We start from the raw sequence: 84,331 nt of genomic DNA on the forward strand, positions 1-84,331 counted from the left end.
GTACCTCGCCGCGGGTGCCAAGGTCCTCGCGACCGCCGACGACGTCTGGGCGGAGGGCGACCTGGTCCTCAAGGTCAAGGAGCCGATCGCGGAGGAGTACCCCCGCCTCCGCGCCGGCCAGACCCTCTTCACCTACCTGCACCTCGCCGCCGACAAGCCGTTGACCGAGGCCCTGCTCGCGTCCGGCACGACGGCGATCGCCTACGAGACCGTGCAGCTTCCGAACCGCGCGCTGCCGCTGCTCGCCCCGATGTCCGAGGTCGCGGGCCGGCTGGCCCCGCAGGTGGGCGCGTTCGCCCTGATGAAGCCCTCCGGTGGCCGCGGCGTGCTGCCCGGTGGCGTCCCCGGTGTCGCCCCGGCCCGCGTGGTCGTGATCGGCGGCGGCGTGGCGGGGCTCAACGCCGCGACCATCGCCGTCGGCATGGGTGCCGACGTGCAGATCCTCGACACCAACGTCGACCGCCTCCGCCAGATCGACGGCCAGTTCCAGGGCCGCCTGCGCACGCTCGCCTCCACCTCCTTCGCGATCGAGCAGGCCGTCCGCGAGGCCGACCTGGTCATCGGCGCCGTGCTGGTGCCGGGCGCCGCCGCGCCGAAGCTCGTGTCGAACGCGCTGGTGGCGCAGATGAAGCCGGGCTCGGTGCTCGTCGACATCGCGATCGACCAGGGCGGCTGCTTCGAGGACTCCCGCGCCACCACGCACGCCGAGCCGACCTACGAGGTCCACGACTCGGTCTTCTACTGCGTGGCGAACATGCCGGGCGCCGTCCCGCGCACCTCGACCTACGCGCTGACCAACGTGACGCTGCCGTACGCCGTCGCGCTGGCCGGGAAGGGCTGGGAGAAGGCGCTGAAGGACGACCGTTCGCTGGCCCTGGGCCTCAACGCCCACGCAGGGCAGCTCACCAACGGCCCGGTGGCCGAGGCGACCGGCCTCGCGCACACGCCGCTGGAGAGCGTGATCTGAGAGCCAACCCGATGAATGAGGCCCCCGCACGCGACGCACGCTGCGGGGGTTTCGCCTACTTCAGCACGTTGACGCGCGCTTTGATGCCGTCGAGCACGCAGTCCAGGCCGAACTCGAACTGCCGGTCCAGCGACCACAGCTCCGGCTCGTTCATCATCTCGACGTAGCGGGGGTACCTGTCGCGGTACAGGTCGGCGAACCTCGCCACGTCGGGCGGCGGGACGTCGAGCCGGCCCCTGTCGCCGAAGTTCACCTCGGCGAGCGCGAACCCGATGACGAAGCTCGACAGCGTGGACACCGACTGCGAGGCGTCGACCGCCGAGAACCCGGCGTTGCGCATGGGTTCGAGCATCGCGTCGGCGGTGCCCACCGCGTTCGGGCCGATGCTCATGTACTCGCCGATGGTCTTCACCCACCACGGGTGCCGCAGCGCGAGATGACGCATCGAGTGCATCATCCCGCGCAGCGCGGTCTCCCAGTCGACGTCGGGGTCCGGCGGTTCGAGCTCGCCGAACACCTCGTCGAGGCACAGCTCCATCAGCGCGTCCTTCGTCGGCACGTGCCAGTACAGCGACATCGGGGCCGCGCCGAGCTCGGCGGCGAGCTTGCGCATGGACAGCTTCTGCAACCCGTGCTCGTCCAGCACCTGCAGGGCCTTGCGGACGATCGCCTCCCGGCTCAGGCCGAGTGGCTGGCCACCGCTGGGCCTGGGCTTGCTGAACCACACGCTGTCCACGTCGACGATCCTAAGCACGCCTGAGCAGAACGCTGGCGACAACACCTCCCAGGAACACGGCGATGGCACCGATCACCAGGCTCACGCCCATGCCGGTGGAGAACGCCTCCCGCACGACGGTGACGTCCGCGCCGCTGTGCAGCGCCTCGCTCAACGACCGCCCGGGCACGCCTTCCGGCAGGGAGGCCACGAACCGCGCGGACAGCACCGCGCCCAGCACGGCGATGCCGAACGACGAGCCCAGCTCCGACAACGTGCTCGACAGACCGGACGCGATTCCCGCGCGTTCCGGCGGGATGGCGCCCATCAGCGCGTTGACCGCGACCGGTTGCGCCACGCCGACTCCCACGCCGATGAGGATCAACCCCGCCAGCGTCGGCGGGTAGGTGGTGCCGACCGGCAGCAGCACCACGCCGGCCGCGACGATCGTCATGCCGAGCAGCATCGCCTTGCCGGCCCCCAGCCTCACCACGAGCTGGCCCAGGGTGTTGCTGGTGACGAGCAGGGCGATGGCCATCGGCGCCACGCGGACACCGGCCTCCAACGGGCTGTAGCCGAGCACGCCCTGGAGGTGTTGCGTCAGCAGGAAGAGCGAGCCCGCCATGCCGAACGCGGCCAGCACGCCCGACGCCACGGCGCCGGTGAAGCGGCGGTCGGAGAAGAACCCGAGGTCGAGCATCGGCTCCGCGGTGCGCCGCTCCCACAGCGCGAACGCGGCCATGGTGACCAGGCCAAGCGCCACCGGCACGCCGAACTCCGGCGAGCCGAACCCGTGCTCCGGCACCTCGATCACGGCGTACACGATCGACACCATGCCGATGATCGACAGGATCGAGCCGACGACGTCGGGCTTGCGCACGGTCGGGTCCTTCGACTCGGGCACGAGCACCGCGACGGCGGCGATGGCGAGGACCGCCACCGGCACGTTGATCAGGAACACCGAGCCCCACCAGAAGTGCTTGATGAGCGCGCCGCCGATCACCGGCCCCGAGGCGAAGCCGAGGCTCGTGACGGCGGCCCAGATGCCGATGGCCTTCGGGCGTTCCTTCTCGTCGAACAGCTGCATGAGCACGGCCAGCGTGCCGGGCATCAGCACCGCGGCGCCGACGCCCATGAAGCCGCGGGCCGCGATCAGCGCTTCCGGCGAGGTCGCGTAGGCGGCCACGGCGCTCCCCACGCCGAACAGGGCCAGGCCCGTCAGGAGCGCGCGCTTGCGCCCGAACCGGTCGCTCAGCGAGCCGGTCGTGAGCAGCAGGCCCGCGAGCGCGAGCGAATAGGCGTTGATCATCCACTGGATGTCCGCGGTGCTCGCGCCGAGACCGGTGGAGATCGACGGGATCGCCACGTTCAGCACGGTGTTGTCCAGCACCACGACCATCACGGCCAGGCAGAGCACGCCGAGCACGGCCCAGCGCTGGGGGTGCGGGCGCACCCCGGCCTCCTCGGTCGTCGAAGTCATCTCTCGTCCCCCTTACGGTGTACGAGCAACTTACACCGTACGAGAGATGGGGGCGCAAGAGGATTTCGCGCAGAGCGCGACCACGTGCGGGGGGAGGGAGAAAGTAAAGGGCGGCCGCGCTCAACCAGCCTGGGGGTCACTGGGAGCGGGGCCGCCGTCACCAAATATAGCGGGCTCCGGACGGGCGCGCCCAGCACCCCCGCCCAAACGGGACCGAAATGTTTCCCGGCCCGACCACCGCCCTCCTCGCCGCGGTCGGGCAAACGAGTGAATTACCGGACGCGCGGTGCGGCGAGCAGGGACGACAGCCGATGAAGACGGAGTCGGGTGTCCCTCGAATGGAGATTCCATGGCTGAACCACAGGGATGGATCCACTGCCACGACCCCTTCGGCCGGGACAGGTCGATGACCGTTCTGGTCGAGGACGACCGGGTTCTGCTGGTCACGCCACCGGGCCAGACGGCTGTGATGTCCGCCACCCAGACCCGCCGGCTGGGCTCCCTGCTCGACCAGGCCACGGCGAAGATGTGATGGACGAGACCCTGCGCGAGGCGGTGCTGCGGCGCCTGGCACTGCTGGAGGAAGCGGCCGAGGACGGCGAGGCCGAGGCGCTGGTGTCACTGGCCCGCGCGGAGATCCACCGCCTCGCGGACGGCTGGCGCCTGGTGCTGGCGGTGCACCAGCCCGGCGAGGACGGCCGCTGCAAGGCCTGTCCCGGCTGGCTGCGGCGCCGCCGGTGGCCGTGCCAGGTGTGGAACACGGCTCACCGGCACCTCATCGGCGAAGGGCTGCCGCACCGCGAGCGGCGGCGGCCGTTGCGCAACCCGTTCACCCGACCGGGTGCCGTCGAACCGCCGGGCGGAACACCGGCCGGGACGACCACGAAGCTGCCGATCTTGAGCGACGACCCGCCGGTGGTGCACCGCGCGCCCGTCGTGTCTCGGCCCAAGCACGCCTTGCCCGAGTGACCTTTCAGGCAGGATGGGCCGCATGCATGACGGCAGCGGCCTCATCGCGGTGCAGAACCTGACCAAGCAGTTCGGTCCGGTGACCGCGGTGCAGAACCTGAGCTTCACCGTGTCACCCGGCAGCGTGACGGGCTTCCTCGGCCCGAACGGCGCCGGGAAGACGACGACCCTGCGCATGCTGCTGGGTCTGGTGAAGCCGACGGGTGGCACGGCGACGATCAACGGACGACCGTTCCACCAGCTCGGCCAGCCCGGCCGCGTGGTGGGCGCGGTGCTGGAGGCGCAGGGGTTCCACCCCGCCCGCTCCGCCCGCAACCACCTGCGCGTGTACGCGGCGGCCATCGGCGTGCCGGACGCGCAGGCCGACCAGGTGCTCGGCCTGGTCGGCCTGGGCTCGGCCGCCGATCGCAAGGTGGGCGGGTTCTCGCTCGGCATGAAGCAGCGGCTGGCCCTCGCCACCGCGCTGCTGGGCGACCCGCAGGTGCTCGTGCTGGACGAGCCGGCGAACGGCCTCGACCCCGAGGGCATCGCGTGGCTGCGCACGTTCCTGCAGTCGTACGCCCGCATGGGGCGCACGGTGCTGATCTCCAGCCACCTGCTGGCCGAGGTCGAGCAGACCGTCGACCAGGTCGTGATCATCTCGCGCGGCCAGACGATGTTCTACGGGCCGCTGGAGCAGTTGCGGCAGTCGCAGCAGAGGCGCGTCCTCGTGCAGCCGTCGGACCTCAACGCCCTCGCGACCGCCCTGCGGGCCGAAGGCGTGCAGGCGATCGAGCAGCTTCCCGACGGCAGGCTCGCGGTGTCCGGCGTGGACTCGAAGCAGGTCGCGGACAGCGCGTTGCGAGCGGGCGTGTCGATCTACGGCATCCAGGAGGAGCAGGTCGACCTGGAGCGGCTGTTCTTCCAGCTCACCAGTGGCCAGTACGCCGGGTACGCGCCGGCCCCGGCCCCGTTCAAGCAGCAGGGTGGTTGGGCCTGATGGGCAACCTCGTACAGGCGGAGCTCCGCAAGACGACGACGACCGGGCTGTGGTGGGGCCTGCTCATCCCGACCGCGGTGCTGGCGCTCGGCTGGGGGCTCGCGACCGGCCTGCTCGGGCAGTTCTTCGTGGACTTCGCCTCGACCAGCGACGTCGACGACGTGTCGGACTTCCTCGGCGTCACGCCGGACCAGTGGAAGGTCTCGCTGTTCGGCATCGCGCGGGCGATCAACATCTCGACGATCTTCCCGATGGTCTTCGGCGCGATGGCGGTCTCCGGTGAGATCAACCGGCGGACGATCACGACGACGTTCCTGACCTCGCCGTCGCGCATGCACGCCATGCTGGCGAAGATGCTGGTCTACGTCCTGTGGGGAGCGATCTACGGCCTCGTGATCATGCTGTTCATCGCTGTCGGCGTGGTGTTCACCAGCGACTCCGGCCAGCTCCCGGACGCGGGCGGCTGGGCGATGCTGACGCTGGTCTGCGTGCTGTCGTCGATCCTGATGACGATGCTCGGCGTCGGGGTCGGCGCGCTGATCCCGAACGTGGCGGGAACCGTCGTGCTCCTGCTGCTGTACTTCCTGGTGATCGAGAACGTGCTGCACCTCGTGCTCGCGTACCTGGAGGTGCCGTCGGTCATCGGGTTCCTGCCGAACGGGTCGATCAACGGGCTCACCGGGTCGGTCGCGGTCGACCTCTTCCTGTCGTCGGCGGGTGTGGTGCCGCCGGAGATCGAGGACGTGCTGCGGGCGATCGCCGGTGCCGGCGGGGCGCTCGACTGGTGGTGGTCCGGCCTCGTGTTCCTCGCCTGGTCCGGCGTCGTCTTCGCGGGCGGCTGGGCGGTCACCCAGTCCAAGGACATCACCTGAGCTGCGGTAACTGAGATCACCCGGCTCTGTCAGACCGCATCCGTACTGTGGTCTGCGTGATGAAGGGCTGGATCCGCCGACTGTTCGCAGCGTGCTGGCAGCACCCCCGCCTGGTGGTGCTGTCGGTGGCCGCCGCGGTCGTCGGCGTGGGGCTTCAGGCGGCAGGGCCGCTGCTGCTCAAGACGGCGGTCGACGACTCGGCGGCCGGCCGCACCGACCGGCTGTGGCCGCTGATGGTGGCGCTGGTCGTGCTGGAGCTGCTCACCTTCTGCTCGGCGTTCCTGCGGCGGTACCTGGGCGGGCGGCTGGCCCTGGGCGTGCAGCACGACCTGCGGCTCGGCGTGTTCTCGGCCGTGCAGCGGCTCGACGGCGCGAAGCAGGACGAGCTGCGCACGGGGCAGATCGTGTCGCGGTCGATCACGGACCTCCAGCTCGTGCAGTCGTTGCTGATGATGGCGCCGCTGGCCGTGGGCACGGTGGTGTTCGCGCTGGCAGCGCTCGCCGCGATGCTCTACCTGTCGCTGCCGCTGACGCTGATCGCGCTGGTCGTGCTGCCGCTGGTGGCCTGGCTCGCCGGGCGGACGCGGCTCACGCTCTTCCCCGCCACGTGGTCCGCGCAGCAGCGGGCCGCCGACCTCGCGCAGCACGTCGAGGAGACCGTCACCGGGGTCCGCGTGGTGAAGGGCTTCGGCCAGGAGGCGCGCGAGGTCGCGCGGCTGGAGGAGCACGCGAAGTCGTTGTTCGCGGAACGGATGCGGGCGGCGCGGCTGTCGTCGAAGCCGCTGGCGACCGTGACCGCGCTGCCGCTGCTCGGCCAGGTCGGCGTGCTGGCGCTGGGCGGCTGGCTCGCGCTGCACGGCCAGGTCACCCTGGGCACGTTCCTCGCCTTCACGACGTACGTGGCGAACCTGGTCGGGCCGACCCGCCTGCTGTCGAGCCTGGTGGTGACCGCGCAGCTCGCGCGGGCCGGTGTGGAGCGGGTGTACGAGCTGATCGACTCGCAGCCGGACGTGGCGGACGGTCCGGGCGAGGTGCCGGCCGGGCCGCTCGGGATCTCGTTCTCGGGGGTGACGTTCGGGTACGCCCGCAGCGAGCCGGTGCTGCGCGACTTCTCCATCTCGGTGGAGCCGGGCGAGACGCTGGCGCTGGTCGGCACCGCGGGTTCGGGCAAGTCGACGGTGTCGCTGCTGCTGCCCCGGTTCTACGACGTGCACGCCGGTGCCGTCCTGATCGGCGGCGCGGACGTGCGCACGTTGCGGCTGGAGTCGCTGCGCGGTGCGGTGGGCGTGGTCTTCGAAGAGGCGTTCCTGTTCTCCGACACGGTGTTCGCGAACATCGCGTACGGCAGGCCCGGCGCGTCGCGGGAAGAGGTCGAGCGCGCCGCGAAGGCCGCGGAGGCGCACGACTTCATCCAGGCCCTGCCCCTCGGCTACGACACGGTGGTCGGCGAACGCGGCCTGACGCTCTCCGGCGGCCAGCGCCAGCGCGTCGCGCTGGCCCGTGCCCTGCTCTCCGACCCCCGCGTCCTGGTGCTGGACGACGCGACCTCCGCGGTCGACAACGCGACCGAGGCCGCGATCCACGCGACGCTGGCGTCGGTCACCGCGAACCGCACGACGTTGCTGGTCGCCCACCGCCGTTCCACGCTGTCCCTCGCCGACCGGATCGCGGTGCTGGACGCGGGCCGGGTGGTCGATCTGGGCACCCACGAGGAGCTGACCTCGCGCTGCGCCCTCTACCGCGACCTGCTGGCGGGGCCGGGCGAGGCGATCGAGTCCACCGCACCGGTGACGACCGGCGAGCTGTGGCCAGAGCTGTCGCGGGAGGACCTCGACGAGCGCCTGATCGCGGAGGCCAAGACCTCGGCTCCGGCGGCCCCCGGCCGCCGGGGAGGCGGTGGCGCGGGCGGCGGTGGCACGGCCGCGCTGGCCGGTGGCCCACCGACCCCGGAGCTGCTGGCGCAGGTCCGTTCGCTGCCACCCGCCACCGAGGTCCCGGTCCTGCACGGCGAGGACCCGCGCGCCCCCGATCCCGGTTTCCGCCTCGCCCGCCTGCTGCGCCCGGTCCGCTGGGCCCTGGCCGGCGTGGCGGCCCTGGTCGTGCTGGACGCGCTGGTCGGCATGGGCCTGCCCGCGCTGGTGCGCCTGGGCGTCGACGGCGGCGTGACGACCGGTGCCGAGTCCGCGCTGTGGCTGGCCGTCGGCCTGGGCGCCGGCCTGGTGGTGGTCGGCTGGCTGACGACGGCCGGCAGCACGGTGTTCGCAGCCCGCCTGGGCGAGCGCCTGCTCTACCTGCTGCGCGTGCGCAGCTACGCCCACCTGCAGCGCCTCGGCCTCGACTACTACGAACGCGAGATGGCCGGCCGCATCATGACGAGGATGACGACGGACGTCGACGCCCTCTCGACGTTCCTGCAGACGGGCCTCGTCACGGCGATGATCAGCCTGATCACCGTCCTCGGCATCACCGCGGCCCTGGTCCTCACCGACGTCTCCCTGGCCCTGATCGCCCTGTCGGTGCTGCCGGTCCTGGTGGTCGCGACCGTGGTGTTCCAGCGCCTCTCCTCCACCGCGTACGCCGAGGCCCGCGAACGCGTCAGCGCCGTCAACGCCGACCTCCAGGAGAATGTCTCCGGCCTGCGCGTCTCCCAGGCCTACACCCGCGAACGCCACTCCGCGGAGGCCTTCGCCGCCCGCAGCAACGCCTACCGCCGCAGCCGCCTGCGCGCCCAGCGCTACATCGCGACCTACTTCCCGTTCGTGGCGATGCTCTCCGGCGTGGCACAGGCGGTCGTCCTGGCCGTGGGCGCCCACCGGGTGGCCGAAGGCAGCCTGACACCGGGCGTCCTGCTCGCGTTCCTGCTGTACCTGGGCCTGTTCTTCAGCCCGATCCAGCAGCTCTCCGGCGTCTTCGACGGCTACCAGCAGGCCAGGGTGGGCCTGCGCCGCATCGCCGACCTGCTCCGCACCCCCACCGCGGTCGAGCCCCCTGCCGACCCGGTGCCGGTCCCGCCCCGCCTGCGCGGCGAGGTGGAGCTCCGCAACGTCACCTTCAGCTACGCGGGAGCCGACCGCCCGGCCCTCGACGACGTGAGCCTGCACGTGACCCCCGGCGAGACCGTCGCCCTGGTGGGCGAGACCGGCGCGGGCAAGTCCACCCTGGTCAAGCTGATCGCCCGCTTCTACGACGCCACCGAGGGCCAGGTCCTCGTCGACGGCACGGACGTCCGCGAGTACGACCTCTCCGCCTACCGCCAACGCCTGGGCGTGGTCCCGCAGGAGGCCCACCTCTTCGGCGGCGACGTGGCCGGCAACGTGGCGTACGGCCGCCCCACGGCCACCGAAGCCGAGATCGAGCAGGCCGTGGACGCCGTCGGTGCCCTCCCGATGGTCGCCACCCTCCCCCACGGCTTCCGCCAGCCGGTGGGCGAACGCGGCAACCACCTCTCCGCGGGCCAGCGCCAGCTCGTGGCCCTGGCCAGAGCGGAACTGGTCAACCCGGACCTGCTGCTCCTCGACGAGGCCACCGCGGCCCTCGACCCGGCGACCGAGTCGGCGGTGCTGGCCGCCAGCGACCACCTGGCGGGCGCCCGCACCACCTTCGTGGTGGCCCACCGCCTGGCCACAGCGGCGAGGGCGGACCGGATCGTCGTCCTGGCCGACGGCCGCATCGTCGAACAGGGCACCCACGCCGACCTCCTGGCCGCCAACGGCACCTACGCCCGCCTGTGGCGCCACGGCACCTTGGAGGCCGCCTGACCCCGCGACCGCGCTCCAGCGCCACGACCGCCTCCCGGCCGCCGGAAGCCCGCGGTCCCGCAGGCGGGCAGGACAGGGCTGTGCGGCTGAGCAGCGGTGATCAGGTGGCCGACTGCCTGCGACCGTCGGGAAGCGGCGATGCCGTGCCCACGCGCCGAGCAACCGAGCAAGCCGAAAGGCAACGAACCGCGACGCCACACCCACCCGCCGCACCGCCACGAGACAGCGATGCCGCGCCCACCCGCCACCGCCGCACCGCCGCCGAACAGCTATGCCGTCCCCACGCGCGTCAAGCACCTAAGCGACCAACGCGGCCACCGCACCCCGTAGCCCCCAGGCCACCGCACTTCGTGGCCCCCGCCACGAACCCTCGTCCCCACCCCGCGGCATGACGTAGAAACCAACTCCGGGACCAGCCAGGTCGAAGGAGCCCCATGCCCCCGAGCCGCCCCAGAATCCTCTACGTCTCCCACCTCACCTACCCCGCCAGGGGCCGGCGCTACTGCGACGAGGACATCTACCTGACCGCGCGACTGCGGTCCCACTTCGACCTGGCCATCGCGCACCCCGAGGACGCGGCGGCCCTGATGCCGGGCTTCGACGCGGTCGTGGTCCGCAACAGCGGCCCGGTGATGGACCACCCGCAGGCCCACGCGGACTTCCGCGCCAGGGCCGAGGCCACGAACCAGCGCGTCTACAACCCGCTGACCGGCAAGGCGGACATGGCCGGCAAGCAGTACCTGATCGACCTGACCGACCGGGGCTACCCGGTCATCCCCACGATCGACGACCCCGCGCACCTCGACCGCCTCGGCGAAACGACCGAGTACGTCGTGAAGCCGAAGGCGGGTGCGGACTCGCACGGCCTGGAGTTCACCACGAGGGACGATTTGAAGGTCAAAGCGGGCACACTGATCCAGCCGAAGATCGATTTTCGGTACGAGGTGTCGTTCTACTTCGTGGATCACGACTTCCAGTACGCACTTCACGCACCTGACCCGGCGCGGCGCTGGGAACTCACGCACTACGACGCCACGGCCGAAGATCTGGAATTCGCGCAGAAGTTCATCACCTGGAACGACTTGCCCTACGGCATCCAACGGGTTGACGCCTGCCGCACGCAGGAGGGAGAACTCCTCTTGGTCGAACTGGAGGATTTGAACCCGTACCTCTCGCTGGACCGCACGACGGACGAGATCAGGGCGGACTTCGTGAGCGCCATGACGAGGTCGATCCGACGATCACTCACATAGCAAGATCAATCTGTGCGGCACTCCCGTGGTACCTATCGTGAACTGGTCACTGCGTTCCGTGCGTATACCTGACCGGCAACTCGGTCGACATTGCTCTAAAGGGGGTGACGTAGCGCGACGCACATCAAGAAGTGCTCAACTGCGGGTGACGCGAGGGCCGTCCTGATCGATCCTGTGACCGAGCACTCCTTGCCAGGTGCCTCCAGCGTGTGAAGGCCCGCGCCGGGGGGACTAGCCTGACTACCGCATGAGTCAACACCAAGAGCGAGATGGATAGAGGCGAGCGCCAGCCGTGTCCAGCAGCAGTCCTGCGTCACAATTCGGGCCGAACGAGTGGCTCGTCGAGGAGATGTACGAGCAGTTCCTCGCGGACCCGTCATCCGTAGACCCGGCATGGCATGACTTCTTTGCCGACTACAAGCGTGCGGGCGGCAACGGCAGTACCGCCACGGCCAGCGCGGGTGGCTCCACGGCCACCACGACCGCGACCGTGACGCCGCCGGCCGCCGACACCGGCAAGGCCGCGCCCGCCGCCACCACCAAGCCCGCCGCGCAGCCGCAGCCGAAGTCGTCGGCCTCGCTGCCGTCGACCGGCAAGCCCGCGCCGCAGCAGGCCGCGAAGGCCAAGCCGGTCACGCAGAGCGCGCAGCCGGAGCAGAAGCAGCTGCGCGGTGCCGCCGCCGCGATCGCGAAGAACATGGAGCTCTCGCTCACCGTTCCGACCGCGACCAGCGTGCGCGCCGTGCCCGCGAAGCTGCTGGCCGACAACCGCATCGTCATCAACAACCACCTGAAGCGGACGCGCGGCGGGAAGGTCTCCTTCACGCACGTCATCGGCTACGCGGTGGTGCGGGCGCTGCAGGCGTACCCGAACATGAACCGGCACTACGCCGAGGTCGACGGCAAGCCGTTCGTCGTCACGCCGGAGCACGTGAACTTCGGCCTGGCGATCGACCTGCCCGGCAAGGACGGGCAGCGCACGCTGGTCGTCGCGTCGGTCAAGGGCTGCGAGAACATGACGTTCACGCAGTTCTGGCAGGCCTACGAGGACCTGATCCGCAAGGCCCGCAGCGGCTCGCTGACCGCCGAGGACTTCGGCGGCACCACGATCTCGCTGACCAACCCCGGCACGATCGGCACGAACCACTCGGTTCCGCGCCTCACGGCCGGTCAGGGCGCGATCATCGGCGTCGGCGCCATGGAGTACCCCGCGCACTTCCAGGGCACCAGCGAGCAGGCGCTCACCGACATGGGCGTCAGCAAGATCATCACGCTGACCAGCACGTACGACCACCGCATCATCCAGGGTGCGGAGTCGGGCGAGTTCCTCAAGCGCATCCACCAGCTGCTGCTCGGCGAGGACGGCTTCTACGACGACATCTTCGCGTCGCTGCGGCTGCCCTACGAGCCGATCCGCTGGGTCGCCGACATCCCCGAGGGCGCTGTCGACAAGACGGCCCGCGTCATCGAGCTGATCGACGCGTTCCGCACCCGCGGTCACCTGATGGCCGACACGGACCCGCTGAACTACCGCCAGCGCAGCCACGCCGACCTGGACGTGCTCAGCCACGGCCTGACGCTGTGGGACCTCGACCGCGAGTTCCCCGTCGGCGGCTTCGCCGGCAAGGAGCGGATGAAGCTCCGCGACATCCTGGGCGTGCTGCGCAACTCGTACTGCCGCACCGTCGGCGTCGAGTACATGCACATCCTGGAGCCGGAGGAGCGCCGCTGGATCCAGGAGCGCGTCGAGGTCCCGCACGAGAAGCCGCCGGCCACCGTGCAGAAGTACATCCTCAGCAAGCTGAACGCCGCTGAGGCGTTCGAGACGTTCCTGCAGACGAAGTACGTCGGCCAGAAGCGCTTCTCGCTGGAGGGCGGCGAGACCGTCATCCCGCTGCTCGACGCGGTGCTCGACAAGGCCGCCGAGCACGAGCTCGACGAGGTCGTCATCGGCATGCCGCACCGCGGCCGCCTCAACGTGCTCGCGAACATCGTCGGCAAGCCGATCTCGCAGATCTTCCGCGAGTTCGAGGGCAACCTCGACCCCGGCCAGGCGCACGGCTCCGGCGACGTGAAGTACCACCTCGGTGCCGAGGGCAAGTACTTCCGGATGTTCGGCGACGGTGAGACCAAGGTGTCGCTGACGGCGAACCCGTCGCACCTCGAGGCCGTCGACCCGGTGCTCGAGGGCATCGTGCGCGCCAAGCAGGACCTGATCGACCGCGGCGGCGACGTGTTCCCCGTCCTCCCGGTCGCCATGCACGGTGACGCGGCCTTCGCCGGTCAGGGCGTCGTGGCCGAGACGCTGAACCTGGCGCTCGTGCGCGGCTACCGCACCGGTGGCACGGTCCACATCGTCGTCAACAACCAGGTCGGCTTCACCACCGCGCCGGAGCACTCGCGGTCCTCGAAGTACTCGACCGACGTCGCGAAGATGATCGGTTCGCCGGTCTTCCACGTGAACGGCGACGACCCCGAGGCCTGCTACTGGGTCGCGAAGCTGGCCGTCGACTACCGCCAGGCGTTCCACAAGGACGTCGTGATCGACATGGTCTGCTACCGCCGCCGCGGCCACAACGAGGGCGACGACCCCTCGATGACGCAGCCGGCGATGTACGACGTGATCGACCAGAAGCGCTCGGTCCGCAAGACCTACACCGAGGCCCTGATCGGCCGCGGCGACATCACGGTCGAAGAGGCCGAGAAGGCGCTGCAGGACTTCTCCAGCCAGCTGGAGCACGTCTTCAACGAGGTCCGCGAGCTCGAGAAGCACCCGGTGACGGTCAGCCCGTCGGTGGAGGCCGAGCAGCAGATCCCGGCGAAGCTGCCCACCGGCATCTCGCGCGAGGTGCTGGAGCACATCGCCGACGCGCACGTGAACCTGCCCGAGGGCTTCACCCCGCACGCCCGCGTCAAGCCGGTGCTCGAGCGCCGCGCGAAGATGGCGCGCGAGGGCGGCATCGACTGGGCGTTCGCCGAGCTGCTCGCGTTCGGCTCGCTCGCGCTGGAGGGTCGCAAGATCCGCCTGGCGGGCCAGGACTCGCGCCGCGGCACGTTCGTGCAGCGCCACGCGACCCTGATCGACCGCAAGACCGGCGAGGAGTACACGCCGCTGCAGAACCTGTCGCCGGACCAGGGCAAGTTCATGGTCTACGACTCGGTGCTGTCGGAGTTCGCCGCGCTCGGCTTCGAGTACGGCTACTCGGTCGCGAACCCGCAGGCGCTGGTGCTGTGGGAGGCGCAGTTCGGCGACTTCGTCAACGGCGCGCAGCCGATCATCGACGAGTTCATCTCGTCCGGTGAGGCCAAGTGGGGTCAGCGTTCCGACGTCGTGATCCTGCTGCCGCACGGCCACGAGGGCCAGGGCCCCGACCACACGTCGGGCCGCATCGAGCGCTGGCTGCAGCTGTGCGCCGAGGGCTCCATGACCGTCGCGGTGCCGTCGACCCCGGCGAACTACTTCCACCTGCTGCGCCGCCACGCCCTCGACGGCGTCGACCGCCCGCTCGTGGTGTTCACGCCGAAGTCGATGCTGCGGCTGAAGGCCGCGGTCAGCGGGACGGACGAGTTCATCAACGACCGCTTCCAGTCGGTCATCGACGACCCGACCATCAAGGACCCGAACGCGGTCACGAAGGTCCTGCTGTGCAGCGGCAAGATCTCCTACGAGCTGCACGCCGAGCGCGAGAAGCGCGGCGGCGGCGACGTGGCGATCGTGCGCGTCGAGCAGCTCTACCCGGTCCCGGCCCGCAAGCTGACCGAGACGCTGGAGCGCTACCCGAACGCGAAGGACGTCCGCTGGGTGCAGGAGGAGCCGGCGAACCAGGGCGCCTGGCCGTTCTACGGCCTGGCCCTGCCGGAGCTCCTCCCGGAGCACCTCGGCACCGTCCGCCGCGTGTCCCGCCGCCCGATGGCCGCCCCGTCGGCCGGGTCGAGCAAGGTGCACGAGGTCGAGCAGCGCGAGATCATCACCCGCGCCTTCGAGTGATCGGCGCGTGACCGCGGACGAGCCGCCGGACCTCCCCTGGTCCGGCGGCTCGTTCTCGCCAGGCCCACAGGAGTTCTGCCATGTACTTCACCGACCGCGGCATCGAAGAGCTGGAGAAGCGGCGCGGCGACGAGGAGGTCACGTTCGCGTGGCTCGCCGACAAGCTGCGCGCGTTCGTCGACGCCAACCCTGACTTCGAGACGCCCATCGAGCGCCTGGCCACCTACCTGGCGCGCGACGACGACGATTTCGAAGACTAACCCCGCCACAACCACCATCGGTCCACTGCCACCCGCCCATTTTGACCGCACGTGGGGGCCCCGCGTTTCCCAGAAGGAAACGCGGGGCCCCCGCGTTCCGCGAAGAAGGCGGGGGAGGGTTACCAGGCGTAGGCCTCCGGGGCCGGCTTGGACCCGTTCGGCGCCGGAGCCGGGAACAGCTCGTCGAGCTTGGCCAGCACGTCCGCGTCCAGCTTCAGCTCGGCGGCGCGCAGCGAGTTGTCGAGCTGCTCGCCGGTGCGCGGCCCGATGATCGGCGCGGTGACCCCGTCCTGGTGCAGCAACCAGGCCAGACCGACGTTGGCGGGGTCCTCGCCGATCTCGGCGCACAGCTTCTCGTAGGCATCGATGGTGTCCCGGTGCTTCTCCAGCGCGTCCGAGGAACGCCCGGAGGCACTGCGGGAGGCGCCTCCCTCCCGCTGCTTGCGCAGCACACCGCCCAGCAGGCCGCCGTGCAGCGGCGACCACGGGATCACCCCGAGCCCGTAGTGGCGGGCGGCGGGCAGGACCTCCAGCTCGACCCAGCGGGTCATCAGGTTGTAGATCGACTGCTCGGACACCAGCCCGAGGAACCCGCGGGTGCGTGCGGCCTCCTGGGCCTGGGCGATGTGCCACCCGGCGAAGTTGGACGAGCCGAAGTAGATGACCTTGCCCTGCTGGCGCAGCACGGAGAAGGCTTCCCAGATCTCGTCCCACGGCGTCTCGCGGTCGACGTGGTGCATCTGGTACAGGTCGATGTAGTCGGTTTGCAGGCGCTTCAACGACGCGTCGGCGGCGCGGCGGATGTTCAGGGCCGAGAGCTTGGTCTCGTTGGGCCAGTCGCCCATGCTGCCGTAGAGCTTGGTGGCGATGACCGTCCTCTCGCGACGGTTGCCGCCCTGGGCGAACCAGCGGCCGATGATGTTCTCGGTGACGCCCTCGCCCTGCTTCCAGCCGTAGACGTTGGCCGTGTCGAAGAAGTTGAGGCCGTGCTCGTGGGCGCGGTCCATGATCGCGTGGCTGTCGGCCTCGGACGTCTCGGGACCGAAGTTCATCGTGCCGAGGCACAGGCGGGAGACGGACAGGCCGCTGCGGCCGAGGTGGGTGTACTCCATGCCCACCACCCTGCCCCGCGGCGCGGCGGCGTGCCACGTGGAGCTGCTCCAGCTACTCCCACTCCCACTTGACGCCGTGGACGTGACCGGCCTGGGCCTCGGGCACCACCAGGTGTGCCGCGCACGTGGTGCCGATCCACAGCTCGCCGGTCTCGACGTCCGGCGCGTCCGGTCCCGGCCGGGTGAAGCTGTGGCAGCGCACGGGGACGGCGCCGGGGTGGAACTCGACCTCCAGCACGTAGTTGCGCAGCGTGCGCAGGAACGTGCGGTCCGCGGAGGCGCTGTCCGCACCGGGGTCGGAGATCAGCCGCAGGTCCACGAGCGCGGTCTCGCCCGCGCGCAGCACCCGGTCGAGGATGATCTCGGCGACGAGCAGCTTGTGGTCGTCGTCCCTGCGCACCCTGCCCACGCGGCACGACTTCTCGGCGACGATGTCGCCGGGAGAGCGGTCGGTGTCGTCGGCCGTCTTGGCGATGAGCATGCGGTCGACGCCGTCCTCGAACGCTTCGATCACCGCGCTGCTGCGGATCTCGACCTCGCGCCGGTCAGGGCCGATCACGGCCTGGTCGCGCACGCTGAGGTACTTCGCCGGGGCCGGCAGCAGCCGGTTGACGCGGGCGATCTCGCGGCCGAGGTCGATCGCCGCGTCCCCCCAGATGCCCTCCAGCGCGGTGGCGCGCTCGACCCAGCGGCCGCGCGGCCGCCTGCCCCCAAGGCTGCCGGTCAACGCCCCCGGCGCGAGTCGCAGGATCTCCTCCAGGGCGGCGACGGCCTGCAACGACTCGGGGCGTTCGGGACGGCTGCGGCCGCGGCGCCAGTAGCTCAGCGTCGACAGGCTCACCTGCACGCCGCGCTGTTCGAGGTGGTGCTGGATCCGCTCCAGGCTGAGACCGCTCGCCTCGACGGCCCGTGCCAGCGCCTCCGCGAACTCGGCCACGAGCGAATGCTACGACCGGTGATCGACTCCGGCGCACCGCGCGTGCCGCCACAGTTTTGACAGTTTTGACGACTGAAGTTTCGAACCTGTCATCCGGTGCACGGATCGCGTTAGTTTTCCGGTGTTCCCGAGTTCATCCCCACCGGGAGGAACGAGCCGGTGAACGCCCGGAACCTGCCGTCGCCGCACCCCTGCAGCGGCGACGGCCATCCTGGCGCCCCTGATGCACAGGCCGAATGCGGCTCGGCCGACCGCATCTTCTCGACGGGGGCGCTTGCGGTGGGGGTGGGAGCGAGGCCTACTCCCACTCCCACCGCACTCCGTAGATCCCGGGCTTCGAGTTCCGCACGTGGATGTGCGTCGACGCCGTCGTCCCGATCCACAGGTCGCTCAACGCGGTCTCCGGCTCGTGCAGCGACGGCCTGGCGAACCGGTAGCACCGCGCGGGCACGGCGTCCGGGTGGAAGTCGATCTGGAGCACGTAGTCGCCCACCGGCCGCAGGAACCGCCGGTCGCAGACCTCGCTGTCGGCACCGGGCCTCATCCGGACGGTGTAGTCGACGAGAGCGGTCTCCCCCGCCCTGAGCACCCGGTCGAAGAGGACCTCCGCGACGAGGAAGCCGGTGGCGTCCTCGCTGCGCACCCGCCCGAGCCGGCACGGCGCGCCCGCCTCGATCGTCGCCACGCCGAGGTCCGCGGCGTCGGCGAGCTGGATGGCCAGGAACCTGTCGACGCCGTCCTCCAGTGCCTGCACGACGCCGGTGCAGTGCATCTCGACCTCGCGCCGGTCCGGCCCGATCACCTGCCGGTCCTTCACGGTGAGGTACGTCGACGCCGTCGGTTGCAGCCGGTCGATCCGCGAGATGACCTCACCGAGGTCGGTGGCCCGCGAGTCCCACATGTCCTCCAGCGACATCGCCTGGCCGACCCACCGCCCGCGCGGCCGCCGGTCGCCGAGCCGGTCGGTGAGGAAGCCGCCGTCCAGGTGGAGGAGCTCCTCCAGCGCGGCCACGACCTTGAGCGACTCCGGCCGCTCCGGCCTGCTGCGGCCGCGGCGCCAGTAGCTCAGCGTCGACAGGCTCACCTGCATGCCGCGGGCGGCCAGGTGGTGCTGGATGCGTTCGAGGCTGAGCCCGCTGTCGTCGACGGCTTTCGTCAGCGCTTCGGCGAAGTCGACCACACCGGGCACCGTACGGCCGCACTCCCCTGCGCCGACAGGCCCACAAGGAGGGTTGACGAACCGGCGGCCTCACACGACGCGTGCACCGCCACGCCAGACGGCGTGGGTCAGCGGGACGCCGGGGCGGTAGGCCAGGTGGGTGATCGACGGCGCGTCCAGCACGTGCAGGTCGGCGCGTGCGCCAGGCCTGATCGCGCCGACGTCGTCGCGGCGCAGTGCCCGCGCTCCGCCCGCCGTCGCCGCCCACACGGCCTCCTGCACGGTCATCCGCATCTGCAGCACCGCGGTGGCCACGCAGAACGCCATCGACGAGGTGTAGGACGAGCCCGGGTTGCAGTTGCTCGCGAGCGCCACGGTCGCGCCGGCGTCCAGCAGCGCGCGGGCCGGTGGCAGTGCCTGGCGGGTCGACAGGTCGCACGCCGGGAGCAGCGTGGCGACGGTGCCGGAGGACGCCAGGGCGTCGACGTCCGCCGCGGACAGGTAGGTGCAGTGGTCGACCGACGCCGCGCCCAGCTCCACGGCCAGCCGCACGCCGGGACCCTCGCCGAGCTGGTTGCCGTGGACGCGCAGGCCCAGGCCCTTGGCCCTGGCCGCCTCCAGCACCGCCTTCGCCTGGTCGTGGCCGAAGGCGCCCTCCTCGCAGAACACGTCGGCCCAGCGCACGAGGGGCGCCACGGCGTCGAGCATCTCGCCGCGGACCAGCTCGACGTAGGTGTCGGCGTCGGCACCGGGCGGGACGAGGTGGGCGCCGAGGAACGTGACCTCGTCGGCGTGCTCGGCCGCGACACGGGCGGACCGCACCTCGTCGGCCACGGTGAGGCCGTAGCCGGTCTTGGTCTCGACGAACGTCGTGCCCTGCCGGAGCGCCTCGGCGACGTGCTTGCGCACGACCTCCGACAGCTCTTCGTCGGTCGCCCGCCGGGTCGCGTCGACGGTCACGGCGATGCCGCCCGCGGTGTAGGGCTGACCGGCCATGCGCGCACCGAACTCGGCGGTGCGGTCACCGGCGAAGACCAGGTGGGTGTGGCTGTCGACCCAGCCGGGCAGCACCGCGCGGCCTTCGACGTCGACGTGCTCGTCGGCGGCGGGTGCGCGCCGGGACGACCCCACCCACGCGATCCGCTCGCCGTCGAGCACCAGCGCGTCGCCGGTGGCGTCGCTGTTCGTGGTCAGCTCGCCGATGCCGGTGACCAGCACGCTCATGCCCACAGCTCCTCGATCGCGTCCGCCAGCAACCTGCCGACGTCTCCCAGGGTCTCGTGCACGCCGCCGGAGGCGACCACCCGGCCGGCCACCACCACGGTGTCCACGTCGGCCGCCGTCGCGGACAGCAGCACCTGCCGGGGCGACGACCCCGCGGTGCGCGGCGTCGAGCTGCTGATCGCCACGAGGTCGCACGGCGCACCGGGCTCGATGCGCCCCGCCTCCGGCCGGCCCAGCGCGGAGTGGCGCGTGGCGGCGGCGAGCAGCTCGGCCGGGGCGAAGCGCCCGCGTTGACCGGTGCGCAGCCGTTCGCCGTGCTCCAGCGCGCGGGTCTCCAGCAGTGGGTCGATCACCGCGTGCTGGTCGCTGCCCAGCGACAGCGGGCAGCCGGCGTCGGCCAGTTCCCGAGCCGGACCGATGCCGTCGGCCAGGTCGGCCTCGGTGGTCGGGCAGAAGCACGCACCCGTGCCCGTACCGCCCAGGGTCGCGATGTCCTCCGGCGTCAGGTGCGTCGCGTGCACGGCCGTCGTGCGCGGTGACAACGCACCGGCTTCGTGCAGCAGGCCGGTCGGCGTGAGGCCGTACGCGGCGAGGCAAGCCTCGTTCTCCGCGGGTTGCTCGGAGAGGTGGACGTGCAGCGGAGCGTCCGGGAACGCCTGTGCCACCACCGCCAGCTCGGCGCGCGGGACGGCGCGGACGGAGTGGATCGCCGCGCCGACGTTCATCACGTCGTCGGGCTCCAGCTCGGCGACCCTCGACGCCCACGCCTCGGCGGTGCCGTCGGAGAACCGCCGCTGGAGCTCGTTCACCGGCTGGCCGATGCCACCCGCGAGGTAGCAGGTGTCGAGCAGGGTGAGCCGGATGCCCGCGTCGGCCGCGGCGTCGCGCAGGGCGTAGCCGAACTCGTTCGACCTGTCGTGCAGGTAGTGGAACTCGCCGACGGCCGAGACGCCCGCGAGCGCCATCTCGCCGTAGACCGCGCGGGCCAGCCGGTAGTAGGACTGCGGGCTGAGCTTGCCCGCCAGCGCGTACATGCCTTCGCGCCAGGTCCAGAACGTGCCGCCGCCGTCGTGCGTGCGGCCGCGCAGCGCCCGGTGGAACGCGTGCGAGTGGGCGTTCGCGAAGCCCGGCACCACGACGCCGTGCAGCCGCCGCACCCCCAGCGGAATGGTGTCCACAGTGGACACCGTCGTGATCACGCCGTGCTCGGCCCTGACCAGCACGCGTTCGGCGAGCCCTCCGGGCAGCCAGGCCCGCTCGCACCAGAAGTTCACGAGCCGAGGTGTTCGATCGTGGCGGCCAGGGCCCGGACGCCCTCGTCGACGTCGGACTGCTCGGCGAACTCCTCCGGGGCGTGGCTCACGCCGGTGGGGTTGCGCACGAACAGCATCGCCGTCGGCACGTGCGCGGCGAGGATGCCCGCGTCGTGGCCCGCGCCGGTCGGCAACGCCGGAACGCCGCCGAGCGCGCCCGCGATGTCGTCGCGCAGCGCCGCGTCGAAGTGCACCGTGTCGCCGTACGACTCCTCGGTGATGGTCACGACACACCCCTCTTCCGCGGCCGCTTCCCGCGCCGCCTCGGAGATCTCCGCGACCATCGCGCGGGTGCGCGCGTCATCGCTGTCGCGCGCGTCCAGCCAGACGTCCACAGTGGACGCGATGACGTTGGTGCCGCCGGGGTTGGGGACGAGCCTCCCGACGGTGGCCCGCCCACCGTCCCTGGCCGCCCTGCGGGCCGCCAGGACGAGGTGCGAGGCCGGCAGCATCGGGTCGCGGCGGTCCTCGATCAGCGTCGCGCCCGCGTGGTTGCCCTCACCGGAGAACGTGAAGCGCCAACGGCCGTGCGCGAGAATGCTGCTCGCCACGCCCACCGGCACCGTCAGGCCACGCCCTTGCTCCACGTGCAGCTCGACGAACTGCCCGATGCGGCTCAACGCGCGTTCGTCCCTGCCGACCAGGTCCGGGTCGTAGCCCGCGGCCTTCATCGCCTCGGCCAGGGTGGTGCCGTCCGGGTCCTTGAGCCCCAACGCCTTCTCCGGGGCGATGGCACCGGTCAGCAGCCGGGAGCCGAGGCAGGCCACGCCGAACCTGCCGCCCTCCTCCTCGGCGAAGACCGCGACGGCGAACGGCCGGCGCGGCGTGAACCCACTGTCCCGCAGCAGGTCCACGGCCCGCAGCGAGCTGGTCACCCCGAGCGGGCCGTCGAACGCACCGCCGCCGGGCACGGAGTCCAGGTGGCTGCCGGTGACGAGCGCGTCGTCGCCGGGCGCGCCCCACCAGGCCCACAGGTTGCCGTTCCGGTCGGTCTCGACGTCCAGGCCGCGCCGGACGGCCTGCTCGACGAACCAGTGCCGCAGCTCCAGCTCGGACTTGTCGTACCCGTGCCGGGAGTAGCCGCCGCGCTTCGAGTCCCGGCCGACGTCCGCGATCTGGTCGAGCATCACGCCACCCCCGGCAAGCTCACGCGGGGGTCCCCTCCAGGGGGTCCCCCGATTTCCATTCTCCCAGCGAGGTCTGACAATTCTCAGCCCTCCATCGGGATCGGCACGCCCTTGGCGGCGGCCACCGCCCTGGCCTTGTCGTACCCCGCGTCCACGTGCCGGATCACGCCCATGCCGGGGTCGTTGGTCAGCACGCGCTCGATCTTCTGCGCGGCCAGCTCGGTGCCGTCCGCGACCGTGACCTGACCGGCGTGGATCGAGCGGCCGATGCCGACGCCACCGCCGTGGTGGATCGACACCCACGTGGCTCCGGACGCCGTGTTGACCAGGGCGTTCAGCAGCGGCCAGTCCGCGATGGCGTCCGAGCCGTCGGCCATCGCCTCGGTCTCGCGGTACGGCGAGGCCACCGAGCCGCAGTCGAGGTGGTCGCGGCCGATGACGATCGGCGCGGACAGCTCGCCGGAGGCCACCATCTCGTTGAACCTGAGACCGGCGAGGTGCCGCTCGCCGTAGCCGAGCCAGCAGATCCGGGCGGGCAGGCCCTGGAACTCGACGCGCTCCCCCGCCATCTTGATCCACCGGGCGAGCTGCTCGTTCTCCGGGAAGAGCTCCAGGATCGCCCTGTCGGTCTTGGCGATGTCCTCCGGGTCGCCCGAGAGCGCGGCCCAGCGGAACGGGCCCTTGCCCTCGCAGAACAGCGGCCGGATGTAGGCGGGCACGAAGCCGGGGAACGCGAACGCGCGGTCGTAGCCGCCGAGCTGGGCCTCACCGCGGATGGAGTTGCCGTAGTCGAACACCTCGGCGCCGCGGTCCAGGAACCCGACCATCGCCTCGACGTGCGCGGCCATCGAAGCGCGCGCCCGGTCGGTGAACTCCTCCGGCTTGGAGGTGGCGTAGTCCTGCCAGTCCTCCAGGGCCACGCCGACGGGCAGGTACGCCAACGGGTCGTGCGCCGACGTCTGGTCCGTCACGATGTCGACGGGGACCTCGCGGCGCAGCAGCTCGGGCAGGACCTCCGCCGCGTTGCCCACGACACCGACGGACACGGCCTCACCGGCGGCCTTCGCGGCCAGCACGCGCTCGATCGCCGCGTCCAGGTCCTCGGCCACCTCGTCGAGGTAGCGGGTCTCCACCCGGCGCTGCGCGCGCTGCGGGTCGACCTCGATGCACAGCGCGACGCCCTCGTTCATCGTCACGGCCAACGGCTGCGCGCCACCCATGCCGCCGAGGCCCGCGGTCACGGTCAGTGTGCCCTTGAGCGTGCCGTTGAAGCGCTTGTTCGCGACCGCGGCGAACGTCTCGTAGGTGCCCTGGAGGATGCCCTGGGTGCCGATGTAGATCCACGAACCCGCGGTCATCTGCCCGTACATCGTGAGGCCCTCGGCCTCCAGGCGGCGGAACTCCGGCCAGTTGGCCCAGTCCGGCACGAGGTTCGAGTTCGCGATCAGCACGCGCGGCGCCCACTCGTGCGTGCGCATGACGCCGACCGGACGCCCGGACTGCACGAGCAGCGTCTCGTCGGCCTCCAGGTTCGCGAGCTCGCGGGAGATCGCCTCGAACGACGGCCAGTCGCGCGCGGCCTTGCCGGTGCCGCCGTAGACGACGAGGTCCTCCGGGCGCTCGGCGACGTCCGGGTCGAGGTTGTTGTGGAACATCCGCAGCGCGGCCTCGGTCGACCACTGCTTGGCGGTCAGCTCGGTTCCTCGGTCAGCGCGAACAACCATCACAGGGCTCCACTTCGGATGAGGGCTTCGGCGGCGGCGATCTCGGGCGCGAGGTGGCGGTCCGGGCCGGGGCCGGGGACCGTCTCGCGCAGCTTCGCCACGGCGGCGGCCGTCGCGGGGGCGGGCTTGAGGGGCGCGCGCAGGTCGAGCGCCCGCGCGGCGGTGAGCAGCTCGACGGCCAGCACGGTGGTGAGGCCGTCGACGGCCTTGCGCAGCTTGCGTGCGGCGGACCAGCCCATCGACACGTGGTCCTCCTGCATCGCCGAGGACGGGATCGAGTCGACCGACGCCGGCACGGCCAGGCGCTTGAGCTCGGAGACGATCGCGGCCTGGGTGTACTGGGCGATCATGTGGCCGGAGTCGACACCGGGGTCGTCGGCGAGGAACGGCGGCAGGCCGTGCGAGCGCGAGACGTCGAGCATGCGGTCGGTGCGGCGCTCGGCGATGGACGCCACGTCCGCGACCGGGATGGCGAGGAAGTCCAGCACGTAGGCGACGGGGGCGCCGTGGAAGTTGCCGTTGGACTCGACCCGGCCGTCCGCCAGCACCACCGGGTTGTCGACCACCGACGACAGCTCGCGGTCGGCCACCGTCGCCGCGTAGGCGACTGTGTCCCGCGCCGCGCCGTGGACCTGCGGGGAGCAGCGCAACGAGTACGCGTCCTGCACGCGGGTGCAGTCGGGGCCGCGGTGCGAGGCGACGATCTCGGAGTCGCGCAGGAACGCGAGCATCCGCGCGGCCGAGACGGTCTGGCCGGGGTGCGGGCGCAGGGCGTGCAGCTCGGGTTCGAAGACGCGGTCGGTGCCCAGCAGGGCCTCGACGCTCATCGCGGCGGTGAGGTCGGCGACGTCCAGCAGCCTGGTCAGGTCGATGATCGCGAGCGCCAGCATGCCGAGCATGCCGTCGGTGCCGTTGATCAGCGCGAGGCCTTCCTTCTCGGCCAGCCGCACGGGCTCGATGCCGGCCTCGGCGAGCGCCTCGGCGGCGGGGACGAGGTCACCCCCGGCGTTGCGCACCACGCCCTCGCCCATCAGCGCCAGGGCACTCGCCGACAACGGCGCGAGGTCGCCGGAGCAGCCCAGCGAGCCGAACTCGTGCACCACCGGCGTGATGCCGGCGTTGAGCATCCCGGCCATCGCGTCCACGGTGGAGAGGCGGACGCCGGTGTGGCCGGTCGAGAGGGTGCGCAGCCGCAGCAGCATCAGCGCGCGCACGACCTCGCGCTCGACCTCGGGACCGGAGCCGGCGGCGTGCGAGCGGATCAGCGACCGCTGCAGCTGGGCCCTGCTCTCCGGCGGGATGTGCCGGACGGCGAGCGCGCCGAACCCGGTCGAGACGCCGTAGGTGGGGCGTTCGGCCGTGGCGAGCCGGTCGATGTGGCCGCGGGCGGTGGTGACCGCCTCCCTGGCCGCCTCGGTGATGGCCACCGGGGCGCCGTCGCGGGCGACGGCATGAACGTCCTCGAGGGTCAGCGGCTTGGGACCCAGCTCCACCGGTTGTCGCATGCAGACATCACAGCGCTCCGGAGGCCGCTCAGCGACCCCGGAGCGCGTGATGGTGTCTGGTGTCCCAGACAGCCGGGCCTACAGGCCCTTGCCGATCCAGTTCGTGTCCGGGTGCTCCATGTGCTGCAACGACACCCGGCCCGCGGTGTGGACCAGTTCGTCCGTGCTCAGCGAGCCGCCCGACACGGTGAGCCACAGCCCGCTGTCGCGGACCACGAGCGTGTCGCCGGCGATGGCGCCCTCCTTGCCCCGGACGGTCACCGGCGTGCCACCTGCCTGCGCCGGAGCGCTCGTCGAGAGGGTCACCACGACCTGCTCCGACCGCCACTGGGCCGTCCACCGGTTCAGCGTGCTGCCCCAGATGTCGCTCGCCGGCTTGCCGTCGAGCGTGAACGGCGCCAGGTACCTGATCTTCGCGTCGGCGCGCACCGAGTCGGCGACGCGCATCGCGGTCTCCTGCCCGTTGCCCTCACCGCGCACGGACACGCTGAGCACCTCCTGCGCCCGCCACACCAGTTCGGTGGTCGTGCCGAGCGACTGCCCCTGGACCGTGCGCACCCACGCCTTCAGGCCGCGGACGCTGGTCTCGGCCCAGCCGGCGAGGTCCGGCAGGCTCCGCAGGTTGCGCAGGCTGACCCGCGCGGCACCGGTCTGCTGCGTCGGGTCCTGCTCCTTGGCGCTCGCCGGCACCCAGACGCGGGTCGTCTCGTCGCCGACGCTGCGGAACGTCTCGACGTAGCCGTTCGGGAGCCAGTGCGGCGTGTACCTGATCTCCACGCCCTGCGCGCCGGAGTTCGTCGGCATGAGCGCGGCGGCCGCGTCGTTGTGGGCGGGCGGCGCGTACCTGTCGCTGGCGACGACGCCCGCGAAGATCAGGACGGCGACGGCGGCCACCCCGGCGGTGGCGATGAGGAAGATGTTGTTCCGCTGCCTCTTGCGCTTGCGCCGCAGGGCGTTCAGCGTCGGGCCCGGATGCGGGGTGCGTTCGGCGAGCTGGCCGAGCGCCTCCTTGATGAGCTGTTCGGTGTCGTTCACGACAGGCCCTCCCCGAGCCGCAACCCGACACCAGCGGGCTGCGGCGTGTGTTCCATGCGGAGTGTGGCCAGCGCACGTGAGATGTGGCTGCGCACTGTTCCCTCGGCACAACCGAGCATCTGTGCGATCTCCGAGTCCTCGTAGTTCTCGTAGTAGCGGAGCACGATCGCGGCCCGCTGTTTGCGGGGCAGCTTCGCGATCCGCTGCAACATGGCTTCCCGCTCGTCGTAGTGGTGCGTCGTGTCCGAGACGGGCGGGGTGACGGACTCCAGGGTCGTCATGCAGAGGGCGACGTCCTTGGCGGCCCTGCGTCTGCGCCACGAGAGGTACTCGTTGGTCACCATGCGCTTGACGTAGGCGTGAGGGAGGTCGACTGACCCGATGCGGTCCCACTTCTGCTGCGCGCGCAGCAGCACTTCCTGGACCACGTCCTGGGCCAGGTGCGGGTCGCACGTGAGCACGGTGGCGTAACGCAGCAACGGGGTCACCTGTTCTGCCACGAAGTCATCGAAACTCGGTGTCAATCCCGACCCCCTTCAAAACCGTCACACCCCTACGACGCGCTCGCCCGCCGTTCTGTTGAGTGTGCCCTGATGGAGGAACGGCGTGGGCTGCATCACGTGGGAAAATCACCTCGTGGGCAGCAGCAGTGACGTTCCCGCGCTGCGGCGGGGGCTGGCGGTCCTCCGGCTGCTGGCGGGCAGACCGGGGCCCGTCTCCGCGGCGTCGGTCGCGCGCGAGCTGAACCTGCCCAGGTCGACGACGTACCACCTGCTCTCGGAGCTGACCGAGGCCGGCTTCGCCACCCACTTCCCCGAGGAGAAGCGCTACGGCCTGGGCGTCGCGTCGTTCGAGCTCGGCTCCGCCTACCTGCGCCACGACCCGCTGGAACGCCTCGCGCGCCCTCTGCTGCGCAAACTCGCCGACCGGATGGAGAAGGTCGCGCACCTGGGTGTCCTGCACGGCCCCGAGGCGCTCTACCTGGTGCGCGAACAGCCCCGCCAACCGCAGACCATCGTGTCCGACGTCGGCGTCCGCCTGCCGGCCCACCTCACCGCCTCCGGTCGCGCGATGCTGGCGCACGTGCCCCCGGCGCAGGTCAGGGCGTTGTTCCCGTCCGTGGCCTCCTTCGTCGACCGGACCGGGCGCGGTCCGCACAACCTCCCGGCGCTGCGCCGGTTGCTCACGGCGGAGCGCCGTCAGGGCTGGGCGGTCGAGGACGGCTTCGTGACCGTCGGGTTCGCCTCGGTGGCGGCGCCGGTGTTCGACCACGGCGAGCGCCCGATCGCGGCCATCACCCTGACGTTCCGGCACCTCTGCGACACACCCTGCGGCCAGACCTGGCCCGAGCTGGCCGAGGAGGTTCGCAAGGCCGCGGAGGAGCTGACCGCGCGGATCGGCGGGCACGCGGCGCCGGGGTAGCCGGACGCGGTTGCCCACGCACGACGCGGGAACTTGCTTGAATCGGACCGGTGGAAGTTGAGGAGCTCGATTTCGCGCACGCGTCCGAAGACGACCGGCACGGACTTCACCACGTGGTGTCGGCCTGGGTGGCGGAGGGCGACACCGACCGGGACCCGCCCCCTTACGAGGCCTGCGTCATCCGGTGGACGTCGCGGGACGAGCTCGGTTTCGGACCAGCGCGGTTCGTCGTGGCGCGGGACGGCGGCAAGATCGTCGGCCACGGGCAGGTGAACCTCTCCGAGGCCGAGGCCAACGCGCACCTCGCGCTGGCCACCGTCGTCGTCCATCCACACCACCGGCGTCGCGGCATCGGCACCGCGCTGCTGCGCGCTGTCCCGCCCTTGCTGGACGGGCGAACCGTCGTCGAGTCCTGGAGCGTGATCAAGGGCAACCCGGGCGAGCAGTTCGCCGCCGCGCGCGGGTTCCGCGTCGTCACCACCATGACGAGGCAACGGCTGAAGATCACCGAACTGCCGGAGGCCGGCGAGGTTCCCGCCGGGTACGACCTCGTCACGTGGAAGGGCGCGGCACCGGAGGAGTTCGTCGCGGCCTACGTCGACGGCCTCAACGCGATCGCCGACGCGCCCTTCGGCGAGACAACCCTCGACGACGCGCACAGGACGGTCGAGAGCATCCGCGAGGACGAGGCCGCAGCAGTCGCCGACCGCTGGGTCGTGCTCCTGCTGCACGGGAACGAGCCGGCGGGCGTCACCGTGGTGGAGCGGAACCCCGTGGTCCCCACCATCGCCGAGCAACTGCACACCGTGGTGCTGCCGGCACATCGCGGCAAGGCGCTCGGCAAGCTGATCAAGGCCCGCATGCTGCACGAGCTGGACGGCGTCGAGCAGATCTTCACCCGCACCAGCAGCGACAACGAGCACATGCTCCGCGTGAACCACTCGCTGGGCTACACGGACCAGTACACCTACATGGCCGTACAAGCGAAAGCCGCTGACCTGCGGCCGTGAGCCGGCAGGTCAGCGGCTTTCCACTGATGGTCAGATGCCCGCGGAGGACAGCCATTCCTTCGCGACCTTCTCCGGCTCCGGCTTCTCCGGTGCCGCGAGCTTCTGGTTCAGCTCCAGCAGGGTCTTCGTGTCGAGCTTCTTCGAGATGGCGTTGAGGGTGTCGCGGACCTGCTGCGACGCCTTCTTCTCGTTGATGAGCGGCACCACGTTCTGCGCGGCGAAGACGTTCTTCGGGTCCTCCAGCACGACGAACTCGTTGGCCTTGATGGCGTAGTCCGTCGTGAACAGGTCGGCCGCCTGCACCGTGTTGTCCTTCAGGCCCGCGACGGTCACCGGACCGCCGACGTCGAGCGCCTTGAACTCCTTGAACTCGCAGTTGTACTTGGCCTTCAGGCCCGGCAGGCCGTCCGGGCGGTTCTGGAACTCCGGCGGGCCGCCGAAGACCAGGTCCTTGCAGTACGGCACGAGGTCGTCGAGCGACTTGAGGCTGTACTGGGCCGCGACCTGCTTGGTGACGACGACCGCGTCCTTGTCCTCCGCGGCCGCCTTGTCGAGCACGACGAGGCCCTGCGGCAGCGCCTTCTTCAGCGCCGCGTAGACCTCCTCCGAGCCGACCTCGGGCGCCTCCTTGTTGACGTGCTTGAGGAGCACGCCCGTGTACTCGGGGATCAGGTCGATCGAGCCGTCCTGCACGCCCTTGAAGTACAGCTCGCGGTTGCCGATGTTCATCTTCTTCGAGACCTTGATGCCCTTGGCGGCCAGGGCTTCCGCGTAGATCTCGGCGAGCAGGCGCGACTCCGGGAAGTTCGCGGAGCCCACGACGATGGTGTCGGTCGGGGCGGGCTCGTTGCCGCCGCCGCTCGACAGCGGGTCACCACCGCACGCCGACAGAAGCATCACGGCAGCGACAGCCGTGGCGATGCGCTTCATCTCTTTCCTCCGGTTCCCACTGGACGCAGGCCTGGCGAGACCGTCAGCCGTTGCAGGCCGGCGAACGCCAGGTCGACGAGAACGGCGAGCAGTGCCACGAGCACCGCGCCGGCGAGCATCTGTCCGAACTCCTGCAGGGCGAGGCCGTCGAAGACGAGCCTGCCGAGACCACCGGCGCCCGTGTAGGCGGCGATGGTGGCGGTGGCGACGACCTGGAGCGCGGCGCCGCGGAAACCGCCGTAGATCAATGGAAGCGCGTTCGGGATCTCCACCTGGAGCAGCACGCCCGACTCGCGCATGCCGACACCCCGGGCGGCGTCGACGATCACCGGTTCGACCGCGCGCACGCCGGCGTAGGTGCCCGCCATGATCGGCGGGACCGCCAGCAGCACCAGCGCGACGTACACCGGGAAGTCACCGAGACCCGCCCACAGCACGACGAGGATCAGCACGGCCGTCGTCGGCAGCGCCCGCAGCGCGTTGGAGAGCCCGACGATCAGGAAGCCGCCCTTGCCGGTGTGGCCGACGAACGCGCCGAGCGGGATCGCGATGGCCGCGGCGATCAGCAGCGTCGCGAACGTGTAGAGGGCGTGTTCCAGCAACCGCACCGGGATCCCGGTCGTGCCGGACCAGTTCGCGGGGTCGAAGAGCCAGCCGAACACCCGAGCCTCACCTCCCCACTCGCGCCCACGGCGTGAGCACCCGTCCGAGCAGCAACAGCACACCGTCGGCGAGCACCGCGAGCACGACCGTCCCGATCAGACCCGCGAGGACCTTCTCGGTGTGGTCGGTCTGGTAGCCCTCGGTGAAGAGCTGGCCGTAGCCGCCGAGGCCGACGAGGGCGCCCACGCTCACCATGCTGATGTTCGAGACCGTCGCGACCCGCAGGCCGGCGATCGTCACCGGCAGCGCCAGCGGGAAGTCGACGGTGAGGAACCGCCGCAGCGGCCGGTAGCCCATCGCGGTCGCGGCGGCGGTCACGTGCCCCGGCACCGCCGAGAGCGCGTCCGCGACCGAGCGCACCATCAGCGCGACCGTGTAGACCACCAGCGGCACGATGACGTTGATCTCGTCGAGGATCCGCACGCCGATCAGCACCGGGGTGATCACGATCAGCGCGATGGACGGGATCGTGAACAGGACGTTGGCCAGCGGGAAGAGGACCGCGCGCGCCTTCGGGGACCGGCTCGCCCACCAGCCGAGCGGGATGGCGAGCGCGAACCCGGCCAGCACCGGCACGACGGAGAGCCGGAGGTGCACCGCGGTGACTTCCCAGAACCTCTCCCAGTTCTCGAGGATCCAGGTCACCTCGGGACCTCACCCGCCGCGCGTGCCTTCGCGAGCGCCTCGACCACGTCGCCCGCCTTGACCACTCCGGTCACCGCGCCGGCCTCGTCCACCACCACGCCGAGCGCGGACGGCGAGCTGAGGGCCGCGTCGAGCGCGCCGCGCAACGAGGTGCCGTCGTAGAGCGAACCGCCGGAGATCAGGTCCTGCTCGCTGACCTCGACCTCACCGTCCACTCCGGACAGCCAGCCCCTCGGCCGGTTCTCGTCGTCGACGACGAGCGTCCAGTCCGAGACGGTGGTGCGCTCGCCGAGCTTCGCCGTGGTGACGGGGTGCACGGGCACGTCGGCGTGCAGGAACGTGAGGGTGCGGTAGCCGCGGTCCCTGCCGACGAACGATGCCACGAAGTCGTTGGCGGGCGCGCTGAGCAGCTCCGCCGGCCGCGCGTACTGCGCGAGGTGTCCTCCCTTGCGGAACACCGCGACGAGCTCGCCGAGCTTGAGCGCCTCGTCGATGTCGTGCGTGACGAACACGATCGTCTTGTCCAGCTCCGCCTGCAGGCGCAGGAGTTCGTTCTGCAGGTCCTCGCGGACGACCGGGTCGACCGCGCTGAACGGCTCGTCCATCAGCAGCACCGGCGGATCCGCCGCGAGGGCGCGGGCGACGCCCACGCGTTGCTGCTGACCGCCGGAGAGCTGCGCCGGGTACCGCTTGCCGAACGCCGGGTCGAGCCCGACGATCTCCAGCAGCTCCGCGGCGCGCGTGCGGGCCTTGCGTCTGTCCCAACCGGACAGCAGCGGCACGGTCGCGACGTTGTCGAGCACCGTGCGGTGCGGGAAGAGCCCCGCCTGCTGGATCACGTAGCCGATGCCGCGCCGCAGGGTCGGCGGGTCGACGGTCGAGACGTCCTGGCCGTCCACGAGGATCGTGCCCGACGTGGGGTCGATCATGCGGTTGACCATGCGCAGCGACGTCGTCTTGCCACAGCCGGAAGGGCCGACGAACACCGTGATGGTGCCCGCCTCGACCGTGAGGTCGAGCTCGTCGACCGCGATGGTCCCGTCCTCGAACCGCTTGGTGACGGCCCGGAACTCGATCACCCGAAGATCCCTCCGGTCGTGACGGCCACCCCGTTCGGACCGCCCTGGAAGTAGATCCCAAAGACCTTAACTCGTTCGGCGTACCCCGGCACAACGTTCCACGATGTGGCAGGCCGTATGGTTTACCGCTTGTGACGATCGAGCAGGTTCGGCGGTTGGTGGCGGAACGCGGAGTGCACGCCCGCAAGCTCCGCGAGGTGTTGTCCCTGCTCAGTGAGGACTGGCACCCGCTGGCGGACCTCGTGCGCCTGCCCGCGGTGCCCCGCCGCACGGTCCAGGACCTGCTCAGGGCGCTGGGGGACGACGCCGAATCTTCAGACGACCGTTACCGCATCGCCCCTGGTCTGGTGGCGTCCTACCGCGCCGAGTTCGGCGTCACAGGTGTCCGCGACCACACCGATGTGCTGCGGCAGATCCTCGTGGACATCGCCGACGTCCCACCGCCGTTGTCCTCGTTGGACCACGTGCAGGCCACGGCTGAGACCGCTCTCAACCGCGCGGTCTGGCTGGACTCCACGTACGACCTCGCGGGCAAGCGCTTGCTGTGCCTCGGCGACCACGACCTGACCTCGCTCGCGGTGGCCGCGGTCAACCCCCACGTGTCGATCACGGTGGTGGACCTGGACGAACGCCTGCTGGAGTTCATCGACTCGCGGGCCTCCGCGCGCGGGCTCGACATCCGGACCTTGCACTGCGACATGCGTTTCGGGTTGCCCACGTCGGTTCCGGAGTCCGCCGACCTCGTCTTCAGCGACCCGCCCTACACGCCGGAGGGCATGGGCCTCTTCGCCGGACGCGCCGTGGAGGCGCTGGCGGACATCGCCACCGGACGCGTGCTGCTGGCCTACGGCTTCTCCGACCGCACACCCGCGCTGGGGCTCAAGGTGCAGCAGGAGCTGCAGAAGCTCGGGCTCGTGTTCGAGGCGATCCTGCCCGCGTTCCACCGCTTCGACGGCGCGCAGGCCATCGGGTCCGCGGCCGACCTGTACGTCTGCCGCCCGACCGGACGGCGTGCGGTGGCCGGCGGCACGCGGATCTACACGCACGGCGCGCAGTCCGTGGAGTCGTCCGGCCCGGCCAAGGAAGCCCTGGCCGCCCTGTCCGACCTGGCTCCGCGGCCGGAGTCCTCGCCACCGCCGAAGCCGCGGGCGGCGGGCTGGGCCGAGCCGGTGGGCAAGGGCGCGGCGTCGCTGGCCGTCGACCTGTCGGCGGATCCGGGACCGTGGCTGCTGCGGACGCTGCTGTCGTCGTCGCCGGCGCGGTTGGCCTGCCTCGTGCCGAACAACCACCCGGCGGTGTCGTCGGAGGCGGGGCAGAAGGAGCTCCAGGAACTCGTGGCGACGCGGTTCAAGCTCAAGTTCCTGCGCAACAACCCCGACGCCAAGACGACGATCGTCGTCGCCGACCAGGTGCTGACCGGCACGCTGTCGCTGGGCGAGCGCACGGTCCGCGAGGTGCTGATGAAGGCGCACGGCAAGCTGCGCAACGTGTGGCGCGAGGCGTTGATCACGGCGTCGCAGGGCTTGCTGACCAAGAAGCAGGCGGCGGAGATCATCGACAACGCCGAGGTGGCGTCGGACGACCTCGAACTGCGGCTGGTCGACCTGCCGAAGCACCGGATCGCCGCGCTGCTGCCCGAGATCTCAGCCAGCGCGCGGTATGTGGAGCGGCCCGAGGGCTAGCAGCGCGCGGAACTCCTTGGGCGGCACCGGGCGCGAGAACAGCCATCCCTGGTAGGCGTCCACGCCGACCCCGCGCAGCACGTGGAACTGCGTGGCCGTCTCGACGCCCTCGGCCACGCACTTGCGCCCCATCGCCCTGGCCATGTCCACGACGGCGCGGGCGACGGCGAAGTCCGAGGAGTCGTTGCCCACCCCGGAGACGAAGCGCCGGTCCACCTTGATGATCTGCGCCGGCAGGTCCTTGAGCCGCGCGAGCGACGAGTAGCCGGTGCCGAAGTCGTCCACGGCGAACTGCACGCCGCGCTGCACCAGCTCGTCCATCGACTGCCGCACGCGCGAGGGCAGGTCGACGAACGCGGTCTCGACGAGCTCCAGCACCACGCGTTCCCACGGGACGCCGGACTCCAGGATCGCGTTCGAGACGATGTCGACGAACTCCGGGTCGCCCGGCACCAGACCGGCCAGGTTCACCGCGACGGACACCGGGCGGCCGTCGGGCGCCGGCCAGGTCGCGGCCTCCTTCAGCGCCGTCCGCAGCACCCACCGGTCGAGCTCGCGCATCAGGTCGCCCTGCTCGGCGACGGGCAGGAACACGTCCGGCGGCAGCAGGCCGCGGTCGGGGTGCGGCCAGCGCACCAGGGCCTCGGCGGTGAGCACCGCGCCGTCCACGCCGACGACCGGCTGGAAGTGCAGCGCCAGGCCGTCGTGCTGCAAGGCGTCCCGGAGCTGGCCTTCGAGGTGCACCTGGCGGTCCGCGGAGGCGATCAACGCGGCCGAGGCGAGCGCCACGCGCCCGGCGCCGTTGCGCTTGGCCTCGAACATCGCGGCGTCGGCGAACCGGAGCAGGTCGGCGCCGTTGGCCCGCGAGCCGTTCGGCACCGCGGCGCCGATCGAGGCCGAGACCCGGACGAGCTGGCCGTGCACGGGAACGGCGGTCCGCAGCAGCGACGCGACCTTGGTGGCGAGCGCGTCGACGCCGCCGACCGAGTCGATGTCCTCGCAGATGATCACGTACTCGTCGCCGGACAGCCTGGCCGCGGTGCAGCCGTCGGGCAGGCCGCCCTCCAGCCGCCTCGCCAGCGCCACGAGCAGCTCGTCGCCCGCGTCGTGGCCGAGGGAGTCGTTGACGCGCTTGAAGTTGTCGATGTCGCAGAAGAAGACGGCGACCTTGGCGCGGCCGGGGCCCTCGAGCAGCCTGCCGAGGATCTCCTTCACCAGCGCGCGGTTCGGCAGACCCGTCAGCTCGTCGTGGGTGGCCTGGTGGCGCAACGCCTCGGCGGCGCGGCGGCGTTCGGTGATGTCCAGGAACACGATCAGCCAGAAGCGGCGGCCGTCGTCCTGCACGGACAGCGCGATGTGCAGCTCGCAGTAGACCTTCTCGCCGTCGGGGCGGACGAGGATGCGTTGCGGGATCTTCTGCGTGCGCTCGGCGGCCCACTGCAGGCCCGGCGAGGTGTCCTCGGGGTGGGTGAGCTGCTCGGCGGTCATGCCGCGGAGCTGTTCCAGCTCCATGCCGAGCAGGTCGCACAACGCGTCGTTGGCGTCGACCAGGCGCTCGCCCTCGTCGAACAGGCCGATGCCGACGGGCGTGACGGAGACCAGGTCGGTGAAGCGCTGCGAGGACCGCTTCATGCGGGCCTCTGCCGCGCGCTGCTCGGTGACGTCCTGGGCGGTGCCCACGGCGAGCTGCTTGCCGCGGTCGTCGTGGACGATCATGCCGTGGCAGCGGAAGATGCGCGTCGAGCCGTCGCGGCGGATCACGCGGTGCTCGCACTGCACGGCGACCTCGTCGACGGGGAGCTGGCGCCACAGGTCGTCGACCCAGCCGCGGTCCTCGGGGTGCACGAGGTCGAGGTAGTACCGGTAGGAGCCCGCGACGTCGGCGGGGATGTCGTAGAGCTCGCGCAGCATGTCCGACCACACGACGTCGCCGGTCGCCGGGTCCCACTCCCACATGCCGAGGCGGGCGGCCTGCTGGGCGTCCGCCAATCTTCGGCGGTCCTCGCGCATCTGGCGTTCCAGCGCGCGTGCCTCGGTGACGTCCTGGATGGTGCCGTGGTAGCGCTCGATGCGGCCGGACGGCGCCAGCTCCGCGCGGGCCCGGCACATGTAGACGCGCTCGCCGAGCTCGCTGCGGACCTCGACCTCGACCGGGGCGTCGTCCTTGGTGTGCAGCAGCCGGTGGCGGAGCTCCTTCACGGCCTCCCGGTCGTCGGGGTGCACGCCGCTGAGGAGGTCGTCGTCGGGCGTCATGCCCAGCTCGGCGTACATCTCCAGCAGCACCTCGCTGCGGTGCACGGCGCGGGTGCCGGTCTCGTACGCCCAGCTCCCGATGCGGGCGATGCGCTGCGCCTCGAGCAGCCGCGCCCGTTCCTGAGCGAGCTCGCTGGCCGCGCGCTTGGACTCGGTGATGTCGCGGATGTAGCCGGTGATCTTGTCGAGCTGGCCGCCGTCGGTGAGCCTCGCCTCTGCGACGCCGCGGATCCACCGGAGCTGGCCGTCCGGGCGCACGATCCGGTACTCGATGTCGATCGGGTCGCCGGTGATCTCGCGGCCGTGCCAGTACGTCGCGACCATGTCGTAGTCGTCGGGGTGCACGACGTCGAGGACCGCCTGCGCACCGGGCACGACCGCGCCGCGGTCGACGCCGAGCAGCTCGTAGTGCGTGTCCGACCAGACGGTCAGGCCGGTCTCGGGGTCGTACTCCCACGAGCCCAGCTCCGCGACCCGCTGGACCTTGCGCAGCCGGCGCTGTTCGTCGCGCAACGCGTCCGCGGCGGCGGCGAGGTCGGAGACGTCGATCAGCAGGACGGCCTGCAGGCCCGTCCCCGCAACGGCGTGGCGGGCGACGCGCACCGGCAGCGCGGTGCCGTCGGCGCAGGCGAGCCGCAGGTCGGACTGGTTGCCCAGGAGCAGCTCGCCGAGCGGGTGCCCGACGAGGTCGTCGGCTCCCTGCGCACCCGCGAGGTCCACGGCCGCGGGGTTCGCCTGCATGACGACGCCCTTCGCGTCGACCAGCAGGGACGGCGCGTCGGGCAAGGTCAGCCCGTCCAGCGTCACCGGAGGCTTCCCCAACGCGGGCGCGGCCGTCCGTGCCCGGCCGTTCACCACCGTCGCGCGTCCTACCCACTTGGGCACCGACCCACCCTCTCCCGCATCAGCCGCCCGCGGCAATTCGGGTGGGCACGACAACGGCACCCGAACGGCGGCAAACACGAACCCTCTCCCCGGGTGTTCTCCCGAGGAGAGGGACGGTAGCGCTTCGGAGCGTCATCGCCCACCCCTGCACGGGTTAACGAAAAGCCACGTTCGTGGTTCCGGTTCCCGGCAACTTGCAAAAGGGTGGCAAATGCGGATGCGGGTCAGGCGACGCCGTCGGCCTTCGCCGCAACCGCCACAGCTGCGGCAACCTCGGGCCCGACGCGCGGGTCCAGGGCGGACGGAACAATTCGGTCTGGGCCCAAATCATCTTTCGCGACGGCCAGAATGGCATCCGCGGCCGCGAGTTTCATGCCTTCGGTGATCCGTCGCGCGCCCGCGTCGAGAGCCCCGCGGAAAATGCCGGGGAACGCGAGCACGTTGTTGATCTGGTTCGGGAAGTCGCTGCGGCCGGTCGCGACGATCGCGGCGTGCCGGCCGGCGACCTCCGGGTGCACCTCGGGGTCGGGGTTCGAGAGCGCGAAGACGATCGAGCCGGGCGCCATGTTCGCGATCAGGTCCTCCGGGACCTTCGACGACGACACGCCGATGAAGACGTCCGCGCCGCGCAGGGCGACGTCGATGCCGCCTTCCAGCCCGCTGTGGTTCGTGATCGCCGCGATCTCCTCCTTGACCGGGTTGAGCCCGGCCCTGCCGGTGCGCACGATGCCGCGCGAGTCGAGCAGCGTGACCTCGCCGGCGCCGGCGGCGATGAGGATCTTGGCGATCGCGATGCCCGCGGCGCCCGCACCGGAGATGACCACCCGCTGGTCGCCGATGCTCTTGCCGAGGACCTCGTTGGCGCCGTTGAGCGCGGCGAGCGACACGACGGCGGTGCCGTGCTGGTCGTCGTGCATGACGGGGCAGTCGAGCGCCTCGATGAGCTTCCGCTCCAGCTCGAAGCAGCGCGGCGCGGAGACGTCCTCCAGGTTGACCGCGCCGAACGACGGGCGCAGCCGGACCAGCGTCTCGACGATCTCGTCCACGTCCGTCGTGTTCAGCACGAGCGGGATGGAGTCGAGGCCGCCGAACGTCTTGAACAGCGCGGACTTGCCCTCCATGACGGGCAGCGACGCGCTCGGGCCGATGTCGCCGAGACCGAGCACCGCGGTGCCGTCGCTCACGACGGCGACCAGGCGGTGGGCCCACGTGTACTTGGCGGCGAGCGAGGCGTCCTGCGCGATGGCCTGGCTCACCCGCGCGACACCGGGTGTGTAGGCGATGGACAGCGCTTTCGGGTCAGCGAGCGAGGCGGTCGCACCGACCTCGAGCTTCCCGCCCAGGTGCGCGTTGAAGATCTCCTCGTCCGTCAGCTTCGTCGGATCGGAGTTCTCGGTACGGGCTTCGTTCACTGCTGTCACGGCGTCCCTCCTGCGGTGCGGGCGGCGTAGTGGCCCGAAGTGGGCTCATCACCAAACGGCGCACCGGCCCAGCGTTGTCACGCCGGGTGCACGGGGCCTGGAGACTCGGTCGACGACCTCCGACGAGTTGTGCCGGAGGACTGCCCGAGTGATGCGGGTGGAGCGAAGTGTGGCAGGGTCGCGCTCCGCTGTCTGCGGCGGGGATCACACTTTTTCCGCAGGTCAGAGGGCATGTAGCAAGACGTCCGTCCGGTTTTCTGAACCGACCGGTCAGTTTCCGCAGGCAGGAAGCACCCGATCGGTCAAGAAACTTTGACGCCTCAGAGTGACGACGCACGGGCGAGTTCGCTCAAAATTGACGGCGCGTTCCAGTTCGTTCCCCGGACTTCATCCCCTGAGCCCCGGTTCCGTCCGCCAGGGGACGGATTTCCTGCCCTTGCGGGCCGAGTACGCCTCTCGGCCACGGCGTGGGCGTGTGAGGGTGTGCCGCGACGCCCCTCACAGCCTGATCCGGGGCCGCGGCCACAGCCGCGCCCTGACGACTCCGAGCACCTCGGCGGGCCCGAGCTGCCCGGAGTCCGTGCTCGCGTAGGGGTTGTCCCCCACCACGTGCCAGCCGCCGTCCACTTGATGAGAGGCACGTTTGACGGACAGCTGATCCGGTCTGCCCGCCCACCTGACCAGGACGACGTCGTTGGGCCGGGGCTGCGCACCCCACCTGACCAGCACGATGTCCTCGTCGCGCAGGGCAGGCGCCATCGAGGGCCCCCTGACGAGCACCGTGGAGAGACGTGGTCTCAACGATCACCTTCCGCGCGGCCGGAGTAGGGTCCTTCTTGTCGGAGCATCCACTGTTTTCATTCTGGGAGGAACGATGCGACTCGTGTCGCGCATTCTCCGCCCGCGCGTCGAGGCAACCGCGCACTGCGACCTGCCCTGCGGCGTCTACGACCCGGCTCAGGCCCGCATCGAGGCCGAGTCGATCAAGGCGATCCAGGAGAAGTACCAGGCCAACGAGGACCCGGAGTTCCGGGAGCGCGCTGTCCTGATCAAGGAGCAGCGCAGCGAGCTCGTCAAGCACCACCTGTGGGTGCTGTGGACGGACTACTTCAAGCCGCCGCACTTCGAGAAGTACCCCGAGCTGCACGACCTCTTCAACCGCGCCACCAAGGCCGCGGGCGCGGCGGGCACCAAGGGGTCGATGGACCCGGCCGCCGGCCAGAACCTCCTCGACCTGATCGCGCAGATCGACAAGATCTTCTGGGAGACCAAGCAGGGCTGAGCTCAACGCCCTGAAGACGACACTGGCCTGCGAAAACTTCTTTCGCAGGCCAGCGTCGTTCTGGTTCTTGAGGGGTTGCTCGACGGCTCCGGACGGCCCAGGTTCGTCCTATCACCAGTTCAGACCAGCCAATACGGCTCGCTGGCAACCCTCCGGGTTGGTCGACGCCGTCAAGACGTCGAGCTGTCCGTGAGCCGGTAACCGAGCGCCGTGCCCAACTCGATCAGGCCAGCTACTTCAGCGCTCTGCCCGAGCCGGTTACGGCACCAAGTCAGCCAAGTCGACAGAGACACCAACGGGACCAGGTAGCACAACGTGCATGTCACCATCGCGCGGGATCACTGGCGTCCGGTCCCGGTAGATCCCGCCCACTAGCTCATAGGTTCGTACCGACGGCGCACGGCCGACCGAATGGAGTTCAACCGTCCAGAGATAGGGCACGCCGGCGTTGGCGTATCCGGCGACCTTCGTCTCCCGCTCGTGAGCACTGTTGCCCGGTGACCAAACCTCGACCGCCAGCACCAGCGCTGATGCAGGAAAGCTCGTAGCTACGGGCGGTGTGTTGAGTACCGCAACATCCGGGATCAACCCAGTGCGGATAGCAGTGGAGATCTCCACTGCTACTGCGGGTACCGCATGGAACCTGTCGTTACCCCTTAGCGCTTGCCGCAGGGCGAAGTACAGAGCGCCTGATGCGTGCTGATGAGGACCACCCGGCGCCGGAGACACGTGGTAGTAACCCCAGATCAGCTCAAGTCGAGATCCATCGGTGGGATGCTCGGCGGTCCGCCAGTCATCAACGGTGTGCGGACCGATCGGATGCGCGAAAGCGGCAGCGGCGGTCACACGCTCACCTCACCCTAGCAGAACGGCATGAGCGCATGGCAGACATGCCAGACGTTCCTGCTGACGCGCTTACCTTATCACCCCACCTGGCGATTTGACGACGACACCACCTCTTAGCAGCTATTCCGGCCCAGTGAATTTTTGATCATAGGTTCAGCAGCTCAACCAGCTATCTGGTATCTGGGCTGGGCGCACCGAGCCCGCAGGCATCGTCCCGACGAGAATTCGATCTTGCACAGGGGCGAGAAGGTGTTTCCGCTTTGACACCGTGCCGCTGACGTGGTCGATCATGGCATCCCACGGGGATGCCGGTCGTGGCCTCGTCCGTTGCAGACAGTCCCGGTTACCTCGTCGGCGCCGAGGAGGGCCGCCGGGCCCGCTTGGAAACCCGAATAACACCTTCAGTGGATCAGGCTCCGCGATGGATGCGGAAACGAAGTACCAGCGCCCCCGGCAGGGGCCGCTCGCCGAAAGGCGCCGCTCCCCTGCCGGGGAAGCGGCGCCTTTTTCGTGAGCCCCGGACCGCGGCCTAAGCGGCGTCCGTCACCTCACCGACCACCTCGAACTCGACGCCGGTCGGCGCGATCCCCTGGAACCGCATCCGGAGCTGCTCGAGCCCCTCGGCCTCGGTGTCGGCGATCGTGGGCACCGAGAGCTCGAACGAGGTCTGCCCCGGCGGGAAGACCGCGTAGACGCCGTACTGTGTGGAGGACAGCGGCCGGGACGGCAGCGCCTCCTCGCCGGAGTTCTCCAGCAGCCAGGCCGGGTCGACGTCCGTCGTGGACAGCTCGGTGGCGCCGGTGGGCGGCACCGGCAGCCCGACGAGCACGTACGCGGAGTCGACCGCCTCGGACAACGTGAAGGTCCACTTCAGCGTGCCGCCCTCCGCGACGCTCCCGGCGGCCGGGGTCACGGTCAGCTTCGGTGCCGGCTCGTCGTCGCGCACCAGCAGCCCGCCGACCGCGGCGCCGACGAAGGCGTTGGAGATCGCCTGCACCGCGACGGGAAGGGTGACGTCGCCGTTCCACTTCGTGTTGGAGGTGAAGGTCACCGGCACCTCGGTGCGGTTCTCGCCGGGGTTCAGCGTCACGAGCTTCGTGACGGGCTGGTTGTCCGGGGTGCGGTAGAAGAGGCGGATGACGCGCGTGCCGTTGCCGCCGGCGGTGACCGCGATGTTGTGGGTGTGGGTGCCCGAGTCGCCCTCGTCGACCGCCGTCACGGTGGCGTCGACGCGAGGCAGCCGGGTCGGCAGGACGGGGACGAGGCCCTCCCTCCAGCCGTGCGCGTCGATCAGCCACGCCTCGCCGGACGCCGACTCGGGAACCAGCTCCAGCGAGGCGACCCGGCCGAGGCCCTCGGACAGCGGGACCCGGACCTCCTGCGCCCACGAGGCGCTCAGCCGCGCGGTGCCGGGCAGGCCGGTGACGGACACCGAGCCGAGCGGGTGCTTCTGCCCGCTGTCGTCGGTGACCGAGACGCCGAACCTCGTCGCGGGAGCGTTCGGCGGAACCGCCAGGCGCAGCGCCAGTTCGCGGGAACCGTGCAGCGACACCGGTTCGGCGGGGGTGACCACGGCCGCTTGGCCCGCCTCCGACCACTTCAGGGCGACCGCCACGCGTTCGGGCTGCGACGAGGCGTAGCGGAAGCTGACGAAGTGCGGCGAGCGGTGAGTGCCGCAGACGCCCGAGGGGTCGGTCGGGACCTGCTGGCACACCCGTGCGCTGCCGGACGCGCCGGTGGAGGGGTTCGGCACGACGAACGGTTTGCGCGCGCCGCCGACCGCGTGCGACAGGACGCGGGCCGGATCGGCCGACGGGGCGCGGACGCCCGAGCCGTCGAGCAGCGGCAGCACCGAGGAGTCGCGGGCGAGGAACAGGCGCGCGGACGCCGCGATGTAGGTGGCGCCGGCGGCCTGTTGCTGGTCCGCGGTCAGCCGGGTCGGGGTGCCGGGCGTGCAGACCGGGTCCGGCGGCTGTCCGGGCGAGAAGTCGTCGAACGCCGGCGCCTCCGCCTGGCCGGGCGTCCACTCGCTGTTGAAGTAGTTGTGGTTCGCGCCGATCATGTACAGCGCGCTGTGCAGCGCCTCGCCGCGGCTCAGGCCGCGCGTCTGGTCGAGGAACATCTGGCCCTGCAGGTCGGCCACGTCGCCGTCGCACCCCGGCAGGAACGTCACCGACGGCACGTCCGGGGCCGGGTTGTGGCCGAAGATCGTGGGGCCGATCAGCACGTCACCGCGGATGTTCCAGCGCACCGGGCCGGTGAAGCCGGTGTCGCCGGCCGGTGGGGTGGTGCTGTCGATCGCGGCGCGGTTGACGCCCTCGCCGCCGCGCGAGTGGCCGACCAGCAGCACCTCGGACATGTCGGCGGGCGCGGCTTCGACGACCTCGGGCGCCCCTTCGCCGCCCGCTGACCAGTCCGCCCACTTCGCGAGGTGGTGGCGCACCAGCGACGAGCGCCCCTGCGCGCCCGCGTCGACGGTCCGCGCGTCCTGGGCGTTGATGCCGTTGGCGGAGATCGACACCGTCACGTAGCCCTGCGAGGCGAGCAGCTCCTGCGCCTTCAGGTAGCCGCGGTGGCTCGGCACGGCGGTCAGGCCGTCGCGGCACGGCCAGTCGATGGTGACCTGGTTGGGGTTCGTCTTGCTGTAGCAGGTGAAGTGCCTGCCGTGCAGGAACAGCGCGAGCGGCCGCTTGCCCGGCGCCCCCCGGGGTGCGACGACGACGGCCTCCATCTCGACGGGGACCGCGTACTCGGGCAGCGTGACCGGGTCGAGCCGGTACTCGCCGCGGGTGGTGGTGTACGGGCCCGGCGTGCCGGGGTCCACCTCGGCCTCCGGCTGCGGCGCCGGCGGCGCGGGCACGGCCAGCGGGGCCGGCGACGTCTCGACGACGTCCACCCGCTTGCCCGCCGACCGCACCTGGAGCGCGGCGGGGTTCTTGAGCGGCGCCCTCAGCGTGAACGTGCGGAGGTTCGCCGACTCCCGGGCGAGGCCCAGGAAGGTGTCGCCCTCCCAGAACTCGACGCCGGCGTCCGACAACGGGATCGGCGCGGGAGCGGTCCAGCGGATCACGTCCCCGGCGACGGTCCAGCCGGGGCTCGACGGTGGTGGCGGTGCGGCCGACGCGGGCAGCGCCGGTATGACCGCGGTCAGCAGAACGGGTATCAACAGCGCGACTGTGCGACGCATGTGCGGGTCCCCCTCGGAAAGGACGATCCATTCCGTTCTAGCGGCACCACACAGTTCACGCACCGATTCCGGGCGCAATCCGCCAAACAAAACCAGGACTAGACCGCAGTACTAGTCCATTCGGCCTGGCTGTCAGACGGATGACGGGTTGACGCAGCTCACGAAGCCTGTCCCATGACGCGGGAAATTGATCGGGAGCACAGCGCGACGTCCTGCGAAATCAATTTGCCCGAGCGCGGGCGCGGGGCCGTCACCGGCCTCTGAAGTCGGTGTCCCACTCGTTCTGGCTCAGCTTGTTCCACGTCGAGGTCAGCTCCGTGCGGATGCGCGCGACGCGGACACCGAAGGCCTCGCGGATCTCTCGGGCGTCAACCTCGTCCGGGGAGCCGTGGTCGGGGTGCTCGGTGGTCATGGCCCTGCGGATACCTCCGGGACGGACACCTCCAAACGTGGCGGCGGTCACTCCTTAGGATCGAACGGGTGAGCACCCACCTCTACCTGCTGCGCCACGGCCAGACCGAGTGGTCCGAGAGCGGCAGGCACACGGGACGCACTGACATCGAGCTGACGCCCGAGGGCGAGCAGCAGGCACGCCGGGCGGGCGCCACGCTCGCCCGGCTGAGGGGCACGGACCAGGCCCCGGCGCTCGTCCTGACGAGTCCGCGGCGCAGAGCGACCAGGACGGCCGAGCTGGCCGGGCTGGAGATCTCGGCGACGACCGAGGACCTCGCCGAGTGGGACTACGGCGACTACGAGGGCATCACCACGCCGCAGATCCGCGAGCGCGTGCCGGGGTGGACGGTGTGGTCGCACCCGATGCCGAACGGGGAGACGCACGCGGAGGTGCAGGACCGGGCCCGCAAGGTGCTCGCCGAGGTGCGCAAGATCCTGCCCGGCGGCGACGTGGTGCTGGTCGGGCACGGGCACTTCAGCCGCGTGCTGATCGCGGCGTGGCTGGGCCTCGCCCCCGACCAGGGCGTCCACTTCGGACTGGACCCGGCGGGCACCTGCCAGCTCGGCGACGAGCGGGGCGACCCGCAGGTGCGCAGGCTGAACGTGCCTGCCTGGGAGGCGTGATGATCCGCCGGGTGGAACCGCGTGACGTCGACGCGGTCGTGCAGCTCGTGCACGAGCTGGCGCTCTACGAACGAGCGCCGGAGCAGTGCCACCTCACCGCGGAGCAGTTGCACACCGCGCTGTTCGGTGACAGCCCGGCGCTGTTCGGGCACGTGGCCGAAGTGGACGGTCAGGTCGTCGGCATCGCCTTGTGGTTCCTCAACTTCTCGACGTGGGACGGCGTGCACGGCATCTACCTCGAAGACCTCTACGTCACGCCGGACCAGCGCGGCAACGGCATCGGCAGGAAGCTGCTGGAGGCACTTGCCCAGGAGTGCGTGGCCAAGGGCTACACGCGCTTCCAGTGGTGGGTTCTCAACTGGAACGAGCCGAGCATCGGCTTCTACACCAAGCTCGGCGCCGTCCCGATGGACGAGTGGACGGTGATGCGGGTGTCCGGCGAGGCGCTGCGGGAGCTGGCCGCCGGCCGCTGAAGGTTGACGGAAGGTCTCGAAAGGCTCACGAATCCGCTATTCCACACGGGACGGGTCCGCCGTGCTGGCAGCGTCCCCGCTCGCCGATCCCCCGGCACCCAGCAAGCGTGGAAAGAAGGAAAGATCGTGGGCACTGACCCGACCACCGTCGACCCGGCCTCGACCGGCATCGGCATCTTCGGCGTGATCCTCTACGTGGCGTTCCTCGTGTTCGCCGTCGTCGTGATGTGGAAGGTCTTCACCAAGGCCGGTCAGCCGGGCTGGGCGGCGATCATCCCGTTCTACAACATCTACGTGTGGCTGAAGGTCGCCGGCCGTCCTGGCTGGTGGCTGATCCTGATGCTGATCCCGATCGTGAACATCGTCATGTCGGTCATCGTGTCGATCGACATCGCGAAGTCCTTCGCCAAGGACGCGGTGTTCGGCGTCGTCGGCCTGTGGCTGTTCAGCCTGATCGGCTACGCGATCCTCGCGTTCGGCGGCGCGCAGTACCGCGGCCCGGCCGCGCTGGCGGGCCAGCAGGCCGCTTACCGGGGCTGACCCCGGTCGCGCACGTCCAGGCCGGGCCGGAACCACCCCCTGTGGCTTCCGGCCCGGCCTTCGTGCTGTCCGGGGTGGTCGGACGGCGGGTGGTTGGACACCAAGGCGACCAGACACCGAAGTGGTCAGACGCCAAAGCGACCAGAAACCCGGAGCGACCAGACATCCGGAGCGGTCAGACGAGGCCGACCGCGCCGTAGGTCGAGGAGTCGGCCTCGGCGGACGCCCCGGGCAGCTCACCGTCCGCGCGCCAGTGGGCGGCGAGCACCAGCCCCGGCTCCAGCAGCCGCAGGCCGCAGAGGAACTCCTCCACGTCCTGCTTGGACCGCGGCACGAGCGCCGACCCCATGTCGTCCGCGAGCTCGACGAGCTGCTGCACGAGCTGCGGCTCGACGTCCCTGGTCAGGTGGGTGAGCGCCAGGACGCTGTCCTCGCACAACGCGGCGCGGTAGCGCGCCACGACGCCGGCGGGCTCGTCGACGACGTACGGGAGGATGCCGACCATCAGCACCGCGGTCGGCCGGGTGAAGTCGATGAGCCGGCGCGTCTCGGGGTGCCGCAGCACGGCGCCGACGTCGGCGATGTCGGAGTGCACGATGGCGGCGTTGAGGTTGTCCCGCAGCATCGTGCGCGCGTGGGCGACGGTGACCGGGTCGTGGTCGACGTAGACGACGCTGCACGACGGGTCGATGGACTGCGCCGCCTCGTGGACGTTGCCCGCGGTCGGGATGCCGCTGCCCAGGTCGAGGAACTGGCGGATGCCGTGCTCCTCGACGCACAGCCGGACCACGCGGCGGGAGAACGACCTGATCGTGCGGGCCATCTCGGCCACGGGGAACTTCTTGATGGTCTCCTCGGCCACCTCGCGGTCAACCGCGAAGTTGTGCGCTCCACCGAGGTAGTAGTCGAAGAGGCGAGCGACGTTCGGGCGTTCGGAACCGCCGTGTGCCGTCACCCGCGTCGAGCCGTCCTGCACTGCGCACCTCACCCTGCTCCCGAGCGGCGCGAACGCTGGCAGCACGGTAACCGGCTACTCCGTTCGTGTCCATCCACCATTCGTGAACACGCAGGGTGATGGCCCCCGGCCGGAGCCGGGGGCCATCGCAGGGTTGAAGCTGGTGGAGCGGGGTGGTCAGACGCCCGCGTACTGGCGGATCCAGGAGCGGTAGACGCCGACGTGGGTGTAGTTGGACCGCGTCGAACGGTCCGACGTCGAGGCGACGCCGACCTGACGGCCGTTGGAGAACATCGGGCCGCCCGAGTCGCCACCGGCGGCGATGCCGTCGACGCGCGTGACGGCCACCGCGGTGCCGCCGCGGTAGTCACGGCCGTTGACCGACGTGACGCGGGTGTTCGCGACCTTCAGGTAGCGCGACTGGCAGTTGATCTCCGGCTGGTTGGTGCAGGTCGCGCCCCAGCCGTAGAGCTGCACGGTGTTGCCGTTGGCCACGTCCGACGTCGTGCCGAGCGGGGAGAACGGCGCGGTCAGCGTCGTGCCGACCCGCGCCAGCGCGAGGTCCGCCGACGGGTGCTTGATGATCTGGGTGGCCGTGACGAGCTGGCCACCGGAGGTCTGGTCCAGGCTGCCCGCGCGGAAGGTGTAGGTGCCGCTGCCGGACACGCAGTGCTCAGCGGTCAGGATCCACTGAGGCGCGATCTTCGTGGCCGAGCAGTTCTCCCGGCCGTTGAAGAACAGGCGGGCGGCGTAGGGGAAGTTCTGGGCGTAGCTGCCGCCGATGATCATCGGCGACATGCCGGGCTCCTCCGGAGCCGCTGTCGCGGTGGCAGGAGCGAGGGAGAGCGCCGCCAGGAAGGCGCCCGCGATCGCGGTCATCAAACGCATGGTTGGTCACCTCGTGAGTGCAGGGAGTGGTTAAGCAACCACGCACAGCTTCACTCGGTCGTGTGAGTCTGGCCACCCTCCGTTAGTCGGCTTTCCCGTCTTCGGCGGAGTCGTGGCCCATCGCCCAGCGGCGGCCGTCGGTGGTGAACAGCAGCACCAGCACCACGACGCAGTAGATGCCGCCCAGTGAGCCGAGCAACTGCTGCTCAGAGGGGCCGTACGCGTACCAGGCGCAGCCCAGCAGCAACAGCTGCGTGACGATCACGGGCGTGCGCGAGCCCTGGTGACCGCGGAACATCATGATCGACGCCAGGACCACCGCGCCGAACCAGATCACGAGCACACCGGCTGCCCCGAGTACCGGACCGGGTGACGGGGCACCCTGGAGTACGCGCACGACGAGCGCGACGGCCAGCGCGATGCCGCCCAGACCCTGCACGAAGGTCATCACGGCGGCGGCGCGCACCGCGGAGGGCGGGGCCGGGGTCGCCGGGTTGTCACTGATCACGGGGACCGTTCCTCACGTTCTGTACTGGTCACGGATCGTAGGCCACCCGGTTGGAGGTCTCACTTGGCACGTCCGACGAGGGAAGATCAAGGGGCCTTCAGCGAGCCGGCGGTCGTCCGGGGTGCACTCGCCTGCGGGCCTGCGCTGCGCGAGCGGGAGGGAGATCTACGCCACTTTCGTGAGGCCGGGACCACCCTGAGGAAGGACATGCGCACCGCTGGCGGTCACGCACTGTCTTACCCTCAAGTGGTGCGCGCTCTTCTCGTGGTGAACCCGCAGGCGACTACAACGACGCCGGCGGGTCGTGACGTGTTGGCGCACGCCCTGGCGAGCGACCTGAAGCTCGAAGTCGTGCAGACCTCGTACCGCGGCCACGCCGCGGACGCCGCCGGCAAGGCGGCCGAGGAGGGGTTCGACCTGGTCATCGCCCACGGCGGCGACGGCACGGTCAACGAGGTGGTCAACGGCGTCCTGCGCGGCGGCCCCCGCCCGGACAAGCCGATGGTCGGCGTCGTGCCCGGCGGTTCGGCGAACGTCTTCGCGGGCGCCCTGGGCATCCCGCGCGACCCCGTCGAGGCGACGCACGTCCTGCTCCAGGCGGTCGAGCACGGCACCAGCCGCCGCATCGGCCTGGGCCAGGTCTTCGCCGACGTCACCGAGAACGGCCGCTGGTTCACCTTCAACGCGGGCGTGGGCCTCGACGCCGACGTCGTCGCGGGTGTCGAGCACAAGCGCGCCAAGGGGCACAACGCGAGCCCCGCCCTTTACCTGAGCGTCGCGTTCAAGGCGTACGCGCAGAACGTGCGCAAGCCGCAGCACTTCACCGTCGAAGTTCCCGGCGAGGCGCAGTTCGACGACGTCGGCATGGTGTTCGTGTCGAACACCGACCCGTGGACGTACTTCGGCGACAAGGCGATTCAGCTCAACCCCAGCACGTCGTTCGACGGCGGGCTCGGTTTGAGTGCGTTGCGGACTTTGCGGGTACCCACGGTCGGGCGGTACATCGCCCAGGTGCTGGCGACGGGGAACCCGAAGGGCGGGAATCTCGTTCGTCGTGATGACGTGGGTTATGTCAGGGTGAAGTGCGAGGAACCGGCGAACCTCCAGGTCGACGGAGACTTCCTCGGTACGACCACGGCGGTGGAGTTCCGGGCGATCCCCGACGCGCTGACTGTTGCCGTATAAGCACCTTGACAGTCCGTGATCGGTTCGTGACCGTCTCGGTACCCACCCGGGATGTACTGCAGTCGAGTGACAGCAGAGCGTGAAAGCCCAGGTGAACGCTGTCGATCTTTTGGGTGAGTTCACTCACCGGGTCAGTGCTTACCCCTTGACATCCCAGCCGTTCGTGAAAGCATTCACAAGCACCCCAAAACGACCGCTGACAACCGGCGTGCCTTTGTGCGCGCCTAGGCTGAGGAGTAGTTCCAATGGACTGGCGCCACCGCGCGATCTGCCGCGACGAGGACCCCGAGCTGTTCTTCCCCGTGGGGAACAGTGGTCCCGCGCTGCTTCAGATCGCCGAGGCGAAGACCGTCTGCCGCCGTTGCCCCGTCGTCTCCGACTGCCTCGCGTGGGCGCTCGAGAGCGGCCAGGACGCCGGCGTCTGGGGCGGGATGAGCGAAGACGAGCGCCGCGCTCTCAAGCGCCGCAACGCCCGCACGCGGGCTCGCAGCAACGCCTGATAGGTGCGTTAGAGCTGCGCGAACGCAGTACTGCACAAACGTAGGACAGAGAAAGAGCCCGACACCGTGCCAGGTGTCGGGCTCTTTTCTTGTTTGCACACCCTCCCGCATGACCACGTGAGACCGCTGAGGTTGGCCATCACGTGTGCACAACGCCAGTTTACCGCCGACCTCTGAGCGGCACGCGCAGGACCGCCTCTGTACCGCCTCGGGGCCTCCGCCGCAAGCTCAACGAGCCTCTCAATTCGGAGTCGACGAGGGTCCGGACGATCTGCAGACCGAGACGATCGGTGCGCTCCAGGGAGAAACCGGGCGGAAGCCCCTTGCCGTCGTCGGTGATCGACACGTCGAGCCACTTCGCGGACCGCTCGGAGTGCACGACGACCTCTCCCCGCTGGCCAGGGGCGTAGGCGTGCTCGAAGGCGTTCTGCACGAGCTCGGTCAGCACCATCACCAGCGGGGTGGCGATCTCGGCCGGCACGATCCCGAACCCGCCCTCGCGGCGCACGCTCACCTGGGTCTCGGTGACCGCCACGTCGCTCATCATCGGGATCACCTTGTCGACCACGTCGTCGAGGTCGACCCGCTCGTCCACCGACATCGACAACGTCTCGTGGACCAGTGCGATGGACGTCACACGGCGCACCGACTCGGCGAGCGCCTCCTTCGCCTCCGGGTTGCTCAACCTGCGGCTTTGCAGGCGCAGCAGCGCCGCGACGGTCTGCAGGTTGTTCTTCACCCGGTGGTGGATCTCGCGGATCGTGGCGTCCTTGGACATCAGCGCGCGGTCCCGCCGGCGCACCTCGGTGACGTCGCGGCAGAGCACGATCGCGCCCGCGGCCTGCCCGCGCGGCCGCAGCGGCAGGGAGCGGAACAGCACCGCGGCGCCGCGCCGCGACTCGGCCTCCATGCGCATCGACGGCTGCCCGTCGAGCGCCTGCCGGATGCGCTGCGCGACCTCGGTGGCGTCGAACGGGTCACCGATCAGGCTGCGGGTGAGCGGCGCGAGGTGCACGCCGACGAGGTCGGACGCGTGCCCCATGCGGTGGTAGGCCGAGAGCGCGTTCGGGCTCGCGAACACCACCGCGCCGGACGGGTCGAGCCTGATCAGGCCGTCGCCGACGCGCGGGCTGGTGTGCACGTCCGGGGACGGCTCGGGCGCGGGGAACGTGCCGTCGGCGATCATCTGGCACAGGTCGGCGGCGCTGCCCAGGTACGAGATCTCCAGCGGCGACGGCACCCTCGGCACGGCCAGGTTCGTGCTGCGGCTCAGCACGGCGATGACCTGGGCGCCCAGCCGCACCGGGATGGTCTCGCGGCGCACCGGCACGCCCAGGTGCCAGCGCGGGTCCTCCTCGCGGCAGATGCGCGACTCGTCCATCGCCCTGCGCAGCTGCGGGTGCTCGTCCGAGGTCACCTCGCTGCCGACCACGTCCTCCGGGTGGGCCGTGGGCGCCGTCGTGGGACGGGCCTGGGCCACGCAGAGGAAGTTCTCGCCGGACGAGTCGGGACCGTCGAGCGGAACCCACATGAGGAAGTCCGCGAACGACAGGTCGGAGAGGAGTTGCCACTCGGCGACGACCAGTTGGAGGTGGTCGACGGCGGCGCCGGAGAGCTTCGTGTGCTCGGCCAGCAGATCCGTGAGCGTGCTCAGAACTCCTCCATGAGAAACTGACGGGTGAAGCAGTTCTGATCCTAGGAGACACAGATGTCGAAGCGTGCTCGCAAGCGCCGCGACCGCAAAAAGGGCGGCGCCAACCGAGGCAAGCGCCCCAACGCCTGAGTGCTGCGAAAAGGCCTGGACACCATGACGGTGACCAGGCCTTTTCGTCGTTCTGGGCGAGGGCGTCAGTCCTCGGTGCGGATCTGGACGATCGTCGCCCGGATGCGCGCCTTCAGGTCGGCGGGGGCGTAGTCACCGCCGCACTTGCGCGCGAGCAGCGCCTTGAGGTGCTCCTCCAGCCCGAACTGCTCCAGGCACGGGTGGCACTCGTCGAGGTGCGTCTGCAGTGCCTCCCGGCGGGACTGGTCGCATTCCTGGTCCAGGAACAGCCAGACCTCGGAGAGCACCTCGGAGCAGTCGGTGTCGTGGGGTTCGCCGCAGTTCATGACGCGTCTCCGTTGCTGCCTCGCAGGAAACCACGGTCGCGGGCGACGTCCGCCAGCATGTCGCGGAGCTGGCGACGGCCCCGGTGCAACCGGGACATCACCGTGCCGATCGGGGTGCCCATGATGTCTGCGATCTCCTTGTACGCGAAGCCTTCGACATCGGCGAGGTAGACCGCGATCCGGAACTCCTCCGGCAACCGCTGCAATGCTTCCTTGACGTCGCTGTCGGGCAGGTTGTCGAGTGCCTCGACCTCGGCGCTGCGCAGCCCGGACGAGGTGTGGCTCTCCGCCTGTGCAAGCTGCCAGTCCGTGATCTCCTCGGTCGGCTGCTGGATCGGCTGGCGCTGCTTCTTGCGGTAGCCGTTGATGTAGGTGTTCGTCAGGATCCGGTACAACCAGGCCTTGAGGTTCGTGCCCTCCGAAAAGGACGCGAACGCCGAGTAGGCCTTGAGGTACGTCTCCTGCACCAGGTCCTCGGCGTCCGCCGGGTTGCGCGTCATGCGCAGGGCGGCCGAGTAGAGCTGGTCGAGCATGGGCATCGCGTCGCGCTCGAAGCGCGCGGCACGCTCCGCCGTCGTCTCAGTCGTGCCGGTGGCGGGCACCGCGCTCCCTTCCCACAGGTTCTGGGTCGGTGCTGACTCTACGCGGGGCCGCTCGAGCATGTTGGTGACCACGTCCCCGTCAACAACGGAAGTGCTGGTAGTAATTCCGCATGGCCGGACGTGGGACCCCCGCCACAGCGTTGCTGGACAAGCAGCGGGTGGCGCACACCTTGCACTCGTACGAGCACGACCCCCGCCACGAGTCGTACGGACTGGAGGCGGCCGAGGCGCTCGGCCTGGTCCCGCAGCGCGTGTTCAAGACGCTCGTGGCCGAGGTGGACGGCAAGCTCGCGGTCGGCGTCGTACCGGTGACCGCGCAGCTCGACCTGAAGGGTCTCGCCGCCGCCCTGAAGGGCAAGAAGGCGAAGATGGCGGCGGTCGCCGACGCCGAGCGCGCGACCGGTTACGTCGCCGGCGGGATCTCCCCGCTCGGGCAGAAGAAGCGCCTGCCCGTGGTGCTCGACGCGTCGGCGCCGGAGTTCGAGACGATCTTCTGCAGCGCCGGCAGGCGCGGTCTCGAGGTCGAGATCGCGCCCGCCGACCTGGTGCGGCTCACCGGAGCGGTGGTCGCGGGGATCAGTGCCTAGCTGGCCGGCCAGCCGATGTTGCCGAAGCTCACGGGTGAGCCGATCCACGACGGCCACGCCGTGGTGATCCGGGCACCGAGGCTGCCCTGGCCGGGCAGGTCGAACTGGATGAACGCGGGGGTCGCCCGCGGACCGTCGATCCGCGAGCCCGCGTAGGCCACGGCGTGGTAGTACCCGTGGACGGTCGCTTCGCGGTACTCCCCCTGGCCACCGGTCAGGGAGACGTTCATGTCCTGCCCCTCGGCGTCGAGGAACCGCACGTTGCTCAGGCTGCCGCCGATCGTGCAGGTGACGCCCTCGGCGGCGGCGAACCTGATCTCATGCCCCTTGAACACGGTGCCGTGCGGGCGCATGTCGTGGGCGCTGATCACCAGGTCGTCACCGGTGCACCACGGCGCATCGGACGGCGTGCCGGCGGCTTGCGCCGCAGATGTCCCGGCGAGAGCCAGGGCGGCGGCGGCGACCAGCGAGCCGATGGTCGTGGACTTGCGGAGCCTCTTCAAGTGTTCTCCCGAATGCGAAGCGATTGTGTTCTCTTGCTAACCAGGTGACGCAATCGCTTCGCGTTCGGTTGTCGCCGGGGAGATTTCCCGTACTTCCGGCCGATCCCCGTCGTGGCGGGTATCGGCCTATTCGCCGATCCGGCCGTCGACGGCCTCGCGGAGCAGGTCGGCGTGGCCGTTGTGGCGGGAGTACTCCTCGACCATGTGGGTCAGGATCCAGCGCAGGCTCACCTTCCGGCCGTCACGCCACGGCGCGCGCTTGGCCGGCTGCCCCAGGTCGCCGTTCCCCAGCGCCTCCTCGACCGCTTCGCGGGCCCGGGCCACCTCGCCCTGCCAGAGGGTGAGGAGCTGCTCGGGCGTGTCGTGGGCGGCGGAGTGCCAGTCCCAGTCGTGGTCGGCCTTCCAGTCGACGCTCGCCCACGGCTCCAGCGGCTCGCGGTCGTGCAGCACGACGTGGAACCACTGCTGCTCGACGTAGGCGAGGTGCTTGACCAGGCCACCGAGGGTCATCGACGACTTCGCGGTGGTCCGGCCGAGCTGCTCGGCGGTGAGGCCGGCGGTCTTCCACGCGAGGGTGGCGCGGTGGAACTCCAGGAAGCCGGTCAGGGTGGCGAGCTCGTCGCCGTCCAGCGGCGGTTCCGGGCGGCCCTGCTCGTCGAAGTCGCTCATGCCCGGCAAGCTAGTCGAGCGGGCGCAGCACGCGGTCCAGCCACTCGCCGACGTACCTGCCCACGTCCGCCACGGACGCCTTCAGCGAGTGGTCGTCCTTCAGCAGCACCACTTCGCGGTGGGGAGCGTGCACCGGCTGGCCGAACGGGTCGTTCTCCCCCTGCACGACCAGGGTGGCGACCTCGACACCGTCCAGCTCGGCCATCCGGGACTTCTCCGGCTTGCCAGGGGGGTGCACCGGGAACGCGAGGCACAGCACCGCCACGGCCTGCCCCTCGACCGAGGTGCGGCAGGCCACGCGCGCACCGGACGACCGGCCCCCGAACACCAGGGGCAGGCCGTCGAACCAGCGCTCGCCGAGGTCGTCGACCACGGAGAGCCAGGCGGTGTCGAGCTGCTTGGCGGGCGCGGGGGCCCGGCGGCCCGCGACGCGGTAGGGCTGTTCGACCAGGGCCACGTGCACGCCGACGGAGTTGGCGGCGCGGCACGTGGCGACCAGGTCGGGGGCCTCGACGCCACCACCGGCGCCGTGGCCCAGGAGCAGGGCGGCACGCGGTTCGTGGGCGCAGTGCAGCGAGGCCCTCGCGGGGCCGTGCGGCGTGTCCACCAACAGCGTCGTCACGACAGCTCGGACAGGGTGGGCGCGGGCTTCTCGGCCTCGGTGAGCGAGACGCGGTCCAGCAGGGAGGGGTTGTTGTTCTTCACGCTGTTCACCGCCGTGGACACCGGGCGCAGTTCGAGCGCCTCGACGATCGAGGGGTCCGGCACCAGGAGCTCGCTCGGGTCCGCCGAGGCCGGGTCGAGCCACGCCGACCAGCGGTCCCGCGGCAGCAGCAACGGCATGCGGTGGTGCACCTCGGTCATCGCGCCGATGGCGTCCGTGGTGAGCACCGCGCACGTGACGGTCGGGACGTCGTCCTTCCACCACACGGACCAGATGCCCGCCATCGCCAGAGAAGCGCCATCGCCCAGGGTCATGAAGTACGGCTGTTTGCGCCCCTCGCCCGGCTGCCACTCGTACCAGCCCTCGGCGGGCAGGATGCAGCGGCGCTTGATGGCCGACTGCTTGTAGGCGGGCTTGGTCAGCACGGTCTCGGCGCGGGCGTTGATCATCTTGGCCGCGCCGGACAGGTCCTTGGCCCAGTGCGGGACGAGCCCCCAGCGCATGACGCGCAGGCTGCGTTCCACCTCGTCGGCGTCCTCCGCCGGCTTGCGCTCGACCACGGCCAGCACGTGCTTGGTCGGAGCGATGTTGTAGTCCGGTCCCGGCGCCTCGTCGCCGGTTCCGTCCACCGCGTCGAACTCGGCCGCCAGCAGCGCCGGGTCCTTGGTGGAGGCGTACCTACCGCACAAAACCGATCACCTCCGAAGTCGTCATCGTCGCACGTCGGGAGCACCCGTGCGACCTTGCGCGCCGTCGCGGGGCCGACCTTCGCCCCGGCGCGGGCTGGTGGTCACCGCACCAGTGCCCATGCGGGATCATTCAGGGCATGACTCAGCACTGGTCAGCCCCCGGCGCAGCAGGCCCAGTCCACTCGACGGTGCCGGTGCCCGGCTCGAAGTCGATCACGAACCGCGTTCTGGTGCTCGCGGCACTGGCTGATGAGCCGTCCACGGTGCACGCGCCGTTGCGCAGCCGCGACACGGTGCTGATGGCGTCCGCGCTCTCCTCGCTGGGCGTGCTGTTCGCCGACCGGGAGGACGGCGGCTGGGACGTCACGCCCGGTCTGCTGCGCGGACCGGCCGACGTCGACTGCGGCCTCGCGGGCACGGTCATGCGGTTCCTGCCGCCCGCCGCCGCGCTGGCCGAGGGCGAGATCCGGTTCGACGGCGACCCGCAGGCGCGCACGCGGCCGATGGGCGCGGTGCTGGACGCGTTGCGCGGGCTGGGCGCGGAGGTCGACGGCGACGCGCTGCCGTTCACGATGCGCGGCACCGGATCGGTGCCCGGCGGCGAGGTGACGATCGACGCGTCGGGCTCGTCGCAGTTCGTGTCGGGACTGCTGCTCTCGGGCGCCCGGTACGACAAGGGCGTGACGGTGCGCCACGCGGGCAAGCCGGTGCCGTCGCTGCCGCACATCGACATGACGGTCCAGACGCTGCGGGCGGCCGGCGTCCGGGTGGACACCGGCACGGCCGACGTGTGGCACGTCGAGCCCGGCGTGATCGGCGCCCGCACGTGGCACGTGGAGCCGGACCTGTCGAACGCGACGGTGTTCCTGGCGGCGGCCGCGGTGACCGGTGGCGAGGTGACCGTGCCCGGCTGGCCGGCCGTGACGACGCAGCCCGGCGACGCGGTGCGCGGCATCCTGGAGCGCATGGGATGCGAGGTCGCGCTGTCGGACGCGGGCCTGACGGTGCGCGGCCCGGAGAAGCTGGCCGGCCTGGACGTCGACCTGCGCGACGAGAGCGAGCTGACGCCGACCGTGGCCGCGCTGGCCGCGCTGGCCGAGGGCCGCACGGTGATCCGCGGTGTCGCCCACATCCGCGGCCACGAGACGGACCGGATCGCCGCTCTCGTGAACGAGATCAACGCGCTGGGCGGCAATGCGACCGAGACCGAGGACGGCCTGGTCATCGACCCGGCGCCGTTGCGCGGCGGGCTGTGGAAGGCCTACGCCGACCACCGGATGGCGACCGCGGGCGCGATCATCGGCCTCGTGGTGCCCGGCGTCGAGGTGGACGACATCGGCTCGACGACGAAGACGATCCCGGACTTCCCGGGCATGTGGGACGCGATGCTCACGGGGGCGCGTTGACGTGAGCAAGCAGGACTGGCGCAAGCTCGACGAATCGGACGTGCGCGTGCGCCCCGGCAAGGGGACGCGGCCACGCAGCAAGAGGCGCCCGGAACACGCCGACGCCGAGAGCGCGATGGTGATCGGCGTGGACCGCGGCCGCTGGACGTGCGCCATGGAGTCCGGCGCCGTCGTCACGGCGATGCGGGCACGCGAACTGGGCCGCACGCCCGTGGTGGTGGGCGACCAGGTCGGCATCGTCGGTGACACGTCGGGCCAGCCGGACACGCTGGCCCGCATCGTGCGCGTCGAGGAGCGCACCTCGGTGCTGCGCCGGACGGCCGACGACACGGACCCGTTCGAACGAGTCGTCGTCGCGAACGCCTCCCAGCTCATCATGGTGGTGGCGCTGGCGGACCCCCCGCCGCGCACGGGCTTCATCGACCGGTGCCTGGTCGCCGCGTACGCCGGCGGTCTGGAACCGGTGCTGTGCCTGACGAAGGCGGACCTCGCCTCCGCCGACGACCTGCTGGCGCTCTACACCGAGCTCGACGTGCCGGTGATCGTGACGCGCTTCGACGAGGAGCCCGCCGAGCTGCGCGCGCGGTTGACCGACACGGTGTCGTGCCTGATCGGCCACTCCGGCGTGGGCAAGTCGACGCTGGTCAACAAGCTCGTCCCGGACGCGAACCGCGCGGTGGGCGTGGTGTCCGGCGTCGGCAAGGGCCGGCACACCTCGACGCAGGCGGTGGCGCTGCGCCTGCCCGGCGGCGGCTGGGTCGTGGACACCCCGGGCATCCGCTCGTTCGGCCTCGCGCACATCACCCCGGACGACATCGTGAAGGCGTTCCCCGACTTCGCGGAGGCCGCGGAGGAGTGCCCGCCCGGTTGCGGCCACCTGGGCGCGCCGGAGGACCCCGGCTGCGTGCTGGACGAGCTGGTGCCGGACGCTCCCGGCCGGCTCACGTCGCTGCGGCGGCTGCTCGCGTCACGTGCCGGGCTCGACGACTACACCGACTGAACGGATGACCGTGACCAGGCCTTACCTCGGACCGGCGCTGCTGCTCGGCGTGCTGACGGCGTGCACGGCACAACAACCGGCTCCCCCGGCGTTCGAGGACACCGATCCCTGCACGTTGCTCGCGGCGGGCGACGCCGGCGCGCTCAGCGGCACTCCGGCCAGGACCGAGCGGGCGTGCGACTACCCGTTCGACTCGTTGAGGGCGCGGCTGACCCTGGAGACCGGGGAGTTCGCGGACGCGTCGCAGGAGCTGCTGGCCGGCGGCGGCTACGGCGCGGTGATCGGCGACCGCCCGATGACCCGGCGCTGCGATGTCGATTCGGGCGGGGACGAGTCGGGCGAGGTGACGTGCGACGCCGTTGTCGAGGTGCGGGACGGGCAGCTGATCCGGCTGAAGGTCGTCCAGCGCAGCCATGACGCCAACGCGGTCGGACAGGTCACCCAGTCACTCGCCGGCAAGGCGCTGGGGAGGGTGCCCGTCACGTCTTGAGGCGCTGTCTCGTCCACTGGTCATGAAGGTATTCGTGATCGGTGCGACGGGTGTGCTCGGACGGGAAGCGGTGCCGCGGCTGCGGGCGGCGGGACACGAGGTCGGGGTGCTGGACCGGCGCACGACGTCGATGTTCGACGCCGGGCAGCTCGCCGCGGCGCTGACGGGCTACGACGCCGTCGTCAACCTCGCCACCCGCATCCCGCTCGGCGCGAAGGCCGTGCTGGCCGGCGCCTGGGCCGAGAACAACCGGATCCGCACGGAGGGCAGCGCGGCCGTGGCCGAGGCCGCGACCAGGGCCGGTGTCGGGCGGATCGTGCAGGAGGGCATCTCGTTCGTCTACGCGGACGGCGGCGACCGGGAGCTCGACGAGGACGCGCCGCTCGACCCGGTCGGGCACGTCGCGAGCTCGGTGCGGGCCCAGCACAACGTCCTCGCCCACCCCGGCGGGGTGTTCCTGCGCATCGGGATGCTGATCGGCGGCGAGGCGCAGCCGCCGCCGGTGCTCGTGGGCGACGGCTGGATGTCGGTCGTGCACCCCGGTGACGCGGCGGCCGCGGCGGTCGCCACCCTCGACGCGCCTCCCGGGGTCTACAACGTCGGGACGCCGGTGCTGAAGCGGGACACGGGCATCACCCGGTTGCCGGGGTTCGTGGGCAGGGCGACGGCGTCGTTCGAGGTCTTCTCGCGGTCGCAGCGGGTGGTGAGCAGGAAGCTGACCGAGGCGACGGGCTGGACGCCGCGGGCCTAGCCCATGTGCGGGTACCTGTGGCCGGTCGGCGGCACCAGGGTCTCCTTGACGACGCGCGGGCTCGTCCAGCGCTGGAGGTTGTAGATCGAGCCCGCCTTGTCGTTGGTGCCGGAGCCGCGCGAGCCGCCGAACGGCTGCTGCCCCACGACCGCGCCGGTCGGCTTGTCGTTGACGTAGAAGTTGCCCGCCGCGAACCGCAGGGCCTTGTGCGCCTGCTCGATGGCGGCGCGGTCACGTGCGAAGATGGCACCCGTCAGCGCGTACGGGGTGGAGGTGTCGATGATCTCCATCATCTTCGGGAAGTCCGCGTCGTCGTAGACGTGCACCGCGAGGATCGGGCCGAAGTACTCCGTGGTGAAGATGTCGTGGTGCGGGTCGGTGCCGAGCAGCACGGTCGGGTCGACGAAGTAGCCGACCGAGTCGTCGCAGGAGCCGCCGGCCAGGACCTCGACCGAAGTGGACGCGGAGGCCATCAGCAGGGCCTCCGAGTGCTTGGTGAACGCGCGGCGGTCGATCACGGCGCCGCCGAACACCGACAGGTCCGTGACGTCGCCGTAAGCCAAGGACTTCGTGACGTCGAGCAGCCGTTCGCGCACTTCTCTCTCCCACAACGAACGCGGGACGTACGCCCGTGACGCGGCACTGCACTTCTGGCCCTGGTACTCGAAAGCACCACGGACGAGGCCGGTGACGAGCGCCGCCGGATCGGCGGAAGCGTGTGCCAGCACGAAGTCCTTGCCGCCGGTCTCCCCGACGACGCGCGGGTAGGCGCGGTAGTTGTCGAGGTTGCCGGCCATCGTCTGCCACAGCGCCTTGAACGTGCGGGTGGAGCCGGTGAAGTGCAGCCCGGCGAAGAACCTGTCCCGCAACGCCACCTGGCTCACGGCCTGGCCGTCGCCGGTGACGAGGTTGACCACGCCCGGCGGCAGACCGGCCTCCTCCAGCAGCCGCATGGTGAAGTGCGCGGCGAGCTGCTGCGCCGGCGACGGCTTCCACAGCACGGTGTTGCCCATCAGCGCGGGCGCGAGCGGCAGGTTGCCGGCGATGGCGGTGAAGTTGAACGGCGTGATCGCCACGACGAACCCGTCGAGTGGCCGGTGGTCCATCCGGTTCCACGCGCCGGCGCTGGAGAGCGGCTGCTCCTCGAGCACGCGCCGCCCGAAGTGGACGTTGAACCGGAGGAAGTCGATCAGCTCGCACGCCGAGTCGATCTCGGCCTGCTGCACGGACTTCGACTGCCCGAGGATCGTGGCGGCGTTGAGGGTGTCGCGCCACGGCCCCGCGAGCAGGTCGGCGGCACGGAGGAAGACGGCGGCGCGCTCGTCGAACGGCAGCTCCTGCCAGCCGGGCGCGGCGTGCTGGGCGGCCCGCATGGCCTCCGCGACGTCGGAGTTCGTGGCCTGCGCCGTCACCCCGAGCACGTGCCGGTGGTCGTGCGGCTGGACGACGTCGATGCGATCGCCACCCGCCATGCGCTGCCGACCGCCGATGGTCATGGTCAGCTCGTGGGAGGCGCCTTCGAGCTCGGCGATGCGCGCCTGCAGGCTGGCGCGTTCGGCACTGCCGGGAGCGTAGGTGTGCACCGGCTCGTTGACCGGTTCGGGTGCAGACGTTACGGCGTCCATTCCCCCATCGTGGCACGCAGTAGTAGGGTCCGTCGGGTGGCGCGGGTGACTGGCATCGGCGGGGTTTTCCTGCGTTCCCGGGACCCCGTGCGCCTGGCCGCCTGGTACCGCGACAACCTCGGTGTGCCGATGAGCGAGAAGGGCACCGTCACCTTCCACTGGCTCGACACGGCGACGTCCGAGCACCCCGGCACGACGACGATGGCGTTGTTCGCGCAGGACACCGACTACATCGGCGAACCCCACCAGCGCACCATGCTGAACCTGCGCGTCGACGACCTGGTGTCGTTGATGGCGACGCTGAAGGCGCGCGGGGTCGAGGTGCTGCCGGAGACCGAGGACTCGGAGTTCGGGCGGTTCGGCTGGTGCGTCGACCCGGAGGGCAACCGGATCGAGCTGTGGGAGCCCGCGGAGGGCATGTGAGCGGCTCCCCGATCGCGCCACCGGTCCCGGGGTTCGGTGCGGACGACCACCGCACCCCTTCCCGAGCCGGTCCACCGGCCTACATGAGCTCCAGCACGAACGGGAGTTCCTGAGGCGCGTACCAGGCCAGTTCGTGGTCCTCGGCGCTGCCCAGCGCGAACTCCGCGTCCGGGTCGCCGAGGTCGGCCGCGTCCACCACCTCCGCCGCCGCCCGCACGTCGTCCTCCGCCTCGGCCGTGTCGAGGTGCACGGCCGCGACCGCCTTCAGCGTCACCGGGCCGGAGATCTTCACGACCGAGAAGTCGAGGTCCGGGCGCAGCTTCACCTCGTCGACGTCCACCGAGACCACCGCGCGGCGCGGCTCGGCCTTCTCGTCGCCCGCCAGCAGCCGCAACGAGGCGCGGGCCGCGTCGAGCATCGCGGCGTACTCCAGCTCCTCCGTGTCGCCGGCGGCGTAGGACTCGCGCAGCGCGGGCGTCAGCGCGAAGGCCGTGCCGCCGACCGCGGTCAGCTCGCCGGTGTCGGCGAACTCGCGCAGCATCGCCACCGTGGCCGGGATGTAGACCCTCATGCGCTCGCCGTCCCCATCAGTTCCTCCACCGACTCCTCGACCATGCTCGCGAGAACGTCCACATCGGACATGGCGTCGCGGTCGCCGTTCAGCCCGAAGTACACACCGCCGTCGTACGACGTCACCCCGATGGCCAGCGCCTGGTTCTTGGCGAGCGGGACCACCGGGAAGATCTCGGTCATTCTCGCGCCCGCCGCGTACAGCGGCACCTGCGGGCCGGGAACGTTCGTGACGATCACGTTGAACAGCCTGCGGCTGAACGAGCTGGCGGCCCGCGCGCCGAGTGCGTGCAGCGTCGGCGGCGCGAAGCCGGAGACCTTCACCAGCGCGTCGGCGGCGACGGACCGGCCGGACTCCTGGTGCGCGCGCATCGCGTGGCTCACGTGGTGCAGCCGCACGACCGGGTTCGGCTCGCCGACCGGCAGGTCGACGAGGTAGGCGCTCACGTTGTTGCCGGAGTCGGGGTCGGCGTCGCGCACGCTCAGCGGGGCCATCGCCCGGATCGTGGTGCTGCCGGTGACGTTCTCGCCGCGGCTGAGCAGCCAGTTGCGCAGCGCGCCGGACAGAGCGGCGAGCACGACGTCGTTGACTGTGCCGCCGTGCGCCTTGCGGATGGCGCGCAGGTCGTCGAGCTGGGCGCGCGCCACGGCGAAGCGGCGCTGCGGAGAGGTGATGCGGACGTTCAGCGGGGTGCCGGGTGCGGGCGTGGCCGCGGTGCGCACGGCCGACGCGAGGACGCCGAACGCGCTGAAGACCTTCTCGACCGTGTTGACGGTGTCGAGCGCGGCGCTGCGGACGTTCTCGACGAGCTCTCCCGGGCGCTGCACGATGTCGGTGACCGCGTCGGCCACGAGCTGCAGCGAGCTGGGCTCCGGCTGCGGCATCCACAGGTTCTCGACGTTCGTGCGCGGCGACGGCGACACGTCCAGCATGACCTGGCCGATCTCCAGCGACGCGATGCCGTCGACCATGGCCTGGTGGGTCTTGGTGATGACCGCGGTCTGGTTCTTCGCGAGACCCTCGACGAGGTAGACCTCCCACAGCGGGCGGGAGTGGTCGAGCGGGCGGGACATCAGCCGCGCGACGAGGTCGTGCAGCTGCGCCTCGCTGCCCGGCTTGGGCAACGCCGAGCGGCGCACGTGGTAGGTGACGTCGAAGTCCGGGTCGTCCACCCAGACGGGGCGCGCGATGCGGCCGGGGACCTGGACGACCTTCTGCCGGTAGCGCGGCACGAGGCTCAGGCGTTGCTCGATGAGGTCGACGAGCTTGTCGTAGTCGAAGCCGGCCTTGGGCCGCCGGAACACCGCCACGCCGCCGACGTGCATCGGCGTCGTGGAGTCCTCCAGGTACAGGAACGAGGCGTCCAGCGCTGACAGGCGGTCCGGCATGCCACCCAGCCTAGTGGCGCTCGCGGTCCATCAACTTCCGCAGAGCCTCGCGTTCCCGCGGATCGCGGTCGTGGCGTTCGAGGCGGATGCGCGCGGCCTCCGGGATCGCCTCGACCGCCTTCGGGTCCACATTCGCCATGAACGACCTGAGGAACCGCCACCGCGTGAGCTTCTTGACCGGCGCGAGGCGGGCCACGGCGAGCGACACCCAGCTGAGCGCGACGTCGAGCCGGCGGTCGCCCTTCGTCGCGGACGCCCAGTCGAGCACGACGGGACCTTCCGGGCCGAGCACGACGTTGCCGGGGTGCAGGTCGAGGTGCAGCAGGTGGCCCTCGCCGCTGAGGAAGTCGGGCGCCGCGATGGCGTCCAGGCGGCGGTGCAGGTCCGCGAGCTCCCTGCCGAGGTGACCGGCGAGCCACGGCCTGCGGCCGATCTCCTCGGACATCCGCGGGCCGGGCACGTACTGCATGACGAGCTCGTCGGCCGTCACGTCGTGCACCCGCGGGACGGGGATGCCGTAGCCACTCAGATACGTCATCATCTCGGCCTCGCGCCGCAGGTCACGACCCGTGCGGGTGCGTTTGACCAGCAAGCCGTCGGACCGGATGAAGACGTCCGAGTCCTGGCCGCTCGCGAGGTGCTGACGATGCGCGACGCTGCGCATACCTGCCGTCATGTGACGATCATCATCGATATGATCCGGAGCACAAGGGCCGAACGGCTCTAGTCGTGCTGTTCACCCGTTCGAGCCGGGTGTGCCGACCGACAGGGCCGGGAACGCCGTCTGGCACCCTCTTGCTGTGGAAATCTCGCCCAAGGACCGCTTCGTCACCGTCTACGGCCGCAAGCCCGTGCTGGAGGCGCTGGACGACCCGGCGCTGTCGGTGGACAAGGTGGTGCTCGCCGACACGGCCCGTGGCCCGGCGGCGCGCGAGATCCTCGACGCGGCCCGGTCCCGCGGCGTCGCGGTGCAACGGGCGACCGCGCAGCGCGTGAAGGTGCTGGCCGGCAACGGCAAGCAGGACCAGGGCGTGCTCGCCGACGTGGTGGCGCCGCGGATGAAGCCGCTCGCGCTCGCGCTGGAAGAGGACTCGCTGCGGTCCGTGCTGGTCCTCGACGGCATCACCACGCCGGCGAACGTCGGCATGATCCTGCGCACCGCGACCGCCGCGGGCATCGACGGCATCGTGGTGCCGCGCCGTGGCGTCGCGTCGATCGACCCGCTGGTGGTGAAGGCCTCCGCCGGGGTGGCCTTCCGGGCGCCCGTGCTGCGCTGCGGCACCGCGGCGGAGGCCTCGGCGTTGCTGCGCGCGTCCGGCTACCCGCTGTACGCGCTGGACTCCCACGCGTCCGACACGATCTACTCCGCGGCCTTCGGCGAACGCGCCGCCTTCGTGCTGGGCAGCGAGACGTCCGGGATCACCGACGACGTGCGCCCGCACATCACGTCGTGGCTCTCGATCCCGATGGCGGCGGGCGTGGAGTCGCTCAACGTGGCGTCAGCGGCGGCCGTGCTCTGCTTCGAGCTCGTGCGGCGCGCTCAAGACCGATGACCCGGCTTCTGCTCAGTCGCGGAGCGCGATTCCCAGCAGGATCTCCAGCTCGTCGATCGTGGACCGCGCCGACGTGTGGTGGACGCCGACCATGCCCGCCTCCGCCGCGCCCCTGACGTTGATGGCGAGGTCGTCGACGAAGACGCACTCCGCCGGTGCCAGGTCCAGCTTGGTGGCCGTGAGCAGGTAGATGCCGACATCCGGCTTCGCGAGGCCGACCTCGCCGGAGAGGACCGCGACGTCGAGCAGGCCCTGGAGGGCGGCGGGCGGGTGCCACCAGCCGTCGGCGTTGGACAGCAGGGCGGTCTTGAGGCCGTGTCGCCGCGCCCCGCGGAGAGCCGTGAGGAGCGGCGGCTCCGCCGGGTTGTCCTCACCGGGGTCGGTCAGCACGCCGCCGTAGTCGAGCACCAGGGCTTTCAGCACGCGTGGACCGTACCCACTTTCGGGTGGCACGTGTCCTGATCCACGGGTTGACGCGCCTGGTTGGCATGCCCCCAGTCGTCCGCCGCCTCGCTCCGTACGAGCCCCCGGCCGGGGTGGCCGTCATCCCGCGGCCCCGTCCACGGCCCGTCCCGCCGCCGGTTCCGGAGCCGCCGTCGCCTCCGCTCGACGCCACCCGGCTGCTCGGCGTGGTGCTGGAGGTGCTGGACGGCCGGCGGCCCGCCCGGCTGCTGCGCCAGGTGGCCGTGCCCGGGCTCGCGGCCCGGCTGGGGGCTCTCGTGCGGGCCAGGAGCACGCGGATGGTGCGGGCGCCCCGGATCTGCCACCCGTCGCGGTTCGTCGCCGAGGTCTCGGTGACCGTGCGCCGGGAGGGGCGGGTCCTGGCGGTGGCGGCTCGGGCGGAGCACCGGGGTGGGCAGTGGTGGCTGACCGCGTTCACGGTGCTGGAGTGAGGCCGGTGGAGCGGTGCGGGCCATGCGGGCAGCGCGGACCGTATGGGCCACACGGGCCGTGCGGGCTACGGGCAGGGCGCTGGGGTGAAGGCCCGGAAGCGGAGTACGCCGCATCCGCGGTGCTGGAGCGAGGCCTCGCAAGCTGCGCAAGCCGAGCTCTGCCCTCTGCTCCAGCCCCGCCCAGCCCTGCCCTCCCGGCTCCAGCTCCTGACCCGGCCCCGGCCCGAAGCACACCCCCACGAACCACGTAAGCCGCGCCCCGCCCTCGGCGCGAAGCCCCCGAAAGCCGCGTGGGCCGCGTTCCAGGAGGAACGCGGCCCACGCGGTGCGGTGCTGAGCGGTCAGCGGTGCTTGCGCTGGTTCTTCGCCGCCTGACGGGCCGCCTCGCGGCGCTCCTTGCGGGTGCCGCCCTGCTGGCCCCCGGCGCCGTTCGGCTCGCCGTGCTCGTCGACGCCGCCGTCCTCGGCGGGGCCGCTGTAGCTCAGGTGCTGCTGGCCGGGGCCGCCCAGGCCCTTGCCGCGCAGGGCGGGCGGGATGGCGTTGCCGGCGGAGAGCTGGGCCATGGCCGGGCCGGAGGGGGCCTGCGCCTGCTGCTGGGCCTGCTGCTGGGCCGCTGCCGCCGCCCGTGCACGGGCCCGTGCGCCGCCTGCCTGCTGGGTCTGCTGGGTCTTCGGCAGTGCCTGGGGCGCCGCGCTCAGGGTCACGGGGACCTCGGGCTGGGCGGGCTCCGGCTCGGCCGCCTCGACCTGGAGGTTGAAGAGGAAGCCGACGGTCTCCTCCTTCAACGCGTCGAGCATCGCGTTGAACATGTCGAAGCCCTCGCGCTGGTACTCGATGAGGGGGTCGCGCTGCGCCATCGCGCGCAGGCCGATGCCCTCCTTCAAGTAGTCCATCTCGTAGAGGTGCTCGCGCCACTTGCGGTCCAGGACGGACAGCAGGACGCGGCGCTCCAGCTCGCGGGTGGCGCCTTCGCCGACCCTGCCGTCGATGTCCGCCTCGCGGGCGCGGTAGGCCTTCAGGGCGTCCTCGACCAGGAGGTCGCGCAGGTACTCGCGGGTGATGTCCTCGTCGGACTCGAGGAGCTCCTTCGGGTCCAGCGAGATCGGGTAGAGGGTCTTGAGGGCCGACCAGAGCTTCTCGAAGTCCCAGTCCTCGGCGTAGCCGTCGGCGGTGGCGCCGTTGACGTACTCCTCGACGACGCTCTCGATCATGTGCTCGACCTGCTCGCGCAGGTCCTCGCCCTCGAGGACGCGGCGGCGCTCGGCGTAGATCACCGTGCGCTGGCGGTTCATGACCTCGTCGTACTTGAGGACGTTCTTGCGGATCTCGAAGTTCTGCTGCTCGACCTGGGTCTGCGCGCTGCGGATCGCGCGGGTGACCATCTTGTGCTCGATCGGCACGTCGTCCGGCACGTTCAGGCGCGTCATGACCATCTCGACCATGGACGCGTTGAAGCGGCGCATCAGCTCGTCCTGCAGCGACAGGTAGAAGCGCGACTCGCCGGGGTCGCCCTGGCGGCCGGTGCGGCCGCGGAGCTGGTTGTCGATGCGGCGCGACTCGTGGCGCTCGGTGCCGAGCACGTACAGACCGCCGGCCTCGCGGACCTCGTCGGCCTCGGCCTTGCCCTGGATCGTCAGCTCCTCGACAACCTTGGCCCAGGCGGCCTCGTACTCCTCCGGCGTCTCCACCGGGTCGAGGCCGCGCTCGCGCAGCTCGTGGTCGGCGATGATGTCCGGGTTGCCGCCCAGCACGATGTCGGTACCGCGACCGGCCATGTTCGTGGCGACCGTGACGGCGCCCTTGCGGCCGGCCTTGGCGATGATCAGCGCCTCGCGGTCGTGGTGCTTCGCGTTCAGCACCTCGTGCGGGATTCCCCTGCGCAGCAACAGCTTAGAGAGGTACTCGGAGCGCTCGACGCTCGTCGTGCCGATCAGGACCGGCTGGCCCTTCTCGTGCTTCTCGGCGATGTCGTCGGCGACCGCGTTGAACTTCGCCTCCTCGGTCTTGTAGACGAGGTCGGGCTGGTCCCTGCGCTGCGGCGGGCGGTTCGTCGGGATCGGGACGACGCCCAGCTTGTAGGTCTGGTGGAACTCGGCCGCCTCCGTCTCGGCGGTACCGGTCATGCCGCCGAGCTTCTCGTAGAGGCGGAAGTAGTTCTGCAGCGTGATCGTGGCGAGGGTCTGGTTCTCCGCCTTGATCTCCACGCCTTCCTTGGCCTCGATGGCCTGGTGCATGCCCTCGTTGTAGCGGCGGCCCGCGAGCACGCGGCCCGTGAACTCGTCGACGATCATGACTTCACCGTTGCGGACGATGTAGTCCTTGTCGCGGTTGTAGAGCTCCTTCGCCTTGAGGGCGTTGTTCAGGTAGCCCACCAGCGGCGTGTTCGCGGCCTCGTAGAGGTTGTCGATGCCGAGCTGGTCCTCGATGAACTCCACGCCGAGCTCGGTGACGGCGATCGTGCGCTTCTTCTCGTCGTACTGGTAGTGGTACGACTTCGACTTCTCCTCGACGACCTCGAGGCGCTCCTTCTGCGAGAGCGTCGTGACGTCGATGCCGCGCATCCGCGGGACGAGCCGGGCGAACTCGGTGTACCAGCGCGCCGACTGCTCGGCGGGACCGGAGATGATCAGCGGCGTGCGGGCCTCGTCGATGAGGATCGAGTCGACCTCGTCGACGATCGCGAAGTAGTGGCCGCGCTGCACGCACTCGTCCAGGCTCCACGCCATGTTGTCGCGCAGGTAGTCGAAGCCGAACTCGTTGTTCGTGCCGTAGGTGATGTCCGAGTTGTACGCCGCACGACGCTGGTCGGGCGTCATCTCGGAGAGGATCGCGCCGACGGACATGCCGAGGAAGCGGTGCACGCGGCCCATCCAGTCCGCGTCGCGCTTGGCCAGGTAGTCGTTCGTGGTGATGACGTGGACGCCCTTGCCGGCGATGGCGTTGAGGTAGACCGGCATGACCGAGGTCAGCGTCTTGCCCTCACCGGTGCGCATCTCGGAGATCTGGCCGAGGTGCAGCGCGGCGCCACCCATCATCTGCACGTCGTAGGGGCGCTGACCCAGGGTGCGCTTCGCGGCCTCGCGGGCGACGGCGAAGGCCTCCGGCAGCAGCTCGTCGAGCGACTCGCCGTCGGCGTGGCGCTTCCTGAACTCCTCGGTCTTGCCGCGCAGCTCGGCGTCGGAGAGGTCGACCACGTCATCTTCTAGGCCGTTGATGGCGTGTGCGATGTTGCGGAGGCGCTTGAGCATCTTGCCCTCGCCGGAGCGGAGCAGTCGGGACAGCACCATCTGGATAGACCTCATCACCTGTATCGCGGCGCGCCCACGTCGGACGCCTTTCCCCTGCCCATCGTAGGCAAGTCGCCAAGATGTGTGCACGGACACAGGCGGATTGGGACAACTGACCTGGTATACGCAGGTCAGCTGGCATTTCTGCGCAGTCCCACGAGCCGCCCGTCGCCGTGCGCCCCAGCTCGGCTACTGAAGTGGAGAACGCTCGGGGCCCGTGGGAAGGTTCCTGGTCCGGCCAAGTTCACCTTGACGGTGAACGCGGGGCGCGGAATGGCTCCGCCCGGCGGTGGACGCGAGCCGCCGTCCCGCACACGAGGGGTGCGGGACGGCGGCGGTCGGAGGTTGGTGTGGGTTACCGCGTCAGGCCAGCCTGATCACGCCGTAGTCGAACCCCTTCCGGCGGTACACGACGCTCGGGCGCCCGCTGTCGCTGTCGGCGAACAGGTAGAAGTCGTGGCCGACCAGCTCCATCTCGTAGAGGGCCTGGTCGACGGTCATCGGTTTGGCGGCGTGCTCCTTTTCGCGTACGACGCGTCCGGGCAACTTCTCGTCGAGGCCGTCGTCCCACCGCTGCGCGGGCACTTCCGCCATGCCCTCGTAGTCGGCCTCGGGTGCGTCGAGCACCGCGGTCTTCGCGCGGCGCGACGTCATGCTCTCGCCTGCGGAGGGGATGTCTCCCAGTCCGCTTGTCGCTTCCGCCACCGAGATCGGGGCGCGGGCCCCGTGGTGGACGCGCCTGCGGTCGTGCGACCGGCGCAGGCGGTTCTCGAGCTTCGCGACCGCGGCATCGAGTGCGGCGTAGAAGTCACCCGCACAGGCTTCGGAACGGACCACGGGTCCACGTCCCTTGCCGGTGATTTCGACCCGCTGGCAGTTCTTCGACTGACGGCGGTTCGGCTCGTGGAAAAGCTCCACGTCGAAGCGGATGACCTTGCGGTCGTAGCGCTCAAGCCGGGCCAGCTTTTCGGCAACGTGCACCCTGTAGTGATCGGGCACCTCGACGTTGCGGCCCTTAACGACGATGTCCATACACGACCTCCCTCGCTTTGCTGCGAGCATTGGCTGGACTGGATTCTCGCGCCGTGGCGATCTTCTGATCGCGGGTGTGTCGCAGAGGGTCGTCCTCCGCAGGTCTCACGGCGCCAGGGTCATGGGCTCTTCGCCTCCTCCCCGCGGGCCGGGAACGCTGATAGCGGTGCACGTTAGCTTGGGATTCACCGTCGCGTAAGCCCCCTTGCCGGGGGAACGACGGAATTTTTCCTCGACTACGCAGCGCGACAACGGCGCGTCGCCAGTCGTATCCCGAGCGTGCCACGAACCGCGCTCACCGGCACCTCGCTCACCCGAACGGCGCAGGCCAGGACCGGCACTCGACGGCAGCGTCGCTGCGTCGAACGGGTCCGGTCGCGGCCTCATACCCAGCCAACGGGCGACCTCCGCGTCATGTTCCCGAAACGTGGAAGAGATCGATTCCGAACCACTCCGCCACCCCCGGCGGCAGTTCTCACCGCGGAACTGATCGGTGCCGATGCCCGATCACGGCCCAGTCACGGGCGGCTGAACGGCGGATTTCGCCCAATGCCGGACAAGTCGGTTGATCACGTTCAGCACCGGACATGAACACATTTCAATGAATAACCGCTGGTCAGCTCAGCATGTGAATAATCGTTAACGCCGGAGGCGTGTGACGGGCGCCCGCACGGGTCACCCAGGGCGGTACGGCCGGGCAGCACGTCTCGATAGGACGGTCGCCCTTCACGCGGACGTCGCGGTTCGGCAATCTCCGCTCAACACGGCCCGACACAAACGGGTCAAAACGAGTGAGCGATCTTGGCAGATCGCGCCGGAACTACCGGTCCACGCGTCTCAGCCGGCCCAGCGGAGATCGACAACATAATCAGAACTTCACTCGTGTGGGCGGTGCCGAAAGACCCCCTGCCCGCGCGACCGGATTTTCTGTCAGACCCTCCCGCCATCCTGGTCCCATGACAGCTCTCGACCTGCTCCTGCCGTCGACGTGCGCCGGCTGCGGCCGCCGCGGCACCGCTTGCTGCGCCAGGTGCCTCGCCGGCTTCGGCCCTCCGCAGCCGGTCCGGGTCCCCGGTGTGGGGCCTCCCGTGTGGGCGCTGGCCGCCTACCACGGCGTGGCGCGGGAGCTCGTGCTCGCGTTCAAGGAGCGGGGCGCACGGGAGCTCGCGGCGTGGTTCGGGGCCTTGGTGGCGGCGGCTCTGGTGTCGGTGGGGCCCGCGCCGTGGACCCTCGTGCCCGCGCCCTCGCGGCGCAGCGCCGCACGAGAACGCGGAGGTGACCACATGCTGCGCATCGCGCGGGAGGTGGAGATCGCCACCGTCGCGCCGGTGCTGCGCCTGAGACCCGGCGTGGCCGACTCGGTGGGCCTGAGCGCCGGGGCACGGCGGCAGAACCTCGCCGGCCGCGTCGAGGTGTGCGGCCGGCCGCCGCCGGGCACCACCGTGGTGCTCGACGACGTCATCACCACCGGGGCGACGGCGGCGGCTTGCGTTCGCGCGTTGCGGGGAGCCGGGGTGCGGGCTCGCGGCGTGGTGGTGCTGACCTCGGCTCGGCCGCACCAGGCTGGGATGTGAGCGTCGGCCGGGTGCTGCCCTGCCGGGCTGCGGTGCGGGGCTGATCTCAAACCCAGTCGGCTGGGCCCAGTCGGTGCGGGCCCAGCCGACTGGGCCCGCACCGACCTCGGGCACACCCGCCCCGGGAAGCCGACCAGGCATGCAAGGGAACGCGGGGGCCCCGCGTTTCCCTCAGGGGAACGCGGGGCCCCCGCGTGGCGGCTGGGGGACGGAGGTGTGGATGGCCTGACTTGGTGCAACGGCCTGTGTGCTCGCTGGCGTGCGGCCTGCCTGGCGTGCGCTGAGGCCACGACTGCTCCTGGCGTGCGCTGAGGCCACGACTGCTCCTGGCGTGCGCTGGGGCCACGACTGCTCGGCCGGCGATGACGACCAGGACGTCGGCGGCTCCAGCAAGCGAGGCGGCCCACGTCTCGAGCCGACGGCCGCCGACGCAGCCGGCCAAGCCGCGGCCAGCCGGACAGCCGGCACCGGCGCCCGTCAGCCCGGGTAGAAGACCAGCGCGCCCGAGGACACCCGGATCCCGCTGGACCGCCACACGTCGGTGATGTCCGAGGCCGACCACAGCCCGGAGGGGTCGATCACCTGCACCTGACGCGCGGGTGCCGCCGCCACCGGTCCCACCGGCACGGTGAGGTTCGACTGGCTGTAGCGGTCGAGCTTGTAGCCGTCCGCGTAGACCTTGGTGACCGGCAACGACGGCAGCGAGGAGGAGACGACCAGCACGTCCTGGGACAGCCAGTCGAGCGACTGCACGGCCGCTCCCAGCGTCGCGGGCTGGACCTGGCGGGGTGAGCGCAGGGCCACGTCCTGGTTGTTGCGCACCACGGACGCCACGTAGAGCTTGCCCGCGATCACCAGTGCTGCTCTCGTGCCGTCGCGCGAGAGGCGGAGTTCGCTGATGGGGCCGAACGGCAGGACCTCGGTGATGTTGACGCCCTTGGCCGTCCAGCCGCCGTTGTCGGAACGGGTGACGCGGGCGACGGAGGTGCCGTCGACCGCCGTCCAGACCTCGGTGGCCGGTTCCTTCACGCCGCTCGACAGCAGCCAGGTGGGGCGCGACAGCGTGGTGGCGCGCTGGTCCACTTCGGACAGCTCCTGCTCCAGCTCCCCCACGCGCAGGCGCATCCCGCCGGCCGCTCTGGTCACCACGGCCAGGCGCGAGCCGTCGAGCGACTGGGCCGCGCTGACGACGTTGTAGGTGCCGTTGCCCGCCGGGCCCTTGATGGGGCTGCCGTCGCTGAGCGAGCGGATCGTGCCGTCCACCACGAGCATGCCCCGGAGGTCCGCGTTCAACGCCAGCAGGTCGTCGCCCGCGGTCGCCGACACGTCGGCGGGGCGGTAGTCGCGCTGGTCCGGCAGGATCTGCTGGCCGTCGACCAGCACCCGCACCCGCGAGGTGGTGACGCCGGAGTACGACTTCACGACCTGGGCCACGATCTGCTTGCTCTTCTCGGGCGTCAGGTCCTTGCCCACCTTGGTGAGGTTGACCTCCAGCGCGCCGTCGTCGGCCTCCTTCGTCTCCGAGAAGACGTCGGTGTCCGGGCCGAGGGCGCTGACCAGCGTGTCGCGCACGGCGTCGCCGGGGCCCTTGATCAGCAGTTCCGTGACCCTGGTGGGGATGCTCGTCGCGGGCGGGATGACGACGTAGCGCGGGTCCGGCACCAGCACGGTGAACTCGGGGTTGTAGAAGTACAGCGTCACCCGGCGGTAGTTGTTGTTGAACAGGCTTTGCGGCATGTAGACGCCCGGCGGCGGCTCGGAGATGCGCCACTGGTTCTCGCTGTTGCGCTCCAGCCTCACGGCCTGCTGGACGTCGCCGAGGCGCGGCACGAACGAGTTGTCGTTGCCCAGCCGGCCGACGTACTTGCCTTGCAGCAGAACGGTTTGCGTCTTGTCCTGCGGCGCCTGCGTGGCCGGGGTGGGCGGCACCGTGGCGAACGTGGTCTCGATGATCGTGGGGTTCTTGGTGTCCCACTTCTGGTTGGCTTCCGGCGTCAGGTAGGCGCGGGCGGCCGCGAAGTCGCTGTCCGGGTTCGAGGTCGCGTCGATGAAGTCGCGGACCAGCATGAACGGGTCGATGTTCTGGCGCGGCTCCGGTGCCTTGACCGTGTTCGTCGCCCTGCTGTCCTTCGACCCGATCGGCTTGGGCTGGGTGTTCGTCGGGATCGCGGCGCACCCGGACAGCGTCACGAGGACGAGCACCAGCAAGGAGAGCCGCTTCACCGCACTTCCTCCGAAACCTCTTCCGACGACCTCTCCGCGGGAGGCCCGTCGACGGGCTCCGCGGGCTGCCAGGTGATCTCCTCGGGGGTCAGCTCGACGACGCCGTGCTCCTCCGCGGCCGGTTCCTCCGCCACCGCGACGGGGTGGCTGGAGATCGCGGGCGCGAGCGGCAGCGGGCTCTCCCGCACCTCCTCGCCGTGCCTGCGCGGCAGCGTCAGCCGGAACACGGCGCCGTGGCCGGGTTCGCCCCACGCCTCCAGCCAGCCGCCGTGCAGGCGCGCGTCCTCCAGCGAGATCGACAGGCCGAGGCCCGTGCCGCCGGTGCGGCGGTTGCGGGAGGGGTCGGCGCGCCAGAAGCGGCTGAACACGAGCTCCGCCTCGCCCTGCCGCAGGCCGACGCCGTGGTCCCGCACGGTGATGGCGACGGCGTCGTCGTTGCCGCGCATGGTGAGCTCGACCGGCTGGCCCTCGCCGTGGTCGATGGCGTTGGCGAGCAGGTTGCGCAGGATCCGTTCGACGCGGCGGGAGTCGAGCTCCGCGGTGAGCTCGGACTCGGGCAGGTCCAGCACCACGGGCGAGTTGGCGTTCGTCGCGATGGCGCGCACCGAGTCGTGCGCGCGGCGGGCCAGCACGCGGATGTCGACCTGTTCGGCGGTCAGCTCCTCGACGCCGGCGTCGAGCCGCGAGATCTCCAGCAGGTCGCCCAGCAGCGACTCGAACCGGTCGAGCTCGTCGACCAGCAGCTCGGTGGAGCGGGCGAGACCGGCGGGGAACTGCTCGCGCGAGGCGTGCAGGACGTCCGCGGCCATGCGCACCGTCGTGAGCGGTGTGCGCAGCTCGTGCGAGACGTCAGAGGTGAACCGGCGCTGGAGCTGGCCGAACTCCTCGAGCTGCTTGAACTGGGCCTGGATCGACTCGGCCATCTCGTTGAACGACTCGGCCAGGCGCGCCACGTCGTCCTCGCCGACGACGTGCATGCGCTCGTGCAGGGTGCCGTCCGCGAACCGCTCCGCGACCTCGGCCGCCTGCCGCACCGGCCGCACGACCTGGCGCGTCACGAGGTTCGCGATGAGCGCGAGCAGGACCAGCAGCACGATGCCGCCGACCACCAGCGTCGACTGCACGACCTCGGCGGTGCGCTGCTCGGAGGTGAGCGGGAAGATCAGGTAGAGCTGCATCGAGCGGGCGGACGTGCTCATCGGCAGGCCCACGACGAAGAGCGTGGTGTGCGCGTTGCCGCGCTGCACCGTGTGGATCTGGGTGCCCTCGTCGCCGTTCTCGACCATCTCGCGCAGGCCGCGCGGCACGTCCTCCAGCGGTCCGACCGACGGCACCCGCCCGGCGCCGCTCGACCCGAGCCCGTCGGCGAGCACGGCTTCGAACGCGCCGGCGCCCGCCGTCGTGGCGTCCGTGCCGACGCCGCCGACGGCGAGCTTGTTGATCGCGCTGGTGAACCGCGTCTGGACGCTGTCCGGGCCGGGGTTCAGGCCGACCAGGTCGGACTGGATCAGGTTGCGCGAGGCCATCGCCTGGCGCACCGCGGCCTCGTCCTTGGTGCTCAGGAGCTGGTTGGTGATCTGCATCTGCAGCACCATGCCCAGCACGAAGACCACAGCGGACGACAACGCGAGCGTGGACACCACGACGCGCAGTTGCAGCGAACGACGCCACAGGTCACCGAACGCGGCCCAGCGCTTCCGCGCCTCCTCGGCGAGGAACTGCGCCTTCGCGACGACCGGCCGAACGAACTTCATAAGTCACCTGTCACGGAGGGCCGGCTTTGTACCCGACACCGCGGACGGTCAACACCACCTCGGGGTGCTCCGGGTCCCGTTCGACCTTGGAGCGCAGCCGCTGCACGTGGACGTTCACCAAGCGGGTGTCGGCGGCGTGGCGGTAGCCCCACACCTGCTCGAGCAGCACCTCGCGGGTGAAGACCTGGCGCGGCTTGCGGGCCAGCGCGACGAGGAGGTCGAACTCCAGCGGCGTGAGCTGGATGGGCCTGCCCTCGCGCAGCACCTCGTGACCGGGGACGTCGATGGTGAGGTCGCCGATCTGCAGCACCTCGGACGGCTCGGCCTCGGTGCGGCGCAGGCGCGCCCGGATGCGGGCGACCAGCTCCTTGGGCTTGAACGGCTTGACCACGTAGTCGTCCGCACCGGACTCGAGGCCCAGCACCACGTCGACCGTGTCGCTCTTCGCGGTGAGCATCACGATCGGCACGCCCGACTCGGACCTGATCGCCTTGCAGACGTCGATGCCGTTCATGCCGGGCAGCATCAGGTCGAGCAGCACGAGGTCGGGCTTGAGCTCGCGCAGCGCGGGCAGGGCACGGGCACCGTCGGCGACCACCGCGGTGTCGAAGCCCTCCCCGCGCAACACGATCGTCAGCATCTCCGCCAGGGCGGGGTCGTCATCGACGACGAGCACGCGTGCCTTCATACCCAACATCGTCCCACTGCCGGTCGCGCGTTCGCGCACCGCCCACGTTCCGTTGCCGCTGGTGGCGGTGTGCGGTCGTTCGGTAACCGGCCGGAACCCTCGCTCCACGTGCCCCACCTCGCCCCGATTTGGCCTGTTCGTCGCGGGAGTTACCGCGCGACGGTCACCTTTCGTTACCCGGGGGTTCTCAGGCCGTGCGGGTCGCCGAGGCCAGCCAGATGCGCGCGTCACCCACCTTCCGCGGGTCGGTGATCGCCGGAACCGCGCGGTCGTGCCGCGCGGCGAGGTCGACCTGGTGGGTCACGGTGGCGTGCCAGCCGTAGCCGTCGAGCCACGCGACGGGGTCCTCCACGTCGGACTGCCAGCGGGCGTCCATGGTGCCGAACCGCTCGTGCACCGCCCGCATCTGCGGCAGGTCGCGGAACTCGCGGTTGACGTGTTCGAGCGCGAGCGTGCTGTCCTGTGCGGACAGCGCGCTCACCAGGTACATGACCTGCTCGCCCACGTCGGGCGGCAGGAACATGAAGAGGCCTTCCAGCAACCAGGCCGCGGGCCGGTTCGGGTCGAACCCGGCGCGGATCAGCGCCGTGGCCCAGTCGTCGCGCAGGTCGCAGGGAACGACGACCCGTTCGCAGGAGGGCTCGGCGGCGAGGTCGCGCAGGACGTCCTCTTTGAACCGGAGCAGCTCGGGTAAGTCGAGCTCGAAGAGTCTGGTGCCCGGAGGCCACGACAGCCGGAACGCTCTGGTGTCGAGGCCCGCCGCCACGAGCACGACCTGGGGCCGGGCCGAGGCGAGGAGCGCGTCGTCGAAGTAGCGGGTGCGCAGGACGAAGTGGTCACCCGCGAGGGTGCGGACGCCGTTCAGGTCGCTCGCGGAGCCGGCGGCCCGGACGAGCCCGGCGGCCAGCGGGTCGTGGAAGAGGGGGTGGAGGCGGTGTTGCTCGGTGGCGCGGGCGGCAGCGATCAGGACCGCCGTACGGGCGACTCCGACCGGGGGGCGCTGCAGGACACGCTTCAAATTGTGCCCTCCTATTCACTCACAGTTACGTACCGGACACACGATCGTGTCAACGGGTACGCACGTGAGCGACCACTCAAGGAGTGAAGAGCGGTCCCAGAAGCGAACGAAAGTTCACGTTTGACCGCCCGTCGACCACTTGCCACGGGGCGAGCCAGCCGATGTTCGCCAATCCGTCGTAAACGACCCCGCACCGCGCCTGCAGCCCGCCGTCGGACTCGTAGATGTCGCGAGCGCGGGCGTCGTCGTCCTGCTCGCGTTTCGCGGCGCGTTCGGCCGCCACCTCCACGGGCACGCGGAGCAGCAGGTGCAGATCGGGAACGGGCAGCCCGAAGCGCTCGATCTCGAGCTCGCGCACCCACTCGACGAACTCGCCGTGCTCGTCCTGGTGCAGCCGCGCGGCGTTGTAGGCGGCGTTGGAGGCCACGTAGCGGTCGAGGAGGACCACGTCGTGCTCTTCGAGGTCCTTGCGGATCTCGTCGGCCGCGCCGCGCCGGTCGAGCGCGTAGAGCACGGCCATGCCGTAGACGGAGTCGCTGAGGTCGCCGATCTTGCCGTAGAGGGCGTCGCGGACCAGGTCAGCGTGCACGCTGATGCCGTAGCGCGGGAACGCGTGGCTCGCCACGGTCCGGCCCTCGGCGTTGAGCGCTTCGGTCAACCCGGTGGCGAGCGTGCGCTTGCCGGCGCCGTCCAGACCTTCGATCACTACGAGCTTTCCCACGCACGCACCCTAATCGGAACCGGTTCCAGCCACTCACACGGCCGCACCGCATCCCCCACACGGCGGAAATCCGATCTTTCGATCACCAGAACGAGTGACTACGGTGAACAGTCACACGGCGCGTGTGTGAAGGGTAGGTGCCGCGGTGGCCGCGGATTCCGGGCACGCCGAGTCGGTCGACGAACCGCTCGGTCACCCGACCGGGGGTTTGCCGACCCCTCTCGCCGAGACGCTGCGCTACGGGCCGTTCCACCGCGCACTGCGCGAGGCGATCGCCCACCGCGGCCTCTCGCTCGCCCGGCTGCGCGCCCACCTCGAACAGCTCGGCGTCCAGGTCGGCCAGTCGACGCTGTCGTACTGGCAGCGGGGCCTGCGCCACCCGGAGGTGCCGCGCGCCATCACCACAGTGCGCGCGCTGGAGTCCGTGCTGCGCCTTCCGCCATCGTCCTTGTTGGACCTCATCGGACCACGCACCGGCAACACCTACGCGTCCCGGCCGGTGGCGACCTGGCCGGAACCCGCGCCGTTGCTGGCGACTTTCGACTCCGTGCCGGAGGCCGCGCGCGGCAACGCGGATCTCGAAGTGCTGTCCGTGCACGACACCGTCCAGATAGGCATGTACCGCGAACAGCGCTCCATCACCACACGGCTGGTCGTGCGCGCGCTGCGGCAGGGGCCTGACCGGTACCTGGCGGTGCACCACGGCGACGACGGGTCGTTGATCGAGAATGCCGCGGTCAGGGCCGGTGAAGGCTGCCGGCAGGGGCGGCTGCGCCGGGAAAGCGCTTCCCGCAACCTCGCCGTGGAGATGCTCTTCGACCGGCGGCTCTCGGCCGGCGAGGAGCACGTCTTCAGCTTCACCATCTCCGACGACACGGGCAGCGCGACTCGCGGCACCCACCGGACGTTCCGCGGCGTGTGCGGCTCCTACCTCGTGCAGCTCTCGTTCCACCGGCGCGCGATGCCCGCGCGGTGCATCAAGCAGTTCCGCGCCTCGGCCGACGCCACACCGGTCGACGTCGAGGAGCTGGTGTGCGGGCTCGGCGGCGTCGTCAGCGCGTACTTCGGCGACGTGGGGCCGGGGATCGCGGGCATCGCCGTCGAATGGAGCTAGCCCGAAGCTGGGTGCGAGGAGAGCGAGGGGGCTAAAGACCAGCGGTCCGAAGACCCGCCTGGTTCCAGATTTAGCAGGAAGCCCCTTCATGGCCTCGCACCGACCACGGTAGCAGCGAACCCGGTTAGTCCGACAGCAGTTTCCCGAGCTCCGCCACCGTCGTGACGGTTCCGCCCGCGTCCTGCGCCAACCCGACGCGGATCACCGGTGCGTCCTCTGTGGACTTCTTGCGCGCGAACAGGTCCCTCAGCCTCGCTACCGTGAAGTACCGGCGCCGCAACGCCGCCGCGGCGATCAGCTTGACCACGTCGCGGTTCTCCTCGACGCGGTTGCCCCACGGCGTGCCGCGCAGGTACAGGTGCAGCCAGGTGCCGACCCAGGCGTCGCCCTGCCGTTCGAACATCGCGGGCAGCGCGACCTTGCCCCTGCCCCGCATGGCGGAACGCGCCCGGACCGTGCTCGGCTCGAACGGCTTGCCCTTCCGCGCGCGGTCGCGGCTCATGAACCCGAACATCGACTCGGCGACCTCGTCGAACCCCTCGCCGGAGTAGATGTTCACCTGCGGCACCACGTACCTGGCCTTCACCGCCTTCCGGTGCAGGTCGATGAACTCCGTCGCACCGTCGGGCGCCTCGGTGACGTCGCCCGAGTACTCGGCGCCGCCGAGCTTGAGCCGCGTCCACGAGACGTGGCCCTGGTACTCGAACTCCTCGTTCAGCAGCAGGGCGGACAGGTCGTAGTCGGTCCGCTTGGCGCGCTGCCGCCAGTGCACGAAGAACCGCAGCACGTCACCGTCCAGGGACAGCTTCGACCCGCGCGGCAGCACGCCGAAGCCCTCCTCGGTCCCGGAGACCGGCACGACGACGTCCAGCACCTCGTCGTCGACGACCAGCTCGGAGTAGGCGGGCAGCCTGCGGACCAGCTCGTTCTCGACGACCTCGACGATCTCCGCGACGGAGCCGGGGTCGAGCGGCGGGCGCGTGTCGTCGGCGATCCACACCCGGCGGCTCCTGCTCGCGAACACGCGGGCGGTGTCCGGCGTCGTGCGGTTCGCCAGGTGCTCCAGCACCGAGACGAGGACGCGGCCGGACACCTCCGGCACCGCCGCCTCGACGTGCCCGGCCAGGTCCGCGGCACCGTTGCGGAGGAGCCGGTCGAGCTGCCGCAACAACATGCCCGGCGCGTTCGAGAGGACCCGCACGGCACGCTCGACGTCGTTCTCCGCGAACGCCATCTCGACCTGCCCGGCGAACGACCGCGCGACCTTCTCCCCGCGCGCCACCGCGAACACGTCCCGCGCCTGCTCGAACGGGTGCTCGTGCGGGTGCAGCCGCTCACCGAGCCGCTTCCACGCCTCCCGGTTCTGGTGCACGTCCCCGAGCTTGCTCGCCGCCACCCCGTCCAGCGCCCTCAGCAACGCCCGGCGTTCGGGCCGGCGGAACGACCGGAAGCGCGTCGGCTCGGCGAGCGTGACGTCTCCCCCGGACGCCTCCGCCGCGAGCCGCAGCACGTCGGTGACGGTGTCGATGTCCTCCAACGGCCTCTGCGCGACGAGCCGGACGGCGTTGAGGATGGCGCGGTTCTCGCGCACCGGAACCTCGACCTCGACGTCCGGGCAGAGCACGGCCAGCTCACCGAGCAGCGCCCTGTCGGCCTCGGCCAGCGGGATCGGGCTCGACGCGAGCTCCTCGAACAGCCGCCGCACCTCCTCGTCGAGCGTGCCACCGAGGTGCACGACGGTGATGCGGTCCTTGAGCGACGGGATCAGCTCGTCGTGCGCGCGCAGCATCTCCTCGTAGGTGTGCTGGACGCGCCCGTACTTCGGCAGGGCGAGCAGGTTGTTCGTGGGTTTCACGCCCTGCGCGACCGCGTCGCGCAGGCACTCGCGCCAGAAGGCGAGCGTGTCCGGCACGTTGTGCGGGAACTCCTTGAAGTACGGGTTGTGCTGCCCCCGCGCGCCGATCAGCTCCTTGACCGCCCTGACGACCTCGGCGGCTCGCTCCTCGGCGTCCGCGACGCCGCCGATGTGCTCCAGCAGATCACGCGAGGTCTTGAACCCGGAGCCGAGCAGCGCGGCGTCCAACTGGCGCGCGACCGCGGCGCCGTCGCCCGGCGCACCGTCCGAAATGGGCACGCGCAGGGTCTTCTTGATGATGGTCGTCCGCACGTGGCCAGTAAAACCCGGTCGTCAATCACGATTCCACCCGTTTGGTCACGATGTTGGCTCTTCTCCATCACTTAACGTCGGTGGGCATGAACGGCGATCCGTCCACTCCCTACAGCCGTGACCTCGGCGACGAGCTGCGACAGGTGCGGGAGCGCTTCACCACCTTCCGCGGGCGCAAGATCGCCCGGATGCTCGGGTGGGACCCGGGCAAGGTGTCGAACATCGAGAACGGCAAGGTGCGCGCCACCGAGATCGACCTCGTCCAGTACCTGGGGCGGTGCGGGCGCAGCCAGGTCTTCATCGAGGACTTCCTGAACAGGTACCGGTCGGCGTTCGACCACTACTTCGTGCAGGTGCCCACCAACCTGCGCACGATGTCGATGGCCGAATCGGCCGCAGACAGGATCACCAGCTACGACATGATGACGATTCCTGACTTGTTGCAGTCCGAGGAGTACGCGCTGGCGCTGTACCAAGCCCGTGGCGCGCTCACTCCGGAGCTGATGGAGGCGGCTGTCCGCTTCCGGATGGAACGGCAGTCGATCCTGCGCAAACACGACCGACCGGAATGCACCTTCTACGTCCACGAGAACGCCCTACGGCTCAAGGTCGGCAGCGACGAGGTCATGGAGGACCAGCTCATGAAGCTGCTCTTTCACACCCACGTCATCCGGATCGTGCCGTCAGCCAGTGGTCCGGCGGGCGTCATGATGGCCAACTACATGCTGTGGCAGTACGAGAAGCGCGGCAGCGTGGTTTTCACGGAGTCCGACGTCGCTCAGGTGTTCGTGCAGGACGAGGTCGGCGTCAAGCGCTGCGAGTCGATCTTCGCGCACCTGGATGCACTGGCTCTCGGTGAGGAACAATCGCGAACGATGGTGGCGGATCTCGCCAGCCGATCGCGGGAGGACCTCAATGGCCGGAGACTGCACCTGGCGTAAGAGCAGCTACAGCGGCGGCGACTCCGTCGACAGCAACTGCGTCGAAGTGGCGTTTTCCCAGGTCGTCCGCGTGCGCGACTCCAAGAACACCGCGGGTCCCGAGCTGAGCTTCAGCGCCGAGACCTGGCAGGCGTTCGTGAGCGGTCGCTAGCGGACCTGGAACGTCAGTCCTTCCGGGCTGCTCAACCGCCCACGGCGAGGACCGGATGCGTCGGCCTCGACCGCGAGCTCCCACTGAGGAGCGGTGGCGGGTCCGGAGGTGGCGGCGAAGTCCGCGTGGGCCAGAGGGGCACCGGCCACCTCCCGGTAGAAGCGACGGGCGTCAGCAGGCTGGTCGCAGGCGAGAACCATGCGGCCGGGCGGGAACCTCCACCCGGTGAAGGCGCGTGCCCGCCACAGCGAGAAAGCGGCACCGAACGGATCGATCAACGTCGCCGTGCGGCCCTGGTCACCCGCCTCGAAGGGCGGCACGACGAGGCGGGCGCCGTTCGACACCGCCGCTTCCACACGGCGGTCGACGTCGTCGACCGCCAGGTAGAAGGCGATGTGGGCGGGCGTTCCCGGCGGGTAGACCGGGTTCGCCAAGTCGCTCACGCCGCCGATCGGGTGGCCGTCGGCGTAAATCTTGGTGGCCTTGCGCCAGTCGTCCTCGTCCACCGCGAAGCGCCAGCCCAGGGCGCGTGCGAAGAAGGCAGCGGTGCCGGTCACATCACGGGTCTTGAGGTCCATCCAGCAGAACTCGGTCATCAGATCAGGGCCTGTCGTCACCCTCCGATCTTCGGCGTTCCCGCAAAGGATTTTCAGCCGGTGCTCACGTCGTACGGCACCGGCAGGTCCAGTGCGGCGAGGAACCTGGCGGTCTTCACCTCGACGAACACGTCGCCGTCGTCGATCTCGTCGACGTCCTCCGACTCGTCCCACTCGAAGCCGTCCGGGTTCTCGTCCGCGGCCAGGTACGCGAGCAGCTCCGCCTGCTTGGCCGCGGCGTCACCGGAGGGGCTCTGCGACGCCCACCACGCCGCCAGCCCCGCCGCCTCGCGCAGGACGTCGGTGGGGTCGGAGGCGTTCGGGTTCTCGAAGTAGGTGCGCGGCGTCAGGCCGAGGTAGGCGACACCGCTGCCCACCCCCGCCGGCGCGTAGACGACCGAGGTGATGTCGCTGTCGTGGATGTCGATCCACAGGAACGGCTCCTCCAGGGGCGGCAGCTCGCCCTCGGACAGCGTCTTCCAGGAACCGTGCTCGTAGGCGTAAGTGCCGAAGAATCCCACGGCGACATGAAAACAGGGGTCCCCCGCCACGAAGCGGGAGACCCCTGTCAGAACGGCTCAGTAGCGGTAGTGCTCGGGCTTGAACGGGCCCTCGACGTCGACGTCGATGTACTCGGCCTGCTCCTTGGTGAGCTTGGTCAGCTCGCCGCCGAGTGCCTCGAGGTGGATGCGGGCGACCTTCTCGTCGAGGACCTTGGGCAGGCGGAAGACCTCGTTGTCGTACTCCTCGTACTTGGTGAACAGCTCGATCTGGGCGATCACCTGGTTGGAGAAGGAGTTCGACATGACGAACGACGGGTGCCCCGTCGCGTTGCCCAGGTTCATCAGCCGGCCCTCGGACAGCACGATGATCGTGCGGCCGTTCGGGAAGACCCACTCGTCGACCTGCGGCTTGATGTTGTTGCGGCGGATACCGGGGTAGCGGGCCAGGCCCGCCATGTCCAGCTCGTTGTCGAAGTGACCGACGTTGCCCAGGATCGCCTGGTGCTTCATCTGCGCCATGTGCTCCACCGTCACCACGTCCTTGTTGCCGGTCGTGGTGATGATGATGTCCGCGATCGGCAGCACCGACTCCAGCCGCGCCACCTGGTAGCCGTCCATCGCCGCCTGCAACGCGCAGATCGGGTCGATCTCGGTGACGATCACCCGCGCGCCCTGGCCGCGCAGCGACTCCGCCGAGCCCTTGCCGACGTCACCGTAGCCGCAGACCACCGCGACCTTGCCGCCGATGAGCACGTCGGTGCCGCGGTTGATGCCGTCGATGAGCGAGTGGCGGATGCCGTAGCGGTTGTCGAACTTCGACTTGGTCACCGC

79 protein-coding genes (1 of these 79 cut by a window edge) are annotated in these 84,331 nt (G+C 70.6%); 31 read left to right on the forward strand and 48 right to left on the reverse strand.

Going from position 1 to position 84,331, the window contains the following annotated elements; translation table 11 throughout:
- Positions 1–967, forward strand: partial view of an alanine dehydrogenase gene (gene ald / locus BMW88_RS20940; RefSeq protein ID WP_089953084.1) — the 3' portion only. Its footprint begins 146 nt before the window's first position; the window shows 967 of its 1,113 coding nt (coding positions 147–1,113); its start codon lies off the left edge, out of view; it ends in the stop codon at positions 965–967.
- 55 nt (positions 968–1,022) lie between these two features.
- On the opposite strand, the gene BMW88_RS20945 is transcribed toward ald, so the two are convergent.
- Together BMW88_RS20945 and BMW88_RS20950 are read right to left on the reverse strand one after the other, a co-directional pair.
- Positions 1,023–1,703: a TetR/AcrR family transcriptional regulator gene (locus BMW88_RS20945; protein ID WP_177221216.1), complete on the reverse strand. Its 681-nt coding sequence runs from the start codon at positions 1,701–1,703 to the stop codon at positions 1,023–1,025.
- Between the two features lie 10 nt (positions 1,704–1,713).
- Complete coding sequence (locus BMW88_RS20950; RefSeq protein ID WP_089953088.1) at positions 1,714–3,162, reverse strand: MFS transporter; 1,449 nt, start codon at positions 3,160–3,162, stop codon at positions 1,714–1,716.
- A gap of 349 nt (positions 3,163–3,511) precedes the next feature.
- On the opposite strand from BMW88_RS20950, the gene BMW88_RS20955 reads away from it, so the two are divergent.
- The 8 genes from BMW88_RS20955 (at position 3,512) to BMW88_RS20990 (ending at position 15,241) form a co-directional block, all read left to right on the forward strand.
- Positions 3,512–3,694 carry a hypothetical protein gene (locus BMW88_RS20955; RefSeq protein WP_089953090.1) on the forward strand — a complete coding sequence of 61 codons (183 nt, stop codon included), beginning with the start codon at positions 3,512–3,514 and terminating at the stop codon, positions 3,692–3,694.
- Positions 3,694–4,131: a hypothetical protein gene (locus BMW88_RS20960; protein WP_245777942.1), complete on the forward strand. Its 438-nt coding sequence runs from the start codon at positions 3,694–3,696 to the stop codon at positions 4,129–4,131. Before BMW88_RS20955 ends, BMW88_RS20960 begins: the two co-directional genes overlap by 1 nt.
- Positions 4,132–4,153: 22 nt before the next feature.
- Positions 4,154–5,110, forward strand: coding sequence for an ABC transporter ATP-binding protein (locus tag BMW88_RS20965; RefSeq protein ID WP_089953092.1), 957 nt, complete (start codon positions 4,154–4,156; stop codon positions 5,108–5,110).
- On the forward strand, positions 5,110–5,982 hold the full coding sequence (locus BMW88_RS20970; protein WP_089953094.1) for an ABC transporter permease subunit: 873 nt from the start codon (positions 5,110–5,112) through the stop codon (positions 5,980–5,982). Before BMW88_RS20965 ends, BMW88_RS20970 begins: the two co-directional genes overlap by 1 nt.
- A gap of 59 nt (positions 5,983–6,041) precedes the next feature.
- Entirely contained in the window at positions 6,042–9,740 is a 3,699-nt protein-coding gene (locus BMW88_RS20975) for an ABC transporter ATP-binding protein (RefSeq protein ID WP_089953238.1), read from the forward strand.
- Between the two features lie 434 nt (positions 9,741–10,174).
- Positions 10,175–10,993 carry an ATP-grasp domain-containing protein gene (locus BMW88_RS20980; protein WP_089953096.1) on the forward strand — a complete coding sequence of 273 codons (819 nt, stop codon included), beginning with the start codon at positions 10,175–10,177 and terminating at the stop codon, positions 10,991–10,993.
- A 292-nt stretch (positions 10,994–11,285) separates the two neighbouring features.
- A complete protein-coding gene (locus tag BMW88_RS20985) occupies positions 11,286–14,981 on the forward strand; it encodes a multifunctional oxoglutarate decarboxylase/oxoglutarate dehydrogenase thiamine pyrophosphate-binding subunit/dihydrolipoyllysine-residue succinyltransferase subunit (protein WP_089953098.1) in 3,696 nt (1,231 codons plus the stop codon).
- 80 nt (positions 14,982–15,061) lie between these two features.
- On the forward strand, positions 15,062–15,241 hold the full coding sequence (locus BMW88_RS20990) for a DUF6104 family protein (protein ID WP_089953100.1): 180 nt from the start codon (positions 15,062–15,064) through the stop codon (positions 15,239–15,241).
- Between the two features lie 119 nt (positions 15,242–15,360).
- Here the strand turns inward: BMW88_RS20990 and BMW88_RS20995 are convergent, their stop codons facing one another.
- From BMW88_RS20995 to BMW88_RS21040, 10 genes are all read right to left on the reverse strand, one after another.
- Positions 15,361–16,353: an aldo/keto reductase gene (locus tag BMW88_RS20995; protein ID WP_089953102.1), complete on the reverse strand. Its 993-nt coding sequence runs from the start codon at positions 16,351–16,353 to the stop codon at positions 15,361–15,363.
- A gap of 52 nt (positions 16,354–16,405) precedes the next feature.
- Positions 16,406–17,290 (reverse strand): hypothetical protein, encoded by an 885-nt coding sequence (locus BMW88_RS21000; RefSeq protein ID WP_089953104.1) that lies wholly within the window; start codon positions 17,288–17,290, stop codon positions 16,406–16,408.
- Between the two features lie 298 nt (positions 17,291–17,588).
- A complete protein-coding gene (locus tag BMW88_RS21005) occupies positions 17,589–18,470 on the reverse strand; it encodes a hypothetical protein (protein WP_143116172.1) in 882 nt (293 codons plus the stop codon).
- Between the two features lie 69 nt (positions 18,471–18,539).
- Positions 18,540–19,673 carry an imidazolonepropionase gene (gene hutI, locus BMW88_RS21010; protein WP_089953240.1) on the reverse strand — a complete coding sequence of 378 codons (1,134 nt, stop codon included), beginning with the start codon at positions 19,671–19,673 and terminating at the stop codon, positions 18,540–18,542.
- Positions 19,670–20,947, reverse strand: coding sequence for a formimidoylglutamate deiminase (locus BMW88_RS21015; protein ID WP_089953107.1), 1,278 nt, complete (start codon positions 20,945–20,947; stop codon positions 19,670–19,672). The genes hutI and BMW88_RS21015 overlap by 4 nt, the downstream gene beginning before the upstream one ends.
- Positions 20,944–22,113, reverse strand: coding sequence for an allantoate amidohydrolase (locus BMW88_RS21020; RefSeq protein ID WP_089953242.1), 1,170 nt, complete (start codon positions 22,111–22,113; stop codon positions 20,944–20,946). Before BMW88_RS21020 ends, BMW88_RS21015 begins: the two co-directional genes overlap by 4 nt.
- A gap of 83 nt (positions 22,114–22,196) precedes the next feature.
- Positions 22,197–23,837 carry a urocanate hydratase gene (hutU, locus tag BMW88_RS21025; protein WP_089953109.1) on the reverse strand — a complete coding sequence of 547 codons (1,641 nt, stop codon included), beginning with the start codon at positions 23,835–23,837 and terminating at the stop codon, positions 22,197–22,199.
- Entirely contained in the window at positions 23,837–25,342 is a 1,506-nt protein-coding gene (hutH, locus tag BMW88_RS21030) for a histidine ammonia-lyase (protein ID WP_089953110.1), read from the reverse strand. Before hutH ends, hutU begins: the two co-directional genes overlap by 1 nt.
- 78 nt (positions 25,343–25,420) lie before the next feature.
- Entirely contained in the window at positions 25,421–26,377 is a 957-nt protein-coding gene (locus BMW88_RS41975) for a hypothetical protein (RefSeq protein ID WP_089953112.1), read from the reverse strand.
- The gene (locus tag BMW88_RS21040) at positions 26,374–26,901 is read right to left on the reverse strand and encodes a SigE family RNA polymerase sigma factor (protein ID WP_089953114.1); all 528 of its coding nucleotides are present in this window, start codon (positions 26,899–26,901) and stop codon (positions 26,374–26,376) included. The genes BMW88_RS41975 and BMW88_RS21040 overlap by 4 nt, the downstream gene beginning before the upstream one ends.
- A gap of 112 nt (positions 26,902–27,013) precedes the next feature.
- Here BMW88_RS21040 and BMW88_RS21045 point away from each other — a divergent pair, with 112 nt between their 5' ends.
- Positions 27,014–27,799, forward strand: a complete 786-nt coding sequence (locus tag BMW88_RS21045) for an IclR family transcriptional regulator (RefSeq protein WP_089953116.1) — start codon at positions 27,014–27,016, stop codon at positions 27,797–27,799.
- A gap of 50 nt (positions 27,800–27,849) precedes the next feature.
- The gene (locus BMW88_RS21050) at positions 27,850–28,809 is read left to right on the forward strand and encodes a GNAT family N-acetyltransferase (protein WP_089953118.1); all 960 of its coding nucleotides are present in this window, start codon (positions 27,850–27,852) and stop codon (positions 28,807–28,809) included.
- A gap of 30 nt (positions 28,810–28,839) precedes the next feature.
- Here BMW88_RS21050 and BMW88_RS21055 read toward each other — a convergent pair whose 3' ends face one another.
- The 4 genes from BMW88_RS21055 to BMW88_RS21070 are packed head-to-tail and all read right to left on the reverse strand — an operon-like array spanning position 28,840 to position 32,126.
- The gene (locus BMW88_RS21055) at positions 28,840–29,739 is read right to left on the reverse strand and encodes an ABC transporter substrate-binding protein (protein ID WP_089953120.1); all 900 of its coding nucleotides are present in this window, start codon (positions 29,737–29,739) and stop codon (positions 28,840–28,842) included.
- On the reverse strand, positions 29,736–30,401 hold the full coding sequence (locus BMW88_RS21060; protein ID WP_089953121.1) for an ABC transporter permease: 666 nt from the start codon (positions 30,399–30,401) through the stop codon (positions 29,736–29,738). Before BMW88_RS21060 ends, BMW88_RS21055 begins: the two co-directional genes overlap by 4 nt.
- 7 nt (positions 30,402–30,408) lie before the next feature.
- Positions 30,409–31,047, reverse strand: coding sequence for an ABC transporter permease (locus BMW88_RS21065; protein ID WP_089953123.1), 639 nt, complete (start codon positions 31,045–31,047; stop codon positions 30,409–30,411).
- The gene (locus BMW88_RS21070) at positions 31,044–32,126 is read right to left on the reverse strand and encodes an ABC transporter ATP-binding protein (RefSeq protein WP_089953125.1); all 1,083 of its coding nucleotides are present in this window, start codon (positions 32,124–32,126) and stop codon (positions 31,044–31,046) included. The genes BMW88_RS21065 and BMW88_RS21070 overlap by 4 nt, the downstream gene beginning before the upstream one ends.
- Before the next feature lie 137 nt (positions 32,127–32,263).
- On the opposite strand from BMW88_RS21070, the gene BMW88_RS21075 reads away from it, so the two are divergent.
- On the forward strand, positions 32,264–33,808 hold the full coding sequence (locus tag BMW88_RS21075; RefSeq protein WP_425434672.1) for a bis-aminopropyl spermidine synthase family protein: 1,545 nt from the start codon (positions 32,264–32,266) through the stop codon (positions 33,806–33,808).
- On the opposite strand, the gene BMW88_RS21080 is transcribed toward BMW88_RS21075, so the two are convergent.
- From BMW88_RS21080 to BMW88_RS21090, 3 genes are all read right to left on the reverse strand, one after another.
- Positions 33,770–36,946: a sensor domain-containing protein gene (locus tag BMW88_RS21080; protein ID WP_143116173.1), complete on the reverse strand. Its 3,177-nt coding sequence runs from the start codon at positions 36,944–36,946 to the stop codon at positions 33,770–33,772. The two genes, BMW88_RS21075 and BMW88_RS21080, sit on opposite strands and share 39 nt — an antisense overlap.
- A 224-nt stretch (positions 36,947–37,170) precedes the next feature.
- Positions 37,171–38,367: an NAD(P)-dependent malic enzyme gene (locus BMW88_RS21085; protein WP_425434670.1), complete on the reverse strand. Its 1,197-nt coding sequence runs from the start codon at positions 38,365–38,367 to the stop codon at positions 37,171–37,173.
- A 498-nt stretch (positions 38,368–38,865) separates the two neighbouring features.
- On the reverse strand, positions 38,866–39,168 hold the full coding sequence (locus BMW88_RS21090; protein WP_281249424.1) for a S24 family peptidase: 303 nt from the start codon (positions 39,166–39,168) through the stop codon (positions 38,866–38,868).
- A 73-nt stretch (positions 39,169–39,241) separates the two neighbouring features.
- On the opposite strand from BMW88_RS21090, the gene sodN reads away from it, so the two are divergent.
- On the forward strand, positions 39,242–39,649 hold the full coding sequence (sodN, locus tag BMW88_RS21095; protein ID WP_089953129.1) for a superoxide dismutase, Ni: 408 nt from the start codon (positions 39,242–39,244) through the stop codon (positions 39,647–39,649).
- A 258-nt stretch (positions 39,650–39,907) separates the two neighbouring features.
- On the opposite strand, the gene BMW88_RS21100 is transcribed toward sodN, so the two are convergent.
- From BMW88_RS21100 to BMW88_RS41980, 3 genes are all read right to left on the reverse strand, one after another.
- Positions 39,908–40,495 carry a Uma2 family endonuclease gene (locus tag BMW88_RS21100; protein ID WP_089953130.1) on the reverse strand — a complete coding sequence of 196 codons (588 nt, stop codon included), beginning with the start codon at positions 40,493–40,495 and terminating at the stop codon, positions 39,908–39,910.
- Positions 40,496–41,024: 529 nt separating this feature from the next.
- Positions 41,025–43,682 carry a hypothetical protein gene (locus BMW88_RS21105; RefSeq protein ID WP_089953132.1) on the reverse strand — a complete coding sequence of 886 codons (2,658 nt, stop codon included), beginning with the start codon at positions 43,680–43,682 and terminating at the stop codon, positions 41,025–41,027.
- Between the two features lie 250 nt (positions 43,683–43,932).
- Positions 43,933–44,094 carry a hypothetical protein gene (locus tag BMW88_RS41980; protein ID WP_177221217.1) on the reverse strand — a complete coding sequence of 54 codons (162 nt, stop codon included), beginning with the start codon at positions 44,092–44,094 and terminating at the stop codon, positions 43,933–43,935.
- A gap of 68 nt (positions 44,095–44,162) precedes the next feature.
- Here BMW88_RS41980 and BMW88_RS21110 point away from each other — a divergent pair, with 68 nt between their 5' ends.
- The 3 genes from BMW88_RS21110 (at position 44,163) to BMW88_RS21120 (ending at position 45,772) form a co-directional block, all read left to right on the forward strand.
- Positions 44,163–44,759, forward strand: a complete 597-nt coding sequence (locus BMW88_RS21110) for a histidine phosphatase family protein (RefSeq protein WP_089953134.1) — start codon at positions 44,163–44,165, stop codon at positions 44,757–44,759.
- Positions 44,759–45,232, forward strand: coding sequence for a GNAT family N-acetyltransferase (locus BMW88_RS21115; protein ID WP_089953136.1), 474 nt, complete (start codon positions 44,759–44,761; stop codon positions 45,230–45,232). The genes BMW88_RS21110 and BMW88_RS21115 overlap by 1 nt, the downstream gene beginning before the upstream one ends.
- Before the next feature lie 126 nt (positions 45,233–45,358).
- Entirely contained in the window at positions 45,359–45,772 is a 414-nt protein-coding gene (locus BMW88_RS21120; protein WP_089953138.1) for a DUF5684 domain-containing protein, read from the forward strand.
- Positions 45,773–45,947: 175 nt separating this feature from the next.
- Here BMW88_RS21120 and BMW88_RS21125 read toward each other — a convergent pair whose 3' ends face one another.
- From BMW88_RS21125 to BMW88_RS21135, 3 genes are all read right to left on the reverse strand, one after another.
- Complete coding sequence (locus tag BMW88_RS21125; RefSeq protein WP_089953250.1) at positions 45,948–46,760, reverse strand: SAM-dependent methyltransferase; 813 nt, start codon at positions 46,758–46,760, stop codon at positions 45,948–45,950.
- A 144-nt stretch (positions 46,761–46,904) separates the two neighbouring features.
- On the reverse strand, positions 46,905–47,615 hold the full coding sequence (locus BMW88_RS21130; protein ID WP_089953140.1) for a S1 family peptidase: 711 nt from the start codon (positions 47,613–47,615) through the stop codon (positions 46,905–46,907).
- A gap of 82 nt (positions 47,616–47,697) precedes the next feature.
- Positions 47,698–48,123: a hypothetical protein gene (locus BMW88_RS21135; protein ID WP_089953142.1), complete on the reverse strand. Its 426-nt coding sequence runs from the start codon at positions 48,121–48,123 to the stop codon at positions 47,698–47,700.
- A 249-nt stretch (positions 48,124–48,372) separates the two neighbouring features.
- Here BMW88_RS21135 and BMW88_RS21140 point away from each other — a divergent pair, with 249 nt between their 5' ends.
- Positions 48,373–49,308 (forward strand): diacylglycerol/lipid kinase family protein, encoded by a 936-nt coding sequence (locus BMW88_RS21140; protein ID WP_089953251.1) that lies wholly within the window; start codon positions 48,373–48,375, stop codon positions 49,306–49,308.
- Positions 49,309–49,553: 245 nt separating this feature from the next.
- The gene (locus tag BMW88_RS21145) at positions 49,554–49,808 is read left to right on the forward strand and encodes a WhiB family transcriptional regulator (protein WP_015104912.1); all 255 of its coding nucleotides are present in this window, start codon (positions 49,554–49,556) and stop codon (positions 49,806–49,808) included.
- Between the two features lie 160 nt (positions 49,809–49,968).
- Here the strand turns inward: BMW88_RS21145 and BMW88_RS21150 are convergent, their stop codons facing one another.
- Positions 49,969–51,462, reverse strand: a complete 1,494-nt coding sequence (locus tag BMW88_RS21150; RefSeq protein ID WP_089953143.1) for a PAS domain-containing sensor histidine kinase — start codon at positions 51,460–51,462, stop codon at positions 49,969–49,971.
- Between the two features lie 54 nt (positions 51,463–51,516).
- Between BMW88_RS21150 and BMW88_RS44465 the strand changes: the two genes are divergently transcribed.
- Positions 51,517–51,591, forward strand: coding sequence for a 50S ribosomal protein bL37 (locus BMW88_RS44465; RefSeq protein WP_369809028.1), 75 nt, complete (start codon positions 51,517–51,519; stop codon positions 51,589–51,591).
- Between the two features lie 65 nt (positions 51,592–51,656).
- Here the strand turns inward: BMW88_RS44465 and rsrA are convergent, their stop codons facing one another.
- A complete protein-coding gene (gene rsrA, locus BMW88_RS21155) occupies positions 51,657–51,917 on the reverse strand; it encodes a mycothiol system anti-sigma-R factor (protein ID WP_089953145.1) in 261 nt (86 codons plus the stop codon).
- Complete coding sequence (locus tag BMW88_RS21160) at positions 51,914–52,579, reverse strand: sigma-70 family RNA polymerase sigma factor (RefSeq protein ID WP_245777943.1); 666 nt, start codon at positions 52,577–52,579, stop codon at positions 51,914–51,916. Before BMW88_RS21160 ends, rsrA begins: the two co-directional genes overlap by 4 nt.
- A gap of 50 nt (positions 52,580–52,629) precedes the next feature.
- Between BMW88_RS21160 and ybaK the strand changes: the two genes are divergently transcribed.
- Positions 52,630–53,106, forward strand: coding sequence for a Cys-tRNA(Pro) deacylase (gene ybaK / locus BMW88_RS21165; protein ID WP_089953147.1), 477 nt, complete (start codon positions 52,630–52,632; stop codon positions 53,104–53,106).
- On the opposite strand, the gene BMW88_RS21170 is transcribed toward ybaK, so the two are convergent.
- From BMW88_RS21170 to BMW88_RS21185, 4 genes are all read right to left on the reverse strand, one after another.
- Positions 53,103–53,609, reverse strand: coding sequence for a hypothetical protein (locus BMW88_RS21170; RefSeq protein ID WP_089953149.1), 507 nt, complete (start codon positions 53,607–53,609; stop codon positions 53,103–53,105). The two genes, ybaK and BMW88_RS21170, sit on opposite strands and share 4 nt — an antisense overlap.
- A 126-nt stretch (positions 53,610–53,735) precedes the next feature.
- A complete protein-coding gene (locus BMW88_RS21175) occupies positions 53,736–54,278 on the reverse strand; it encodes a DinB family protein (RefSeq protein ID WP_089953255.1) in 543 nt (180 codons plus the stop codon).
- A gap of 10 nt (positions 54,279–54,288) precedes the next feature.
- Positions 54,289–54,900: an alpha/beta hydrolase family protein gene (locus BMW88_RS21180; RefSeq protein WP_089953151.1), complete on the reverse strand. Its 612-nt coding sequence runs from the start codon at positions 54,898–54,900 to the stop codon at positions 54,289–54,291.
- Entirely contained in the window at positions 54,897–55,631 is a 735-nt protein-coding gene (locus BMW88_RS21185) for an SOS response-associated peptidase (protein WP_089953153.1), read from the reverse strand. The genes BMW88_RS21180 and BMW88_RS21185 overlap by 4 nt, the downstream gene beginning before the upstream one ends.
- Positions 55,632–55,768: 137 nt before the next feature.
- Here BMW88_RS21185 and aroA point away from each other — a divergent pair, with 137 nt between their 5' ends.
- From aroA to BMW88_RS21205, 4 genes are read left to right on the forward strand one after another with little or no spacing between them, the layout of a single operon-like run.
- Positions 55,769–57,037, forward strand: a complete 1,269-nt coding sequence (gene aroA, locus BMW88_RS21190; protein ID WP_089953154.1) for a 3-phosphoshikimate 1-carboxyvinyltransferase — start codon at positions 55,769–55,771, stop codon at positions 57,035–57,037.
- A gap of 1 nt (position 57,038) precedes the next feature.
- Entirely contained in the window at positions 57,039–58,037 is a 999-nt protein-coding gene (gene rsgA, locus BMW88_RS21195; RefSeq protein WP_089953156.1) for a ribosome small subunit-dependent GTPase A, read from the forward strand.
- Positions 58,038–58,047: 10 nt separating this feature from the next.
- Positions 58,048–58,527 (forward strand): hypothetical protein, encoded by a 480-nt coding sequence (locus BMW88_RS21200; RefSeq protein WP_143116174.1) that lies wholly within the window; start codon positions 58,048–58,050, stop codon positions 58,525–58,527.
- A 22-nt stretch (positions 58,528–58,549) separates the two neighbouring features.
- Entirely contained in the window at positions 58,550–59,278 is a 729-nt protein-coding gene (locus tag BMW88_RS21205) for an NAD-dependent epimerase/dehydratase family protein (RefSeq protein WP_089953160.1), read from the forward strand.
- Here BMW88_RS21205 and pruA read toward each other — a convergent pair.
- Positions 59,275–60,903: an L-glutamate gamma-semialdehyde dehydrogenase gene (pruA, locus tag BMW88_RS21210; protein WP_089953162.1), complete on the reverse strand. Its 1,629-nt coding sequence runs from the start codon at positions 60,901–60,903 to the stop codon at positions 59,275–59,277. The two genes, BMW88_RS21205 and pruA, sit on opposite strands and share 4 nt — an antisense overlap.
- Before the next feature lie 36 nt (positions 60,904–60,939).
- Between pruA and BMW88_RS21215 the strand changes: the two genes are divergently transcribed.
- Positions 60,940–61,326, forward strand: a complete 387-nt coding sequence (locus tag BMW88_RS21215) for a VOC family protein (RefSeq protein WP_177221218.1) — start codon at positions 60,940–60,942, stop codon at positions 61,324–61,326.
- A 79-nt stretch (positions 61,327–61,405) separates the two neighbouring features.
- Here the strand turns inward: BMW88_RS21215 and BMW88_RS21220 are convergent, their stop codons facing one another.
- The 3 genes from BMW88_RS21220 to BMW88_RS21230 are packed head-to-tail and all read right to left on the reverse strand — an operon-like array spanning position 61,406 to position 63,961.
- Positions 61,406–61,897, reverse strand: a complete 492-nt coding sequence (locus BMW88_RS21220) for a DUF6912 family protein (protein WP_089953164.1) — start codon at positions 61,895–61,897, stop codon at positions 61,406–61,408.
- The gene (locus BMW88_RS21225) at positions 61,894–63,285 is read right to left on the reverse strand and encodes a WS/DGAT/MGAT family O-acyltransferase (RefSeq protein WP_089953166.1); all 1,392 of its coding nucleotides are present in this window, start codon (positions 63,283–63,285) and stop codon (positions 61,894–61,896) included. The genes BMW88_RS21220 and BMW88_RS21225 overlap by 4 nt, the downstream gene beginning before the upstream one ends.
- A 10-nt stretch (positions 63,286–63,295) precedes the next feature.
- Positions 63,296–63,961, reverse strand: a complete 666-nt coding sequence (locus tag BMW88_RS21230) for a phosphotransferase (protein ID WP_089953168.1) — start codon at positions 63,959–63,961, stop codon at positions 63,296–63,298.
- A 124-nt stretch (positions 63,962–64,085) separates the two neighbouring features.
- Here BMW88_RS21230 and BMW88_RS21235 point away from each other — a divergent pair, with 124 nt between their 5' ends.
- Positions 64,086–64,838, forward strand: a complete 753-nt coding sequence (locus BMW88_RS21235) for a TrmH family RNA methyltransferase (RefSeq protein ID WP_089953170.1) — start codon at positions 64,086–64,088, stop codon at positions 64,836–64,838.
- A gap of 12 nt (positions 64,839–64,850) precedes the next feature.
- On the opposite strand, the gene BMW88_RS21240 is transcribed toward BMW88_RS21235, so the two are convergent.
- Positions 64,851–65,261, reverse strand: coding sequence for an HAD-IA family hydrolase (locus tag BMW88_RS21240; protein ID WP_218148151.1), 411 nt, complete (start codon positions 65,259–65,261; stop codon positions 64,851–64,853).
- 65 nt (positions 65,262–65,326) lie between these two features.
- Between BMW88_RS21240 and BMW88_RS21245 the strand changes: the two genes are divergently transcribed.
- Positions 65,327–65,731 (forward strand): Rv3235 family protein, encoded by a 405-nt coding sequence (locus BMW88_RS21245; RefSeq protein WP_143116175.1) that lies wholly within the window; start codon positions 65,327–65,329, stop codon positions 65,729–65,731.
- Positions 65,732–66,072: 341 nt separating this feature from the next.
- Here the strand turns inward: BMW88_RS21245 and secA are convergent, their stop codons facing one another.
- Together secA and hpf are read right to left on the reverse strand one after the other, a co-directional pair.
- Entirely contained in the window at positions 66,073–69,018 is a 2,946-nt protein-coding gene (gene secA / locus BMW88_RS21250; protein ID WP_089953173.1) for a preprotein translocase subunit SecA, read from the reverse strand.
- A gap of 363 nt (positions 69,019–69,381) precedes the next feature.
- Positions 69,382–70,050, reverse strand: a complete 669-nt coding sequence (gene hpf, locus BMW88_RS21255; RefSeq protein WP_089953175.1) for a ribosome hibernation-promoting factor, HPF/YfiA family — start codon at positions 70,048–70,050, stop codon at positions 69,382–69,384.
- 956 nt (positions 70,051–71,006) lie between these two features.
- Here hpf and BMW88_RS21260 point away from each other — a divergent pair.
- The gene (locus BMW88_RS21260; protein ID WP_089953177.1) at positions 71,007–71,624 is read left to right on the forward strand and encodes a ComF family protein; all 618 of its coding nucleotides are present in this window, start codon (positions 71,007–71,009) and stop codon (positions 71,622–71,624) included.
- Between the two features lie 477 nt (positions 71,625–72,101).
- Here the strand turns inward: BMW88_RS21260 and BMW88_RS21265 are convergent, their stop codons facing one another.
- The 5 genes from BMW88_RS21265 to BMW88_RS21285 form a co-directional block, all read right to left on the reverse strand.
- Positions 72,102–73,847 (reverse strand): LpqB family beta-propeller domain-containing protein, encoded by a 1,746-nt coding sequence (locus BMW88_RS21265; protein ID WP_089953179.1) that lies wholly within the window; start codon positions 73,845–73,847, stop codon positions 72,102–72,104.
- The gene (gene mtrB / locus BMW88_RS21270; RefSeq protein WP_089953181.1) at positions 73,844–75,601 is read right to left on the reverse strand and encodes an MtrAB system histidine kinase MtrB; all 1,758 of its coding nucleotides are present in this window, start codon (positions 75,599–75,601) and stop codon (positions 73,844–73,846) included. The genes BMW88_RS21265 and mtrB overlap by 4 nt, the downstream gene beginning before the upstream one ends.
- A gap of 10 nt (positions 75,602–75,611) precedes the next feature.
- Complete coding sequence (gene mtrA / locus BMW88_RS21275) at positions 75,612–76,289, reverse strand: MtrAB system response regulator MtrA (RefSeq protein ID WP_030471262.1); 678 nt, start codon at positions 76,287–76,289, stop codon at positions 75,612–75,614.
- Positions 76,290–76,476: 187 nt separating this feature from the next.
- The gene (locus tag BMW88_RS21280; protein ID WP_218148152.1) at positions 76,477–77,307 is read right to left on the reverse strand and encodes an SAM-dependent methyltransferase; all 831 of its coding nucleotides are present in this window, start codon (positions 77,305–77,307) and stop codon (positions 76,477–76,479) included.
- 76 nt (positions 77,308–77,383) lie between these two features.
- Positions 77,384–78,028 carry a dTMP kinase gene (locus BMW88_RS21285; protein WP_089953184.1) on the reverse strand — a complete coding sequence of 215 codons (645 nt, stop codon included), beginning with the start codon at positions 78,026–78,028 and terminating at the stop codon, positions 77,384–77,386.
- Positions 78,029–78,173: 145 nt separating this feature from the next.
- Between BMW88_RS21285 and BMW88_RS21290 the strand changes: the two genes are divergently transcribed.
- Positions 78,174–79,142, forward strand: coding sequence for a hypothetical protein (locus tag BMW88_RS21290; protein ID WP_089953186.1), 969 nt, complete (start codon positions 78,174–78,176; stop codon positions 79,140–79,142).
- A 124-nt stretch (positions 79,143–79,266) separates the two neighbouring features.
- Here the strand turns inward: BMW88_RS21290 and BMW88_RS21295 are convergent, their stop codons facing one another.
- A complete protein-coding gene (locus BMW88_RS21295) occupies positions 79,267–81,309 on the reverse strand; it encodes a TerD family protein (RefSeq protein ID WP_089953188.1) in 2,043 nt (680 codons plus the stop codon).
- Positions 81,310–81,359: 50 nt separating this feature from the next.
- Here BMW88_RS21295 and BMW88_RS21300 point away from each other — a divergent pair, with 50 nt between their 5' ends.
- On the forward strand, positions 81,360–82,250 hold the full coding sequence (locus BMW88_RS21300; RefSeq protein WP_245777944.1) for a helix-turn-helix domain-containing protein: 891 nt from the start codon (positions 81,360–81,362) through the stop codon (positions 82,248–82,250).
- Positions 82,225–82,401, forward strand: coding sequence for a DUF397 domain-containing protein (locus tag BMW88_RS21305; RefSeq protein WP_089953192.1), 177 nt, complete (start codon positions 82,225–82,227; stop codon positions 82,399–82,401). Before BMW88_RS21300 ends, BMW88_RS21305 begins: the two co-directional genes overlap by 26 nt.
- Here the strand turns inward: BMW88_RS21305 and BMW88_RS21310 are convergent.
- From BMW88_RS21310 to BMW88_RS21320, 3 genes are all read right to left on the reverse strand, one after another.
- Positions 82,398–83,018, reverse strand: a complete 621-nt coding sequence (locus BMW88_RS21310) for a VOC family protein (protein ID WP_218148153.1) — start codon at positions 83,016–83,018, stop codon at positions 82,398–82,400. The genes BMW88_RS21305 and BMW88_RS21310 overlap by 4 nt on opposite strands.
- A gap of 32 nt (positions 83,019–83,050) precedes the next feature.
- Positions 83,051–83,518, reverse strand: coding sequence for a hypothetical protein (locus tag BMW88_RS21315; protein WP_089953195.1), 468 nt, complete (start codon positions 83,516–83,518; stop codon positions 83,051–83,053).
- Between the two features lie 57 nt (positions 83,519–83,575).
- Positions 83,576–84,331, reverse strand: a 756-nt coding sequence (locus BMW88_RS21320; RefSeq protein WP_089951363.1) for an adenosylhomocysteinase, incomplete at its 5' end; no start/stop codon positions are given.

Source organism: Lentzea xinjiangensis, from assembly GCF_900110955.1.
GTDB classification, from domain to species: domain Bacteria; phylum Actinomycetota; class Actinomycetes; order Mycobacteriales; family Pseudonocardiaceae; genus Lentzea; species Lentzea xinjiangensis.

Bases quoted from the DNA above. Each gene is read 5' to 3' on its own strand.
- BMW88_RS20950 (WP_089953088.1), bottom strand. From the start codon at position 3,162: ATGACTTCGACGACCGAGGAGGCCGGGGTGCGCCCGCACCCCCAGCGC.
- BMW88_RS20955 (WP_089953090.1), top strand. From the start codon at position 3,512: ATGGCTGAACCACAGGGATGGATCCACTGCCACGACCCCTTCGGCCGG.
- BMW88_RS20960 (WP_245777942.1), top strand. From the start codon at position 3,694: ATGGACGAGACCCTGCGCGAGGCGGTGCTGCGGCGCCTGGCACTGCTG.
- BMW88_RS20965 (WP_089953092.1), top strand. From the start codon at position 4,154: ATGCATGACGGCAGCGGCCTCATCGCGGTGCAGAACCTGACCAAGCAG.
- BMW88_RS20970 (WP_089953094.1), top strand. From the start codon at position 5,110: ATGGGCAACCTCGTACAGGCGGAGCTCCGCAAGACGACGACGACCGGG.
- BMW88_RS20975 (WP_089953238.1), top strand. From the start codon at position 6,042: ATGAAGGGCTGGATCCGCCGACTGTTCGCAGCGTGCTGGCAGCACCCC.
- BMW88_RS20980 (WP_089953096.1), top strand. From the start codon at position 10,175: ATGCCCCCGAGCCGCCCCAGAATCCTCTACGTCTCCCACCTCACCTAC.
- BMW88_RS20990 (WP_089953100.1), top strand. From the start codon at position 15,062: ATGTACTTCACCGACCGCGGCATCGAAGAGCTGGAGAAGCGGCGCGGC.
- BMW88_RS20995 (WP_089953102.1), bottom strand. From the start codon at position 16,353: ATGGAGTACACCCACCTCGGCCGCAGCGGCCTGTCCGTCTCCCGCCTG.
- hutI (WP_089953240.1), bottom strand. From the start codon at position 19,673: ATGAGCGTGCTGGTCACCGGCATCGGCGAGCTGACCACGAACAGCGAC.
- BMW88_RS21020 (WP_089953242.1), bottom strand. From the start codon at position 22,113: ATGCTCGACCAGATCGCGGACGTCGGCCGGGACTCGAAGCGCGGCGGC.
- hutU (WP_089953109.1), bottom strand. From the start codon at position 23,837: ATGGTTGTTCGCGCTGACCGAGGAACCGAGCTGACCGCCAAGCAGTGG.
- hutH (WP_089953110.1), bottom strand. From the start codon at position 25,342: ATGCGACAACCGGTGGAGCTGGGTCCCAAGCCGCTGACCCTCGAGGAC.
- BMW88_RS21055 (WP_089953120.1), bottom strand. From the start codon at position 29,739: ATGAAGCGCATCGCCACGGCTGTCGCTGCCGTGATGCTTCTGTCGGCG.
- sodN (WP_089953129.1), top strand. From the start codon at position 39,242: ATGCGACTCGTGTCGCGCATTCTCCGCCCGCGCGTCGAGGCAACCGCG.
- BMW88_RS21105 (WP_089953132.1), bottom strand. From the start codon at position 43,682: ATGCGTCGCACAGTCGCGCTGTTGATACCCGTTCTGCTGACCGCGGTC.
- BMW88_RS41980 (WP_177221217.1), bottom strand. From the start codon at position 44,094: ATGACCACCGAGCACCCCGACCACGGCTCCCCGGACGAGGTTGACGCC.
- BMW88_RS21115 (WP_089953136.1), top strand. From the start codon at position 44,759: ATGATCCGCCGGGTGGAACCGCGTGACGTCGACGCGGTCGTGCAGCTC.
- BMW88_RS21130 (WP_089953140.1), bottom strand. From the start codon at position 47,615: ATGCGTTTGATGACCGCGATCGCGGGCGCCTTCCTGGCGGCGCTCTCC.
- BMW88_RS21145 (WP_015104912.1), top strand. From the start codon at position 49,554: ATGGACTGGCGCCACCGCGCGATCTGCCGCGACGAGGACCCCGAGCTG.
- rsrA (WP_089953145.1), bottom strand. From the start codon at position 51,917: ATGAACTGCGGCGAACCCCACGACACCGACTGCTCCGAGGTGCTCTCC.
- BMW88_RS21160 (WP_245777943.1), bottom strand. From the start codon at position 52,579: ATGCTCGAGCGGCCCCGCGTAGAGTCAGCACCGACCCAGAACCTGTGG.
- ybaK (WP_089953147.1), top strand. From the start codon at position 52,630: ATGGCCGGACGTGGGACCCCCGCCACAGCGTTGCTGGACAAGCAGCGG.
- BMW88_RS21175 (WP_089953255.1), bottom strand. From the start codon at position 54,278: ATGAGCGACTTCGACGAGCAGGGCCGCCCGGAACCGCCGCTGGACGGC.
- aroA (WP_089953154.1), top strand. From the start codon at position 55,769: ATGACTCAGCACTGGTCAGCCCCCGGCGCAGCAGGCCCAGTCCACTCG.
- BMW88_RS21205 (WP_089953160.1), top strand. From the start codon at position 58,550: ATGAAGGTATTCGTGATCGGTGCGACGGGTGTGCTCGGACGGGAAGCG.
- pruA (WP_089953162.1), bottom strand. From the start codon at position 60,903: ATGGACGCCGTAACGTCTGCACCCGAACCGGTCAACGAGCCGGTGCAC.
- BMW88_RS21220 (WP_089953164.1), bottom strand. From the start codon at position 61,897: ATGAGGGTCTACATCCCGGCCACGGTGGCGATGCTGCGCGAGTTCGCC.
- BMW88_RS21225 (WP_089953166.1), bottom strand. From the start codon at position 63,285: ATGCCGGACCGCCTGTCAGCGCTGGACGCCTCGTTCCTGTACCTGGAG.
- BMW88_RS21230 (WP_089953168.1), bottom strand. From the start codon at position 63,961: ATGACGGCAGGTATGCGCAGCGTCGCGCATCGTCAGCACCTCGCGAGC.
- BMW88_RS21245 (WP_143116175.1), top strand. From the start codon at position 65,327: ATGCCCCCAGTCGTCCGCCGCCTCGCTCCGTACGAGCCCCCGGCCGGG.
- secA (WP_089953173.1), bottom strand. From the start codon at position 69,018: ATGGTGCTGTCCCGACTGCTCCGCTCCGGCGAGGGCAAGATGCTCAAG.
- hpf (WP_089953175.1), bottom strand. From the start codon at position 70,050: ATGGACATCGTCGTTAAGGGCCGCAACGTCGAGGTGCCCGATCACTAC.
- BMW88_RS21260 (WP_089953177.1), top strand. From the start codon at position 71,007: ATGACAGCTCTCGACCTGCTCCTGCCGTCGACGTGCGCCGGCTGCGGC.
- mtrB (WP_089953181.1), bottom strand. From the start codon at position 75,601: ATGAAGTTCGTTCGGCCGGTCGTCGCGAAGGCGCAGTTCCTCGCCGAG.
- mtrA (WP_030471262.1), bottom strand. From the start codon at position 76,289: ATGAAGGCACGCGTGCTCGTCGTCGATGACGACCCCGCCCTGGCGGAG.
- BMW88_RS21300 (WP_245777944.1), top strand. From the start codon at position 81,360: ATGTTGGCTCTTCTCCATCACTTAACGTCGGTGGGCATGAACGGCGAT.
- BMW88_RS21305 (WP_089953192.1), top strand. From the start codon at position 82,225: ATGGCCGGAGACTGCACCTGGCGTAAGAGCAGCTACAGCGGCGGCGAC.